General features: G+C 61.6%; 111 protein-coding genes, 3 tRNA genes and 2 pseudogenes (1 of these 116 cut by a window edge). 63 read left to right on the top strand and 53 right to left on the bottom strand.

The window, feature by feature from the left end; translation table 11 throughout:
- Positions 1–147: 147 nt before the first annotated feature.
- The 8 genes from V6M61_RS16620 to V6M61_RS16655 all read right to left on the bottom strand — a co-directional run bounded on the left by V6M61_RS16620 (position 148) and on the right by V6M61_RS16655 (position 8,082).
- On the bottom strand, positions 148–861 hold the full coding sequence (locus tag V6M61_RS16620; protein WP_332777700.1) for an ABC transporter ATP-binding protein: 714 nt from the start codon (positions 859–861) through the stop codon (positions 148–150).
- A gap of 1 nt (position 862) precedes the next feature.
- On the bottom strand, positions 863–1,624 hold the full coding sequence (locus V6M61_RS16625; protein ID WP_332777701.1) for an ABC transporter ATP-binding protein: 762 nt from the start codon (positions 1,622–1,624) through the stop codon (positions 863–865).
- Between the two features lie 78 nt (positions 1,625–1,702).
- The gene (locus V6M61_RS16630; protein WP_332777702.1) at positions 1,703–2,719 is read right to left on the bottom strand and encodes a branched-chain amino acid ABC transporter permease; all 1,017 of its coding nucleotides are present in this window, start codon (positions 2,717–2,719) and stop codon (positions 1,703–1,705) included.
- Entirely contained in the window at positions 2,716–3,579 is an 864-nt protein-coding gene (locus V6M61_RS16635) for a branched-chain amino acid ABC transporter permease (RefSeq protein WP_332777703.1), read from the bottom strand. Before V6M61_RS16635 ends, V6M61_RS16630 begins: the two co-directional genes overlap by 4 nt.
- Positions 3,580–3,750: 171 nt before the next feature.
- Positions 3,751–4,377 carry a LysE family translocator gene (locus V6M61_RS16640; protein ID WP_332777704.1) on the bottom strand — a complete coding sequence of 209 codons (627 nt, stop codon included), beginning with the start codon at positions 4,375–4,377 and terminating at the stop codon, positions 3,751–3,753.
- Positions 4,378–4,544: 167 nt separating this feature from the next.
- The gene (locus tag V6M61_RS16645) at positions 4,545–5,732 is read right to left on the bottom strand and encodes an ABC transporter substrate-binding protein (RefSeq protein WP_332777705.1); all 1,188 of its coding nucleotides are present in this window, start codon (positions 5,730–5,732) and stop codon (positions 4,545–4,547) included.
- Positions 5,733–5,918: 186 nt separating this feature from the next.
- Positions 5,919–7,508, bottom strand: a complete 1,590-nt coding sequence (locus tag V6M61_RS16650; protein ID WP_332777706.1) for a benzoate-CoA ligase family protein — start codon at positions 7,506–7,508, stop codon at positions 5,919–5,921.
- Between the two features lie 82 nt (positions 7,509–7,590).
- A complete protein-coding gene (locus tag V6M61_RS16655) occupies positions 7,591–8,082 on the bottom strand; it encodes a flavodoxin domain-containing protein (RefSeq protein ID WP_332777707.1) in 492 nt (163 codons plus the stop codon).
- A 108-nt stretch (positions 8,083–8,190) separates the two neighbouring features.
- On the opposite strand from V6M61_RS16655, the gene V6M61_RS16660 reads away from it, so the two are divergent.
- From V6M61_RS16660 to boxB, 3 genes are all read left to right on the top strand, one after another.
- Positions 8,191–9,141, top strand: a complete 951-nt coding sequence (locus tag V6M61_RS16660; protein WP_332777708.1) for a helix-turn-helix transcriptional regulator — start codon at positions 8,191–8,193, stop codon at positions 9,139–9,141.
- 67 nt (positions 9,142–9,208) lie between these two features.
- Complete coding sequence (gene boxC / locus V6M61_RS16665) at positions 9,209–10,903, top strand: 2,3-epoxybenzoyl-CoA dihydrolase (RefSeq protein WP_442957802.1); 1,695 nt, start codon at positions 9,209–9,211, stop codon at positions 10,901–10,903.
- A 159-nt stretch (positions 10,904–11,062) separates the two neighbouring features.
- Positions 11,063–12,487: a benzoyl-CoA 2,3-epoxidase subunit BoxB gene (gene boxB / locus V6M61_RS16670; RefSeq protein ID WP_332777710.1), complete on the top strand. Its 1,425-nt coding sequence runs from the start codon at positions 11,063–11,065 to the stop codon at positions 12,485–12,487.
- Here boxB and V6M61_RS16675 read toward each other — a convergent pair whose 3' ends face one another.
- A complete protein-coding gene (locus tag V6M61_RS16675) occupies positions 12,488–12,886 on the bottom strand; it encodes a DUF488 domain-containing protein (protein ID WP_332777711.1) in 399 nt (132 codons plus the stop codon).
- 256 nt (positions 12,887–13,142) lie between these two features.
- Here V6M61_RS16675 and V6M61_RS16680 point away from each other — a divergent pair.
- Positions 13,143–13,219 (top strand) — tRNA-Pro (locus tag V6M61_RS16680).
- A 44-nt stretch (positions 13,220–13,263) separates the two neighbouring features.
- Positions 13,264–13,340, top strand: a tRNA-Arg gene (locus V6M61_RS16685).
- 95 nt (positions 13,341–13,435) lie between these two features.
- Here V6M61_RS16685 and V6M61_RS16690 read toward each other — a convergent pair.
- Positions 13,436–13,894, bottom strand: a complete 459-nt coding sequence (locus V6M61_RS16690; RefSeq protein ID WP_332777712.1) for a helix-turn-helix domain-containing protein — start codon at positions 13,892–13,894, stop codon at positions 13,436–13,438.
- A gap of 43 nt (positions 13,895–13,937) precedes the next feature.
- Here V6M61_RS16690 and V6M61_RS21050 point away from each other — a divergent pair, with 43 nt between their 5' ends.
- The 3 genes from V6M61_RS21050 to V6M61_RS16700 all read left to right on the top strand — a co-directional run bounded on the left by V6M61_RS21050 (position 13,938) and on the right by V6M61_RS16700 (position 15,676).
- Positions 13,938–14,159, top strand: a complete 222-nt coding sequence (locus V6M61_RS21050) for a helix-turn-helix domain-containing protein (RefSeq protein ID WP_442957796.1) — start codon at positions 13,938–13,940, stop codon at positions 14,157–14,159.
- Positions 14,160–14,274: 115 nt separating this feature from the next.
- Positions 14,275–14,469, top strand: a complete 195-nt coding sequence (locus V6M61_RS16695; protein ID WP_332777713.1) for a hypothetical protein — start codon at positions 14,275–14,277, stop codon at positions 14,467–14,469.
- 16 nt (positions 14,470–14,485) lie between these two features.
- Positions 14,486–15,676 carry a sensor histidine kinase gene (locus tag V6M61_RS16700; protein ID WP_332777714.1) on the top strand — a complete coding sequence of 397 codons (1,191 nt, stop codon included), beginning with the start codon at positions 14,486–14,488 and terminating at the stop codon, positions 15,674–15,676.
- A 134-nt stretch (positions 15,677–15,810) separates the two neighbouring features.
- Here V6M61_RS16700 and V6M61_RS21055 read toward each other — a convergent pair whose 3' ends face one another.
- A complete protein-coding gene (locus V6M61_RS21055; protein WP_442957797.1) occupies positions 15,811–15,954 on the bottom strand; it encodes a hypothetical protein in 144 nt (47 codons plus the stop codon).
- Between the two features lie 121 nt (positions 15,955–16,075).
- Between V6M61_RS21055 and V6M61_RS16710 the strand changes: the two genes are divergently transcribed.
- The gene (locus tag V6M61_RS16710; protein ID WP_332777715.1) at positions 16,076–17,122 is read left to right on the top strand and encodes a TRAP transporter substrate-binding protein; all 1,047 of its coding nucleotides are present in this window, start codon (positions 16,076–16,078) and stop codon (positions 17,120–17,122) included.
- Positions 17,123–17,306: 184 nt separating this feature from the next.
- On the opposite strand, the gene V6M61_RS16715 is transcribed toward V6M61_RS16710, so the two are convergent.
- The gene (locus V6M61_RS16715; RefSeq protein ID WP_332777716.1) at positions 17,307–18,011 is read right to left on the bottom strand and encodes a glutathione binding-like protein; all 705 of its coding nucleotides are present in this window, start codon (positions 18,009–18,011) and stop codon (positions 17,307–17,309) included.
- A 67-nt stretch (positions 18,012–18,078) separates the two neighbouring features.
- On the opposite strand from V6M61_RS16715, the gene V6M61_RS16720 reads away from it, so the two are divergent.
- Positions 18,079–18,765, top strand: coding sequence for a hypothetical protein (locus V6M61_RS16720; RefSeq protein WP_332777717.1), 687 nt, complete (start codon positions 18,079–18,081; stop codon positions 18,763–18,765).
- 84 nt (positions 18,766–18,849) lie between these two features.
- Here V6M61_RS16720 and V6M61_RS16725 read toward each other — a convergent pair whose 3' ends face one another.
- The 9 genes from V6M61_RS16725 to lexA all read right to left on the bottom strand — a co-directional run bounded on the left by V6M61_RS16725 (position 18,850) and on the right by lexA (position 27,880).
- A complete protein-coding gene (locus tag V6M61_RS16725) occupies positions 18,850–20,109 on the bottom strand; it encodes an acyl-CoA dehydrogenase family protein (protein WP_332777718.1) in 1,260 nt (419 codons plus the stop codon).
- 40 nt (positions 20,110–20,149) lie between these two features.
- The gene (locus tag V6M61_RS16730; RefSeq protein ID WP_332777719.1) at positions 20,150–21,247 is read right to left on the bottom strand and encodes a phosphotransferase; all 1,098 of its coding nucleotides are present in this window, start codon (positions 21,245–21,247) and stop codon (positions 20,150–20,152) included.
- Positions 21,248–21,261: 14 nt separating this feature from the next.
- Positions 21,262–21,987, bottom strand: coding sequence for a Crp/Fnr family transcriptional regulator (locus tag V6M61_RS16735; protein ID WP_332777720.1), 726 nt, complete (start codon positions 21,985–21,987; stop codon positions 21,262–21,264).
- A gap of 154 nt (positions 21,988–22,141) precedes the next feature.
- Entirely contained in the window at positions 22,142–22,921 is a 780-nt protein-coding gene (locus V6M61_RS16740) for an oxepin-CoA hydrolase, alternative type (RefSeq protein WP_332777721.1), read from the bottom strand.
- A 160-nt stretch (positions 22,922–23,081) separates the two neighbouring features.
- On the bottom strand, positions 23,082–24,602 hold the full coding sequence (locus tag V6M61_RS16745; protein WP_332777722.1) for a 3-hydroxyacyl-CoA dehydrogenase: 1,521 nt from the start codon (positions 24,600–24,602) through the stop codon (positions 23,082–23,084).
- 128 nt (positions 24,603–24,730) lie between these two features.
- Positions 24,731–25,738, bottom strand: coding sequence for a D-2-hydroxyacid dehydrogenase family protein (locus V6M61_RS16750; protein ID WP_332777723.1), 1,008 nt, complete (start codon positions 25,736–25,738; stop codon positions 24,731–24,733).
- 128 nt (positions 25,739–25,866) lie between these two features.
- Positions 25,867–26,424 carry a sugar O-acetyltransferase gene (locus tag V6M61_RS16755; RefSeq protein WP_332777724.1) on the bottom strand — a complete coding sequence of 186 codons (558 nt, stop codon included), beginning with the start codon at positions 26,422–26,424 and terminating at the stop codon, positions 25,867–25,869.
- A gap of 212 nt (positions 26,425–26,636) precedes the next feature.
- The gene (locus V6M61_RS16760; RefSeq protein ID WP_332777725.1) at positions 26,637–27,017 is read right to left on the bottom strand and encodes a hypothetical protein; all 381 of its coding nucleotides are present in this window, start codon (positions 27,015–27,017) and stop codon (positions 26,637–26,639) included.
- A 158-nt stretch (positions 27,018–27,175) separates the two neighbouring features.
- Positions 27,176–27,880 (bottom strand): transcriptional repressor LexA, encoded by a 705-nt coding sequence (lexA, locus tag V6M61_RS16765; protein WP_332777726.1) that lies wholly within the window; start codon positions 27,878–27,880, stop codon positions 27,176–27,178.
- Positions 27,881–27,994: 114 nt separating this feature from the next.
- On the opposite strand from lexA, the gene V6M61_RS16770 reads away from it, so the two are divergent.
- Together V6M61_RS16770 and V6M61_RS16775 are read left to right on the top strand one after the other, a co-directional pair.
- Positions 27,995–28,966, top strand: a complete 972-nt coding sequence (locus tag V6M61_RS16770; RefSeq protein ID WP_332777727.1) for an asparaginase — start codon at positions 27,995–27,997, stop codon at positions 28,964–28,966.
- A 128-nt stretch (positions 28,967–29,094) separates the two neighbouring features.
- On the top strand, positions 29,095–30,771 hold the full coding sequence (locus V6M61_RS16775; protein ID WP_332777728.1) for a M14 family zinc carboxypeptidase: 1,677 nt from the start codon (positions 29,095–29,097) through the stop codon (positions 30,769–30,771).
- A gap of 92 nt (positions 30,772–30,863) precedes the next feature.
- Here V6M61_RS16775 and adk read toward each other — a convergent pair whose 3' ends face one another.
- The 6 genes from adk to V6M61_RS16805 form a co-directional block, all read right to left on the bottom strand.
- Positions 30,864–31,520, bottom strand: coding sequence for an adenylate kinase (gene adk / locus V6M61_RS16780; RefSeq protein WP_332777729.1), 657 nt, complete (start codon positions 31,518–31,520; stop codon positions 30,864–30,866).
- Between the two features lie 158 nt (positions 31,521–31,678).
- Positions 31,679–32,437 (bottom strand): 3-deoxy-manno-octulosonate cytidylyltransferase, encoded by a 759-nt coding sequence (gene kdsB, locus V6M61_RS16785; protein WP_442957798.1) that lies wholly within the window; start codon positions 32,435–32,437, stop codon positions 31,679–31,681.
- Positions 32,438–32,474: 37 nt separating this feature from the next.
- On the bottom strand, positions 32,475–32,657 hold the full coding sequence (locus V6M61_RS16790) for a Trm112 family protein (protein ID WP_332777730.1): 183 nt from the start codon (positions 32,655–32,657) through the stop codon (positions 32,475–32,477).
- Positions 32,638–33,660 carry a tetraacyldisaccharide 4'-kinase gene (lpxK, locus tag V6M61_RS16795; RefSeq protein ID WP_332777842.1) on the bottom strand — a complete coding sequence of 341 codons (1,023 nt, stop codon included), beginning with the start codon at positions 33,658–33,660 and terminating at the stop codon, positions 32,638–32,640. The genes V6M61_RS16790 and lpxK overlap by 20 nt, the downstream gene beginning before the upstream one ends.
- Positions 33,661–34,054: 394 nt before the next feature.
- Complete coding sequence (locus V6M61_RS16800; RefSeq protein ID WP_332777731.1) at positions 34,055–34,483, bottom strand: ExbD/TolR family protein; 429 nt, start codon at positions 34,481–34,483, stop codon at positions 34,055–34,057.
- A gap of 240 nt (positions 34,484–34,723) precedes the next feature.
- Complete coding sequence (locus tag V6M61_RS16805) at positions 34,724–35,362, bottom strand: MotA/TolQ/ExbB proton channel family protein (RefSeq protein ID WP_332777732.1); 639 nt, start codon at positions 35,360–35,362, stop codon at positions 34,724–34,726.
- Between the two features lie 340 nt (positions 35,363–35,702).
- Here V6M61_RS16805 and xseA point away from each other — a divergent pair, with 340 nt between their 5' ends.
- The gene (xseA, locus tag V6M61_RS16810) at positions 35,703–37,019 is read left to right on the top strand and encodes an exodeoxyribonuclease VII large subunit (RefSeq protein ID WP_332777733.1); all 1,317 of its coding nucleotides are present in this window, start codon (positions 35,703–35,705) and stop codon (positions 37,017–37,019) included.
- A 102-nt stretch (positions 37,020–37,121) separates the two neighbouring features.
- Here the strand turns inward: xseA and V6M61_RS16815 are convergent, their stop codons facing one another.
- Positions 37,122–37,709: a urate hydroxylase PuuD gene (locus V6M61_RS16815; protein ID WP_332777734.1), complete on the bottom strand. Its 588-nt coding sequence runs from the start codon at positions 37,707–37,709 to the stop codon at positions 37,122–37,124.
- Between the two features lie 219 nt (positions 37,710–37,928).
- On the opposite strand from V6M61_RS16815, the gene V6M61_RS16820 reads away from it, so the two are divergent.
- A complete protein-coding gene (locus V6M61_RS16820) occupies positions 37,929–38,513 on the top strand; it encodes a superoxide dismutase (protein WP_332777735.1) in 585 nt (194 codons plus the stop codon).
- 84 nt (positions 38,514–38,597) lie between these two features.
- On the opposite strand, the gene V6M61_RS16825 is transcribed toward V6M61_RS16820, so the two are convergent.
- A complete protein-coding gene (locus tag V6M61_RS16825) occupies positions 38,598–39,062 on the bottom strand; it encodes a DUF192 domain-containing protein (RefSeq protein ID WP_332777736.1) in 465 nt (154 codons plus the stop codon).
- A 133-nt stretch (positions 39,063–39,195) separates the two neighbouring features.
- Positions 39,196–39,570, bottom strand: coding sequence for a cell envelope biogenesis protein TolA (locus V6M61_RS16830; RefSeq protein WP_332777737.1), 375 nt, complete (start codon positions 39,568–39,570; stop codon positions 39,196–39,198).
- A gap of 205 nt (positions 39,571–39,775) precedes the next feature.
- Here V6M61_RS16830 and icd point away from each other — a divergent pair, with 205 nt between their 5' ends.
- The 19 genes from icd (at position 39,776) to sbcB (ending at position 59,779) form a co-directional block, all read left to right on the top strand.
- Positions 39,776–41,035: an NADP-dependent isocitrate dehydrogenase gene (gene icd / locus V6M61_RS16835; RefSeq protein ID WP_332777843.1), complete on the top strand. Its 1,260-nt coding sequence runs from the start codon at positions 39,776–39,778 to the stop codon at positions 41,033–41,035.
- A gap of 196 nt (positions 41,036–41,231) precedes the next feature.
- Entirely contained in the window at positions 41,232–41,603 is a 372-nt protein-coding gene (gene clpS / locus V6M61_RS16840) for an ATP-dependent Clp protease adapter ClpS (RefSeq protein WP_332777738.1), read from the top strand.
- A gap of 64 nt (positions 41,604–41,667) precedes the next feature.
- Positions 41,668–44,004 (top strand): ATP-dependent Clp protease ATP-binding subunit ClpA, encoded by a 2,337-nt coding sequence (gene clpA, locus V6M61_RS16845; protein ID WP_332777739.1) that lies wholly within the window; start codon positions 41,668–41,670, stop codon positions 44,002–44,004.
- A gap of 554 nt (positions 44,005–44,558) precedes the next feature.
- On the top strand, positions 44,559–44,747 hold the full coding sequence (locus V6M61_RS16850; RefSeq protein WP_332777740.1) for a Flp family type IVb pilin: 189 nt from the start codon (positions 44,559–44,561) through the stop codon (positions 44,745–44,747).
- Positions 44,748–44,856: 109 nt separating this feature from the next.
- A complete protein-coding gene (locus V6M61_RS16855) occupies positions 44,857–45,072 on the top strand; it encodes a Flp family type IVb pilin (RefSeq protein WP_332777741.1) in 216 nt (71 codons plus the stop codon).
- 202 nt (positions 45,073–45,274) lie between these two features.
- Positions 45,275–45,889: an A24 family peptidase gene (locus V6M61_RS16860; RefSeq protein WP_332777742.1), complete on the top strand. Its 615-nt coding sequence runs from the start codon at positions 45,275–45,277 to the stop codon at positions 45,887–45,889.
- A gap of 10 nt (positions 45,890–45,899) precedes the next feature.
- Positions 45,900–47,225, top strand: coding sequence for an ATP-binding protein (locus V6M61_RS16865; RefSeq protein WP_332777743.1), 1,326 nt, complete (start codon positions 45,900–45,902; stop codon positions 47,223–47,225).
- A gap of 10 nt (positions 47,226–47,235) precedes the next feature.
- On the top strand, positions 47,236–48,093 hold the full coding sequence (cpaB, locus tag V6M61_RS16870) for a Flp pilus assembly protein CpaB (RefSeq protein WP_332777744.1): 858 nt from the start codon (positions 47,236–47,238) through the stop codon (positions 48,091–48,093).
- Between the two features lie 10 nt (positions 48,094–48,103).
- Positions 48,104–49,681 (top strand): type II and III secretion system protein family protein, encoded by a 1,578-nt coding sequence (locus tag V6M61_RS16875; RefSeq protein WP_332777745.1) that lies wholly within the window; start codon positions 48,104–48,106, stop codon positions 49,679–49,681.
- A gap of 11 nt (positions 49,682–49,692) precedes the next feature.
- On the top strand, positions 49,693–49,998 hold the full coding sequence (locus tag V6M61_RS16880; protein WP_332777746.1) for a hypothetical protein: 306 nt from the start codon (positions 49,693–49,695) through the stop codon (positions 49,996–49,998).
- A gap of 30 nt (positions 49,999–50,028) precedes the next feature.
- Positions 50,029–51,333 (top strand): pilus assembly protein TadG-related protein, encoded by a 1,305-nt coding sequence (locus tag V6M61_RS16885; protein ID WP_332777747.1) that lies wholly within the window; start codon positions 50,029–50,031, stop codon positions 51,331–51,333.
- Between the two features lie 7 nt (positions 51,334–51,340).
- Positions 51,341–51,838 (top strand): TadE/TadG family type IV pilus assembly protein, encoded by a 498-nt coding sequence (locus V6M61_RS16890; protein WP_332777748.1) that lies wholly within the window; start codon positions 51,341–51,343, stop codon positions 51,836–51,838.
- An 11-nt stretch (positions 51,839–51,849) separates the two neighbouring features.
- Positions 51,850–52,323 (top strand): TadE/TadG family type IV pilus assembly protein, encoded by a 474-nt coding sequence (locus tag V6M61_RS16895; protein WP_332777749.1) that lies wholly within the window; start codon positions 51,850–51,852, stop codon positions 52,321–52,323.
- Positions 52,324–52,362: 39 nt separating this feature from the next.
- Positions 52,363–53,580, top strand: a complete 1,218-nt coding sequence (locus V6M61_RS16900; RefSeq protein ID WP_332777750.1) for an AAA family ATPase — start codon at positions 52,363–52,365, stop codon at positions 53,578–53,580.
- Positions 53,581–53,585: 5 nt separating this feature from the next.
- Positions 53,586–54,947, top strand: a complete 1,362-nt coding sequence (locus tag V6M61_RS16905) for a CpaF family protein (RefSeq protein ID WP_442957799.1) — start codon at positions 53,586–53,588, stop codon at positions 54,945–54,947.
- Between the two features lie 4 nt (positions 54,948–54,951).
- Positions 54,952–55,926 (top strand): type II secretion system F family protein, encoded by a 975-nt coding sequence (locus V6M61_RS16910; RefSeq protein ID WP_332777751.1) that lies wholly within the window; start codon positions 54,952–54,954, stop codon positions 55,924–55,926.
- A 9-nt stretch (positions 55,927–55,935) separates the two neighbouring features.
- Complete coding sequence (locus tag V6M61_RS16915) at positions 55,936–56,883, top strand: type II secretion system F family protein (RefSeq protein ID WP_332777752.1); 948 nt, start codon at positions 55,936–55,938, stop codon at positions 56,881–56,883.
- A gap of 34 nt (positions 56,884–56,917) precedes the next feature.
- Positions 56,918–58,189, top strand: coding sequence for a LytR C-terminal domain-containing protein (locus V6M61_RS16920; protein ID WP_332777753.1), 1,272 nt, complete (start codon positions 56,918–56,920; stop codon positions 58,187–58,189).
- A gap of 147 nt (positions 58,190–58,336) precedes the next feature.
- Positions 58,337–59,779 carry an exodeoxyribonuclease I gene (sbcB, locus tag V6M61_RS16925; RefSeq protein ID WP_332777754.1) on the top strand — a complete coding sequence of 481 codons (1,443 nt, stop codon included), beginning with the start codon at positions 58,337–58,339 and terminating at the stop codon, positions 59,777–59,779.
- Positions 59,780–60,112: 333 nt separating this feature from the next.
- On the opposite strand, the gene V6M61_RS16930 is transcribed toward sbcB, so the two are convergent.
- A complete protein-coding gene (locus tag V6M61_RS16930) occupies positions 60,113–60,766 on the bottom strand; it encodes a glutathione S-transferase (RefSeq protein WP_332777845.1) in 654 nt (217 codons plus the stop codon).
- Positions 60,767–60,797: 31 nt separating this feature from the next.
- A complete protein-coding gene (gene trhO, locus V6M61_RS16935; RefSeq protein WP_332777755.1) occupies positions 60,798–61,745 on the bottom strand; it encodes an oxygen-dependent tRNA uridine(34) hydroxylase TrhO in 948 nt (315 codons plus the stop codon).
- A gap of 228 nt (positions 61,746–61,973) precedes the next feature.
- Here trhO and V6M61_RS16940 point away from each other — a divergent pair, with 228 nt between their 5' ends.
- Positions 61,974–62,870 carry a ketopantoate reductase family protein gene (locus tag V6M61_RS16940; protein WP_332777846.1) on the top strand — a complete coding sequence of 299 codons (897 nt, stop codon included), beginning with the start codon at positions 61,974–61,976 and terminating at the stop codon, positions 62,868–62,870.
- Positions 62,871–62,919: 49 nt separating this feature from the next.
- On the opposite strand, the gene V6M61_RS16945 is transcribed toward V6M61_RS16940, so the two are convergent.
- From V6M61_RS16945 to V6M61_RS16960, 4 genes and pseudogenes are all read right to left on the bottom strand, one after another.
- The gene (locus V6M61_RS16945) at positions 62,920–63,393 is read right to left on the bottom strand and encodes an EVE domain-containing protein (RefSeq protein WP_332777756.1); all 474 of its coding nucleotides are present in this window, start codon (positions 63,391–63,393) and stop codon (positions 62,920–62,922) included.
- 75 nt (positions 63,394–63,468) lie between these two features.
- Positions 63,469–64,221, bottom strand: a pseudogene (locus tag V6M61_RS16950) (SDR family oxidoreductase).
- 198 nt (positions 64,222–64,419) lie between these two features.
- On the bottom strand, positions 64,420–64,878 hold the full coding sequence (locus V6M61_RS16955) for a carboxymuconolactone decarboxylase family protein (RefSeq protein ID WP_332777757.1): 459 nt from the start codon (positions 64,876–64,878) through the stop codon (positions 64,420–64,422).
- A 36-nt stretch (positions 64,879–64,914) separates the two neighbouring features.
- Positions 64,915–65,829 carry an RNA polymerase sigma-70 factor gene (locus V6M61_RS16960; protein WP_332777758.1) on the bottom strand — a complete coding sequence of 305 codons (915 nt, stop codon included), beginning with the start codon at positions 65,827–65,829 and terminating at the stop codon, positions 64,915–64,917.
- 376 nt (positions 65,830–66,205) lie between these two features.
- On the opposite strand from V6M61_RS16960, the gene V6M61_RS16965 reads away from it, so the two are divergent.
- Both V6M61_RS16965 and V6M61_RS16970 read left to right on the top strand, forming a co-directional pair.
- Positions 66,206–66,664 (top strand): carboxymuconolactone decarboxylase family protein, encoded by a 459-nt coding sequence (locus tag V6M61_RS16965; RefSeq protein ID WP_332777759.1) that lies wholly within the window; start codon positions 66,206–66,208, stop codon positions 66,662–66,664.
- Between the two features lie 110 nt (positions 66,665–66,774).
- Positions 66,775–67,179: a cupin domain-containing protein gene (locus V6M61_RS16970; RefSeq protein WP_332777760.1), complete on the top strand. Its 405-nt coding sequence runs from the start codon at positions 66,775–66,777 to the stop codon at positions 67,177–67,179.
- 294 nt (positions 67,180–67,473) lie between these two features.
- Here the strand turns inward: V6M61_RS16970 and V6M61_RS16975 are convergent, their stop codons facing one another.
- Complete coding sequence (locus tag V6M61_RS16975) at positions 67,474–68,400, bottom strand: hypothetical protein (protein WP_332777761.1); 927 nt, start codon at positions 68,398–68,400, stop codon at positions 67,474–67,476.
- Between the two features lie 279 nt (positions 68,401–68,679).
- Between V6M61_RS16975 and V6M61_RS16980 the strand changes: the two genes are divergently transcribed.
- The 5 genes from V6M61_RS16980 (at position 68,680) to V6M61_RS17000 (ending at position 72,773) form a co-directional block, all read left to right on the top strand.
- Positions 68,680–69,291, top strand: coding sequence for a glycine zipper 2TM domain-containing protein (locus V6M61_RS16980; RefSeq protein ID WP_332777762.1), 612 nt, complete (start codon positions 68,680–68,682; stop codon positions 69,289–69,291).
- Between the two features lie 7 nt (positions 69,292–69,298).
- Complete coding sequence (locus V6M61_RS16985; protein ID WP_332777763.1) at positions 69,299–69,535, top strand: PepSY domain-containing protein; 237 nt, start codon at positions 69,299–69,301, stop codon at positions 69,533–69,535.
- 29 nt (positions 69,536–69,564) lie between these two features.
- Complete coding sequence (locus tag V6M61_RS16990) at positions 69,565–70,236, top strand: response regulator transcription factor (RefSeq protein ID WP_332777765.1); 672 nt, start codon at positions 69,565–69,567, stop codon at positions 70,234–70,236.
- Positions 70,233–71,564: an ATP-binding protein gene (locus V6M61_RS16995; protein ID WP_332777766.1), complete on the top strand. Its 1,332-nt coding sequence runs from the start codon at positions 70,233–70,235 to the stop codon at positions 71,562–71,564. The genes V6M61_RS16990 and V6M61_RS16995 overlap by 4 nt, the downstream gene beginning before the upstream one ends.
- Positions 71,565–71,771: 207 nt before the next feature.
- Positions 71,772–72,773, top strand: coding sequence for a nucleotidyltransferase family protein (locus V6M61_RS17000; protein WP_332777767.1), 1,002 nt, complete (start codon positions 71,772–71,774; stop codon positions 72,771–72,773).
- Here V6M61_RS17000 and V6M61_RS17005 read toward each other — a convergent pair.
- From V6M61_RS17005 to V6M61_RS17015, 3 genes and pseudogenes are all read right to left on the bottom strand, one after another.
- A pseudogene (locus V6M61_RS17005) lies at positions 72,757–72,980 on the bottom strand (cytosine deaminase); the annotation flags it as partial. The gene V6M61_RS17000 and the pseudogene V6M61_RS17005 sit on opposite strands and share 17 nt — an antisense overlap.
- Positions 72,981–73,112: 132 nt before the next feature.
- Entirely contained in the window at positions 73,113–73,742 is a 630-nt protein-coding gene (gene upp, locus V6M61_RS17010; protein WP_332777768.1) for a uracil phosphoribosyltransferase, read from the bottom strand.
- A 43-nt stretch (positions 73,743–73,785) separates the two neighbouring features.
- Positions 73,786–75,300 (bottom strand): helicase HerA-like C-terminal domain-containing protein, encoded by a 1,515-nt coding sequence (locus V6M61_RS17015; RefSeq protein WP_332777769.1) that lies wholly within the window; start codon positions 75,298–75,300, stop codon positions 73,786–73,788.
- Between the two features lie 92 nt (positions 75,301–75,392).
- Here V6M61_RS17015 and V6M61_RS17020 point away from each other — a divergent pair, with 92 nt between their 5' ends.
- From V6M61_RS17020 to V6M61_RS17065, 10 genes are all read left to right on the top strand, one after another.
- Positions 75,393–76,115, top strand: coding sequence for a YebC/PmpR family DNA-binding transcriptional regulator (locus V6M61_RS17020; RefSeq protein WP_332777770.1), 723 nt, complete (start codon positions 75,393–75,395; stop codon positions 76,113–76,115).
- A 61-nt stretch (positions 76,116–76,176) separates the two neighbouring features.
- Positions 76,177–77,508: a phosphoribosylamine--glycine ligase gene (purD, locus tag V6M61_RS17025; protein ID WP_332777771.1), complete on the top strand. Its 1,332-nt coding sequence runs from the start codon at positions 76,177–76,179 to the stop codon at positions 77,506–77,508.
- Positions 77,509–77,590: 82 nt separating this feature from the next.
- Positions 77,591–78,508: an oxygen-dependent coproporphyrinogen oxidase gene (gene hemF / locus V6M61_RS17030; protein ID WP_332777772.1), complete on the top strand. Its 918-nt coding sequence runs from the start codon at positions 77,591–77,593 to the stop codon at positions 78,506–78,508.
- A 35-nt stretch (positions 78,509–78,543) separates the two neighbouring features.
- A complete protein-coding gene (nadD, locus tag V6M61_RS17035; RefSeq protein ID WP_442957803.1) occupies positions 78,544–79,161 on the top strand; it encodes a nicotinate (nicotinamide) nucleotide adenylyltransferase in 618 nt (205 codons plus the stop codon).
- Positions 79,162–79,188: 27 nt separating this feature from the next.
- Positions 79,189–79,893, top strand: coding sequence for a ribosome silencing factor (rsfS, locus tag V6M61_RS17040; protein ID WP_332777774.1), 705 nt, complete (start codon positions 79,189–79,191; stop codon positions 79,891–79,893).
- Entirely contained in the window at positions 79,890–80,357 is a 468-nt protein-coding gene (gene rlmH, locus V6M61_RS17045) for a 23S rRNA (pseudouridine(1915)-N(3))-methyltransferase RlmH (protein WP_332777775.1), read from the top strand. Before rsfS ends, rlmH begins: the two co-directional genes overlap by 4 nt.
- A gap of 133 nt (positions 80,358–80,490) precedes the next feature.
- Positions 80,491–81,093, top strand: a complete 603-nt coding sequence (locus V6M61_RS17050) for a Maf family protein (RefSeq protein WP_332777776.1) — start codon at positions 80,491–80,493, stop codon at positions 81,091–81,093.
- Between the two features lie 29 nt (positions 81,094–81,122).
- Positions 81,123–82,625, top strand: a complete 1,503-nt coding sequence (gene rng, locus V6M61_RS17055; RefSeq protein WP_332777778.1) for a ribonuclease G — start codon at positions 81,123–81,125, stop codon at positions 82,623–82,625.
- Positions 82,626–82,642: 17 nt separating this feature from the next.
- Positions 82,643–83,398: a polysaccharide deacetylase family protein gene (locus tag V6M61_RS17060; RefSeq protein ID WP_332777779.1), complete on the top strand. Its 756-nt coding sequence runs from the start codon at positions 82,643–82,645 to the stop codon at positions 83,396–83,398.
- Between the two features lie 18 nt (positions 83,399–83,416).
- The gene (locus V6M61_RS17065; RefSeq protein ID WP_332777780.1) at positions 83,417–84,625 is read left to right on the top strand and encodes a glycosyltransferase family 4 protein; all 1,209 of its coding nucleotides are present in this window, start codon (positions 83,417–83,419) and stop codon (positions 84,623–84,625) included.
- A gap of 33 nt (positions 84,626–84,658) precedes the next feature.
- Here the strand turns inward: V6M61_RS17065 and V6M61_RS17070 are convergent, their stop codons facing one another.
- The 3 genes from V6M61_RS17070 to V6M61_RS17080 all read right to left on the bottom strand — a co-directional run bounded on the left by V6M61_RS17070 (position 84,659) and on the right by V6M61_RS17080 (position 88,645).
- A complete protein-coding gene (locus tag V6M61_RS17070; RefSeq protein ID WP_332777781.1) occupies positions 84,659–85,528 on the bottom strand; it encodes a glycosyltransferase in 870 nt (289 codons plus the stop codon).
- Positions 85,529–85,607: 79 nt separating this feature from the next.
- Entirely contained in the window at positions 85,608–87,326 is a 1,719-nt protein-coding gene (msbA, locus tag V6M61_RS17075) for a lipid A export permease/ATP-binding protein MsbA (RefSeq protein WP_332777782.1), read from the bottom strand.
- Positions 87,327–87,382: 56 nt separating this feature from the next.
- On the bottom strand, positions 87,383–88,645 hold the full coding sequence (locus tag V6M61_RS17080) for an O-antigen ligase family protein (RefSeq protein ID WP_332777783.1): 1,263 nt from the start codon (positions 88,643–88,645) through the stop codon (positions 87,383–87,385).
- 175 nt (positions 88,646–88,820) lie between these two features.
- On the opposite strand from V6M61_RS17080, the gene V6M61_RS17085 reads away from it, so the two are divergent.
- The 7 genes from V6M61_RS17085 (at position 88,821) to V6M61_RS17115 (ending at position 94,383) form a co-directional block, all read left to right on the top strand.
- Positions 88,821–89,585, top strand: a complete 765-nt coding sequence (locus tag V6M61_RS17085) for a glycosyltransferase family 2 protein (protein WP_332777784.1) — start codon at positions 88,821–88,823, stop codon at positions 89,583–89,585.
- A 49-nt stretch (positions 89,586–89,634) separates the two neighbouring features.
- Positions 89,635–90,894 carry a Tol-Pal system beta propeller repeat protein TolB gene (gene tolB / locus V6M61_RS17090; RefSeq protein ID WP_332777785.1) on the top strand — a complete coding sequence of 420 codons (1,260 nt, stop codon included), beginning with the start codon at positions 89,635–89,637 and terminating at the stop codon, positions 90,892–90,894.
- A gap of 56 nt (positions 90,895–90,950) precedes the next feature.
- Complete coding sequence (pal, locus tag V6M61_RS17095; protein WP_332777786.1) at positions 90,951–91,484, top strand: peptidoglycan-associated lipoprotein Pal; 534 nt, start codon at positions 90,951–90,953, stop codon at positions 91,482–91,484.
- A gap of 15 nt (positions 91,485–91,499) precedes the next feature.
- The gene (gene ybgF / locus V6M61_RS17100; RefSeq protein WP_332777788.1) at positions 91,500–92,249 is read left to right on the top strand and encodes a tol-pal system protein YbgF; all 750 of its coding nucleotides are present in this window, start codon (positions 91,500–91,502) and stop codon (positions 92,247–92,249) included.
- Between the two features lie 40 nt (positions 92,250–92,289).
- The gene (locus tag V6M61_RS17105; protein ID WP_332777789.1) at positions 92,290–93,405 is read left to right on the top strand and encodes a YeeE/YedE family protein; all 1,116 of its coding nucleotides are present in this window, start codon (positions 92,290–92,292) and stop codon (positions 93,403–93,405) included.
- Positions 93,405–94,232, top strand: a complete 828-nt coding sequence (locus V6M61_RS17110; RefSeq protein ID WP_332777790.1) for a tRNA threonylcarbamoyladenosine dehydratase — start codon at positions 93,405–93,407, stop codon at positions 94,230–94,232. The genes V6M61_RS17105 and V6M61_RS17110 overlap by 1 nt, the downstream gene beginning before the upstream one ends.
- Before the next feature lie 75 nt (positions 94,233–94,307).
- A tRNA-Lys gene (locus V6M61_RS17115) sits at positions 94,308–94,383 on the top strand.
- Between the two features lie 303 nt (positions 94,384–94,686).
- Here V6M61_RS17115 and V6M61_RS17120 read toward each other — a convergent pair.
- Both V6M61_RS17120 and V6M61_RS17125 read right to left on the bottom strand, forming a co-directional pair.
- A complete protein-coding gene (locus V6M61_RS17120; RefSeq protein WP_332777791.1) occupies positions 94,687–95,646 on the bottom strand; it encodes a ComEC/Rec2 family competence protein in 960 nt (319 codons plus the stop codon).
- Positions 95,639–96,286, bottom strand: coding sequence for a hypothetical protein (locus V6M61_RS17125; protein WP_332777792.1), 648 nt, complete (start codon positions 96,284–96,286; stop codon positions 95,639–95,641). The genes V6M61_RS17120 and V6M61_RS17125 overlap by 8 nt, the downstream gene beginning before the upstream one ends.
- A 240-nt stretch (positions 96,287–96,526) precedes the next feature.
- Between V6M61_RS17125 and V6M61_RS17130 the strand changes: the two genes are divergently transcribed.
- Both V6M61_RS17130 and thpR read left to right on the top strand, forming a co-directional pair.
- A complete protein-coding gene (locus V6M61_RS17130) occupies positions 96,527–97,384 on the top strand; it encodes a ComEC/Rec2 family competence protein (protein WP_332777793.1) in 858 nt (285 codons plus the stop codon).
- Between the two features lie 83 nt (positions 97,385–97,467).
- Complete coding sequence (thpR, locus tag V6M61_RS17135) at positions 97,468–98,001, top strand: RNA 2',3'-cyclic phosphodiesterase (RefSeq protein ID WP_332777794.1); 534 nt, start codon at positions 97,468–97,470, stop codon at positions 97,999–98,001.
- On the opposite strand, the gene V6M61_RS17140 is transcribed toward thpR, so the two are convergent.
- From V6M61_RS17140 to V6M61_RS17175, 8 genes are all read right to left on the bottom strand, one after another.
- Positions 97,992–98,525 (bottom strand): hypothetical protein, encoded by a 534-nt coding sequence (locus V6M61_RS17140; protein WP_332777795.1) that lies wholly within the window; start codon positions 98,523–98,525, stop codon positions 97,992–97,994. The two genes, thpR and V6M61_RS17140, sit on opposite strands and share 10 nt — an antisense overlap.
- A gap of 45 nt (positions 98,526–98,570) precedes the next feature.
- Complete coding sequence (locus V6M61_RS17145) at positions 98,571–100,592, bottom strand: ABC-F family ATP-binding cassette domain-containing protein (RefSeq protein ID WP_332777796.1); 2,022 nt, start codon at positions 100,590–100,592, stop codon at positions 98,571–98,573.
- A 77-nt stretch (positions 100,593–100,669) separates the two neighbouring features.
- Entirely contained in the window at positions 100,670–101,563 is an 894-nt protein-coding gene (gene prmB / locus V6M61_RS17150; protein WP_332777797.1) for a 50S ribosomal protein L3 N(5)-glutamine methyltransferase, read from the bottom strand.
- Positions 101,560–102,813, bottom strand: a complete 1,254-nt coding sequence (gene dapE / locus V6M61_RS17155) for a succinyl-diaminopimelate desuccinylase (protein ID WP_332777798.1) — start codon at positions 102,811–102,813, stop codon at positions 101,560–101,562. The genes prmB and dapE overlap by 4 nt, the downstream gene beginning before the upstream one ends.
- 178 nt (positions 102,814–102,991) lie before the next feature.
- A complete protein-coding gene (locus V6M61_RS17160) occupies positions 102,992–104,137 on the bottom strand; it encodes a PilT/PilU family type 4a pilus ATPase (RefSeq protein ID WP_332777799.1) in 1,146 nt (381 codons plus the stop codon).
- A gap of 83 nt (positions 104,138–104,220) precedes the next feature.
- The gene (gene dapD, locus V6M61_RS17165; RefSeq protein ID WP_332777801.1) at positions 104,221–105,048 is read right to left on the bottom strand and encodes a 2,3,4,5-tetrahydropyridine-2,6-dicarboxylate N-succinyltransferase; all 828 of its coding nucleotides are present in this window, start codon (positions 105,046–105,048) and stop codon (positions 104,221–104,223) included.
- Positions 105,049–105,061: 13 nt separating this feature from the next.
- Entirely contained in the window at positions 105,062–106,267 is a 1,206-nt protein-coding gene (dapC, locus tag V6M61_RS17170; protein WP_332777802.1) for a succinyldiaminopimelate transaminase, read from the bottom strand.
- A gap of 436 nt (positions 106,268–106,703) precedes the next feature.
- Complete coding sequence (locus tag V6M61_RS17175; protein WP_332777803.1) at positions 106,704–106,844, bottom strand: hypothetical protein; 141 nt, start codon at positions 106,842–106,844, stop codon at positions 106,704–106,706.
- Positions 106,845–107,092: 248 nt separating this feature from the next.
- Here V6M61_RS17175 and smc point away from each other — a divergent pair, with 248 nt between their 5' ends.
- From smc to ligA, 3 genes are all read left to right on the top strand, one after another.
- Positions 107,093–110,629, top strand: coding sequence for a chromosome segregation protein SMC (gene smc, locus V6M61_RS17180; RefSeq protein ID WP_332777804.1), 3,537 nt, complete (start codon positions 107,093–107,095; stop codon positions 110,627–110,629).
- 78 nt (positions 110,630–110,707) lie between these two features.
- On the top strand, positions 110,708–111,787 hold the full coding sequence (locus V6M61_RS17185; RefSeq protein ID WP_332777805.1) for a cell division protein ZipA C-terminal FtsZ-binding domain-containing protein: 1,080 nt from the start codon (positions 110,708–110,710) through the stop codon (positions 111,785–111,787).
- A gap of 36 nt (positions 111,788–111,823) precedes the next feature.
- Positions 111,824–113,146 carry the 5' portion of an NAD-dependent DNA ligase LigA gene (gene ligA / locus V6M61_RS17190; RefSeq protein ID WP_332777806.1) on the top strand. The gene runs 774 nt beyond the window's last position, so only the first 1,323 of its 2,097 coding nucleotides appear in the window; it begins with the start codon at positions 111,824–111,826; the stop codon falls past the right edge of the window.

Here is a 113,146-nt window from a genome sequence, read left to right on the forward strand (position 1 = left end):
ATTCGTGCCCAGGGCAAGGCGCAAGCCGCAGCGAAGGCTGGCCGCCTTCGCAAGGGTTGCAACGCCGCCATGGGTGCGAAGACGCGCTTTCATGTTTCGATATTTTCGGGTTGCAGTACTAGGGTTCAGTGCTTGTTCAGAGCGCCGTCAAACGCCCAGGTACTGTTCAAGCAGTTCGGGCTGGGCATGCAGCGCCTGCGAGGTGCCTGCGAAGACGACCCGGCCTTTGACGAGAATGACGTTGCGGTTGGTGATGCGGGTGACATGCTTCCAGTTTTTGTCCACGATCACGCTGCTGATGCCGCTTTCACGGATCAACTCGCAGATACGCCAGATCTCGCGCGCAATCAGTGGCGCCAGGCCTTCGGTGGCTTCGTCAAGAATCAGCACGTCGGGATTGGTCATCAGTGCGCGGCCAATGGTCAGCATCTGCTGCTCGCCGCCGCTGAGCTGCTGGCCGCCGTGGCCCAGGCGCTCCTTGAGGCGGGGAAAGGTTTCCAGCACGCGATCGTAGGTCCAGTCACGCTGGCCCCGGGTGCCGGCACGGGCCGCCATCTTGAGGTTTTCGACGACGCTGAGGTTGCCAAAAATGCCGCGGCCTTCGGGGACGTAGGCAATGCCCAGCTTGGCAATTTCGTAAGGCGCACGGCCCATCATGGGTTTGCCCATGATGTCGACCGAGCCGGCGCGCGGCTTGACCAGTCCCATGATGCTTTTGAGCAGGGTGCTTTTGCCCATGCCGTTACGGCCCATCAGGCCTATGGTTTCGCCGCGGGCCACTGAAAAATCAATGCCGCGCAGGATGTGGCTGGCGCCGTAGTAGGTATTGAGGTCTTGCACCTTGATGAGTGTTTCCGCCATGTCAGTGCCCCTCATCCGATTCTTCGCCCAGGTAGGCGGCCTGCACCGTGGCGTCGGCGCGCACGGCGGCCGGCGTGCCACTGGCAATCACCTGGCCGTTGACCATCACGGTGAGCTGGTCAGCCAGCGTGAACACCGCGTCCATGTCGTGTTCGACAAGCAGCATGGCATGTTCTTTTTTGAGTTGGAGCAGCAACTCGACCATGCGTTCCGCCTCGGCAACACCCATGCCGGCCAGCGGCTCATCGAGCAGCAGCACCTGCGGCTCGGTGGCCAGTGTCATGGCAATTTCCAGCTGGCGCTGCTCGCCGTGGCTGATCGTGCCGGCCAGCCTGTTCTTGCGGCTCTCAAGGCCCGCCAGCTTGATGGCCCTTTCTGCGCGGGCGTTGATTGCTTCAAAACTGATAGCGCGCTTGAGCCAGCTGGCCGCGTGCGGTTCACGCGACTGCGAGGCGAGCCGCACGTTGTCCCAGACGCTGAAGGGCAGGAAGATGTTGGTCTTCTGGTAGCTGCGCCCCAGGCCCTGGCGTGAAATCTTTTCCGGGCTCCAGCCCGTGACGTCCTGGCCGCCGAGCGAGACGGAGCCTGATGTCGGCGGCAGGTCGCCCGAGAGCAGGTTGGTCAGCGTCGATTTGCCGGCGCCGTTGGGGCCGATCACGGCGTGGATGCGGTCGCGCCAGAGATCAACCGACACCTCGTTGACGGCGGCGAGGCCGCCGAAGCGCTTGGTCAGGCTTCTTGCACTAAGGAGCACTTCATTCATTGCCGTGCCTCCGACGAGCCGCCTCTAGGCAGGCACGCGCCCCCTTGGGGGGCAGAGAGCGAATGCGAACGTGGGGGCTCATGCCTCCTCCTTGCCTTTGCCAAGTTTGCCAAAGCGTTCAGCCATTCCCAGCAGTCCGCGCGGCGCAAACACCACCAGCAGCACAATGAACAGGCCCATCCACAGCTGCCAGTGCTTGCCCAGATTGACGCTGCCGATCTGCGGCAAGTCCTTGAAGACATGCAGCAGATACTCAAAGGCAAAAGCGCCGACTATTGAACCCGCGAAGTTGCCCATGCCGCCCAGAATCACCATCATGATGGCGTGCGCGCTCATGTGAAAGCCCATCAGTTCGGGGTTGATATAGCCGGTTTGCGTGCCCCACAGGTAGCCCGCCAGGCCGGCCAGTGCGCCGGCCAGGGTGAAAGCACCCAGCTTGTAGCCAAAGGTGCCGAAACCCATGGCGCGCATGCGGTGTTCGTTGACACGGATGCCGGCCAGCGCGCGGCCGAACGGGCTCCAGAGCAGGCGGCGCAAAAAGGTGTAGACCAGCAGCATCGCCCCCAGCGTGAAGTAATACAGCGTGAGCTTGTTGTCCAGGTCAAACGGTACCCAGCCCAACAGCGAGGTGGCAGGCTTGAAGTTGATGTACAGCCCGTCCGAGCCGCCCAGCACCTTGTTGTCAAAGAACAGGTAAAACACCATCTGCGCAAACGCCATGGTGACCATGATGAAGTAGATGCCGTGGGTGCGAACCACAAAAAAGCCGATGATCAGCGCCGCCAGGCCCGAGGCGAGCACGGCTGCAGGCAGGCTCCACCAGAGGCTTATCGGCTCGCCTTGCGGCGTGAGGAAGGCCAGGGCGTAACCGGCCAGGCCGAAGTAGGCCGCATGGCCCAGCGAGACCAGGCCGGTGACGCCTTGCAACAGGTCCAGGCTCATCGCAAAAATGGCCATGATCATCATGCGTGTGACCATCTGGGTGTAAAAATCGCTGCCCACAAAGGGGAAGGCTGCCAGGGCAACCAGGCCCAGCGCCAGCGCCACCTGCACGCCGCGCGGCAGGATTTCAAGGTTTGCTTTTGCCGAGCTCATTGTTTGAAGAGCCCTTCGGGTTTCCACAGCAGGACTGCGGCCATCAGCATATAAACCAGCATGCCTGCGACAGAGGGCAGCAGCACCTTGCCAAAAGTGTCGACCAGGCCCACCAGCAGGGCCGAGATCAGCGCGCCGCGCACCGAGCCGATGCCGCCGATGACCACCACCACAAAGCACATGATGAGCACCTGCGAGCCCATGTTGGGGTAGACGCTGGAGATGGGCGCGGCAATCATGCCGGCCACGGCGGCCAGCCCCACGCCCAGGGCGAACACCACGGCGTGAATCAGCTTGATGTTGATGCCCAGGGACTCGGCCATGTCGCGGTTGAAAGCCCCGGCGCGGATTTTCATGCCCAGGCGCGTTTTGGAGATCAGCAAATACAGGCCCAGCGCCAGGGCGATGCACACGCCCGACATGAACAGCCGGTACACCGGGTAGGACAGGTTTTCGGTCAGCGGAAGCGAGGCGCCGAGCGCTTCGGGAATCGGCACGCCGTGCACGTCGTCACCCCAGAAAATGGAGCGCATTTCTTCAAAAATGTAGATCAGGCCAAAGGTCAGCAGCACCTGGTCGAGGTGGTCACGGTGGTAGAAGTGGCGAAACAGCAGCCACTCCAGTGCCAGGCCAAAGAGCACCGACAGCACGGCGCCGACGAGGATGGCCAGAGTGAGGCTGCCCAGTTGCGCGCTCAGTGACCAGGCCAGGTAGGCGCCCAGCATGTAAAAACTGCCATGCGCCAGGTTGACCACGCCCATGATGCCGAAGATCAGCGTCAGGCCGGCGGCCAGCATGAACAGCAGCAGGCCGTACTGCACGCTGTTGAGCAGTTGTATGAGAAAGTTGGCGAGATCCATAGATGCTTTAAGGTGTGGGTGCCCGTGTGTGAGGGAAGCAGGGAGTTACACCAGGCGAGCGACCTTGTGGGCAATATTCAGCAGGGGCCGCGGAACCGGCTTTGCCGGGCCGCAGGCGCAGCGGCCCCCCGGGGGGCAGAGAGCTACACGCAGTGAGCGAACGTGGGGGGCTCATGCTTGCCGGCGTGTGAGCAGCAGCAGCCCGCCCATTAGCGTGAAAAGACCGCCGGAAATCCGGTTGATCCAGCGCACGGGCCGGCTGGAACGCAACAGCGGCGCGACACGCGACACGCCCAGGGCACAAAGCGTCAACACCGTGCATTCAAACGCCACAAAGGTGAGGGCAAGGATGGCGAACTGCGGTGCAAAGGGCTCGGACGGATTCAGGAACTGCGGAAAAAACGCCGCAAAAAAAAGAAGCGCTTTGGGGTTGCTGGCACCGATCAGAAAACCACGCAAAAAGAATGAACGGCGAGATGCGGGCGTGCTGCCTGCTTCAGGGTCCAGCACCGCCGCCTCACTGCGAAACGTCTTGATGCCAAGCCAGATCAGGTAGGCGGCCCCCACAACCTTGGCCACCGTGAATGCGGTCTCAGAGGCTGCCAGCAGCGCGCCCAGCCCCAATGCGGACAGCAGCATCACGCCCAGTACCGCGCTAACGCTTCCCAGCGCCGACGTGACGGCTTTGCGTGCACCGTGGTTCACCGCCGTGGTGATGCACATCAGCATGGTGGGCCCTGGCGAAAGGACCAGTAGTGCAACGGCGGTCAGGTAGAGAAGGTAGGTGGTGAGTGTCATGAGCACAAGTATGAAGCACAAAAATGGGAGGTCCAAAAACCTCCCATCCGGAAGCGGTCAGGGCCGCCGCTAAGCCAGCCGGCAATTTTCCGACGGGCCGCCCCTAGGAAAATTAGCCCCCTCGGGGGGCAGCGCAGTACGCGAAGCGACAAGCGTGGGGGCCACGTTCAGCCCATCTTGCAGCCAGCACCCGAATCGGCCAGCGCCTTGGCGGCAATCCCGATCACCTTGTTTTCCTTGTTTTCGACCACGCGCAGGTACATGTCCTGCACCGGATTGTGCGATTTGCTCATGGTCCATTTGCCGCGCGGGCTGTCGATGGTCGCGCCTTCCATGGCTTTGTAGAGCGCCGGCTTGTTGTTCAGGTCGCCCTTGACGGCGTTGGCGCCCTGGATCAGCAACAGGGCGGTGTCGTAGCCCTGTACGGCGTACACATCGGGTTGCAGCTTGAAGGTTTTGGCGTAGTTGAGGCGGAACTGGCCATTGCGAACCGTGGGCAGCGAGTCACTGTAGTGCATGGTCGTGACGATGCCATTGGCTGCAGGGCCGGCAGCTTCCAGCACGCCTTCGGTCAGGAAGCCGGAGCCATACAGCGGTATTTTGTCTTTCAGGCCTGCGGCTGCATAGTCCTTGATGAACTTGGCGGCGGCACCGCCGGCAAAGAAGCAGGCCACGGCATCGGGCTTGAGCGCCGCGATTTCGGTCAGCAGCGCCTGGAATTCGACTTGCGGGAAGGGCAGGCCGAGCTCCTTGATGACGGTGCCGCCCGCTGCCGTGTAGCTTTCCTTGAAGCCTTCAAAGGCTTCGTCGCCGGCGGCATATTTCCAGGTGATCCAGACAGCCTTCTTGTGACCGCGGTCCACCATGGCCTTGCCCAGCGCGCGGGTAGGCTGCGAGTTGGAAAACGACGTGCGGAACACATTGGGAGCGCACAGGGCGCGGGTTGCGGCGTGCACGCCGGCATTGGGGATCAGGCTCAGCACGCCGCTGTCGCGCGCCACTTTCTGGATGCCCATTTGCACGCCGGAGTGCACGGTGCCTACCAGCACATCGACCTTGTCGCGCTGCACCAGCTTGCTGGCGTTTTCGATGCCTTTGGAAGGCTCGGATTCGTCGTCGACCTTGAAGTATTCAATCTCGCGGCCGCCCAGTTTGCCGCCCTGTTCGTTGATTGCCATGCGAAAGCCGTTTTCAATGGCCACGCCAAGCTGGGCAAATGTGCCGGTATAGGGCAGCATGAAACCCACGCGCACCTTGCCGGACTGGGCCCGCACGATTTCGGGCAGCAGCAGGCCGGTGGATGCAGCGCCGATAACGGCAGCGCTGCGGGTCAATACGAGTCGGCGTGAGGTCATGGAAAACTCCTTGTTAAGGCTGAAGATGCATCAGAAGAATAGTAAGGGAGGGCTGTGCGAAATGCCCTAGTGTAAAACCCGAGATTGAAGATTAAATTGTTTAAGTCTAAAGCAAATCCCGTGCCTGATCCGGTCAGTCGCAGATGGCCGGCAGGCAGACCCGGAGCGGGTCATTTATGGCACCGCTTATTGCGTCTGGCGCAGCTTGAAGCGCTGGATCTTGCCGGTGGCCGTTTTGGGCAGCTCGGAGACGAACTCAAACCAGCGTGGGTACTTATAGGGCGCCAGCTGCTGCTTGACGTGGGCCTTGAGGTCGTCGGCGTTGGTGCTTTGCGCGGGCTTGAGCACCACATAGGCCTTGGGTTTGACCAGCCCGTCCGCATCGGCCAGGCCAACCACGGCGGCTTCCAGCACCGCAGGGTGCGTCATGAGGCAGGCTTCGACTTCAAACGGCGAGACGTAAATGCCGCCGACCTTGAGCATGTCGTCGCTGCGCCCGCCGTAGGTGTAGTAGTCGTCCCCATTGTCGTCACGATGGCGGGTGTATTTGTCACCGCTCTTGGTCCATTCGCCGGCAAATGTGGCTTTGGTCTTGGCGCGGTTGTTCCAGTACATCAGGGCAGAGGTGGGGCCGCTGATCTGCAGCTCGCCGATTTCACCCGATGCGCACTCGCGGCCGTCATCGGCCACGATCCTGAGACGGTAGCCGGGCACCGCCTGGCCGGTGGTGCCGTAACGCACCTGGCCGGGCCGATTGCTCAGAAAGATGTGCAGCATTTCCGTCGAGCCAATGCCGTCGAGTATTTCGCAGCCATACGCCAGCGTCCACTTCTTGCCGATCTCGGCCGGCAGCGCTTCGCCGGCGCTGGTGCACACGCGCAGCTTGAGTTCGGCGCGGGCAGGACGGGCCGGGTCTGCCAGCAGCGCAGCGTACAGCGTGGGCACGCCGTAAAAAATGGTGGGCTGGTATTTTTTGAGGATGCCGAACACGTCGGCCGGCGTGGGCCGGGCGGGCAACAGTACCGTGGTGGCCCCGACGCTCATGGGGAAGGTCAGTGCATTGCCCAGGCCGTAGGCAAAAAACAGCTTGGCGGCTGAATACACCACGTCGGACTCTTCAATGCCCAGCACCGCGCGGCCATAAAGCTCCGCGGTCTGGATCAGGTGGCTGTGCAAGTGCACCGTGCCCTTGGGTGTGCCGGTGGAGCCGCTGGAGTAGAGCCAGAAGCAGGCATCGTCGGCGCAGGTGTTTGCTATGTTTTTGATAGCTGTTCCCGTACTAACCATTTGGGTCAGCGTTGTATGGGGTGCACAGGTTTCAACCCCTGCGACGATCACGGTTTCAAGCGTTGCGATGGCGCTGATCAGTGGCTCAAAAGTCGGCAGCAGGGCATGCGAAACGACCAGGCCCTGGGCCCGCGAGTCGCGCAGCATGAATTCAAAATCGCTGCCCGTCAGCAGCGTGTTGGCTGCCACCGGCACCACGCCGGCCAGGATGCAGCCCAGAAAAGCGACCGGCCACTCGGGCGTATCCAGCATGGCCAGCATGACGCGGCTCTCGGGGGCGAAACCCTGGGCGCGCAAGGCGTTGGCAAAGCGCTGCGACTGCCCGGCCAGTTCACCGTAGGTCAGGGTGGCGCCGCTCACGGCGTCGATGAAGGCCACTTTGGACGCGCGCCCGGCGTTGCGCTGCAGCAGGTCGTAGGCGGCGTTGTAATCGCGCGGAATGTCCACAAGGGGTGTGCTTGCCGAATGGTCTGCACGGCTCAGGTTCATGTTGTCTCCGATTTGCTATTATTTTTATAGCTGCCAGCGCATATTAATCAACGGCTGGAGCGGTATTTCACTAAAAACAAACTCAGGCAGCGGCTTCACTGGCGGCTGCGGTAGCGAGTGCTTCGGCCAGCCACTCGCGGCACCAGGCGGTGCCTTCGGTTTCGGCCAGCGTGCCGCTGCTGGCGTCATGGCACCAGACCTCGCCAAGGCGCTGCGCGCCCAGGCCCTGCAGTCGCTCGTCGAATTTCTTGCCACCAAAGCAGAAGGTCTGCATGTAGGTACGGTCGCCCAGCGCGATCACGCCGTAGCGCACATGCCCCAGAAATTGCGGCTGCGAGTCCAGCGAGTCGTACAGCGCGCGGGCGTTGTCGGGTACATCGCCCGAGCCGTAGGTGGATGAGCAGATGAGATAAATTGCATCTTCTGCGGCGGATGCATTGAAAACACCAATGTCCAGGCCATCCATCAGCTGCACTTCGATGTCGCTGACCAGATCGACGCAGTCCATCTGTATAGCCTGCGCTACGTAGTCGGCGGTGCTGGTCATGGTGCCTACGAGGATTTTGAGCTTCATGCCTGTGGTCTCCAAAAAGATGCAATAAACTGCTTGACATCGAGTGTTGCTGAAGTATACTGCAATTCAAGGGCGGCGCAAGCGCTTTTCACAAAACAAGGGGCCAACTTGGAAATCATGTCGGAACAGGAAGCAAAAGCCACACTCAGCGAGCTGGGTGCGCGGGTTCGCGCCTGGCGCGCCCGCCGCGGCATGACGCGCAAGCAACTGGCCGCCGATTCGGGTTTGAGCGAGCGGTTTTTGGCCGACGTGGAAAGTGGCAAGGGCAATGTGTCCATCAACTCACTTGAGGCCGCGGCCCGCGCCCTGAATATCTCCATTCTTGAACTGCTGCAGGATGCGCCACGCCCGGCGATGGCTCGCGTGCAGAGCCTGCTGGGCCGGCTCGATGACGCGCAGCTGGACCAGGCCTACAGTCTGCTGGGCAGCCGCTTTGGCCTCAGTGATTCGGTGGGCCGGGAGCAGCGCATTGCCCTGATTGGCTTGCGCGGCGCCGGCAAATCCACTCTGGGCCTGCAACTGGCCGCGCAGCGCGGCGTGCCCTTTGTCGAGCTGGACCGCGAGATTGAGCGTGAGGCCGGCACCAGCATGAACGAAATTTTGCTGCTGCACGGGCAGGCCGGTTACCGCCGCTATGAGCGCCGCGCGCTGTTTCGCATCGCCGAAGATCATGCCGACGGCGTGGTCATGACCACCGGCGGCAGCATTGTCAGCGAGCGCGAAACCTTTGACCTGCTGCAAAGCCGCTTTTACTGTGTCTGGCTCAAGGCCAGCCCTGAAGAACATATGTCACGGGTCGTGGCGCAGGGCGACATGCGCCCCTTTGACACGACCCGCGGTGCGACGAACGAGGCGCTGGAAGACCTGCGCCGCATTCTGGCCAGCCGCGAAGCCCTGTATGCGCGCGCCGATGCCGTGGTCGACACCTCGGCACGAAGCCTCAAGCAAAGCCTTAAAGACATGGAACGAGCTGTTCCAGCCCTGACCTACCCCAAGGAGACAGGTCACGGAGCGCATGGCGAGGGGCCCCGGCTTGCCGGGGATCGACACGCGGAGTGACTTGGGGTGGTCGACACCCGGGCAGCACCGAAACCAACTGAAATATAGGAGACCACCCATGAACGCGATGACTGAGCCCCTGCTGTTTAAACAAGTGATTGAAGGGCAGGAGCGTGAACTGGTCAGCTTTGCCACGCACCCCACCAAATACCAGCACTGGACTTTGAGTGTGGAAGGCGAGGTGGCGCGCCTGAAGCTCGACATCAATGAAGACGGCGGCATCAAGCCCGGCTACAAGCTCAAGCTCAACAGCTACGACCTGGGCGTGGACATCGAGCTGCATGACGCGCTCAACCGCATCCGCTTCGAGCACCCGGCCGTCAAAGTGGTGGTGTTCGAGTCGGCCAAGGAAAAAATCTGGTGCTCGGGCGCCAACATCTACATGCTGGGCCTGTCGACCCACGGCTGGAAGGTGAACTTCTGCAAGTTCACCAACGAAACCCGCAACGGCCTGGAAGACTCCTCGCGCCACGATGGCCTCAAAGCCATTGCCGCGGTGACCGGCGCCTGCGCCGGCGGCGGCTACGAGCTGGCCCTGGCCTGCGACCGCATCATCATGGTGGATGACCGCAGCTCCACCGTGAGCCTGCCCGAGGTGCCGCTGCTCGGCGTGCTGCCCGGCACCGGCGGACTGACCCGCGTGACCGACAAGCGCAAGGTGCGCCGTGACCTGGCCGACATCTTCTGCACGACCAGCGAAGGCGTGCGCGCGGACCGTGCCAAGGACTGGAAACTGATCGACGCCCATGCCAAGCCACAGCAGTTCGGCGCCTTGCTTGCTACTGAAATAGAAGCGCTCCGTGCACAATCCACAAGGGCTGCAGCCTCAAAAGGCATTGAACTTTTGCCTTTGACGGTGAAAATTGATGACACCGGCTACCACTACAGCCATGTCGATGCGCAGGTGGACCGCACTGCCCGCATTGCCACCATCACCGTCAAGGCGCCCACCGCAAGCATCGAATCCACGCCAGAGGCCATTGAGGCTGCCGGCGCCCGCTGGTACCCCTTGCAGCTGCAGCGCGAGTTGGACGACGCGATTCTCAACCTGCGCACCAACGAGCTCGAAGTCGGCACCTGGGTGATCAAGACCCGCGGTGATGCCGGTCTGGTGATCAAGATGGATCAGGTGCTGGCCTCGCTCAAGGACCACTGGCTGGTCAAGGAAACCACCGGCGCGCTGCGTCGCACGCTGGCCCGCCTCGACGTGACCAGCCGTTCGCTGATCGCTTTGGCGGATGCGGGCTCGTGTTTTGCCGGCACCTTTTATGAACTGGCGCTGGCCTGCGATCGCATTTACATGCTGGACCTGCCTGATTCACCCGACAGCGCACCGGCACTGCAATTGAGTCCCGCCAATTTTGGCTGGTTCCCCGCCGTGAATGGCCTGACGCGCCTGCAAACCCGCTTCAACGAAGACGCCGGCACGATGGCCCAACTGCAAGGCCTTTCGGACAGCAAGCTGCGCGCCGACCAGGCTCTTGAACTGGGACTGGTCACGCTGACGCCCGACGACATCGACTGGGACGATGAGATCCGCATCATGCTGGAGGAGCGCGCTTCGCTCTCGCCCGATGCCATGACCGGCATGGAAGCCTCGCTGCGCTTTCCGGGCAAGGAAACCATGGAGACCCGTGTGTTCGGCCGGCTGTCGGCCTGGCAGAACTGGATATTTATCCGCCCGAATGCGGTGGGTGAAGACGGTGCTTTAAAACTTTTCGGAACCGGCAAGAAAGCCAAGTTCGACTGGAAGCGCATTTGATTTTCTTCCTCCCTCTCCCCGTGGGAGAGGGCAGGGGTGAGGGCGGCGCGGCATTGGCAGCCGCATCTGGAAACAGGCGCCGTTAGCCCTCACCCTAACCCTCTCCCACGGGGAGAGGGAACCCGGCACCGAGTTGTATAGATTTTCAAGGACATCACCATGAGCACCATCGACCTTCAAGCCCTGATCCCCAACAACGTCAACCTTGGCGACAACCGTCAGCTGCAGCGGGCCCTCGAACACTGGCAACCCGCCTTCCTGAACTGGTGGGACGAAATGGGCCCCAGCGACTTCAAGGCCAAAGAGGTTTATTTGCGCACCGCCGTCGGCGTTGACGCTTCCGGCTGGGCCAGCTACGGCTACACCCCCATGCCCGATTACCGCTGGGGCATCTTTCTGGCCGACAAGGAAGAGGGCCGCAAGATCGGCTTTGGCGACCACATGGGCCAGGACGTCTGGCAAGACGTGCCCGGCGAATACCGCAGCACCTTCCGTCGCCTGATCGTCACGCAGGGCGACACCGAGCCCGCGTCGGTGGAGCAGCAGCGCCTGCTGGGCCATACCGCGCCATCGCTGTACGACCTGCGCAACCTGTTCCAGGTCAACGTGGAAGAGGGCCGGCATCTCTGGGCCATGGTCTACCTGCTGCACGCGCACTTCGGCCGCGACGGCCGCGAGGAGGCCGAAGAGCTGTTGATGCGCCACAGCGGCGACGCCGACAAGCCGCGAATCCTGGGCACTTTCAACGAGCCCATGGACAACTGGCTCTCGTTCTTCATGTTCACCTACTTCACCGACCGCGACGGCAAGTTCCAGCTCAAGAGCTTTGCCGAAAGCGCGTTTGACCCGCTGGCGCGCACCACCCGCTTCATGCTGACCGAGGAAGCGCACCACATGTTCGTCGGCGAGACCGGCGTGGGCCGCGTGATCAAGCGCACGCTGGAAGTCATGAAGGAGCTCGATACCGACGACGTGCAGACGCTGCGCAACGCCGGCGTGATCGACCTGCCCACCATCCAGAAGTTCATGAATTTCTGGTTCACCAGTTCGCTGGACCTGTTCGGCTCCGAAGCCTCCAGCAACGCGGCCAACTACTTCAGCAACGGCATCAAGGGCCGGCCCGACGAAGCCAAGTTCGCCGACCATGTGGAGCTGGAGACCGAGATGAGTATCCAGGTGCCCAGCGGGCAGGGTGGTGTGAAGAACGAGACGATTTCCACCCGCAACGGCATGAACGAGATCACGCGCCTGGAGTACGTGAAGGACTGCAATGTCGGCGTGACGCGCTGGAACATGGCGATCAAACGGGCTGGTGTGGACTTTGAACTCTCGCTGCCGTCGACGCGTTTCCGCCGTGAAGTCGGTGTCTGGGCCGGCGCCCATACCGACCCGCACGGCAACCCTATCACGGCGGCCGAGTTTGAAGCCCAAAAAGACCAGTGGCTGCCCACGCCTCTTGATACGGCCTTTGTCAAAAGCCTGATGAACCGCGTGACCGAGCCCGGCAAGATGGCGGCCTGGATTGCGCCGCCGGATCGCGGCATCAATGCCAACCCGCTCGAATACGAGTACGTCAGGCTCTGATCAGGCTATCTTCGCGCCCCGTTCGCCAAGCAATTCGCGCAGCAGCGAACGGTGGCAACGCGCTTCGCTCTCGCAGTAGCAGCCCACTGCAAAATTCGTGCGGTGTGACAGCGCGGCCAGCAGGTCCAGGCTGCGGCTGGCATCCGGTTCTGCCATCTCTGCGCGGTACCTCTTCCTGAACGCGGCCCAGTCCTTGTCGCTCTCCTGGCTGGCCTGAGCCGCCTGTCCGAGCCGCATGGTCTCGGCGCTCGGGGCGAGGTTGGGGTACCAGACGTCATACCAGTTCTGTGCGGCGAATTCGCTCTTGGGCACGCCGCGCGGCGGGCGCCGCACGGTGCCAATGCGCAGGCCCTCATCGGTGTTTCGGGGCGTGCCCAGTCTCACAATCTTCACAGCCATCTTGGTCTTCCCGGTCGCTTGAGGGCAGGGATCGCCGCGGTGTGGCGATCCGTCCTGCATGCCTCAGACCGCCATTTTGAAACGATTTGGCACGAAACCCCCGCTGGCTTTGAGGGTTTTGTCGTTCATCAGTCCGCCATTGCCGCGCCACACCACGCGCTGGACGGGGGGCAGGCATTTTTTGGCGCCCAGCCATGCAAAAAAAGAACAGGCGTGTGCAGATTGGCCTCTGACCGAGCTACAATACAAGACTAGTCGGAGTGTGGCGCAGTCTGGTAGCGCACCTGGTTTGGGACCAGGGGGTCCAAGGTTCGAATCCTTGTACTCCGACCACCATCAATTCTTAAAAAAGCTCACTTTGTGGGCTTTTTTTATATCTGCCCGTAGCTCAGTTGGATAGAGCATCAGCCTTCTAAGCTGAGGGTCGGGGGTTCGATCCCCTCCGGGCAGGCCAGCGCTCATTGGGCAAGCTCCTCGCTCGCGCTACGGTATTTGCCTTGGGAACGGCCCGGCGGCTCATGCTCGCTGGTCACTGCGCCTTGAAAGGCATCATGCTGATTTTCTCTTCTTCGCAACTGCTTTCGCAAGCGCAGCGCTAACCGCCGTAATGGCGACCCGCCCCTCAATGGTCGCCGCTCGGAAGTTTTCCAACAGCACCAGTTCTTGGGGCGTTAGGTTTACTTGTTTCTCTGTTGAGTCAAAAAAATTCGCGGGCAACTCGCCTGCGGTCGAGGCCTCGGCCGTTGAAAAGCCGTCGCTTAGCCACGAGATCGACCGCCCGGTCTCCGAGCTGGCCTTCACCAGCATTTTTGGTGGAACGGTTTTTCGCGTGCGCCACACCCTGAACGTGGTTTCGTCCATCCCCAAGTGAGCCGCGAGCGTCGTCAAGTCCGGGGCTAGGTAGGCCTCTCTGAACCGCTCCAGCACGGCTTCCACGTTCATTTTCATTGCTAGGAATGCCCCCGATAAACTGTTCTTGACAAATTTCAAATTGAAATCAAAATACATTTCGAGTTGAATTGTTTCGTTTTGAAATCAGCGTATCACACAAATGCACCCAGAACAAATCAAGGCCCTGATCCGCATGAAGGGCACCACGCTTTCTGCTCTGGCTGACTCAATGTGTCGCTCACGAATGCTTGTGAGCAACGTTATTCACGGCCGTGCGGTTTCTCGCCCAGTCGCCGAAAGGATTGCAACGCTGCTTGGCTGTCAAGCGGACCAACTCTGGCCCGGTAAATACGCAGTTGCGCCGAAGCGGAGGCGCGTATAAAGCCGCGTTACAAGGCAACGCCAGAGGGCCACACGCCGCAGACCCATAAGCGCTTGCCGACCAGGCAGCACGTGGCATTGCCGTCGACACGCAGACGCTGGAGGCTCCTTGCTGGGTGCCGCAGCGCAAGGGCGTGCGCCTGGTTCCGCGTCCAGGACATGTTGCAGAACTTGATTTCCCCGTCATCCTGGCCAGCGAAATTGACGGTACGGTTTACCTTGTCGAAAAAACGTCCAGGCGCGGCATGGACGATGTGGTGATCGAACCGTTTGACATGGCACTTCTTTCTTCAATTGATACCCATTTTTGAACCACAGGAGTCAAGCATGTCCACATTCGATCACCCTGTTTCCTTCCTGCCGGGCTTTGGCGAAGGCCTGGAACTGCTGGCCGGGAGTACGACCGAGGTGTTGGCGGCGAACCACTTGCTCGACTCGATGATTGAGCACATCCCTACTGCGGTCTACATGAAGGATGCCGCCCAGTTGCGTTATGTACGCATCAACCGTGCGGCAGAAGCGCTTTTTGGAATGTCCCGTGAGCAAATGATAGGCAAGAGCGCGCACGAAGTCTTTGAAAAAGACGAGGCTGATGTCTTTGTTGCGCAGGACCGCCAGGTTTTGGCAAGAGGTATCGTTGAAGATATCCCGGAGCAGCGATATTCCTCGCGCAGCAAAGGGCTGCGCCTGCTGCACGTCCGCAAAGTTCCCGTGTTTGGCGAAGGCGGTGAACCCACCCACATTTTGGGAATTTCCGAGGATGTCACCCAGCAAAAGGAAATGGAGAAGGAAATTCTCAGCCTCAATTCGGTTCTGAAGGCACACGTTGAAGACCTGGAAGCCAGCAACAAAAGCCTGGAAAGCTTCACGTCTGCGGCGACGCATGACCTTCGCTCACCGTTGAGCGTCATCGGCGGTTATGCGGGCCTGCTGGAGCAGAATTACGCCAGCCGCCTGGACGAAAAAGGTCAGCGTTATGTATCCGTCATTCGCCGCAGCATCAACAGCATGGCCAAACTGATTGACGATCTGCTGGCCTTTTCCAAGCTTGGCCAGCGCGAGGTCAGCAAAGCCAGCGTGGACATGCATGGGCTGGCCCGGCGGGTTATCGAAGAAATGCTGCAGCTCCATCCGGAAGGCAAGAAACCCGACATCCAACTCGGTTCGCTGCCACCGGCGCAGGCAGACGCCGCGCTGCTGCACCAGGTCTGGGTCAACCTGCTGTCCAACGCCGTGAAATACAGCAGCCGTGCAGTCAGTCCTTTGATCGAAGTCAGCGGCCGCATGGAGGGCACGGAAGCCATTTATTCGGTGCGCGACAATGGCGCCGGCTTCAGCATGGACCACTACGACAAGCTCTTCGAGATGTTTCAGCGGCTGCACACCGATGAGGAGTTTGAAGGGACCGGGGTGGGCCTGCCAATCGTCCACCGGGTGGTGACCCGGCATGGCGGTCGCGTGTGGGCCGAAGGCAAGGTAGGCCAGGGCGCGGCGTTTCATTTTGCGCTGCCTGTTTAATTTCAGCTGAAGCCACCTCGATTTCCCTGTTCGAGCAAGGTTAGATATGCTATCAATTCAATAGCTGGTTAGCCAAATTCTGCGTGGGCTGGAGCCAAGTTTGACTCTTAACCGCTTGGCTTTCATCGTTTTTGCTACGGCGTCTTGCCAAACAGGATGTCGCATTCCTTGCCGTCGGTGGTCGGACGGCGTAAATCGGCCAGCACCTGTACGCCACGCTGCGCGGGGATCTGGTTGTTCCCGCCCTTCGCCAGCTGACCCTTGACCGGGTCCCGCATAGACCTCGCGGCAACAGTCCATAAAGCCTGTTCACAACGTCAAGTCTGTTCGATGGTGCATTTTTTCAGCTGACAGTTTTAACTTTTGTAAACATTGTTGTTGCCTTCAATGTTTACTTTAATGTTGGAACTGTTTGAGAAAAGAGATATACCCATGAGAATTTCAATCTCCCGGCTTGGCAGACTCAAGAGCATCAGGCTGACGCCGGCATGGATCGCCTCGCTTTTGCTGGCCTGCACCACGGCCTCTGCGCAGCCGCTTCGCGTTGCGGGAAACTTTCCGGCGAACCACTCGAGCAGCCTGGCGATGGCCCAGCTCAAGCTGGACGTCGAGAAGGCCTCCTCGGGAGAACTCCAGGTCGAGGTCTTCCCGGCCATGCAGTTGGGCAGTGCGCAAGACAATGTGGATCAAGTTCGCAACGGGAAACTGTTCATGACCTGGATTTCGACCGCCTACCTGTCGCGCACGGTCCCTGAACTGTCGGTGCTGAGCATTCCGTTTCTGTTTACGGACCGCCAGGTCGCCTTCAAGGCCGTCGATGGCAAGGTCGGAGCCATGCTCAAGGACAAGTTCGCTGCCAATGGATTGTTGCCCTTGGGCTTCATGGAACTGGGACCACGCCAGCTGACCAACAGCCAGCGGCCGATCCGCTCCATCACTGATTTGAAAGGATTGAAAGTTCGCCTGCAGCCGGACGAAATTCATATCGCGACGTTTCAGGCGCTGGGCGCCAACCCGGTGAAGATGGACATCAAGGAGGTGTACGGTGCGCTGCAAACCGGTGCGCTGGACGCGCAGGAAAATCCCTTTGCCGTGATCCGGGACCGGAACTTTTATCAGGTGCAGAAGTACCTGACCAACACCTCGCATTTTTTTGACTTCATCGTGCTGGTCGCGAACAAGCAAAGGTTCGAAGCGCTCAAGGCGGAGCAGCAGAAAGTCATTCAGAATGCGGTTCTCAAGGCGGTGATCGCGCAGCGGACCGCTGCCGCCGCCGAGGATATCGGGGCGATCGTCGATCTGGCGAACCGGGGCATGAAGTTTGAACCGGTGCGCCCATCGTTCCGCGCGGACATGCGCAAGGCGACGGAAAGCATCATCGACAGCGTCCGCCAAAAAGCCGGCGCGGAACTCGTTCAGGCTACCCTGGACGCCGCCGCGAAATAAGGGGCGCGGCTACTAGACCCCCACGCTTGCCACTGCGTGTGCTGCGCTGGACGTGTCGCTGCGAGACTCAGCGGCCCTTCCGTCCGTCCAAGCCTGCGCAGGCAGGCTTGGAGCCGCGGACGTCAGCCCCTCGGGGGCTAATTTTCCTAGGGGCGGCCCGTCGGAAAACTGTTAAGGCTCGCAGTTAGCGTTTTGCGTACTGTGTCTTGCCAAACAGGATGTCGCGCTCCTTGTCACCGGTGAGGGGTTTTCGCAAATCGGCCAGCACCCTGACGCCGCGCTGCACCGCGGGGCGGGCGCTGACCTGGTCAAACCATTGTTTCAGACGAGGGTAGTCGGCCCAGTCAATGCCCTGGTTTTCCCAGCTGCGCAGCCAGGGGAAGATGGCCACATCGGCAATGGTGTACTGGTTGCAGGCGATGAACTTGCTGCTGGCCAGTTGCTTGTCCATCACGCCGTAGAGCCGCTTGGCTTCGTTGCTGTAGCGCTTGATGGCGTAGTCAATTTTCTCGGGGGCGTACATGCGAAAGTGATGGGTTTGTCCGAGCATGGGGCCCACGCCGCCCATCTGGAACATCAGCCACTGCAGCACCTGGTACTTGAGCCGGTCGCTTTTGGGTAGCAGTTTGCCGGTTTTGGCGGCGAGGTACAGCAAAATGGCGCCCGACTCAAACAGGGCGATGGGTTTGCCGTCTGGCCCCTCGGGGTCAAGCAGTGCGGGAATCTTGTTGTTCGGGCTGATCGCCAGAAACTCGGGCCTGAACTGGTCGCCGGTTCCGATGTTGACGGGCAATGCCTCCCAGTCACGGCCCAGGCGCAAGCCGCACTCCTCCAGCATGATGTGAACTTTGTGGCCATTGGGCGTGGGCCATGAATAAACCTTGATCATCGGATTTCCTTTATCACTACCTTTGCCACTATGATGTTTGCTGCACTTTAAGAGAAAAGTTGAAACCATGTTTGAACGGCTCAAAAAAGTCTTTGGCCAGGGGGCGCCGCAGGCCAGCGGCCAGGCCCCGCCCACTGATGCCGTTTCTGAATGGGCGGGCACGCAAGGCTTTACCTTCACCGGGCATGGCGCCGACAAGGGTTTTTCGCTGACGGGCAAGGTGAGCAACAAGCCCTGGCGGCTGGAGCGCGGTCGCTCCAGCCGCGACTACATTCAGGGCGAAGAGTTGCGCGCCCGGGCCGAACTGGGCATCAATGAAGAGGCTGCCGTGCTCATCATGAACCGGTCACTCAAGGAGTCGCTGGAAAAGCAGGCCTACCAGATCTATACCGACCACCTGCGGACCTCGGCGGACCCGAGCCTGCCGGAAGAAATGCGCTGGCTGTCGATTTACACCGAAGTCGGCTGGGACAGTCTGCCCGGCGAGTTCTGGGCGCGTTATTCGGTGCTGGCTGACGATCGCCAGCATGCCCTGGCATGGATTGACCAGAACCTGGCGGAACTGCTGCTGTCCTGGCCCGAACCGGGGCCTGATGAGCAGGCGCCCTTCATCATGATGCTGCTGCGCGGCAAGGCTTACCTGCGCATGCAGTACACCCCGGCCAACGTGGCCACACTGGAGCATGCGGCGGTGATTTACACCAGCGCCTGTGAGCTGGCGCTGGCGGGCCTGTCTACCGATATCGCGCTCTGATCTCATAGTCAAATAGGCATCCAGCCCTTGCTGATGCTGTGCATGAAGCTATTAATTTGATAGCTAATTTCTGCTGGCAAGCACTCAGCCGCCGCGCGTAACCGGCATGTCCACTTCACCGGGCATCAGCAAATGCTTGGCCAGCTCGAGCTTGGCGAGCGAGGCGCGGTGCACTTCGTCGGGACCATCCGCCAGGCGCAAGGTACGCTGGTGGGCATAGGCGTAGGCCAGCGGGAAATCGTCGGACACGCCGCCGCCGCCGTGCGCCTGAATGGCCCAGTCAATGATCTGGCAGGCCATGTTGGGGGCTACCACCTTGATCATGGCAATCTCGGCTTTGGCGACCTTGTTGCCCACGGTGTCCATCATGTACGCGGCCTTGAGGGTCAGCAGGCGGGCCTGCTCGATCATGCAGCGGGCTTCGGCAATGCGCTCCTGCCAGACTGACTGCCTGGCAATCGGGCGGCCAAAGGCCACGCGGGTGTTCAGGCGCTTGCACATCAGCTCCAGGGCGCGCTCGGCAATGCCGATGCTGCGCATGCAGTGATGAATTCGTCCGGGGCCCAGGCGCCCTTGGGCAATCTCGAAACCGCGGCCTTCGCCCAGCAGCAGGTTGCTGGCGGGCACGCGCACGTTGTCAAGGCGCACCTCCATGTGGCCGTGCGGCGCGTCGTCGTAGCCAAACACCGAGAGCGGGCGGATCACCGTAACGCCGGGCGTGTTGGCGGGCACCAGAATCATGGACTGCTGTTCGTGGCGGCCGGCATCGGGGTTGGTCTTGCCCATCACGATGTAGATGGCGCAGCGCGGATCGCCCGCGCCGGACGACCACCATTTGAGGCCGTTGAGCACATAGTCGTCGCCATCGCGCTCGATGCGGCACTGGATGTTGGTGGCGTCGGAGGAGGCCACTTCGGGCTCGGTCATCAAAAAGGCCGAGCGGATCTCGCCCTTGAGCAGCGGATCCAGCCATTGGTCCTTGTTGGCTTCGGAGCCATAGCGGGCAATGGTTTCCATGTTGCCGGTGTCGGGTGCCGAGCAGTTGAACACCTCGGCGGCAAAGACCACGCGGCCCATGATTTCGCACAGCGGGGCGTACTCGAGGTTGGACAAACCTTCGGGCGCGCGCGGCGAGTGCGGCAAAAACAGGTTCCACAAGCCGGCCGCACGGGCCTTGGGTTTGAGCTCTTCAATCAGCTCGGTGGGCACCCAGGCGTTGCCCTTGGCGCGGTTTTCGGCAATCTCGCGAAAGAAGCGCGCCTCGTTCGGGTAAATGTGCTCGTCCATGAACCTGAGCAGGCGGGCCTGCAGTTCCTGTACCTTGGGGGTGTAGCTAAAGTCCATGGGATCTCCTGAAATGGGGTGGGGCGTCGGGGCGGTGGTATTAAGGGCTGGACTTGCTTTTCTGTGCGAAGCCCCAGGCCATTTGGGCCAGCGGCCTGGCGCCTGCGGCCGAGCTGACGGCCTGGGCGCTGGTGGCCGTCCCCGCTTCGACGCGCTTGGCAATGCCCTGCAAAATGGCTGCGAGGCGAAACAGGTTGTAGGCCATGTAGAAATTCCAGTCGGCCTTGACCTGCTCGGGGCCGGCAAAGCCCGTGCGTTCGCAGTAGCGGCGGATGTACTCGGACTCCGAAGGGATGCCCAGGCTGGCCACATCGAGCCCGCCAATGCCGCGAAATGCGCCGGGCGGAATGTGCCAGGCCATGCAGTGGTAACTGAAATCGGCCAGCGGGTGGCCCAGGGTGGACAGCTCCCAGTCGAGCACGGCCAGCACGCGCGGCTCGGTCGGGTGAAACATCAGGTTGTCGAGCCGGAAGTCGCCATGCACGATGGAGACCATGCGCTCATCGCGTGCGCCCGCGGGAATGTGTTCGGGCAGCCACTGCATCAGCGAATCCATCTCGGGGATGGGCTGGGTGATCGACGCGATGTACTGCTTGCTCCAGCGGCCAATCTGGCGTTCAAAGTAGTTGCCGGGCTTGCCGTAGTCGGCCAGGCCGCGCTCGGCAAACTTCACTTTGTGCAGGGCCGCGATCACGCGGTTCATTTCGTCGTAAATCTCGCCGCGCTGGGCCGGCGTCATGCCGGGCAGGGCCTGGTCCCACAGCACGCGGCCTTCGACAAACTCCATCACGTAAAAAGCGCGCCCGATCACGGACTCGTCTTCGCACAGGCAGTGCATCCTGGCCACCGGCACGTCGGTGCCCTGCAGGCCGTGCATGACCTTGAACTCGCGCTCCACCGCATGCGCCGACGGCAGCAGCTTGGCGACCGGGCCGGGTTTGGCGCGCATCACATAAGACCTGGCCGGGGTGATCAGCTTGTAGGTGGGGTTGGACTGGCCGCCCTTGAAGAGCTCCACCGTCAAAGGGCCCTGAAAGCCCTCCAGGTGCTGGCTCAGGTAGGTGCTCAGGGCGCCGGTATCAAAAACGTGCTGGCCGGACACCGCGCGCGTGCCTACAAAGTGGTCGAAGTTGCTCATGGGCTCGGTGGTCTTTATTTTTCGGCGTCGGCTTCAGAGATACGCCGCAAGGTGGCGCGGTTGCGCACGACCAGACCACCCGGCTCGATGCGGATCGCATTTTCGCGCTCCATGGCCTTGAGCTCCTGGTTGACGCGTTGGCGCGAAGCGCCCAGCAGCTGCGCCAGCTCTTCCTGCGCCAGTTGCAGGCCGATGCGCACCTCGTCCTCGTCGGACAGGCTGGGTATGCCGTAGCTGCGGGCCAGGTGCAGCAGCTGTTTGGCCAGCCGGGCGCGTAGCGGCAAGGTGTTGAGGTCTTCCACCAGGCCATACAGCTGGCGGATGCGGCGCGCATGCAGGCGCAGCATCGCCTCGTAAAGCTCTACATGCGAGGCCAGGATCTTCTTGAAGTCGGCTTTGGCCACGCACAAAATGGTGGTGTCGCCATGCGCGTAGGCATCGTGGGTGCGGCGGTCGCCGTCGAAAATGGCCACATCGCCAAACCAGATGCCCGGCTCCACATAGGTCAGCGTGATCTGCTTGCCCGAAATGGAGGTCGAGCTCACGCGCACAGCGCCCTTGGCGCAGGCAATCCATTCGTCCGGCGGATCGCCGCGGGCGGTGATGAGTTCGCCGTCTTTGTAGCGTTTGACGTAGGCGCATCGCAGTATGTCGTGCCTCAGGGATGGGGACAGGGATGAAAACCAGCGGCCACCGTTGATGGCCTCTCGTTCATCTATCGTAAGAATAGGATCGTCCATGGTCTGTCTTTTGAGTGACTGGCTAGGCTTCCATTGTCGCTCGGGCGACGACTTATCCACCACCCAGCTGTCGCATGGGTGTCGCACGGGGCATGCGAGGGCGTACGGGGATTTCGCGGTGGACGCCGGGCAGGCGCCCGGCGGCAGGCAGCGTTTAGCGGTACCGCGGTGGCCGTTTTTGCAGGAAGGCCTCAATGCCCTCGCCGCCGTTGGCGTGGTGCAGGTTGCGCACAAAGTGGTCGCGCTCGCTGCTCAGCTGCTGGCCCAGGGTGTTGGCCGGCGCTTCATTGATCAGCTCCTTGATGCTGGCCAAGGCATTGGGCGCCCGCGCATTGAGCGCGTCGGCCAGCTTCAGGGCTTCGGCCAGGGCGCCGCCTGCTGCTGCAACGCGGTTGACCAGGCCAAAGCCCTGCAGCTTCTGGGCGCTGATGCGCTCGCCGCACATGAGCAGCTCGGTCACCAGCGCACGGGGCAGGGCGCGGGCCAGGGCCCAGCTGCCGCCGCCATCCGGGGACAGCGCGACCGTGCTGTAGGCCATGACAAACACGGCATTGTCAGCCGCCACCAGCAGATCACAGGCCAGCGCCAGCGAAAAACCGGCGCCTGCGGCAGCGCCTTCCACCGCCGCAATGACCGGCTTGGGAAAGGTGCGGATGGAGTCAATCCAGCTGTGCAGGCCGTCAATGCTCTGCGCCTGGACCTCAGGCGGCAGCTGGCGGTTGGCCTGCAGGCGCTGCAGGTTGCCACCGGCGCAAAACACCGGGCCTTCCCCGGTAATGACCACACTGCGGATTTCCGGGTTGTTTTCAGCCGCATTGAGGGCTTCGACACCGGCCGCGTAGATCTCGGGCCCCAGGGCGTTTTTGAACTCGGGGTTGCTCAGGGTCAGCACCAAGGTGCTGCCGTCGCTGGTACTTTTCAGGGCGCCTGCCATGTCAGTTTTTCCAATGCATCGAAATGAGGGATAGGCAGGGAATAGGGAATGGGTCCCCGTACAAGTGGGGGCCGCGGAGCTGGCTTTGCCAGGCTGCAAGCGCCGCCCCCTGGAGGGGGGAAGGTGCTACACGAAGTGAGCATCCGACGGGGGTGCTTCATCAGCGCTCCTCGTGCATCAGGCTCAGGCCGATGGCGCCACGGCGGCGCAGCCAGGGTGAGGGGCGGTAGCGCGGGTCGCCATACACGGTTTGCAGGTTGAACAGCACTTCCAGGATGTTGGTGGGGCCATAGCGGTCACCCATGGCTAGTGGTCCGAGCGGGTAGCCCAGGCCCAGCGTGACCGCCGTCTCCAGGTCTTTGGGGGTGCAGATGCCTTGCTGGCAAATATCGCTGGCAATGTTGACGATGGTGGCGATGACCCGCTGCGTGACAAAACCGCCGCTGTCACGGATGACGCTGACGGCCTTGCCATCGCGCGCGAACAGCGCATGCGCCGCATCCCGCATGTCGCTGCGCGTGGCCGGGTTCGTGGCCAGTACGCGCCGCTTGGTGGCCGCATCGTCAATCAGCATGTCAATGCCGACGGTGCGTGCGGGGTCAAGCCGTTCGACCACGGCCACGGTCGTGATGTCAAAGCCCAGCGGCGCCACGATGACCAGGGCGTTGGGTGATGCAGATTGCCCGGTTTCTATCTTCGCGCCCAAATCCTTGAGCAATTGCAGCAGTTCGGAACGCCGGGATGCTCTCGGCGACACCCAGACCGGCGGCATTTCATGGACCACCGGAATGGCCGGCTCCGCAGGAATCTGGGCGACGCCGTCCTGGTAGCGGTAAAAACCTTCACCGGTTTTGCGGCCGAGCATGCCGCCCGCCAGGCGCTGGGCCGTGATCACGCTGGGCCGGTAGCGGGCTTCTTCGTAGTACTGCTGGTAGATGGACTCCATCACCGGATGCGAGACATCGAGCGCCGTCAGGTCCATCAGCTCAAACGGGCCCAGCTTGAAACCGGCCTGCTCGCGCAGGATGCGGTCTATGGTGGCAAAGTCGGCCACGCCTTCGCTGACGATGCGCAAGGCCTCGGTGCCATAACCCCGGCCGGCATGGTTGACGATAAACCCGGGCGTATCCTGTGCCTGGACCGGCGTGTGGCCCATCTGGCGCGCGTAGCTGGAGAGTTCGGTGCTGACGGTCGCGCTGGTCTTCAGTCCGGTGATGACCTCCACCACTTTCATCAGCGGCACGGGGTTGAAAAAGTGGTAGCCCGCAAAGCGTTCGGGATGCTTGAGCGCGGCCGCAATGGCGGTGACGGACAGCGAGGAGGTGTTGGTTGCCAGCACCGTCTGCGCCGGCACGATGGCCTCAAGTTCGGCGAACAGGGATTTCTTGACGTCCAGCCGCTCCACAATGGCTTCGATGACCAGGTCGCAGTCCGCCAGATCGGCCAAGCCGCTGGCGACCACAAGCCGGGCCTTGTGGTCTGCGGCCTGCGCAGCCTCCAGGCGGCCCTTGGCCACCAGCTTGTCCCATTGCTCGCCAAGCGCCTCGCGGGCCTTCTCGCTCGCGCCGGCTTGCGTATCCATCAGTTTGACGAGGCTGCCTGCTTGCGTGGCAATCTGGGCGATGCCGCGGCCCATGGCCCCTGTGCCGACAATGCCTACGGTTTTGTAAAGAGGTTTCATGGACAGGGATTATCACGCAGGGCCGGGGTTTTGCCGCACGTTTCAAAACCTCTCAAGGTCTCAAGGCCCGCTGAAAACAGGCTTGTCGCCGCCCCCTCGGCCTGAGTCAGCCCGAAGCCAGCCCGTTCTTAGCGGCGCACCTGCAGGGCGCCCGGGTTGACGATGTTGGTGGGGGTGCCCTTGATGAAGTTGATCACGTTGTCAAACGCAGCACCGAAATACATTTCGTAGCTGTCCTGCTCGACATAGCCGATGTGCGGGGTGCAGATGCAGTTTTCCAGGCGCAGCAGGGCATGGCCCTGCAAAATCGGCTCGGACTCGAACACATCGACGGCCGCCAGGCCGGGCCGGCCGCGGTTGAGGGCGGCAATCAGCGCATCCGGCTCAATCAGCTCGGCGCGCGAGGTGTTGACCAGCAGCGCGGTGGGTTTCATGGACGACAAATCTTCCAGCGTCACGATGCCCCGGGTGTCGTCATGCAGGCGCAGGTGCAGGGACAGCACGTCACTGTGCTCAAAAAACACGGCTTTGCTGGCGGCAACTTCATAGCCGTCTGCCTGAGCCCGTTCACGCGAGGCATCGCCGCCCCAGACGATGACGCGCATGCCGAAGGCCCGGCCGTAGCCGGCGACGATCTGGCCTATCTTGCCGTAGCTCCAGATGCCCAGCGTCTTGCCCTTGAGCACAGAGCCCAATCCAAAATTAGGCGGCATGGAGGCTGATTTGAGACCAGCCTGCTGCCAGGCGCCATGCTTTAAATGCGACACATAGTGCGGGATGCGGCGCATCGCCGCCATGATCAGGGCCCAGGTCAGCTCGGCCGGTGCTGTGGGGGAGCCCACGCCTTCCGCCACGGCAATGCCGCGCTCGGTGCAGGCGGCTACATCCACATGGCTGCCCACGCGCCCGGTTTGGGCAATCAGCTTGAGTTTGGGCAGCTTTTCAATCAGCTGGCGGTTGAGCTGGGTGCGCTCACGGATCAGCACAATCACATCGGCATCTTTGAGCCTGACGGACAGCTGGCCAATGCCTTTGACGGTGTTGGTGTAAACCTTGGCGGGGTAGGCATCGAGCTTGGCAGCGCATTCCAGTTTTCGCACTGCATCCTGGTAATCGTCAAGGATCACAATATTCATGCCGATATTGTGCCTGCAAGTTTTCCATCAAGGCCGGCGCAGCCGCATTAACGCCTAAACTCAGCCGCCGACAAGCCGCGAAGCGGGTTGGCGGTCGGCTGCAGTGCATTGTTGGGAGGCACGTTTCCTCAGTCTCCAATCGAGCGAATGACTCTCGCCGGATTTCCTCCGACAAGAGTATTCGGGGGAACGTCCCTGGTGACTACGGAACCCGCCGCAACAACAGAGTTTTCGCCTACCGTCACCCCCCCGATGATCGTTGCTCCGGCTGCGATCCAAACGTTTCTTTCAATCACAATGGGCTTTGCAACTACGAAGGCGCGGCGCTGAGAAGGTTCAATCGGATGGCCAGACGTGATGATGCTCACGTTCGGCCCGATCATCACATCGTCGGCAATGTCGAGGCCGCCAAGGTCATAAAAAGTGCAGTTCTGATTTACGAAAACATTACGCCCGACACTGATATCGGGCCCGCCAGTTGTGTAGAAGGGTGGGATCAATAAAAAGCTGTCGTCCACCTTCTTGCCGATGAGATCGCTGAACAAGGCGCGGACTTCGTCCACATCGTTGTACGTCAAACGGTTGAGGTTGGCGGTGATCGCCATCGCTCGTTTGATGTTTGCCGACATGGCCGCTGATTCTGGCGTTCTCCTGGGAATTATCTTGGTGCGATCGTCATTCGCCATTCATTATTTCCCTCTGTTTGCAGTCGAGCGCGCGTTCTGTGGACGATGGCCACACCGCGGATCCTGTTGCCGCCCAACGCCGCCAACATGTATCGGACGGCAAGCTCATGGGGCTTGCCGTGTGAAGGGTGCGCGACGCCTCAAGGCCGGGCGCCATGGTCTGCGCCTTGCGCCTCAATTCCAGGCGGTAGTCGGGTGGCGCCGGGCAGCACTCAGTGAGCCGTGGCCTCCCGCTGGGCCATGCGGTCCAGTTCGGCGCACACATCGGCCATGCGGCCGGAAATCACCATGCGGCCTGCACAGGCCGGGCTGATGCCGGGCTCAAACTGCCGCAAGATCCTGAGCCGGCTGGAGGCGGTTGGGTGCGATGCGGCTTTGCAGGGTTTTGAGGCGGCCAGCACAGGGCGGCGCAAGGCGCTTGCCTTGCCGGTGGTGAATGGAGGGACGGGTCTGCATGGCTGGCGTGCATGGCCGGACGGGCTTGGCGGGCTAGCCGATGCGGCCTGTGCCGGCACCAGCAAGGCGGCGAGGGCTTGCAGCGGCGCCAGCAGGATGGACAGCACCGGCGAATGTGAAAAACTGGCGATTCCCATGATGAACTCCTAAATTTAGAGGTTTACACAGGCAGGATTGCGGTCTGGCTGGTGAGCCGTGAAGGCCGCTGCATCAGGGTGTTGGCCACACATGGGACCAAACGCCCGCCACCTGCTGCGCGGCTTTTGCTTTCTTTTTTATCTGCGGGTTTGATCTGTTACATCAGCATGGTGTTGCGGATCAAGCCGACGGCCAGGCCTTCGAGCTCGAAAGGCTCGCCCGGCTCGACCACAATGGTTTTGAAGTCGGGGTTTTCCGGCAGCAGCTCAATCAGGTTTTTGGTCCGGCGAAAGCGCTTGACGGTGACTTCGTCGCCAATCCGGGCCACTACAATCTGGCCGTTCTTGGCTTCCTTGGTCTGCTGGACGGCCAGCAGATCGCCGTCCATGATGCCGGCATCGCGCATACTCATGCCGCGCACTTTAAGCAGGTAATCCGGCTGCCGCTGGAACAGGCTGCTCTCAAAATAATAGGTCTGCTCGATATGCTCCTGCGCGAGAATGGGGCTGCCAGCAGCAACCCGCCCCACCAGAGGCAGGGCGAGTTGGGCCAGGCTTTGCAACGGCAGGGAGAACTGTTTGATCCGGGATGCATTCAGGGAGCGCAAGGTGTCGCTGCGCAGGCGTATGCCGCGCGAGGTGCCGCTGACCAGCTCGATCACGCCTTTGCGGGCCAGGGCCTGCAGGTGCTCTTCGGCCGCATTGGCGGAGCGAAAGCCCAACTCGTTGGCAATTTCGGCACGGGTTGGCGGTGCGCCGGTGCGCGCGATGGCGCTCTGGATCAGCTCCAGAATCTGCTGCTGGCGCGCGGTGAGTTTGGGCCCCTCCGGGGGCATGTCGGCAAAATCGTTCAGGGTGCTCATGGCTGGGACTCCTTGAAGGATGATTGAAAACAGATCAGTCAGCTGTGCTGGCTGCTGTCGACCTGTTTTAATATCCAGTACCTGTATTTTCATCCAGCTTTTGAAAGAACGCAAGTGAGCAGTCAAAAAAACAGTAAAAAAATCGTGATCCTGGGCACCGGCGGCACCATTGCGGGCAAGGCGGGCCGTGCTGGCGACAACATTGGCTACACCGCGGCGCAGGTGGGGGTGGATGAGCTGGTTCAGGCGATTGACGGGGTTGCCGCGCTGGCGGCTGCGGGTCGCCTGGTCACCGAGCAGGTGGCCCAGGTCGACAGCAAGGACATGAGTTTTGCGGTCTGGACCCAGCTGGCCAGGCGTGTGCACCACTATCTGGCGCAGGATGACGTACAGGGCATCGTGATCACCCACGGCACCGACACGCTGGAAGAAACGGCCTACTTCCTGCAGGCTGTGCTGCAGCCTGCCAAGCCGGTGGTGCTGACCTGTGCCATGCGCCCGGCCACCGCCGTCGCACCCGACGGCCCGCAAAATGTGCTCGACGCCGTGGCGGTGGCCTCCTGGCCGGGCGCGCAGGGCGTGGTGGCCGTCTGTGCGGGCGCCATCCACAGCGCGCAGGATGTGCAAAAAGTGCATACCTACCAGCTCGATGCCTTCAGTTCGGGTGATGCAGGCCCGCTGGGGTTTATCGAGGAAGGCAGCCTTCGCTTGATGCGAAATTGGCCTGTAGCCCATGCAAAACATGCGCCAATAGCTATTAAATCAATAGCGGATTCAAGCGCCCAGGCAATCTGGCCATACGTCGAGATCGTGATGAACTACGCCGGCGCCAGCGGGGCGGTGGTGCAGGCGCTGCTCGCGCAGGGCGTTCAGGGGCTGGTGGTTGCCGGGACGGGCAATGGCAGCCTGCACCATGAACTGGAAGCTGCCTTGCTCAAGGCGCAGGCCGCGGGCGTCGAAGTTGTTCGCGCCACGCGCTGCCTCAATGGCCGGGTGTTGCCCAAACCGGGGGACGCCATCCCGGATTCAAAAGGGTTGAGCCCGGTGAAGGCGCGGGTGGCGCTGATGCTTCAATTGATGGGCTGAGTTGCCAAGCGAAGCTTTTCGCATCGTATTCATGCGGCGGGGATAGGCCCCTGCCCATCGTCAGCTGGAGATGGTTATGCTCGGCGTTGGATTTTCCTTCCGAGCCCGATCAAACATAGCCTTACACCATGCAAACCCCCTACGAACAAGGCAACCGGAATCAGACAAGCACCTGGGAAGCGTGCATTGAGTTCTACCAGGCCCTGGCGCTGCGCTTCCCCGCGGTCTTGCAGTTTTCGCAGATCGGCCTGTCCGATGCCGGTGTGCCCATCCACGCGGGCGTGGTGAGCGCCGATGGCAATTTCGACCGCGCTCAAATCCAGCAGGCCGGCAGGCCGGTTTTTTTCAACAACAACGGCATCCATCCCGGCGAGCCCGAAGGGATTGATGCGTGCATGGCCCTGGTGCGCGACCTGTGTGTGGACCCCGCACGGCTGGCTGCACTCGGGCCCACGGTGTTTCTGTTCATCCCCATCTATAACGTCGACGGCTGCCGCAACCGCGGCACGAGCAGCCGCGTCAATCAGGACGGCCCGGAGTCCTTCGGTTTTCGCGGCAACAGCCTTCATCTCGACCTGAATCGCGATTTCATCAAATGCGACAGCCTGAATGCGCGGCTGTTCAACCAGTTCTTCACGGACTGGGACCCGGACGTCATGGTCGATACCCATACCTCCAACGGCGCGGATTATTCCTGCACCATGACGCTGATCCACACCCAGGCCGACAAGCTGGGGAGCGGGCTCGGCCCGTTTCTGCGTGACAGCATGTTGCCCGCCATTTATCGCGGTATGCAAGAGCGCGGTTGGCCGACTTGCCCTTACGTGAATGCCGTCAAGGACAGTCCGGATGGCGGCATCGCCGACTTTCTCGAGGTGCCCCGGTTCTCCACAGGCTACGCTGCCTTGCACCACACCATCGGGTTCATGCCCGAGACCCACATGCTCAAGCCCTTCGCGGATCGCTATGAATCGATGCGTGCGCTGCTGGACGTGACGCTGCAATTCACGGTTGCGCATGCAGAGCAGATCCAGTCCCTCAGAAAAGAAGCGAAGCGGCAGGGGCAGCAGAAAACGCATTGGCCTGTCCGCTGGAAAATGGACGCGTCGAACCCATCCCGCATACGCTTCAAGGGCTATGAAGCCATCTACAAGGCTAGCCTGCTGGGGACGTACCAGCGCCTTGCGTACGACCGGGGGCAGCCGTGGGAGCGCGACATTGATTACTACAACCGTTTTGTCGAAGAGCTTGTTGTGCGCAGGCCCGTGGCTTACGTCGTGCCGCAAGCCTGGCGCGCAGTGACAGAACGCCTGGCGTGGAACGGCGTGCAGATGGAGCGGCTGGGCGCCGCCCGGCCGGCACAAGCGCAGATCTACCGTATCCAGGCCGTGCAAAGCCGTCCCGGCCCCTACGAAGGTCACTTGTTCCACGAGCAAGTGACGCTGGAGTCACGCACCGAAGCGGTGGAGTTGCAGGCCGGGGACTATTGGATACCCATGAGCCAGGATCGTGCGCGCTATGTCGTGGAAACCCTTGAACCCGAGGCGCACGACAGCTTTTTCCGCTGGGGCTTTTTCAACAGCATCCTGGAGAAGCAAGAGAATTTTTCGGACTATGTCTTTGAGGACCTGGCACTGCAATTGCTGAAAGAGGAGCCGGCGCTAAACGCAAAGTTCGAGCATTGGAAAACCGCGAACCCCGGGCTGGTGTCGGATCAACGCCAGGTGCTGGGGTTTATTTTTGAGAATTGCGCACGGTTTGCAGAACCCCAGTGGCGCAGGTACCCGGTGCTGGCTATCTTTTGATGACGTAAAAACTGACAGGGCCGGGCATGAAAAAGGCCGTTTCCTGGAACGGCCTTTTTTCTTCTTGGGCAGACGTAGACGTGCGAGTTTTTTCAGCTCGACAGTGCCTTGAACACCCGCTCCGTAATTTCGTCGACGCCGCCCATGCCGCTGATGGCGCGGTACCTGGGCGCTGCGTCGGGTGCGGCTTTGGCCCAATTCGAGTAGTAATCCACCAGCGGTCGGGTTTGCGCGCTGTAGACCTCCAGCCGCTTGCGTACGGTCGCTTCCTTGTCGTCGTCGCGCTGGATCAGGGGCTCGCCCGTCACATCGTCCTTGCCGTCTATCTTGGGCGGGTTGTATTTGACGTGGTAGGTGCGGCCCGAGGCGGTGTGGGAGCGGCGGCCGCTCATGCGCTCAATGATGGCCTCGAACGGCACGTCAATTTCCAGCACGTAGTCGATTTTGACCCCGGCCGTTTTCATCGCGTCGGCTTGCGGAATAGTGCGGGGAAAGCCGTCAAACAGGAAGCCCTTGACGCAATCGGGCTGGGCAATGCGCTCCTTGACCAGGTTGATGATCAGGTCGTCGCTGACGAGCGCGCCGGCATCCATGACTTTTTTGGCCTCGATACCCAGGGGCGTGCCCGCTTTGACGGCGGCACGCAGCATGTCACCCGTGGAAATCTGGGGAATGCCGTATTTCTGGCACAGGAAGGTGGCTTGCGTCCCTTTACCGGCGCCAGGCGCGCCCAACAAAATCAGTCTCATGGAAGTCCTCGGATTATTATGAATTCAGACAGTCAGCCGGAAAGGTAGCCGTAGGCCACCCCGTGGGCTGCTTGGCAGGTTTTGGGGGCTGCCGGCACGCCATGCAGGCCCCACACTTGCTTTTTTCCAAGGATAGCATGCACGGCCCTGCGGCCAGCTTACACAAGCAATTGGCGAACCCGTGCCAGGTCTTCCGGCGTGTCCACGCCCAGCCCCGGGGCCTGCTCAGTGATGTGGACCGCAATGCGGTGGCCGTGCCACAGTGCCCGCAGTTGCTCCAGCGCCTCCAGTTGCTCCAGCGGCGCTTGCGGCAGCTTGGGGAACTGCCTTAAAAAGCCGACGCGGTAGCCATAAATGCCTACATGCCGAAGCGGTGGAGGCAAGGTGCTGCCGGTTTTCCACCAGGCCTGGCCGGCAAAATCGCGGGCGGCAGGAATGGGCGAGCGGCTGAAGTAGAGCGCCGTGCGGTGCGCATCGAGCACCACCTTGACCACGTTCGGGTTGAGCCAATCCGCCAACTGGTCAATCGCGTGGGCGGCGGTGCTCATGGCGCAATCGGGACGCTGCTCGAGCAGATGGGCCACGGCGTCAATCAGGGCCGGGTCGATCAGGGGTTCGTCGCCCTGCACATTGACCACCAGCTCCGCGTCGTCCAGGCCCAGCAAATCACAGGCCTGCGCCAACCGGTCGCTGCCGCTCGGGTGGTCGGTACGCGTCAGCACGGCAGACACGCCAAAAGCCCGGCATTGTTCAATGATTTCAGTGCTGTCTGCCGCCACAACTGCGCGGACAGCGCCGCTTTTGATAGCGCGTTGGGCTACCCGGACAACCATGGGTACGCCGCCAATATCGGCCAGCGGCTTGTTGGGCAGGCGGGTAGACGCCAGGCGGGCAGGGATGAGGACGGTGAAGCTCACAGGGCTTGCTTCCTGGCAAATATCACAGCCATCACCATCACAGCCCGAGCTCCTCGTCGGTGAGGGGGCGGGCTTCGCTTTCCAGCATCACGGGCAGGCCATCGCGGATAGGGTAGGCAAGCCGGGCGCTGCGCGAGATGAGTTCCTGTTTCTCGCGGTCGTAGTCGAGCGGGCCCTTGGTCACGGGGCAGACCAGCAGTTCAAGCAGTTTGGTGTCCATGGTCTGATGGTAATTGAGAAAGAGGGCTGCTCAGCAGCGGAGACAGCAGGCCATCCAGTGCCGCCAGGAAAGCGGCTTCGGGCGAAAACTCCAGCGGTACCGCCAGCAGCCGGACTTGGGCGGCCGGCGGCATGGCAAACAGTTTCACGGCGTCTTTTTCGGTGCAAAGAACCGTGCTGCCCGCAGCGACAGGCAAGGAGTAGCTCTCAAAACGGTAGTGATCGGGCAGGGCAATGGTCTGGCCCAGCGTCAACCCGCACGCCCTGAGCATGGCAAAAAAGGACTCGGGCTTGGCGATACCGGCCAGGGCGGTCACCGCCTCGCCCCGAAGGCTGCTCAACGCGACCCGGCTGCCGTCGGCTGCGCGGGCGTGCTCCGCCAGCTGCCTGGTGGAGGTGAAGCCTTCAAAAGCTGCAGTTTGGCCCGTATGCAGCACCAGATCAATGCCTCGTTGGCGTGATGGGGCGGCTTGGCGCAGGCGCTGGGGCCAGGGCTCACGCAGCGGGCCCGCCGGCAGCAGCCAGCCATTGCCCACGCCACGCTCGTCAAACACGGCAATTTCAATGTCACGCTGCAAGGCATAGTGCTGAAGCCCGTCGTCGCACACGATCAAGGCGGTCGCCGGGTGCGCCGCCAGCAGGGCGCGGGCCGCGTCGATACGCCGGGGCGCCACAAACACCGGCGCGTCCGTTGCTTGCAGTATCAGCAGGGGCTCGTCGCCAGCCTCCAAAGCCGGCGTGCTGGCCAGGACTTCACGGCAGTCCTTGCCCGTCCGTCCATAGCCGCGCGACACCACGCCGACCTTCAGGCCCCGTGCCTGCAGGTGTTTGACGATGGCGATCACGACGGGGGTCTTGCCCGCGCCGCCTGCCACGACATTGCCAACGATCAAGAGCGGTACGCCGGCACTTGTGGACTTGAAAGCTCCCCAGCGGTACAGCCGGTGGCGCAGCGCGATCAGCAGGGCATAGACCTGCGCCACAGGCCAGAGCAGGCAGGCCATGAAGCCGCGTCGCAACCAGGCCTGCTGCAGAGCTTGCTTCAACCTAGAAACCGCAGTTGGACGCGCCCGAGTGGGCCGTCATGGGGTGGGCTGGCAAGGCAAGGCGGGAGCCCCCACGCTTGTCGCTTCGCGTACTGCGCTGCCCCCCGAGGGGGTTGTGCTTGCTCGGGGGCGGCCCTTCGCTGCGCACGACGCTGCGGGCTAATGCCCGCAAGGAGGAGCAACGCCGCCAGCGCGCGCCAGGGCGGCTCAATCGGGTGCGTAGCGCTGTCACCCCAAAGGTGAACTCGTGCGTGAGCGAATAAGTGTGTGTTCATGCAGCCCTGCCAGCGGAATATGAGCGGTCAACTGCGGTTTCTAGGTTCAAGGCTTGCCCAAATGCGCCAGGCGCGGCTTAGCGGGCTCCGGCTTGCGCCGAGCTTTGCGTGGCAAAGGTGATTTGCGTCAGGCCGCTGCGCCGGGCGGCCTCCATCACGGTGATCACGGCCTGGTGCGTGGCGCTGGCATCGGCGCTGATGATGATGACGCTGTCCTTGCCGGCCTTGGCCGCCTCCAGCAGGGCAGTGCCCAGCACGTCAATGCTGCGGCCATTGACCACGCTCTTGTTGACCATGTAGCGGCCGTCGCTGCTGACCGCGACGATGACCTCTTTGGGGTAGTCGCGCTGCTGCTCGGCGTCTGCCACGGGCAGCTTGACCTGCAGCTCGGTGAACTTGCTGTAGGTGGTGGACAGCATCAGGAAGATCAGCACCACCAGCAGCACGTCAATGAAGGGGATCAGGTTGATTTCGGGCTCATCGCGCGCGTTGGGGCGAAAGTTCATGATGGGTACTCTAGTGAGGCAGCGTGCTACAGGCCGTAGCAAGCATGGGGGTCATTGAACGCAGTGAAGGGCCGCCTCGGGCAAGTTCAGCCCGCTCGGGGGGCATCCTTCGATACCTCAGGACGAACGGGGGTGTGGCAAGTGCGAGGGCCGTCGTGCGCCGCGAAGGGCCGCCCCGAGCAAGCACAGCCCCCTCGGGGGGCAGCGCAGTACACGAAGTGACAAGCGTGGGGGCCATATTCACTTGCGCAGAGTATTAAGGTGCCGCACAAAACGCTCGGAGGCCAGCTCCATGGTCAGCAGGTAGGCGTCCACCTGGGCCCGGAAGTAGCGCCAGAAAATCAGCGAAGGGATCGCCACAATCAGGCCAAACGCGGTGTTGTACAGCGCAATTGAAATACCCTGCGCGAGCTGGGCCGGGTTGCCGCCCGCTGCATGGCTGACACCGCCGCTGCCGGCCTGCGAGCCAAAAATCTCGATCATCCCGATGACCGTGCCCAGCAAACCCAGTAGTGGGGCGGCTGAGGCAATCGTGGCCAGGGCTGCAAGGTAGCGCTCCAGTTTGTGGGCGGCCTGGCGGCCTGCGCCTTCCAGGATGGAGCGCAAATCGTCTTCACTGATGCGCGGGTTGGTATTGAGGGCCCGAAACCCGCTGGCCAGCACCTCGCCGAGCACGGAGTTTTGCTCGAGCTGGCTGACCACATCAGGGCTGGGGACGGCGCCGCGCGACACCGTGATGGCTTCGTCAATCAGTTTGGGAGGGGCAATTTTGGGGGTTTTAAGGCTGGTAAAACGCTCGATAACCAGCGCAAGCGCCAGGACGGAGCAGGCAATCAAAGGCCAAATAGGCCAGCCTGCGGCTTGTATGATCGAAAACAAGGCAAATCTCCACGCTGATAATTTGTCTGGATTATGGCTTACGCGGTTGCACTTCCCGCACCATCGCCACACCGGCGGCGCAATGTTTTCCTGCAGGGCGTCTGTAAGCGTTAATTCACAGAACCTGTGGATAACTTTGTGATCAAGTAGTAGCTGGCAAGCCCCCAGGCCGCACCAAATGGTGGGTATGACAGAACGATGAAATTTTGAGCAGAATTTAGTTATTCAAAATCAATGAGTTACACGAGTCCATCACAGTACCTGCATCAAAGCACGGGTTTAGGCCATACAGGGCGGGCTTCTGTGGAGTATTACCCCCGCAAAATCAGGGGGTTTGGCCATGTTTGAGATGCCTGCCGACCCTGGGAAACCGCCCTTGACAGGGCAAGCGCCCAGAATCCGCGTCTGGCCTGTGGGCTCGCTGCTGCGGGCTATTGCCGACAGCCTGGAGGCCCGTTTCAACCCCGTGGCAGTGCAGGGTGAAATCACCGGCTTTTCCCGGGCGGCCAGCGGCCATTGCTATTTTTCCCTGAAAGACGAGCAGGGCCAGATCCGTTGCGCCATGTTCCGGCGCGCCGCCAGCCTGCTGGACTTTTCGCCGCGTGACGGACAGCTGGTCGAGTTGCGCGGCCGGCTGGGGGTTTACGAGCCACGGGGCGAGTTGCAGCTGGTGGTCGAGTCGATGCAGCAGGCCGGGCAGGGCAACCTGTTTGAGCAATTTTTAAAACTGAAGGCCCAACTCGAAGCCGAAGGCCTGTTTGAAGCGGGTCGCAAGCGGGCCTTGCCGCTGCTGCCGCGCGCGATCGGCGTGGTCACGTCACTGGGGGCTGCCGCCTTGCATGATGTGGTCACGGCCTTGCAGCGCCGCGTGCCGCATATTCCGGTGGTTCTCTATCCGGCCAGCGTGCAGGGCGCACAGGCGCCGGGTGAGCTGCGGGACGCGCTGCGCAAGGCCTATCAGCGCCAAGAGGTGGACGTGCTGCTGCTGGTGCGCGGCGGCGGCGCCATGGAAGATTTATGGGCCTTCAATGACGAGCAACTGGCCCGCACCATCGTGGACTCGCCCATGCCGGTGGTCAGCGGTGTGGGGCACGAAACGGATTTCACCATCGCCGATTTTTGCGCGGACGTGCGCGCACCCACGCCCACGGCGGCGGCCGAATTGTGCGCGCAGCCGCAAAACGTCTGGCTGGACGTGCTGGAGCGGGCTTTGTCGCGCCTGCAAAATGGGGTGGATCGGCAATTGCAGTCCCACAACCAGCGGCTGGACTGGGCGGCTTCCCGGGTCAGCCGGCCCTCGCACCTGGTGACGCGCCAGCAGGCGCTACTGGCCTCTCATGCGCAAAGCCTGCGGCATGCCATGCTATCGCTAGTGAGGCATGAGAAAACACGCCTGCAAGGACTGCAAACCGAGGTTCCGAGAAAAGTCGCAGATTGCATGCAGCGCAGCCAGCACCAGATCGAGCGTGCCCAACTGCGTCTTGAGCTGCTGGACCCCAGGCTGGTGTTAAAGCGCGGCTACGCCTGGGTGACAGATGACGAAGGCCATGCGTTGACGCGTGCACAAGACCTGGCCCTCGGTCAAAAGCTGCGCCTGCATTTGTCGCAAGGGCAGGCCGGCGTGACCGTGAGCGAGCTGGACCCTAACGAAAACTAGCGCCCACGCTTAACGGTTTCCTGATCGGATGTTTTGCCCTGGGACGGCCGAACGGCAAAAAGGTCGCCCTGGGCGACCCTTCTGGAGCGGCGAAGACCGGATTTACAGGCCGCCGTTTTGCTGCGCGACCATGCAAAACAGCATGGGGATCGAGAGCATGGTGTTGGCGCGGGAAGTCAGCATCGCCAGACGTGCTGCCTTGGTTTTTTCTTCGGCTTCCACTGTCACGATGCCAAGCGCTTTTTTCTGATTCGGCCAAATGATGAACCATACATTGAAGGCCATCACCAGTGCCAGCCACATGCCGATACCAATGGCGGTAAACGGCCGCTGCAGACCCAGGGCGGCCACGATGTAGCCGCTCATGATGGCCAGCAACAAGCCGGTCACAACGGTGGCCAGGGCGGCCCAGCGGAACCAGAACAGGGCGGTGGGTGCGATGACTTTGCTGATTGCCGGTTTTTGCTCATCCGGAATTTTCGGCATGGAAGGAATCTGCACAAAATTGAAATACCACAACAGGCCAATCCACAGCACGCCACTCAGAACATGCAGCCAGCGCATGAAAAAAGTCCACCAGGCATAGCTCGCTCCTACGCCTACATTGGCGCCAGTGGCCAGCACCAAAATGACGAGCAGTACGACACCGGCCAGCACGGTGCGGCCGAGAGACTGAAATATTGCACCCATTGTTGATTCCTTCTCCAAATGATGGTGCACCGATTATGAGAATCAATCAGGCTTATTGCAAGGCAATATCGATATATGTGGCGGCGGGGCTTGCATGGGGTTCGCGCTTGAACAGGCACAGCGCCACAAGAATTTAGCGATGCTTCTACAATGCGGCGCTGGCATGGCTCGAAAGATTCTTCGAGATGCCCTCAATCTAAAACCCTAACACGACATACGATGGAACATACCCTTCCCGCACTACCCTACGCGATTGACGCCCTGGCCCCGCACTACTCCAAGGAAACGCTGGAGTTCCACCACGGCAAGCACCACAACGCTTATGTGGTGAACCTCAACAACCTGCAAAAAGGCACCGAATTCGAGAGCAAGACGCTCGAGGAAATCATCAAGACCTCCAGCGGCGGCGTGTACAACAACGCAGCCCAGATCTGGAACCACACCTTTTTCTGGAACGGCATGAAGCCCAATGGTGGTGGACAGCCCTCCGGTGCCCTGGCCGATGCCATCACGCAAAAGTGGGGCAGCTATGCCTCCTTCAAGGAAGCCTTCGTGAAATCGGCCGTGGGCAACTTCGGCTCCGGCTGGACCTGGCTGGTCAAAAAGCCCGATGGCTCGGTGGACATCGTCAACACCGGCGCCGCCGGCACGCCGCTGACGACCGCCGACAAGGCGCTGCTGACCGTGGATGTGTGGGAGCATGCCTACTACATCGACTACCGCAACCTGCGTCCCAAGTTTGTCGAGACCTTCCTGTCCAATCTGGTGAACTGGGACTTTGCAGAAGCCAACTTCGCTTCTTGAGCCCGGATTGGTTCATCAAAAAAGCCGACTTGATGTCGGCTTTTTTTGTGCCTGATTGGTGCGCTGATTCTTCAGCTTTTCAGGTCAGCGGCTGACCTGGAACGGTGCGCCAGCCAGCTTGGTGCCGGCCTTGATGCCTTTTTTGGCAAACCAGCCCTTGTTCATTTCCAGCACGTAGCGCACCGGCTGGGCGGAGCAGTGCGAGTCGGTGGTTTGCGGCTGCATGTCCGCCATGTTGACGATGGTGCCGTCATCGGCCACAAACGCGGCGGTCAGGGGCAGCAGGGTGTTTTTCATCCAGAAGCACTGCTGGCCCGGCTGCTCGAACACAAACAGCATGCCTTCATGCTGCGGCATTTCCTTGCGGTACATCAGGCCCGTTTGCCGCTGCTCGGGCGTCAGGGCGACTTGCGTATCAATCTGGTACATCCCGGCGTACAGCTTGATGCGTTGCAGGTTTAATTGGGGCGCCTCTTGCGCGCCTGCGCCCAGAGGGCTCAGCCAGGCGCAAAAGGCCAGAACGGCTGCCAGGCGCCGGCAAATTGACATGAATGATGGGGACTTTAAAGACATGGCATCAGCACCAATTGGGGTTCAAGGTTGCAACTGAGGCTTCCAGCATAAACGACGCGCATAAAAAATGCCCGCACAGGGCGGGCATTCTGACCGAAGTCACCAGGAATTACTTCTTGGCTTCAGCTTTGGCAGCAGCAACGGCAGGCTTGGCTTCAGCTTTCACTTCAGCTTTAGCGGCAGTCTTTTCTGCTTTCTTGGCGGCAGCAGCTTCTTTCTTGGCAGCGGCGGCTTCAGCTTTTGCTTTTTTGGCAGCAGCGATTTTTTCTTTCTTGGCAGCGGCGGCAGCAGCTTTGTCTTCTTTGGCTTCAGCTTTGGCAGCAGGCTTGGCTTCGGCTTTCACTTCAGCTTTGGCAGCAGGAGCAGCAGGCGTTGCAGCAACGGCAGGCGTTGCAGGCTTGGCTGGGGTAGCAGGAGCAGCAGCTTGTGCGAAAGCACCAGCAGCGAAGAGACCAGCAACCAGAGCGGCGAGGATTTTGTTCATTTGGAATTTCCTTAATAACGTTATTGGAAAAATTACCCCAAAAATTTTGGAGGCCTCACCGTAACGAAGCCGGTTTGGAAACGGTTGACAGACTGGCTGTAAAAATTTTTGGAGTGGTTTTCCGTATAGAATTTAGGGGTTTTTACCTAAACTGCTGAAGTGGCGTTTTAGTTTTATGGATGCCGCCAGCGCTTACCGGAGACTCCTGTACATGTACCAGCACATCAAAGTGCCCGCCCAAGGCCAGAAAATCACTGTCAATGCCGACAATTCACTGAATGTGCCGGACGAGCCGATCATTCCTTTCATCGAAGGCGACGGCACGGGGGCGGACATTACGCCGGTGATGCTCAAGGTGGTGGATGCCGCGGTTGCCAAGGCTTACGGCGGCAAGAAAAAAATTCACTGGATGGAAGTTTTTGCCGGTGAAAAGTCGACCAAGGTCTATGGCCCCGACGTCTGGCTGCCCGAGGAAACCCTGCACGCCGTGCGTGACTATGTGGTGTCCATCAAAGGCCCGTTGACCACCCCGGTGGGTGGCGGCATTCGCAGCCTGAACGTGGCGCTGCGCCAGGAGCTTGACCTCTACGTCTGCCTGCGTCCCATTCAGTACTTTGCCGGTGTTCCTTCGCCTGTGAAAGAGCCGCAAAAAACCAATATGGTGATCTTTCGCGAGAACTCGGAAGACATCTATGCCGGTATCGAATTCGAGTCGGGCAGCGACAAGGCCAAAAAACTCATCAAGTTCCTGCAGGACGAGTTGGGTGTCAAGAAAATCCGTTTCCCGGGCACTTCCGGCATCGGCATCAAGCCGGTGTCCAGCGAAGGCACCGAGCGTCTGGTGCGCAAGGCCATCCAGTATGCGATCGACAACGACAAGCCCAGCGTGACGATTGTTCACAAGGGCAACATCATGAAGTTCACCGAAGGAGGCTTTCGCGATTGGGCTTACGCGCTGGCGCAAAAGGAATTCGGTGCCGAGTTGATCGACGGCGGCCCATGGTGCAAGTTCAAAAACCCGAAAACGGGCAAGGACATCATCGTCAAGGACAGCATTGCCGACGCCTTCCTGCAGCAGATTTTGCTGCGCCCCGCCGAGTACAGCGTGATCGCCACGCTCAACCTCAACGGTGACTACGTGTCCGACGCGCTGGCGGCCCAGGTTGGCGGCATTGGCATTGCCCCCGGCGCCAACTTGTCTGATACCGTGGCCATGTTTGAAGCCACCCACGGCACGGCGCCCAAGTACGCGGGCAAGGATTATGTGAACCCCGGTTCTGAAATCCTGTCGGCTGAAATGATGCTGCGCCACATGGGCTGGGCCAAGGCGGCGGACCTGATCATCAGTTCCATGGAGAAATCCATCGAATCCAAGAAAGTGACCTACGACTTTGCCCGTCTCATGGAGGGCGCAACCCAGGTGAGCTGCTCCGGCTTTGGCCAGGTCATGATCGACCACATGTAATTGCCGCAAGGCATCTTTTCCGTCGCCATTCTTCAGGGGATGGCGGGGTAGATGTTCAAAAAGCCGCCCGGGAGCTATCCCGCGGCGGTTTTTTCATGGGCGGTTAAAAGTCACGAAATCCGCTTGAATGTCGCGTTCCCGCCACCAATTTCCCTACCGGGCGCATTGAGCAACATCGATCGCTAGAATGAATTCCATGGCAAGCAAACCTCCCAAATCACCCGCGCCGCCGAAGACGCCAGTTTTCAAGCCTGACGACGCCAATGGCGGGGATTCAGTGGTGCTGGAGCGCCTGCCCCAAAAGGTCAAGCCGCCGCAGATGTACCAGGTGGTGCTGCTCAATGACGACTACACCCCCATGGAGTTTGTGGTGGTGGTGATTCAGGAGTTTTTCAACAAGGACCGTGAAACCGCCACCCAGATCATGCTGAAGATCCATCTGGATGGTAAAGGCGTTTGCGGCGTGTTTTCCAAGGATGTGGCGGCCACCAAGGTCGATCAGGTCACCGAAGCCGCCCGGAAAAACGGTCATCCGCTGCAATGTGTGAGCGAGCCTGTTGAATTATGAGAAATCCGGCCAATATTCTCTTCAACAGTTTTAATATGTAGGTAGCAAGCCGAAAGGAAAGTCAATGATTGCCCAGGAATTAGAAGTCAGCTTGCACATGGCCTTTGTGGAAGCGCGCCAGCAACGGCACGAGTTCATCACCGTGGAGCACCTGCTGCTGGCCCTGCTGGACAACCCCAGCGCGGCCGAGGTGCTGCGCGCCTGCTCGGCCAACATCGATGATTTGCGCAAGTCGCTGGCCAACTTCATCAAGGACAACACGCCGCAGGTGGCCGGCTCGGATGATGTGGACACACAACCCACGCTGGGCTTCCAGCGCGTGATCCAGCGCGCCATCATGCATGTGCAGTCCACCGGCAACGGCAAGAAGGAAGTCACCGGCGCCAACGTGCTGGTTGCCATTTTTGGCGAAAAGGATTCGCACGCCGTGTACTACCTGCACCAGCAGGGTGTGACGCGTCTGGATGTGGTGAATTTCATTGCCCACGGCATCAAGAAAAGCGATCCTCCCGAGCCTGCCAGGGCTGGCGAGAGCGCCGCCGAGAACGAAGAGGGCGGCGAGAAGAACGAAAAAGCCTCGCCGCTGGAGCAGTTCACCCAGAACCTGAACCAGCTGGCCAGGGACGGCAAGATTGACCCGCTGATTGGCCGCGAATACGAGGTCGAGCGCGTGATCCAGATCCTGTGCCGCCGCCGCAAAAACAACCCGCTGCTGGTGGGTGAGGCTGGCGTGGGAAAAACCGCGATTGCCGAAGGCCTGGCCTGGCGCATCACGCAAAAAGACGTGCCTGAAATCCTGGCCGAAGCACAGGTGTACTCGCTCGACATGGGGGCGCTGCTGGCCGGCACCAAGTACCGCGGCGATTTTGAGCAGCGTCTCAAAGGCGTGCTCAAGGCGCTCAAGGACAAGCCGAACGCCATTTTGTTCATCGACGAAATCCACACGCTGATTGGCGCGGGTGCGGCCTCGGGCGGCACGCTGGACGCATCCAACCTGCTGAAACCAGCCCTGAGTTCCGGCACGCTCAAGTGCATCGGCGCAACGACGTTTACCGAGTACCGCGGCATCTTCGAGAAAGACGCTGCGCTGTCGCGCCGATTCCAGAAGGTTGACGTGGTGGAGCCCACAGTGCAGGAAACCGTGGAGATTCTCAAGGGTCTGAAGTCGCGCTTTGAAGAGCACCACAGCGTCAAGTACGCCGTGGCTGCGCTGCAGGCCGCGGCCGAGCTGAGTGCCAAGTACATCAACGACCGCCATCTGCCCGACAAGGCGATCGACGTGATCGATGAGGCCGGTGCTGCCCAGCGCATCCTGCCGCCGAACAAGCGCAAGAAAACCATCAGCAAGACCGAGGTCGAGGAAATCGTGGCCAAGATCGCCCGCATTCCGTCGGCCAATGTGTCCAATGACGACCGCGGCAAGCTCAAGACGCTGGAGCGCGACCTCAAGAGCGTGGTGTTTGGCCAGGACAAGGCACTCGACGTGCTCGCCTCGGCCGTCAAGATGGCGCGCTCAGGCTTGGGCAAAGGCGACAAGCCGATTGGCTCCTTCCTGTTTTCGGGCCCCACCGGTGTGGGCAAAACCGAGGCAGCCAAGCAGCTGGCCTACATCATGGGCATCGAGCTGATCCGCTTCGACATGTCGGAGTACATGGAGCGCCATGCCGTGAGCCGCCTGATTGGCGCGCCTCCGGGTTATGTGGGCTTTGACCAGGGGGGATTGCTGACCGAGGCCATCACCAAGAAGCCGCATGCCGTGCTGCTGCTCGACGAGATCGAAAAAGCGCACCCGGACATCTTCAACGTGCTGCTACAGGTCATGGACCACGGCACGCTGACCGACAACAACGGGCGCAAGGCGGACTTTCGCAACGTCATCATCGTCATGACGACGAATGCAGGCGCCGAGACCATGAACAAGGCGACCATCGGCTTTACCAACCCGCGCGAGGCGGGCGACGAGATGGCGGACATCAAGCGCCTGTTCACGCCCGAGTTCCGCAACCGTCTGGACGCGGTGGTGAGCTTCAAGGCGCTGGACGAAACCGTCATTTTGCGCGTGGTCGACAAGTTTCTGTTGCAGCTGGAAACGCAGCTGGCCGAGAAGAAGGTGGAGGTCACCTTCACCGACGTCTTGCGCAAGTACCTGGGCAAGAAGGGGTTCGATCCGCTGATGGGTGCACGCCCGATGCAGCGCCTGATCCAGGACACGATCCGTCGTGCGCTGGCCGACGAACTGCTGTTCGGCCGCCTGATCGACGGTGGCCGCCTGACGGTGGACATGAAGGTGAGCACCGACGAGAAAGGGGTGGAAAGCGGCGAGGTGCTGCTCGACATCCAGCCGCTGCTCAGGAAAGAAGGCAAGGCCAAGCCCGAGGCGGAGGCCACCGAAACCAACTGATGGCTAATACTGCGCGAATTCTTTCAGCGTACACTAAAAAAGGCCGGTGGCATCATGCTATCGGCCTTTTTTCATGCGCTATAAATATAGTAGCTGCTTGCGCCCGAGTTCATTGGGCTGGAGGCTAATTCTTCTTTTGATCTCAACCCCCGCCGTGACCCGTCTTCGCCGTTTTCCGGGATTCACACCGACGCCGAATTGAACAAAGTGGGTTGATTTGCACCGCGCAGCCAAAACTGCTTAAATTTGACGCGCCATAAATGTAACAACGATGTTCGTGAAAAATGTTACGGTTATGCCAAAAAAATTGTTACATCCTACATAAAATAATTGTTTCGTAAAAGCATAGAGGTACAATCCCTACCTCAGATTGAGGCAGTTTAGAGTTGTAACTTCAAGCGATTTTTAGTTGTAACTTCAAGCGATTTGTGGTTGTAACTTCAGGTGATTTTAAGTTGTAACTCGCGTCCACGGAAACAGGACTATCCGCCAGTCTGAATCCCATCGGTCGCTCATGGGGGGTGACTGATAGGTCACTTAACTGGAGATGCATCATGGAAAAGCTTTTTTCTGCGACCCGTCGTTTCCTTCGTGACGAAGAGGGCGTGACGGCGATCGAGTATGGGCTGATTGCGGCGTTGATTGCGGTGGTGATCATTACCGCGGTTGCAGCGATCGGCACCCAACTGGATCTCACCTTTGACAACATCGCCGACTGCTTGACAACCCCGGCAACGTGCTAACTTGGGGGCAGGACTGGGCAATGACATGACTGGGCAATGACATGGCCTTCATCGGTGATGTCATTGTTCATTCTCCAAGAGGCCAGCGCTGCAATCCTGGGGGTCTGACATGGTGAAGCCACATTTCAGAACGAATCCTGAGCGTGTCAATCGCCATGGGCAACGTCAGCGTGGCGTCACCGCCATCGAGTATGCGTTGATCGCCACTTTGATCGCCATCGTCGCTTTGGTGAGTATGGCGGCTACCGGCGGTGCCAATGCCTTCAGTTGGTCAACTACGGCCGACAAGATTTCGACGGCAATTCAGACGGCCCTAGGCTTGTAGCGCTGTTCAGTCCCGAGCTTTTTGAAGCATGAGACACGCTCATGCTGGAGTGTGTCCTGAGAACTTGTAACACGCTGATTTGACGAGGCGCGCATCCACCCATCTCCAGATGGATGGACAACCAGTACAGATGCTTGCATGCTGCGACTGGCAGCTACGATCCCACAGGTTTTCGGCGAATCCGCCGACGGGAGGGAAAGTGATGCGACTCGACGTATCTTACGAGGGGTGGCAACTCTGGAGCCTCGTGGCTCTGGCGCTGATCGTTCTTACGGCAGTGCTCACGGATGTGCGCCAGCAGCGCATTCCCAATACCCTGATCCTGCTCGCTCTGTGTGCTGGCGTGCTGGTCAATGTGCTCGGGCCGGAAGCCGGCAAGCGCAGCGCCGGCCTGTTCACATACTACCCCGGCGCCCTTGGTCTCAAGGGGGCGCTGCTGGGGGCCCTGACCGGTCTGGCGGTCTTTCTGCCCTTCTACGTACTGCGCGCCATGGGCGCGGGTGATGTCAAGCTCATGGCCGGCGTCGGCAGCTTTGTCGGTCCGGCCACGCTGCTCAATGTGGCGCTGTGCGTGCTGCTGATGGGAGGCGTGCTGGCCGTGGTGCGCATGGTGTGGAAAGGCAGCTCCCGCAAGGTGCTGAGCAACGTGGGCACGGTGCTGTTGCTGCTGCTGCCGCCTTTCAACACCATGGGGCAACGGTTCGACCCGGCCACCCAGTCGGCCGACCGCATGCCTTACGCCCTGGCCGTTGCCGCCGGCCTGCTGGCCTATGGCGCCTGGATTTACAGCGGCCACCTGCCGTTGATCGGCTTATGAAAGGCCGGCCATGCAAGACACACTCACACACGCATCTTCGATGCTCAAGGTGGCAGCACCTGCCGACGCGGCGGCGGGGTCGGGCAATGACGTCTCAGGACTGCCGCTGGCGTTCTTGACCGACCTGACCTTGCGTCACTTTTCCCGGCTGGGCGAACTCAAACTGTACGAGGTGGCGCACCACCTGGGCATGGCTGCGTCGGCGGTGGACGGGCTGTTGCAGCACATGCGCGGCCTGCAGCTGCTGGAGGTGCCGCGCCGCGGTGCGTTCGAGGGAGACGTGAGCTATGCGCTGACCGACGCCGGCCAGCGCCTGGCCCGGCTGGCGTTCGAGAAGTGCCATTACGTGGGCCCCGCCCCGGTGACGGTGCCCGAGTACATGGCGCAGGTGCGCGGGCAGAGCCAAGGCCTCGTGCATCTGCGGGCTGAGCGTCTGCGGCAGGCCATGGGCGATCTGGTGCTGAGCCCGACCCTGCTGCCCACGCTGGGCGCCGCGCTGAACTCGGGCAGGGCCATTTACCTGTATGGCGACAGCGGCGTGGGCAAGACGGTACTGGCCGAGCACATGGTCAAAACGCTGGAAGGGCAGATCTGGGTGCCGCATGCCGTGTATGTGGACGGTGAGGTGATTCAGGTGTTCGACCCCATCGTGCACCGCCGCGTTCCGGTGGACGCACTGCCCGCGCGCGGCCTGGCGCGCCACCAGGTGGCGGACGGCCGCTGGGTGCGCGCCGAGCGCCCGGTGGTGATCGCCGGCGGCGAACTCACCCTGGAAACGCTGGACCTGACATACGACCCCTACACCCGTGTGCACGTGGCCCCACCGCAGATGAAGGCCAACAACGGCATTTTTGTGGTGGATGACCTGGGCCGCCAGCGCATGAGCCCGCACGAACTGATGAACCGATGGATCGTGCCACTGGACCGCCACGTGGACTACCTGCGCCTGCAAACCGGCGCCAAGTTTGCCGTGCCGTTTGATGTCCGGGTGGTGTTCTCGTCCAACCAGGCGCCAGGCCAACTGGTCGATGACTCCTTTGTCCGGCGCCTGGGCTACAAGATCCATTTGACGCCGATGGATGCCGTCAGCTACCGCATTGTGGTGGCGCAGGCCTGCGCGAAAGCCGGCGTGACGCCGGACGCCGCCGCCATCGACCACCTGGTGAACACGCTGCACCCGCACTACACGCAGCCTTATCTACCCTGCGTGCCATTTGACGTGATCAGCAAGATCGCTGACCGCGCCCGCTACCTGGAAGAGCCTGCCTGCATGACGCCAGAGCTGCTGGATTGGGCCTGGCACATGTATTTCGGTGCGACCGCGCCGATGAACTGAGGAGAAGAAAATGAAGAGCACACGCGCAATCATCATGCTGCTTCTGTCGGTGTTGGCCGGTATCGCGGCGGTCTTGCTGGCCGCCCGCTGGATGGGCCAACAGGCGGCAGGCAGCCAGACCCGGGTGCTGGTGGCCACCCGCGACCTGGAGTTGGGCCAGGCCATCACGCCCGTCATGCTGCAGGACATTGCCTGGCCCACCGGCACGCTGCCCAACGGCTCGTTCAGCGACCCCAAGAAGCTGGAAGGCCGCGTGGTGCGCAGCAGCATCTTCAAGGGTGAGCCGATCCTGCTTCCCAAGCTGGCGCCCGAAGGCACCAAGGCGGGACTCGACTCGGTGATCAAGGACGGGCGGCGCGCCATCACTGTGAAAGTGAACGAGGTGGTGGGCGTGGCGGGCTTTCTCGCACCGGGCAGCTTCGTGGATCTGCTGGTGAACATCAAGGAAGACCGCGAGAACTCGATTTCGAAGGTTGTTCTGGAGCGCATCATGGTGCTGGCCGTGGCGCAGGAGTCCAACCGAGCCGATGAAACCAAGCCGAAGGTGGTGAACGCCGTGACGCTGGAAGTCACCCCCGAACAGGCCGAGAAGATCGACCTGGCCCGCAACATCGGCACGCTGTCGCTCATGCTGCGCAATCAGGTCGACATGAAAGACAGCGCCACCGTCGGCGTGCGCCGCAACGACCTGTTGCTCGCCAAGGACGACAAGGCGTCGGCCTCGACCCAGGTGGCGGCGGCTCCCGCGCCAGTCAAGAAGGCCGCGCCGGTTCGCCGCGCGGCGCCCCGCTCCGTGGCCTCGTCGGACCAGGCCGGCGGCCGCGTGGAGGTGATTCGCGGCGTTCAAAAATCAATTTCTGACTTCTGAGGGAGCCATCATGAAAAACTCCATTCTGAATCCGCTGATGGCGCCCCTCGGGGTTGCCTTGACAAGCCTGCTGTTTGCCGCGCCACTTGGCGCCCAGGCGCCGGCCGCTGCCCCCGCAGTCACCAAGGGCGTGGCTAGCACCCGCGCCGTGGCACAGGCGCCGCAGGCCGCGGCCGACAGCCGCTCGGAGTTCACCACCGTGGGGCCGAGCATGGACCTGGTGATCGGCAAGTCCACCCTGATGCGGGTGCCCACCGCCGTGACGCGCATTTCGCTGGGCAACCCCAACGTGGCCGACGTGACGCTGATCAGCCCGACCGAGCTGTACATGCTGGGCAAGACGTATGGCTCCACCAATCTCATCATCTGGCGCAAGGGCGGCGGGGCCACGGCCATTGACGTGAACGTGAACATCGATTCGGCCCGCATGGAGCAAAAATTGCGCGAACTGATGCCCGATGAGAAAGACATCAGGGTGCGCCCGGCGGCGGATTCCGTCATCCTCACCGGCACGGTGTCCAGCGCGGTGAAAGCCAAGTACGCCGAAGATATTGCCAACGCCTTCGTGCGGGACGTGAACAAGAGCCTGGTGCTGCCCATTGCGGCGGGCGACGCCAAGGTGGAGGCCGGCACCAAAATGCAAGTCTCGCAGGGCGGCCAGGGTCAGGGGCAAGGCGGGTCGGCCAAGGTGGTCAACCTGCTGCAGATCGCCGAGGCCCAGCAGGTGATGCTGGAAGTGACCATTGCCGAGGTGTCCAAGACCCTGCTGGACAAGCTGGGCGCCAGCTTTACAGGCACGAGGCGCGAAGGCCACTGGACTTTCTCCCTCGGCGCCGGCCTGCTCAGCGGCGGCGCCGGCCTGCTCAGCGCGATCAGGAGCGCCAGCACGCGCTTCATCCTGGACGCCGAAAAGGATGACGGCCTGGTGAAGGTTCTGGCCGAGCCGAACATTGTGGCCATCAGCGGGCAGGAGGCCAGCTTCCTGGCGGGCGGCAAGATCTTCATTCCCGTGGCGCGCAGCAACCCCGCCACAGGTGCAGCCACCATCACGCTGGAAGAAAAGGAGTTCGGCGTGGGGCTGAAGTTCACACCCACGGTGCTCGAAGGGGGGCGCATCCATCTGAAGGTGGCGCCCGAAGTGTCGGAACTCTCGCAAACCGGCTCGCCCTTCACCACGGCAGGCGGTGTCACCACCGTGCTGCCCAGCTTCACCACCCGGCGCGTCCAGACCTCGGTGCAGCTGATGGACGGGCAGAGCCTGGCGATTGCCGGCCTGATCAAGAACAACGTCAAGGAAGCCGTGAAGCGCGTGCCCGGCCTGGGCGAGGTGCCGGTGCTGGGCGCGCTGTTTCGCAGCAGCGATTTCCAGAACGACCGGAGCGAGCTGATGTTCGTCATCACGCCGCGCCTGGTGAAACCGCTGGACCAAAACTACATGCTGCCCACCGACAACTACACGCCGCCCAGCCGCGAAGAGTTCTACTTCGGCAACAAGCTCGAAGGCTCGGGGCACCAAGAGGTGCCGGCCGACCAGCGCAAGGCCCCGGCCCCCGCCCCCGCCACCAGCGGCGGCATGGAAGTCAAATAAGGAGATCCATCATGTCACTCGCTCATCTTCTTTCTACCCGCCTGGCACAGACCCTGTCAGCGCTGGGCGGCGCGGCCCTGCTGGTGGGCTGCGTCAGCACCACCCCGGTGCTGGACGCAAAGTTTGGCGACGCGGTCAGGCAGGCGCGCAGGGCCCAGACGCTCAATCCCAACGCCTCGGCCAACCGCGATCCTGTGCTGGGCATCGACGGCAAGGCCGGCGCCGCCGCGCAGGAGCGCTACCAGGAGTCGTTCAAGACACCGCCGAAGACGTTTGAAGTCATCAACATCGGCGGGAGCCTCTCCAAAGACCAGTAAGGCCACCGACCCTGCCAAGGAGTGAGCACCATGAAGGGCTCCACCAACCTGAAACCCGCGCGCGGCCAGCGCCAGCGAGGCGCCATCGCCATCATGTTCGGACTCACCGTGGCCGTACTGATCGGCTTCGCCGGCCTGGCCATCGACCTGGGTCGCTTCTTCGTCATCAAGGCGGAGCTGCAAAATGCGATGGATGCCTGCGCGCTGGCGGCGGCATCGCAATTGCGGCCCGGGCAGAACAACCCCAACGCCTTGATCAAGGCCATCGCCTATGGCCGCGTGTTTTCCACCGGTGGCGTTGACGACCCGGCCACCGCCCCGCTGGAAGGCAATATCGCGGCCATCAAGAACAGGGCCAACTTTCAGAGTGCTGTGGTGGACATTGCGGCCGACCAGATCACGTTCTCCAACACCCTGGCCGGTCCTTACGAAACCAGCGCCAGTGCCAACTTCAACACGGCCGCCTTTGTCAAGTGCACCTACCCGCTGGCAGGCCTGCCCATCTTTTTCATGCGGGTGCTCAACCCCTTGCTGAGCACGCAAACGGTGACCGCCATGGCTGCGGCAACGCTGGCGCCTTCCTCCACGACATGTGCCATACCGGTGGCGGTCTGCCTGCAGCCGGGCAGCAGCGCTGCCACTAATTTTGGCCTGACGCCTGGCCAATGGTTGACGATCCCCGTCGGTCCGGGATCGCCCTATGGCACGGGCAATTTCGGCTGGATTGACTTCACTCCGCCGGGCGGCGGAGCCACCGAGCTCGCCGATTTGCTGACAGGAGCGGGCCAGTGTGCGTTGGAACTTGGGGATGCCGTGGGTCAGCCAGGTTCCATATCGTCCCTGGACGTGGCATGGAATTCGCGTTTTGGTCTGTACAAGCCGGGGGCTGGAAATCCGCAAGTGACCACGGCAGTACCTGACGTGACCGGCTACTCCTACGACACGACAACCTGGCCGGCCGGGGCGAATGCTTACGCCGGTGTTTCCGCCGGAGCCTTCAATTACCAGGACGCGAGTGTGAACAACCGTCCGTACCAATTCGTCCCGCCCAATCCGTACACCGCCTTAACCCAGGCCCAACACCAGAGCTTTGGCGGCACTCGCCGTGTGACGGTGGCGCCGGTGGTGGACTGCTCTGTCTGGAACCTCCCCCCACCCGGCGGCGCCAACCCCATCCTCGAAGGCTGGGCCTGCGTGCTGATGCTCAACCCCTTGTTCGACGGCGTCAATCCGAGCCTGGAGTTTCTCGGCTTGAGCACGAGCCCCAACAGCCTTTGCTCATCCATCGGCGAACCGGGCACCTTCGGTCCCCTGGTGCCGCAACTGGTGCAGTGAGGTCATCATGCAAGTGCTTAAACAAAAAGAGATGCAAAAAGGGGTGGCGGCCATTGAGATGGCGGTGGTGCTGATGCCGATGCTGCTGCTGTGCTTTGGTATCACCGAGCTGGGGCGTGCCCTCTACTATTACGACGGCCTGGCCAAGGCCACCCGCGGCGCGGCACGCTACCTGTCGCAGCAGAGTCTGGCCAGCCCGCCGCTCGGGGAAACCGCGGACTCCATCCGGCTGAAGGCCAGGTCACTGGCGCTGTGCGGCGCCAATGACTGTACGGGCCAGCCCGCGCTTGTCCCGGGCCTGAGCCTGGCGATGATTTCGGTTTGCGACCCGGTGGCCTGCCCGGCGACCCACAACAATGTGCCCACCGGGCAAGGCACGACCAACCTGGTCTCGGTCACAGTTGGCGCCAGTACGCCGTTCAATTTCGCCTCGCTCATTCCCTGGGCGGTCATGAGCATGGACTTCGGACCGATCAGCATCACCATGGCCTCCAGCACGAACTAAAGGAGATGACCATGCCCGCCAATCTTCAACATGTTCAAGCCCGCAGCCCGGGCCGGCGCACCGGGCCACGCACCCAGGCCGGCGCCGCGATTATCGAGTTTGCCCTGGTGGCCCTGCTTTTCTTCACCGTGTTGATAGGCATCATGGAATTCGGCCGCTGGCTCTTCACACTGAACGCCGCCAACGAGGCCACGCGCCTGGGGGCGCGGCTGGCCGTGGTGTGCAGCATCGCGGATGCCGGTTTCATCAAAAACCGCATGCACAACATAGCCGGTGGCGTGCCGGTGGCGAATATGGTGATTGACTACGTGCCGGCGGGCTGTGACGCCAGCACATGCAAGACCGTGACCGTAAGAATTAACGGGGCCACGTTCACCCCGCTGATCCCCTTCATGGGCACGGCGCTGCCGATTCCCGATTTCCCCACCAGCCTGCCGCGTGAGCTGATGAACAGCGCCGGCAACCCTGTGTGTCCCACCTCCTGACCCACCACCCATGACCCTTACCTGACAAGCGAAAACGCCATGACCACCCGAGTTACCTTCATCTGCAGCAGCAAAAAGGTGTGTGACGAATTGCTCGCACAGGCACCGGGCATGCCGGGTGTGGAGTTCACGGCCCACGTCGGCTCGGCGCGCACGCTGCTGGCGGTTCTTCAAAAAGAGTGGGCCGATGTGGTGCTGCTGGATTTTCCGGTGGCTGACGAGCAGGCGCTGGAACAGATCGAGGCTGCCACGCTGCAGGTATCGGGCACGCCGGTGCTGCTGGTCAGCCCTGATCTGTCGTTGCCCTTCCTCAAGAGTGCCATGCGCGCCGGTGTGCGCGACGTCCTGCCGGCGCCGGTCACCGTGGACACGGTGCAGCGGGCCGTGGACTATGTGCAGGAGAGTAAGTCCATCTCCTCGCGTTTTCCGGGCGCCGGCAGCATGGTGCTGGCGTTCGTGCCGGTGAAGGGTGGCGCTGGGGCCACATTCCTTGCCACGAACCTGGCCGAGGCCCTGGCCGAGCTGGACAAGCGGGTGCTGGTGATTGACTTGAACCTCTATTTTGGCGACGCGGCGCTGTATGTCGCGAACCGCAAGCCGACCGCCAGTGTGGTGGACATGGTGCTGCAGGCGCGCCGGCTGGACGCCACGCTGCTGGCGTCGAGCGTGCTGCGCACGCAGGGCGGTGTACATATCCTGCCCGCACCGGATTTGCCCGGCCAGCTTGACGCGGTGACGCCGGACGCGCTGGAAGCCCTCATTTTGCTGGCCCGCATGGAATACGACTTCGTGATGCTGGACATGAGCCGCACACTGAATCCGATGGCCGTGAAGGCGCTGGATTTGGCGGACCGGATCTACATGGCCGTGCAGTTGTCGCTGCCGGCGATTCAGGGGCTCAAGCGCCTGTCAACGGTGTTCCAGGGGCTGGGTTATGCCAGCAAGCTCAGCGTGGTGGTGAACCGTCTCGACAAGGGCGGCGCGATTCGCCTGGAAGAGCTGGTGTACGCGGCAAATATGCCGGTCAAGCGCACGCTGCCCAACAGCGAGGCAGCTGTGGCCGCGTCGGTGAACCAGGGCGTGCCGCTGATCCGGCTGGCCCCGCGCGATCTGGTGGCGAGGGCGCTGCAGGAATGGGCGCGAGAGCTTTCCCCGGTGATGACGAAACCGGGCAAACACTGGTTCAAGGTGTTGTCCCACCAGTCCGGCATGACCTTGTTTGAATCAATAACCCTTTCCAGGAGTAACGCATCATGAGCTTCATGAACTTGAGACCACAATTGCAGGAGGACAGCTCGTTCGGGTCCGACTTGAGGAAAGGACTGAACGGCGCCATGCCTGCTGCCATGTCCGGCGAATACCACGCCTTGAAGGAAACACTGCACAACCAGCTGCTGGGCCGCATCGACCTGGAAGTCATGGGGGCGATGAAGCCCGAGCGTCTGCGCAAGGAGCTGGGCCAGCTGGTGGAGCGGCTGCTGCAGGAGAACGGCACGGCGCTGAACGCCATGGAACGCCGGCATATCGTCCAGGACATTCAGGACGAGGTGATGGGCCTGGGGCCGCTGGAGGCGCTGCTGGCCGACCCGACGGTGTCGGACATTCTGGTCAATGGCCCGACGCAGGTGTATGTGGAGCGGTACGGCAAGCTGGAGAAGACGAGCATCACTTTCTCCGACGATGAGCACCTGATGAAGATCATCGACAAGATCGTCTCCAGGGTGGGGCGGCGGGTCGATGAATCGAGCCCGATGGTGGACGCACGGCTGCCGGACGGTTCGCGCGTGAACGCGATCATTGCGCCGCTGGCGCTGGACGGGCCGCTGCTGTCGATCCGCCGCTTTGCCGTGGTGCCACTGAAGATGGACGACCTGATAGCCAAACGCTCGCTCACGCCGGCACTGGCAAAGCTGCTGTCGGCCATGGTGCGGGCCAAGGTCAACGTGCTGATCTCGGGCGGCACGGGCACCGGCAAGACGACGCTGCTGAACGTGCTGTCCAGTTCGATCCCGCCCGACGAGCGCATCGTGACGATAGAGGACGCGGCCGAACTGCAATTGCAGCAGCCGCATGTGGTGCGGCTGGAAACGCGGCCGCCAAACATCGAAGACAAGGGCGAGGTGAGCCAGCGGGCGTTGATGCGCAACAGCCTGCGGATGCGGCCGGACCGCATCATTCTGGGCGAGGTGCGCGGCGCCGAGGTACTGGACATGCTGCAGGCCATGAACACGGGTCATGAAGGCTCCATGGCGACGGTGCACGCCAACTCGCCGCGCGACGCGCTGACCCGCCTGGAAAACATGGCGGGCTATGGCGGCGCGGTCATTCCGCAGGAGGCGATGCGCCAGCAGGTCAGCTCGGCCATCGATGCGGTGATCCAGATCGCCCGCCTGAACGACGGTAGCCGCAAGCTGATCAGCCTGCAGGAGATCACGGGCATGGAGGGGGACATCATCACCATGCAGGAAATCTATCACTTCAAACAGACCGGCATCGATGCGGACGGCACGGTGAAGGGACACTTCCGGGCGTTGGGGGTGCGCCCGAAATTCATGGACCGTCTGAAGGCCTACGGCCTGAGCGTGGCGGACGACACGTTCGACCCCTCCTTAATTTACGAGTAGCATCATGAACCCCGTTTTTTCACTCTTTGTGATCCTCGCCTTCCTTGCGGTGGTGCTGCTGCTCGAAGGCTCCTTTGTCTACTGGAACGACAGCAAGAGTCCGGAGGTGCGCCGGGTGGAGCAGCGGCTGCGTGCGATTTCGGCGGGTGGTCATGAGGCGGGCGAATCGCAGCTGCTCAAGCAGCGGGTGATGAGCCACTCGCCCGTGCTGCAGAAGCTGCTGCTGAAGATGCCGCGCGCCCACCAGTTGGACCGCCTGCTGGAGCAATCGGGCACTGGCAGCACGGTGATGCACCTGATCACCGTATCCCTGCTGTGCGGCCTGGGGGTGTTGATGGTGGGCTTGCTGCTGCGCTGGCCGTGGCCGCTGACGGTGCTCGCGGCGGCAGCGCTGACGGCGGCTCCGGGCATGCGGCTGCTGTACAAGCGCGAGAAGCGGCTGCAGATGATAGAGGCGCAGCTGCCCGACGCGATGGACCTGATCAGCCGGGCGCTGCGGGCGGGCCATGCCTTCCCGTCGGCATTGGCGATGGTGGGGAACGAGGCGCCGGAGCCGATTGCCGGTGAGTTCAAGATCACGTCCGACGAGATCGGGTTCGGCATTTCCGTTGACAACGCACTGAACAACCTGACGGCCCGGGTGGTGAGCGCCGACATGCGCTACTTCGTGATGGCGGTGATCATCCAACGCGAAACCGGCGGCAACCTGGCCGAGCTGCTTGACAAGCTCGCCGAACTGGTGCGCGAGCGGTTCAAGCTGTTTGCCAAGGTGCGCGTGCTGGCGGCCGAAGGCAAGCTGTCGGCACGGATTCTGACCGTGCTGCCGTTTTGCCTGGCCGCGGCGATCCAGTTCCTCAACCCGAAATACCTGTCCGTGCTGTTCACCGATCCGATGGGCATTCGCCTCGTGATCGCCGTGCTGACGCTGATGGTGATCGGGATTTTTGCGATGTGGCGGATCGTCAAAATTCGCGTTTAAGGAGGTCCCATGGACATGCAATTCATCATTCTTGCGCTGGTGTTTCTGTCCGTGACCGGGGTGGCTCTGGGGGTGGCGAGATGGCTGAGCCGGCGCGAGGTCGTCGAGCAGCGGCTGAGCCAGCTGGACGAGGGCGAGACCGAAAAGAGCATCACGGGCACCAGCGAGTGGCTGGCCAAGGTGGTCAAGGTGGTGGGCCCGATGGCCAAACTGTCTGCGCCCAAGGAGGGTTGGGAGGCCTCCAGCCTGCGGGTGCGATTCATGCAGGCCGGACTGCGCGAAGCCAGCTGGCCGGTCATTTTCTTTGCTGCCAAGACGGTGCTGGCGCTGCTGCTGCCCGGCTTGTTCGTGGTGTTCCAGGGCATCACTTTGGGGGGGGCGTTGACGCTGAACACCAATGTGCTGATCCTGCTGCTGCTGGCGTCCATCGGCTACTACCTGCCGAACATGGTGCTGACCAATCTCATGCGCCGCCGTCAGCGCGAACTGACGGAAGCCCTGCCGGACGCGCTGGACCTGATGCTGGTGTGCGTGGAGGCGGGCCTGGGACTGGACGCGGCGATGAACCGCGCGGCCAGCGAGATCGGCCTGCGCAGCCAGGCATTGGCCGACGAGCTGAACCTGGTGGCGCTGGAGCTGCGGATGGGCGTGAAGCGCGAGCGTGCGCTGCGCAATTTTGCGTTGCGCAGCGGGGTGGACGATATTTCGTCCTTCGTGGCGATGCTGGTGCAGTCCGACCGGTTTGGCACCAACGTGGCCGACGCACTGCGCATTCAGGCCGAGACCATGCGCACCCACAGGCGGCTGCGCGCCGAGGAGATGGCGGCAAAAATTCCGCTGAAACTGCTGTTTCCGTTGATTTTCTTTATCTTTCCTTCGTTGATGCTGGTGCTGATGGGCCCCGCCATGATCAGCATTTACCGCACGCTGCTGCCCATGTTGGGTGGTTCTCGCTAACCCAGTGGTGAACCTTGTATCGGGAGAAAACGCCATGAACCTTATATTCAACACAGTCGCAACCGTGTCGGTGTTGGGCACTCTGATGGCCTGCGCCCAGATGGCCAGGTCGCCGACTGCCAGCTCCGTGACGGGCGCGAAGTGGCAGACCTCGAAGAATGGCGTGCCGGTGCGTATAGCCGGGGCGCCGGTCTTGCCCTCCGATGCGTTTCCGGTGGAGGCGATTTACGCGCAGGGCCGGGCGGTGCATGGCCTTGGCCAATTGGAGCAGGCGAGCGTGCACTACGAGCAGGTGCTGCGGATGGAGCCCCGGCATGTGGGCGCGCTCAATGCGCTGGGCGTGATTCATGCGCAGGAGGGGCGCACGGGCACGGCATTGGACCTGTTTGCCCGCGCCATCGCGCTGGCGCCCGAGGCCGCGTACTTGTACAACAACGCCGGCTACGCCTTGCTGCGTGCCGACCTGCTGGACGAGGCCGGGCTTGCGCTTGCGCGCGCTCAGCAACTGAGCCCCGAGAACACGCAGACGCAGCAAAACCTGGCCTTGCTGGCGCAGGCGAGGCAGCAGGCTGCCGCAACGCAAGCTGTGGCCGAAACTCCGGCCGTGCCAGCGGACATCGGGCAGGTGCTCCCTCCCGGCGCCCGCCTGGTGACCGTGGCGCCCCAGATCTATGAGTTGCAGGCGAGCACGTCGCGGCAGGGGCAGGCGGTGCAGCAGGCGAAAGCAGTCCAGGCAATCCAACCGGGCCAAACGCTTCAGGCTGCGGCCCAGACAGCGCCGCCCGCTCAACGTCAGCCGGCTGGCGAGAAACCCAGCGCGAAAGGGGTGACCGTGGCGAGTGCGGCCCCCCTGCAGCCGGTGGCAGCCGTGCAGCAAACGCCGTTACCAACCGGGGCGGGGGCCGGGGCTTTGCGCGATACGCTGCGTGGCGTTCGGCTCGAGGTGTCCAACGGCGTGGGCATCACCAACCTGGCCCGTCGCACGGCGGGCCGGCTGGCGAGCACCGGGGTCATCACCGCGCGGCTGACCAATGCCCGGCCATACCGCCAGATAAAAACCGATATCCAGTTCGGGACCGGACAGGATGCGCTTGCGAAAGCGCTCCAGACACGATTGCCGTTTGCCGCCACCACGACAGCCACCGCCCAGCTGTCCGGTGGCGTGCAGTTGCGGCTGGTGCTCGGCCATGACCTGAAGGGTCGGGCCGTCGCCGCGTGGCTGGAGGGTAGTGACGCGCAGGCAGCCATCCTGTCCGCCGACGCGATTTCCGCCGCGACCGGGGAGGGCGGTTGGAGGTGGGGCTGAACGCGGATTTTTCAGCGCAGCCCCAAAAGGCCGGTAGCATCACGCTATCGGCCTTTTTTTATGCGCTATAAATACAGTAGCTGCTTGCGCCCGGATTCATTGGGCAGGAGGCTATTCTTCTCTTAAAAAAACGTTCAAATCCAAGCCATGGCACCCCACACCTTTCTCTGGCACGACTACGAAACCTTTGGCCTCAACCCGCGCCGCGACCGGCCTGCGCAGTTTGCCGGGATTCGCACCGACGCCGAGCTGAACGAAGTGGGCGAGCCCTTGATGCTGTACTGCAAGCCCGCCAACGACTATTTGCCCGACCCGGCGTCGTGCCTGGTCACCGGCATCACGCCGCAGCTGTGCCTGGAGCGCGGCATGGCCGAGCACGCGTTTGCCGCACAGATTGAGCAGGCGCTGGCCGAGCCCGGCACCATAGGCGTGGGCTACAACACCATACGCTTTGACGACGAGGTGACGCGCTTCATGTTCTGGCGCAACCTGATCGACCCGTACGCACGCGAGTGGCAGAACGACTGCGGCCGCTGGGATTTGCTGGACGTGGTGCGCATGGCCTATGCGCTGCGGCCGGGCGGCATCAATTGGCCGGCCAAGGAAGACGGCAAGCCCAGCTTCAAGCTCGAAGACCTGGCGCGTGCCAACGGCCTGCTGCACGAAGCCGCGCACGATGCGCTGTCTGACGTGCGCGCCACCATTGCCCTGGCGCGGCTGATTCGCACAGCCCAGCCCAGGCTCTTCGACTTTGCCTTAAGCCTGCACAAAAAAGACCGCGTGGCGGCCGAGCTGGGTTTGCCCGCCAGCCCCCAGACGGCGCGGCCGTTTCTGCATGTATCCGGCATGTTCGCGCCCGAGCACGGCTGCCTGGCCGTGATGTTTCCGCTGGCCACGCACCCCACCAACAAGAACGAACTACTGGCCTGGGACCTGGCCCACGACCCGAGCGAGCTGCCGCTGCTGGACGTGGCCACGCTGCGCCAGCGCCTGTTCACCAAGTCAGCCGATCTGCCCGAAGGCGTGAGCCGCCTGCCGCTCAAGTCCGTGCACCTCAACAAGTCGCCCATGGTGGCGCGCAAGCTGCAAACGCTCACGCCCGAGATGGCGGCGAAGTGGGGTGTGGATATGCAAGCCGCGCTGCGCCACGCCGAAATCGCCGCTGGCCTGCCCGACATGAGCGCGATCTGGCCCGAGGTTTTTCAGCGCCCGAAAGAAGCGGCGCCGGATGTGGACGAGGACCTGTACGGCGGCTTTATCGGCAATGGGGATCGCCGGCGCCTGAACCAGTTGCGCGAACTGTCCGCCGCCGAACTGGCGCACACCCGCACAGGCTTTGACGACGACCGGCTGGAAGAGCTGCTGTTTCGCTACCGCGCCCGTAATTTTGTTGAAACCCTGAACCCGGAAGAGCTCGAACGCTGGGAGGCGCATCGAGTTGCGCGCTTGCTCGAAGGCGAGGGCGGGGCGCGCAACGTAGATGCGCTGTTTGCCGAGATCGACACGCTTTCAGAAACGGCCGACGAGCGTGGCCAGGCGATTCTGAGTGCACTGTACGACTACGCCGAGGCGATTGCGCCGGAACTGTAGCCTGCGCTGGTTTGTCGCAATTGATGGCCGGACTCGGGTTCAGCCCTCACCCCAGCCCTCTCCCAGGGGGAGAGGGTGTAATTCGCACAACACCATACAACCAAGCCCTATAACCAACTTTTTTGCAAGAGTTGCAAGAGTTGCAAGAGTTGCAAGAGTTGCAAGAGTTGAAGAGTGCCCCTTCTTGCTCCTTCTCCCTCTGGGAGAAGGCTGGGATGAGGGCCGTTCCCGCTTCGGTATTTGTCTTCCCCCAATCAGCACCCTGTTTCTTTGGGGTCAAATAGACCTTTGGCCCAATGAATATATAGGTAAGTTGCTATTAAAGTAATAGCGTCATTCAGGCGCAACCCGCCAGGGCGCATGTTTCTCCATCACGCTTTGATAAAGGGTGCTCGCCTCAAACCCCGCCAGCCAGGCCTGCAGCCGCGGCCAGGGCTGCGCTGCGAACCACGCCTTGTCTGTGTGGGCAAACTGCCGCACAAAGGGCAGCAGGGCCATGTCCGCCAGGCTGGCGTTAGGGCCAAACAGCCATCCATCGCTCAACATGCGCTCCATCCCGCTCAGCCAGCGTGCGCCGTCAGCGCGGTGCGCTTGTGCAAAGCTTTGCGCGTCGCCGGCCGACTCTTGCGGGTAACGGTTGGGGTATTTGTAGCGGTCCAGGTGCTGCTTGAATTCATCATCGTTCTGGCTGATCAGCGCCTGCATGTCCGCCATGGAACCGTGTTGAGGTACGAGCCAATGCTCTGGGTCGTTTTGCCCCAGTGCCCACAGCATGATGTCCAGGCTTTCATCAATCACTTGCCCGTCCGGCAAGACCAGCACCGGCACCGTCCCCTTGGGCGAAGCGGCCAGCATTTCGGGCGGTTTGTCGCGCAACGTGACTTCGCGCAATTCGCAGCGCTGGCCGCTGACGGCCAGCGCCAGCCGTGCGCGCATGGCGTAGGGGCAGCGGCGAAAGGAATACAGGACAGGCAGGCTTGGTGTCATCCGGGCCACCACTTCATGTGACACGGGGCCTTCAGGTAGAGCCCGGCTGGCGCACGCCAATATGAGCTTGCTGGCGCGCTTGGGCCAGTTCAACCTGGCGCTGGCGCTCGCGGTAGCCGCGTTTTTGTTCTTTGGTGGTGCGGTCGTGGCAGCGCGCGCAACTCACGCCCAGCTCGTACAGCGGCGACTGGCGGTCTTGGTCGCTCAGTGGGTCGCGGCAAGAGCGGCACAGCGTGAAGTCGCCGGGCTTGAGGCCATGGCCGACCGAGACGCGTTCGTCAAAGACAAAGCATTCGCCTTCCCAACTGCTTTGCGCCTGCGGTACGGTTTCCAGGTATTTGAGGATGCCGCCTTCGAGGTGGTAAACCTCGTCAAAGCCTTTGCTGCGCATCAGCGCCGTCGACTTTTCGCAGCGTATGCCGCCGGTGCAGAACATGGCGACGCGGGGCTTTTTGCCGTCGGTGGTGGCGAGCTTGCCGCCTTCGGCCATTTGCTGCTCTACCCAGCCCGGCAGCTCTGAAAAGCTGTGGGTGGCGGGGTTGATGGCGCCCTTGAAGGTGCCGATGGAGACTTCGTAATCGTTGCGTGTGTCGATCAGCACGACGTTGGGGTCTGCGATCAGCTGGTTCCAGTCTTGCGGCTTGACGTACTGGCCGGCCATGAGGGCCGGATGCACCTCGGGCACACCCATGGTCACGATCTCGCGTTTGAGGCGGACCTTCATCCGGTAAAACGGCAGGTGGTCTGCCCAGGCCTCCTTGTGCTCCAGCGCCGCCAGGCGCGCATCGCTGCGCAAATACGCCAGCACCGCACGCACGCCATCTTCCGGGCCGGCAATCGTGCCGTTGATGCCTTCAGGTGCCAGCAGCAGCGTGCCCTTGACGCCATGGGCCTCGCAAAAGGCCAGCAGCGGCGGCTGGAGCTCGGCGAAGTCGGGGAGTTCGACGAATTTGTAGAGGGCGGCAGTCAGGAAGGTCATGGCTTGGTGGTTCGCCTGTGAGGCGGATAAGCGGCGTGGCTGATTTGCTATTAAATTGATAGCTGTCTGCGCTCATCCTGCATGGGCGGAAGGCCTATTTTATCCAAATATCAGCACCGTATCGCCGGCTGCTATGTCAAACCGTCTTGCCGCGAAGGGCTATCATGTTTCTCCCTCTTTGCACCCTGAAAGCCCCCCATGACCAGCCTCCCGCCCAATGACAAACGCATCAAGGTCGCCGTGATGGGCGCGGGCGCCGTGGGCTGCTATTTCGGCGGCATGCTGGCGCGCGCCGGGCACGAGGTGGTGCTGATCGCCCGGCCCCAGCATGTAGAGGCCATAGCACGCGACGGCCTGCGCATGGAAACCACGACCTTTGACGAACACGTGCGCCTGGCCGCCAGCACCGAGCCCAGCGCCGTGCAGGGCGCCAAGCTCGTCCTCTTCTGCGTCAAATCCACCGACACCGAATCGGCCGGCGCCCAGATACGGCCGCACCTGCCGGCCGACGCCCTGGTGCTGTGCCTGCAAAACGGCGTGGACAACGCCGACCGGCTGCGCGCGGTGCTCCCCGAAATCGCGGTGGCCGCCGCCGTGGTGTACGTCGCCACCGAGATGGCCGGCCCCGGTCACCTCAAACACCATGGACGCGGCGACCTGGTGATCGAGCCTTCCAGCGCCAGCGAGGCCGTGGCGCAAGCCCTGATCGCCGTCGGCGTGCCCACCGAGGTCTCCAACAATGTGCGCGGCGCGCTGTGGGCCAAGCTCATCCTCAACTGCGCCTACAACGCCGTCTCGGCCATCGCCCAGCTGCCGTATGGCAAGACGGTGCAGGGCGAGGGCGTGAAAGACGTGATGCGCGACGTGGTGGCCGAATGCCTGGCCGTGGCCCAGGCCGAAGGCGTGCAGGTGGCGGGCGACGTGCATGCGGCCGTGGACAAGCTCGCCGGCAGCATGCCCAATCAGTACGCATCCACCGCCCAAGACCTGGCGCGCGGCAAGCGAACTGAGATCGATTACCTCAATGGCTTGATCGTGCGGCGCGGGGAGGCGCTTGGGGTTGCCACGCCGGCGAACCGGGTGTTGTGGGCGTTGGTGAAGTTGATGGAAGCCAAGCACGCTTAGGGCTGAGTCCTCGCGCACCCCCGAAAAAGAGGGCCAAGCGCTGTTCGCTTCAACGCTCCGGGTTGCCCAGCAGTTGTGAGATCGCCCGCCAGTGCTGCGGCTCGACCGGTGTGATCGACAGCCGGTTGCCCTTGCGCAGCACCACCAGGTCTTGAAGCGCCTCATCGGCGCGCAATTCGGGCAGGGTGAGGTTGCGCGTCTTGCGCAGCACCTGCACATCCACCAGCAGCCAGCGCGGTTCCTCGGGTTTTGACTTGGCGTCGTAGTAAGGCGACTTCGGGTCAAACTGCGTCGGGTCAGGGTAGGGCGTAGACGCCACCTGTGCAATGCCGACGATGCCCGGCTCGGCACAACTGGAGTGGTAAAACAGCACGCCGTCGCCAACCCGCATCCCATCGCGCATGAAGTTGCGCGCCTGGTAGTTGCGCACGCCGACCCAAGGCACCGTGGCGTTGGGGGCCGCCAGCGCGTCGTCCACCGAGCATTCTTCGGGTTCGGATTTCATGAGCCAGTAGCTTGTCATGGGGTTTGCCTTGTTGGGTAATTTTGGGAAGGAGTTGAGCTTAGCGGCTGGCTTTCTCGCCGGGAAGATGCCGATCTATTTGGCGGTCGCGTTTGCCAGCCAGTTTTCCAGCGAAGTCGTGCCGATCCGCACATGGGCGCCGGGCGTCAAGGACTTGTCACCGAGGCGCGTTCCAAAATACAGCGCGTCGTCATCCTTTACGACTTCCCGCGGGTCCTTGCTGGCTTGCAAGGTGCGTCGCAGCAGCTCGTCGAGACGGAATGACTGGGCCCTGCGACTTCACAGGTGTCGTTGAGCGGTGCCTCGGTGGCAACCTTCGCAAGCGCGGCGGCGACGTCATCAGCCGCAATCGGCTGCAACCGAGCAGACGACGCACGCACCGTCTGGCCCTGGGTGCTCACATAGGCAATGGATGCCAGGAACTCGAAAAATTGGGTGGCCCGGACAATCGTGTACGGCACCGTGGAGCCCTTGATGATGGACACCTGGGCCACCTTGGCACGGAAGTAGCCGCTTTCGGGCACGCGCTCAGACCCCACAACCGACAGCGCCACATGATGGCGCACGCCCGCGGCGAGTTCGGCGGCGAGCAGATTCTGGGTCGACGATTTGAAAAAATTCATCACCGCTTCGTCTTCGAACGACGGTGAGTTCGTCACGTCAAACCACGACCTCAGCGCCGGCGAGCGCCTGAGAGAGTCCTTCTCCGGTCACCGCGTTGACGCCCGACGAGGGCGATGCCGCCACTACCTCATGCCCGGTCTGCCGAAGCAGGGCCGCAAGTTTCTTGCCGATGAGGCCGCTGCCTCCGATGATTACGATTTTCATATGAAGTCCTTCATTACATAGGGAGAATTAAAGACGGCGACAACCTGCAACCATCCATGCAAAACAAGACGTTTGACGATGGCCGGTTGTGACAACGCGGGGAAAATCTGCTGTCCCTATCGTTGAAGAAAACCATCATGCCTTGTATATATCACTTGGATCTCGTTCAGCGAGCGAGAAAGCGTCTTTGGTGGGCGCTCATTGGATGGGCTTTTCAAGCACCGGCATCTGCATGCTGATGGCCATGCGATTCCAGGCGTTGATCTGCGCAATCGTCCAGCAGAGCTCGACGATTTCCTGGTCACTGAACTGGCTCTTCAGTGCGTCGAAGTCGGCATCCCGGCTGCCGTGGTGCTCGACCAGCCTGGTCGTGGTTTCGGCCCAGTTCAGCGCGGCGCGCTCGCGCTTGCTGTACAGGCCGGTTTCGCGCCAGGTCGACAGGCTGTTGATGCGCTGCCAAGTCTCGCCATGCTTGCGCAGATCGCGTGCATGCATGTCCAGGCAGAAGGCGCAGCCATTGAGCTGGGACACGCGCGTCTGCACGAGTTCCATCAGGACAGGGCCGAGCGAAGACTTGGCGGTGGCGACGTTGACGCCGGCCATGGCTTGATAGGCCTTGGGAGAGATTTCGGTCCAGTGGAGGCGGGGTTCGTTCATGGTTTTACCTTTGAGTCATGGTTGGGATACACAGACTCAAGACGTTTGAGGGGGCTGACTTGTGACATTCAGATCGCGACCCAATGCTTTGGCGATGCGGGCGAGCTTGTCCGGGTTGCGCTGCGCGTGAATGCGCACGATGCGCTCCCCATCTGTTTCGAGCGATTGCGCCGACTCCAGGGCGCCATCGATGAAGCGCAGCAAGCCCCATTGACCGTTGAGCACAACCACTTCGAATCGCACCAGGTTGGGGTAGCGAAGGCTGGTGGCGAGATACAGCTGTGCGATGCGCTGCCCGCCCACCAGCGGTACTCCAAAGCTGGGCACCTTGCCGCCGCCATCGCCGATCAGCTGCGCGTCGTCAGCGAGCATGGTTTTGAGCGCGGCAAACTCGCCGCGCACGGCGGCATCAGCGAACCCCCGCAGCAACCGCAGTTGGGTTTCCCGAGCGACGGTGTACCGCGGCCGCTGGTCCTGTAACTGCACCTTGGCGCGGTGAACAAGTTGCCTGCAGGCGGGCTCGGTCTTGCCCAGGACCTCGGCCACTTCGCCATAGTCGGCATCAAACACCTCGCGCAGCAAATAGGCCGCACGGGCCTCGGGAGCAAGGCGCTCCAGCAGTGCGAGGAAGGCAACCGAGACGTCGTCGGCTCGCTCCAGTACCTGCTCCGGCGAGACTGGAGAATCGGAGAGCAGGGGCTCCGGCAGCCATGTGCCGACATAGTGCTCGCGCTGGATCTTGGCCGTGCGCAGTCTGTCAATGGCCAGGCGCGTGGTGACGGAAACGAGCCAGGCCTCCGTATTCTCCAGGTGATCCTGGTCAGCCTCGTGCCATCGCAGCCACGCATCCTGGACGACTTCTTCGGCTTCGGCCGAGGAGCCCAGCATGCGGTAGGCAATACCCTGCAAGCGAGGGCGGAGGCGGTTGAATGTGTCGGTGGCGTCGTTCATAGCTACCTAGACGTTTGACACCACCGTCTTGTGACAGTGACGCCATCTCAAGTGCGAGTCGAATAACCCCCCTCTTTTTACGCTCTCCTGCCGGTATGTGCAATGGCCGCATGGGTCCGCAATCTCGCGGCGCTGGCAGCGAACACAAGGTGCAGTCTTTTAAGACCAACGGCGAACGCATGGTGCGCATCCCTGCCAGTGCACCCCGACAAGCTCGCGCAGCCGGTTGCATCCTGAACTGCTGAAAAAACGTTTTTCTGAAAAAGTCGCTGAAATTTCAGCAGGCAGGGCAGTTTGTGTCACAAAACGGCACCGCCAGCCGTCTTGTAGGTATGTGAATCTCAATTCCGAGTCACTTAAACCCGAAGGAAACCTCATGAACGAAGCTCGACTCCCCTGGACCCAGATTGCCCCCAAGGCCTACCAGGCCATGGCTGCCGTCGGCGCCATCACCAGCCAATCCACGCTTGGCATGCCCCTCATCGAACTGGTGCAAAGCCGTGTGTCGCAAATCAACGGCTGCGCCTTTTGCGTCGATATGCATGTGCGCGATCTGCGCAAGCACGGGGAAACCTGGCAACGCATCAACAGCCTGTCGACCTGGCGCGAAGTCGGCTTTTACAGCGAGCGCGAGCGCGCCGCACTGGCCTGGGCCGAAACGCTGACCCAGCTCGCCGGCGAGCACGGCGACCACGATGCCGCCTTCGCGGCGCTGCAGGGCCAGTTCAACGAGCAGGAGATTGTCGACCTTACCTGGGCGGTCGCGCAGATCAACGCCTGGAACCGCATGGCGGTGGGCATGCGGCAACCGCCGTCTGGCAAGCCGCTGGAGTGACCGAAATCCTTTTAATCGCAACCGGTATCTGAAATTCACCCCCCGTCGGGAGCGGGCTCGCGTGCATGCGCGTGGGCCCGGTCTCGCCAACAAACTTAAAGAGTCAATCCATGAAAAAAATCTGCATCCCCCTGTTTCTGGCAGCAAGCGCGCTGTTCGCCCAGCCAGCCTTGGCCAGCGGCATCGACGGCGTCAGCGTCACGCCGCTCATGTCCAAAGACCTTTCCGACCTGCCCGGCAAGGAAGGCCTGGTCATCACCGTGGACTACGCCCCCGGCGCTGCCGACCCTGTACACCGCCACCGCGCACACGGTTTCATCTACGTGCTTGAAGGCTCCATCGTGATGCAGGTCAAGGGCGGAAAAGAAGTCACGCTGACACCGGGACAGACCTTTTATGAAGGCCCCAACGACATTCACACCGTGGGCCGCAATGCCAGCACCACCCAGCCCGCCAAGTTCCTGGTGGTGCTGATCAAAAAGAAGAAGGGTGAGGTCCTGGAACTCGTGAAGTGAGTTGAGCAGGGCCGGCAAGCCGGGCTGAAAAAAGCGGTACGGCTCCCTCACCTTGGTGTGCAAGAGACCCGGCGGCAGGTCAGGGTAGGGTGTGGACGCCACACCGACCCAGGGCACTGTGGCCTTGGGAACTGCCCGCGTATCGTCTACCGGGCATTCCTCGGGTCCGGATTTTTGGTCACCAAACCATGAGCCGCCTGGCGATCAAGGTAAATCCAGGACAACTACCTTGACGCGCGCCGACACCAAGCGGCGAGATCGACGCTTCTAAGCGCTTGCACAGACTAAAGAATATTAATTGGTCGCCGCAATCCATGAAGATATCTGATTCGTTCGCACCGAGAGAACTCCATACCACGCTTCGGCGACCTTCTTTGCCAGGCCGATGTCGATCAGTCCGGGATTCCAAACTATGCAGCTTTGCAACTCATAGGATAGCGCCGCCCTTTCCGACGGCGTCCTGAAAAGAAACACAACGCCATGAATGTAGCTACGCGGATGGGGATCGGGCTCCGGTTGCGGGTGGTACCGATCGACCCAACTCTTTTGGTCGGGACCGTGCTCGCGTAGTGGCTCCAAAGCTCCAACGACAGCCGGCCGGATGAAGGCGTGATCAAAGTGGCAACGTGCCATGTTGGCACCACCGACTGCATGCACGCAGTCGCACTCATCTATTGCGCCAAGCTGCAATTCAGATACGTCAACGCCCACTAGATTGATACAACCATCGACCACTATGGGATTGAATTTCGAGGGAGAGCTCTTGCCGAAGATGTCGCGCTGAATCCTGCCGACATCTTGTGTATCGTCAGCCTGACTAATTTGGAAGATTCCGCCACTGGCAAGCTGACTATGCACTGCCGTCTGGATCGCTTGTTGCTCTCCAAGAAGTTTGAGCTCCACATGAACTTTTCCCAACTCCGTATTCCAGCAGAAATCTATGTCTCCCTTACCGCCTTGTTTGGCACCGTACTCCAAGCTGATCTGTTTTTGCAAGAATGCGCGGGCGAAGTTGACTTCCAGCACACGACCTCTCAGGTCACCGGGGTTCTTTGCGCGAAGCAGTTGCTCTAAAAGCGGTTGGTATTGGCGATGCGCTTGCAGCTGGTTTAGTTTTTCCAGAAGCGGCTCAATGTATACCTCTGTGTTCACGCCTCCGCCGGACGCCTTGATGACTGCTTCGAGGGTGGCACGATCGATTGGCATGATGTAGTTGTTCATGATGCGTGATCTTGGAATCTGCTTCCGATTTTGACTGTAATTCTCAGCGATTCCTCGATCCCCGTCTTAGAGGTAGCAGCCGGCAGCGCATTGAGATGCTGGCGAGTCAATGGTTAGGCTTTGCCATGACTCCATCTTGCAAGAACGACTCAGCTCAGGCACGCGGGTCATACCGCGGCGCTTGGGTAGGCGTCGTGAGGAACCTTTTATCGATTTCGTTCAGCTTGCGTTCACCTACCTCTTTGTAAGCTTGTTCCATATCAACCAAGGAGCCTCTTCATGAAACGTTCTGCCATTCTTTGCCTGACCACGCTGCTGGCAGCGGGCGTCCAGGCCCAGACCTTCAACGACACTGCCCGCGTGCGCAATGTCGAACCGCGGTACGAGAACGTCTCCGTGCCGCACAACGAGTGCACCAGCCAGTGGGTGACCGAGCAGCAACCCGTGGCGGCGTCGCGCAATTACGGCGGGCTGGCGCTTGGCGGTGTGGCCGGCGCCTTGCTGGGCAACCAGGTCGGCAGGGGCCACGGCCGCGAAGCCGCCACCGCGGTCGGTGCCGTGGTCGGCGCGCTGGCCGGCGAGCACTTTGCCAACCAGAACGGCTGGGGTGGTGGCTACCAGCAGGCATCCCAGCCGCAGCAGCGCCAGGTGCAGAATTGCCACACCGTCAACGATGTGCAGACCCGCCTCACGGGCTACAAGGTCGAGTACGAGTACCGCGGTCAGGTCTACAGCACGGTGACCCGCGAGAACCCGGGCCGCACCTTGCCCGTGCGCGTCTCGGTGGCGCCGGTGGAGCCGGTGGGGCGCGAGTTCCACGGCGCACGCGAATACCAAGGCAGGCGCGATGACCGTGGCGATCGCGAGTACTATGGTGCTTACAACCGATGAACGCCCGATGAACGCATTTGCCAAACTGCTCTGCGCCACCTTGTTGGTGGCGTCCAACCTGGCCTGGGCCGACCTGAGCCGCGACGACGCGGCCGCGGTGGCCCAGCGGGCCAGTGGCGGCCGCGTGCTGTCCGTCGAAAAGTCCGAGTCTTCGGGCCAGCCGGTATGGCGCGTCAAGGTGGTCACGCCGGCTGGTGAGGTCCGCGTGATCCAGGTGGACGTCGCCACCGGCCAGGTCCGATAGTGTGGGCCGGCCTGCGGCAGCTTTAACCCATGCGCTTGTTACTGATCGAGGACGATGCCGCGCTGCGGCTCACACTGGCCCGCCAGCTGGAGGCCGATGGCTACCGGGTCGATCAGGCCAAGGACGGCGAAGAGGGCCTGTTCCTGGCGCGCGAGTACCCGGTCGACCTGGTCATCGTCGACCTGGGGCTGCCCAAGCTGAACGGGCTGACCATCGTGCAGCGCCTGCGCCAGGAGGGGCGTGCCCTACCCATCCTGATCCTTACCGCACGCGGCAGCTGGCAAGACAAGGTTGTGGGGCTGGAAGCCGGGGCCGACGACTACCTGGTCAAGCCTTTCGAATACCCGGAGCTGGCGGCGCGGCTCAAGGCCTTGCTGCGGCGCTCGCTCAAGACTGCCTCTGACGTGCTGACGCTCGGCCCCCTCAGCATCGACCTGTCGGCGCAGGCGGTGCGGCTCAATGGCGAGGTGCTGGAGCTCACGGCGTTCGAGTACCGCCTGCTCGAGTATCTGGTGCGCCAGCGCCCGGCCATCGTCACCAAGCAGGCGCTGTCGGACTACCTGTACCCGCACGGGGAAGACCGCGACAGCAACGTGCTGGAGGTGTTGGTGGGCCGGCTGCGGCGCAAGCTCGATCCGGACGGCAGCGTTGGCCCCATCGACACCGTGCGGGGGCGGGGCTACCGGTTCACCCTCGAATGAAGGCCGGCTACTCCATTCGTGCCCGCCTGCTTCTGGGGGCTGCGCTGGTGCTGTTGGCCTTCATGGCCGGCGCGGGGCTGGCGGTGCAGCGTGCCCATGAGGACAGTGTGCGCACCGTCCACTTCGGCCGGCTGCAGAGCACCATCTACCTGCTGCTGGCAGCTGCCGAACTTGATGCCGGCGGTGCGCTGGTGATGCCGCCCGAGTTTGCGGAGCCGCGCCTCTCGCTGCCGGGCTCCGGCCTGTACGCGGGTATCTACAACGTGTTGCGGGGGGATCAGTGGCAGTCGGCCTCGACCCTGGGTCTTCAGCCACCGTTTCGGCGCAGCCTGCAAGCCGGTCAATGGCGTAACGAGACGGTGGATGGGGCCGGCGGGTCCTTCCTGTCGGTCAGCTATGCCGTCACCTGGAAGGCCTCCGCGCGTGAGGCACCGCTGGTGCTCACGGTGCTGGAAGACCGCGCGGCCTTCGACGGCGAGGTCGGCGCCTTTACCCGCACCCTGTGGCTCTGGCTGGGCGGCGCCGCCGTGCTGTTGTTGCTGGCCCAGCTGTGGCTGTTGCGGTGGGGCCTGGCGCCGCTGCGGCACGTGGCCAGCGAGATCCGGCGTATCGAAGAGGGCGAGCAATCGCGCATCGAAGGCCGCTACCCCACCGAAATCTCGGGCCTCACGGACAACCTGAACACCCTGATCCAGCAGGAGCGCGAGCGCCAGGCCCGGCATCGCGACGCACTGAGCTTTCTGGCCCACAGCCTGAAGACTCCGCTGGCCGTGCTGCGCAGCAGCCTGGCCGAGCCGGCCCAACTGCCAGCAATGGTGGACCAGCAGGTGAGCCGCATGGACGACATCGTGCAGCACCAGCTGGGGCGCGCCATCGCCGGGGGCGCCGCGCGCTTTGCGCCGCCGCTTCTGGTGGCGCCTATCCTGGAGCGCATTCGCGACGCGCTGGCCAAGGTGTATGCCGGAAAGGCGTTGGACTTCAGCGTCGAGTGCCCGCCCGACCTGGCCTGGCGCATCGACGAGGGCGACTTGTTCGAGATGCTGGGCAACCTGCTGGACAACGCGGCCAAGTGGGCGCGCAGCCGCATCATGGTGCGGGTGTGGCGCGAAGCCGGGCGCTTGTGCATCCGCATCGAGGACGATGGCCCCGGGTTCGGTGACACCGAGTCCGCCTTGCGGCTCCACGTGCGGGGGGACGAGCGCGTGCCCGGGCACGGCGTTGGTCTGGCAGTGGTGAGCGACCTGGTGGCCAGCCACCAGGGGGAACTGAAGCTCACACGCGGCGCTATGGGCGGCGGGCGGGTCGACATCGTGTTGCCGGTGCCTTGAGAGGCATGCGCTTCAAGGTGAAAGCCCTCCAGCATGTAGTCGCAGCACACGCCGTACCAGGGGTCCATCACGCAGTCGTGGCCGAAGGCGACGTTGACGCCTGCGGCCAGACTTCTTCAAGGTAAAAATAGAATTCCATAGATTTACCTTGAAGTTCAATGTCTTCAAGGTAAAATTTACAAATCAATATTTACATTGAAGACGCGCGTGAATTCCTTTTATGAGCTGAACGAGCAGCAAAAACGGCAACTCATCGATGCCGAGATGCTTTTCTCCGCGCTGGAGCAGGCGGAGGCGGAGGCTATTCGCCACAGAGGCTCGATGTTCTGGCGGGAACAGGATGGCGGCCGCTACCTCATCTCGCTCTCGGCTCACTCACGGCAGCGGTCTCACGGGCCCGCTTCACCCGAGAACGAGTTGAAGTACGAGCGGTTCACTACAAGAAAGACCGAGGTCGAGGCCCGGCTAAAGACTCTGCGAGGGAAGGCGGAGGAATACAGGCGCATGAACAAGGCGCTGCGTGTGGGTAGAACGCCGGACATTCTGATCGAGGTGCTTAACGCGATGATGCGCTATGGGGTGTCCGAACACTTTCTTGTGGTGGGAACCCACGCACTGTTTGCCTACGAGACCGCCGCGGGCGTGCGCCTTCCGAGCGACGTGATGGCTACTCAGGACGCTGACCTGCTTTTCGACACCGCCAGGAAGGCGGCCTTTATGGAAGTGATGAAGGACCGCAAGATGTCATTCCTGGGCATCCTGAAGAAGGTCGACAAGACCTTCGAGCGTGATGAGCTTGACAACTCCACCGCGCGCAACGCCTCAGGCTACGAGATTGACCTCATCCGCCGCTTTCCGCCGGACCCGGAGGATACATCGGAGCACCCGCTTCAGCTGACGCCTGAAGAAGGCGACCTGTGGCCTGTTCGCGCCTCCATGGGGCAAAAGCTGTTGTCTGTGCCCCGCTTCGATCAGGTCGTGGTCGGCGTGAATGGGGCCATGGCGCGCATGCGCACTGTGCATCCACTGGACTTTGCCCGGATCAAGCGCCAGCTTTCCAAAGATATCAATCGCGAGCCCCTCAAGAAAGCCAAGGACCTGGCGCAGGCGGACATGGTGGAGACGCTGGTTCGGGAGTACCTGCCGCACCTGGCCAAAGATATGGCCAACGACTCTGCGGGCAGTGAAGCCACTATCGGGAAGGCATAAAGCTGGTTGCCGGTGATCGCTGCGGCAGCCGCAACTGCGCCGTGGCCGCTGGCGTTTCGGCCAGCAGCGTCCCCTTCTTCCACACCTTCAACCGATTCGCGCGCAGCCGAATCGCCTCGACCGCATCCCGTGCCTGCAGCAGCACAAAGCTCGTATAGCAGCCGGGCTCCAGCCCGTAACCCTGTGCTGGTGCATCACCTTCGCCGCGTTGACGCCTATCTCCGTCTGCTCATCGGTCATGTGGGTCATGCCTCTCCCTGGTTGTGCATGAACGGAGAAAGCATTTCTGTAGCTATCAATAGAGGAGCTATTGGCGGACGTGGATATTGGGCTGGAGGCCTATTTCGTCCCAAAAATCCGGTCACCCGCATCGCCCAGGCCGGGCAGGATGTAGCCGTGGTCGTTGAGCTGCCGGTCAATGGCGGCGGTGTAAATCGGCACGTCGGGGTGGGCTTTTTGCAGGGCGGCAATGCCTTCGGGGCAGGTCAGCAGGCAGACAAACTTGATGGACTTGGGCTTGAGTTTTTTGAGCCGGTCTACCGCTGCGATGGCGGAGTTGCCGGTGGCCAGCATGGGGTCGACCACAACGATGTCGCGCTCTTGCATTTCCTGCGGCATCTTGAAGAAGTACTCGACCGGCTGCAGGGTTTGCGGGTCGCGGTACAGGCCGATGTGGCCCACGCGGGCGCCGGGCACGACGTTGAGGAAGCCGTCCAGAAAGCCGTTGCCGGCGCGCAGTATGGACACCAGTACGACCTTTTTGCCGTCAATGATCTTGCCGGTCATGGTTTCCAGCGGGGTTTCGACTTCGATGTCCTGCAGTGGCATGTCGCGCGTGACCTCATAGGCCATCAGGCTGCTCAGCTCATTGAGCAGGGTGCGAAAGGTGTTGGTGGACGCATCTTTGCGGCGCATCAGGGTCAGCTTGTGCTGCACCAGTGGGTGGTCGATCAGGTGAACGTTGCTCATAAATGACTGACTTTCTTGTGTTTTAGGTTTTATTTGATGAAGGTTAGCGCCGTTTGCCGCCAAAAATGCTGCCCAGCACGCCGCGGATGATCTCACGCCCCACGGCCGAGCCCATGGTGCGCACGGCTGATTTGGCCATGCTTTGCGCCAGGCCTTCGTGCTTGCCGCCGCGCGGGCCGGTGCTGCCGAACAGCACATCGTTGAGGCCGCCCAGCAAGCCCCCAGAGCCCGATTCACCCGCCGCACCACCGTTCGGGGCTTTCGCGGCTTCAGACGCTGCTGCATCGGCCCGGCCCTTGATTTGCTCGTAAGCCGACTCGCGGTCCACGGTTTTTTCATACACCCCGGCGAGCGAGTCTTGCAGCAGCGCCTGCCGCTGCTGGGCGGTGATGGGGCCAATCTGGCTGCCGGGCGGCAATACATACACACGCTCGGTGATGCCGGGCCGGCCCTTGGCATCGAGAAAGCTCACCAGCGCCTCGCCCACGGCCAGTTCGGTAATCGCCGTCTCGATGTCCAGCCCCGGCTTTTGCCGCATGGTCTGGGCGGTGGCCTTGACGGCTTTCTGGTCGCGTGGCGTGTAGGCGCGCAACGCGTGCTGCACCCGGTTGCCGAGCTGGGCCAGCACCGAGTCCGGGATGTCCAGCGGGTTTTGCGTGACGAAATAAACGCCCACGCCCTTGGAGCGCACCAGGCGAACCACCAGCTCGATGCGTTCGAGCAGCACCTTGGGCGCCTCGTTGAACAGCAGGTGGGCTTCGTCAAAAAAGAACACCAGCTTGGGTTTGTCGGGGTCGCCGATCTCGGGCAGTTGCTCGAACAGCTCGGACAGCATCCAGAGCAGGAAGGTGGCGTACAGGCGCGGCGAGTTGAGCAGCTTGTCGGCTGCCAGGATGTTGATCACGCCCTGGCCGGCGCTGTCGGTCTGCATGAAGTCGCTGATATTGAGCATGGGCTCGCCGAAGAACTCTTCGCCGCCCTGGCTCTCGATCTGCAGCAGGCCGCGCTGGATGGCGCCCACGCTGGCGGCGCTGACATTGCCGTATTGGGTGGTGAACTCGCTGGCGTTGTCGCCCACATACTGCAGCATGGCGCGCAGGTCTTTGAGGTCCAGCAGCAGCATGCCGTTATCGTCGGCGATCTTGAACACCAGGTTGATGACGCCGGCCTGGGTTTCATTGAGGTTGAGCATGCGGCCCAGCAGCAGTGGCCCCATGTCGGACACCGTGGCGCGCACCGGATGGCCCTGTTCGCCGAACACATCCCACAGCGTGGCCGGGCAGGCCCGCGATTCGGGGTGCGCAATGCCGCGCTCTTTGAGGATGGCGGCCATTTTTTCGCCGATGCTGCCCGCCTGGCTGATGCCGGTCAGGTCGCCCTTGACGTCGGCCATGAAGACGGGCACCCCGATTTTCGAGAAGTTTTCGGCCAGGGTTTGCAGCGTGACGGTCTTGCCGGTGCCGGTGGCGCCGGTGATCAGGCCATGGCGGTTGGCCAGGCCGGGAAGGAGCTCGCATTGGGTCGATGCGTTCTTGGCAATCAGCAGCGGTTCGGCCATGGATGGTGTTCCTGAGGTGAAAAAGTAAAATGCTGGATGTAGATTAAATCAATTAATCCATCCAAACACTGAAGTAACTGAGGATTTAAGTCGTGGCCGGTCATAGTAAATGGGCGAATATTCAACACCGCAAGGGTCGCCAGGACGAAAAGCGCGGCAAGATCTGGACGCGGGTGATCCGCGAGATCATGGTGGCCGCACGCCTGGGTGGCGGTGACCTGGACACCAACCCGCGCCTGCGCCTGGCCGTGGACAAGGCCAAGGCGGCCAACATGCCCGCCGACACCGTCAAGCGCAATATCGACAAGGCCACGGGCAACCTGGAAGGCATGCACTTCGAGGAAATCCGTTACGAAGGCTATGGCATTGGCGGGGCGGCCATCATCGTCGACTGCATGACCGACAACCGGGTGCGCACCGTGGCCGAAGTTCGCCACGCGTTTTCCAAGCATGGCGGCAACATGGGCACCGAGGGCTCGGTGGCGTTCCAGTTCAAGCACTGCGGCCAGTTTGTGTTTGCACCGGGCACCAGCGAAGACAAGGTCATGGAAGTGGCCCTGGACGCCGGTGCCGATGATGTGATCACGCACGACGACGGCGCCATCGAAGTGCTGGCGCCGTATGCCGATTTTGAGCGGGTCAAGCATGCGCTGGAAGCGGCCGGGCTCAAGGCTGAGCTGGCCGAAGTCACCATGCGCCCGGAAAACACCATCGCGCTGACTGGTGAAGACGCGCAAAAAATGCAGAAACTGCTGGACGTGCTGGAAGACCTGGATGACACCCAGGACGTCTTTCACAACGCCGAGCTTCACTAAGGCCTCGGTTCACACTATTGGTCTACCTCAGTTATCCCCTCTTTTTAAAGATCAAACTCCAGTGAAAATTCTTGTCATCGGCGGCGGCGGCCGCGAACACGCGCTGGCCTGGAAGCTGGCGCAATCGCCCAAAGTCCAGGCTGTCTATGTGGCGCCTGGCAACGGGGGGACCGCGCTCGACGCCCGGCTTGAAAACATCAACATCACCGATATCAAGGCGCTGCGCGAATGGGCTGCTACTGAAAAGATAGCGTTGACGGTGGTCGGCCCGGAGCAGCCGCTGGCCGCCGGCGTGGTCGACGAGTTTCGCGCGCACGGCCTGCGGGTGTTTGGCCCGACCAGGGCCGCCGCACAGCTGGAGAGCTCAAAGGCCTTTTCCAAGGCTTTCATGAAGCGCCACGGCATTCCGACCGCCGAGTACGAAACCTTTACCGATGCGGCAGCCGCGCATGCCTATGTCGATGAAAAAGGCGCGCCCATCGTCATCAAGGCCGACGGCCTGGCTGCCGGCAAAGGCGTGGTGGTGGCCATGACGCTGCACGAAGCGCATGAGGCGATTGAGTTCATGCTGGCCACCAGCCCCGACCACAACGTGCTGGGTGTGAGCCACAACGAAGGCGCGGATGGAAAGGCTTTGCCGCGGGTTGTCATTGAGGAGTTTTTGCAGGGCGAGGAGGCCAGCTTCATCGTGCTGTGCGATGGCAAAAACGTCACGGCGCTGGCGACCAGCCAGGACCACAAGCGCCTGCTCGACGGCGACCAGGGGCCCAACACCGGTGGGATGGGGGCTTATTCGCCCGCGCCGGTGGTCACGCCCGAGGTTCACAACCGGGCCATGCGCGAAATCATCCTGCCAACCATCCGGGGCATGGAAAAAGACGGTATTCCGTTCACCGGCTTCCTGTATGCCGGCCTCATGATCGACGCCCAAGGCAAACCCAAAACGCTGGAATTCAACTGCCGCATGGGTGACCCCGAAACCCAGCCCATCATGATGCGGCTCAAATCCGACCTGTATGACGTGATGATGGCGGCCACCTCCGGCACGCTGGACCAGATCGAGCTGGAATGGGACCGGCGCCCCGCGCTGGGCGTGGTGATGGCAGCCCATGGCTATCCATTGAGCCCGCGCAAGGGCGATGCCATCACCGGTTTGCCCTTTTCGAGCGGGCAGGGCACGGACGACGCCATGGTGTTTCATGCGGGTACGGCACAGCAGGAGCGTGACGGCAAGAAAGCCGTTGTGACCTCGGGCGGGCGTGTGTTGTGTGTGACCGCATTGGCCGACACGGTCAAGGCCGCACAGCATCGCGCTTACGAGCTGGCGCAGGGCATTCATTTTGACGGTGCACAGTATCGCAAGGACATCGGACACCGGGCCGTTAAGTCCTGATGAGTATGGATTTGGCGCCGCTCCATGCGGTCCCCGCGCAACTGCCGGATGCCTTCGTGGCCAGAGCCGATACCATTGCCCCATGAGCATGCCTGATCTTTTAGCCGTCCGCAGCTTTCTGCTTGATTTGCAGCAGCGCATCACCAGCGCCATCGCCGGAGTCGATGGCCAGCCTTTCGTGGCCGACCATTGGCAAAAAGCACCGGGCGAGCCCCTGCAGGGCAGCGGCATCACCCAGATCCTGGAGCAGGGCCAGGTGTTTGAGCGGGCGGGCTGCGGCTTTTCGCAGGTGCGCGGCTCCAAGCTGCCGCCCTCGGCGACCCAGCACCGGCCCGAGCTGGCCGGCGCGCCGTTTGAGGCCATGGGCGTTTCACTGGTGTTTCACCCCCGCAACCCCTATGTGCCGACCGTGCACATGAACGTGCGCATGCTGGCTGCCACGCCCGCATCCGGCGAGCCGGTCTGCTGGTTTGGCGGGGGCATGGATTTGACGCCTTATTACGGCTTTGACGACGATGCCGTGCATTTCCACCAGACCTGCAAAGATGCCCTGGCCCCGTTTGGCGATGACAAGTACCCGCGCTTCAAGCAATGGTGCGACGAGTATTTCTACCTCAAGCACCGCGACGAGCAGCGGGGCATAGGCGGCATCTTTTTTGACGATTTCCAGGAACTGGGCTTTGAGCGCAGTTTTGCCATGATGAGCGCGGTGGCCAATGCATTTTTACCCGCCTACCTGCCCATCGTGGAGCGGCGCAAAGCCACGCCCTACGGTGAGCGCGAGCGCGATTTCCAGCTCTACCGCCGGGGCCGCTATGTGGAGTTCAACCTGGTCTGGGACCGCGGCACGCACTTCGGCCTGCAGTCGGGTGGGCGCACCGAGTCCATCCTGATGTCCATGCCGCCGCTGGCCAGCTGGTCCTACCAGCGGCCCATCCCGGCCGGATCGCCCGAAGAGCAGCTGTACAAAACATTTCTGGCCAGGCGGGACTGGGTGTGAATGCTTCGCCCCCCGTTCCAACGAAGCGCCTGGGCGTGTTTGGGGGGGCTTTTGACCCTCCGCACAACGCCCATCTGGCGCTGGCGCAGGCGGCTGTCCAGCAGCTCGGGCTCGATGCCCTGCATATTATTCCGACCGGGCAGGCCTGGCACAAGGCGAGGGCGCTGAGCGCTACCGAGCACCGGCTCGCCATGGCCCGGCTGGCTTTTGAAGGTTTGCCCAAGGTCGTGATCGATGAGCGGGAGCTTGAGCGGGCAGGCCCGAGCTTTACGATTGACACGCTGGAGGCGCTGCAGGCCGAAAATCCGGGAGTGCAGCTCTACCTGATCATAGGCGCGGACCAGTTTGTGGCGTTCAGGCAGTGGCACCGATGGCAGGACATCCTCAAGCTTGCTATAATTTGTATAGCTGGTCGCGCAAATTTCACGCCGGCTGAAGGTGATTTTTACCTTCAAGGTCAAGCTCATGGCAAAGGTGAAGGCAAGGCAAAGCAAGCCGTTTTGACCCTTGATTTACCGCTGATGCCCGTCAGCGCGACCCAAATACGCCAACTGATGGCCTCAGGCGCCATGACGGCCGTGGAAATAGCCCATTTGGTCCCGGAGCCGGTTGCGCGTTATATTTCACGTCACCGGCTTTACAGCCCCCGTTAACACCCCCTTATTGAAGCACACCACTGCATGACCAACACCACCGCCAGCATCGCTGCCAAAAAAGACGTCCAGAAACTACAGCGAGCCATCATCGATGGTCTGGAAGATGTGAAGGCGCAGGACATCCAGGTGTTCGACACCGAGCACATCACCTCGCTGTTTGAGCGCGTGATTCTGGCTTCGGGTACGTCCAACCGCCAGACCAAGGCGCTGGCGGCCAGTGTGCGCGATGCGGTGCGCGATGCGGGCTTTGCCAAGCCGCGCATCGAGGGCGAAGCCAATGGGGAGTGGATCATCGTGGACTGCGGCGCTGCCGTGGCGCACATCATGCAGCCCACCATTCGCCAGTACTACAACCTGGAAGAACTGTGGGGCGACAAGCCAATCAAGCTCAAGCTGGGAGCGCCCGCACCGCTGGTGAAGGCCGCTGCCGCCAAACCGGCAGGCAAGACGCCGGCCAAACCGGCGGCCAAAGCGGTCAAAGCGGCTGCCAAGCCTGGCGTCAAAGAGGCGAAAGCGCCGGCCAGGAAAGCCGCCGCAAAAACCGCGAAGGCCGCTGCGCCAGGCAGAGCGGCCCCCAAAACGACCCCCAAAGCTCCTGCCAAGGTCGCCGCAAAGAAGACTGCCAAAGCCGCAGCACCTGCAAGCGCAACTGCCAAAAAACCTGCTGCCAAAAAAGCCGCCCCTAAAAAGACGGTGGCTGCCAGGAAAACCGCTACCCGGAGAGCATGAGGCTGCAAATCGTAGCGGTGGGTCTGCGGGTTCCCGACTGGGCTCAAACGGCTTACGACGACTACGCCAAGCGCTTTCCGCCCGAACTGCGGGTTGAGCTGAAAGCGGTCAAAACCGAGCCTCGCGCCTCCAGGACGCTTGAAAACCTGCTGGCCGCCGAGCGCGTGCGCATTGAGGCCGTGATCCCCAAGGGCAGCCGCATCGTGGCGCTGGATGAGCGGGGCACGGCAGTCACCACTGTGGCCCTGGCCGACAAGCTTCAAGCCTGGCAGCTAGAGGGCGACGATGTGTCCATCGTCATCGGCGGTCCGGATGGACTCGATCCAGGCTTCAAGCAGGCGGCCCATGAGCGCCTGCGGCTGTCAGATCTCACCTTGCCGCACGCCATGGTGCGCGTCCTGCTGATAGAGCAGCTCTACCGTGCCTGGTCGGTCAATGCGGGCCATCCTTATCACCGGGAATGATGCCCCCACGGTTGCTCACTGCGTGTAGCGCCCTGCCCCCCGAGGGGGCCGCTGCGCCTGCGGTCCGGCAAAGCCGGTCCCGCGGCCCTGGCTGGGCTGAACTGGGGATGCGGCCCGCCTCGTGACCTGAAACATGACCGACTTCATCTACCTCGCCTCCCAAAGCCCGCGCCGCCGCCAGTTGCTGGAGCAGCTCGGGGTGCGCTATGAATTGCTGCTGCCCGAGGGTCATGAGGATTCGGAAGCGCTGGAGGCGGTGCACCACAACGAGAGCCCCTCGGCGTATGTCAAACGGGTGACCCTGCTCAAGCTCGATGCAGCCGTGGCACGCATGCAGCGCTTGAAGCTCAAACCCGCACCCGTGCTGTGTTCCGACACCACGGTTGCCAGGGGCCGCCAGATTTATGGCAAACCCGACGATGCGAAGGATGCCGCGCGCATGCTGCGCGAACTGGCGGGCAACACCCATCGCGTGCTGACGGCGGTGGCTGTGCAGCATGGGCCCCAACGGCTGGAGTTGCTGAACGTCTCGCGCGTGACGTTTGCCGCCATGACAGCTGCGCAGATCAGGGCGTATGTCGCTTCGGGCGAGCCCATGGGCAAGGCGGGCGCCTATGCCATTCAGGGCCGGGTGGCCATGCACATCAGCCATCTCAGCGGCAGTTATTCTGGCATCATGGGTCTGCCACTGCGGGAGACGGCGTTGCTGCTCCAGGCGGCCGGCCTGAAAATATAGCGCCCACCCCAAGAACGTGCCAACGAGACATGCAACAAGACATCCTGATTAACTGGTCGCCCCAGGAAACCCGTGTGGCGGTGGTGGAAAACGGCGCCGTGCAGGAACTGCACGTCGAACGCACACTGGAGCGCGGCCTGGTCGGCAATGTCTATCTGGGCAAGGTGGCCAGGGTGTTGCCGGGCATGCAATCGGCTTTCATCGACATCGGCCTGGACCGGGCGGCGTTTTTGCATGTAGCGGACTTGATGAGCAGCATCAACAGCCGCCATGCCGAGTCGGATGCGGCGCAGGCCGCCAATGGCACGGGAGCGCCGGCCGCAGCGGCGCCCCAGCCGATCGAGAAACAGCTGTTTGAAGGCCAGGCCGTGATGGTGCAGGTTCTGAAAGACCCGATTGGCACCAAAGGCGCCAGGCTCACGGCGCAAATCAGCATCGCGGGCCGCTTGCTGGTGTTTTTGCCGCAAGACAACCACATCGGCGTGTCGCAAAAAATCCCGCCCAGGCAGCGTGAAGACTTGCGCCAGCGCCTGCAAACCCTGACCTCCGATCAGGGCGGCGGTTTCATCCTGAGAACCAACGGCGAAGACGCGACCGATGCGGAGTTGGGTGAGGACATTGCTTACCTGCGCAAAACCTGGGCGCGCATCAAGGCGGCGGCGCAGCGCCTGCCGCCCACTTCCGTGCTGCACCAGGACCTGAGTTTGCTGCAGCGTGTGTTGCGTGACCTGGTCGGCGAGACGACGCAAGCCATCCGCATTGATTCGCGTGAACAGTTCGAGAGCCTCACGGCTTTCGCGGCGGAGTTCATGCCTGCCACGCTGCAAAAACTCCAGCTGCACAGCGGTGAAAGACCGATTTTCGACCTGTTCAACATCGACGAAGAGGTGGCCAAGGCGCTGGGCCGGCGTGTGGACTTGAAGTCGGGCGGCTACCTGATCATTGACCAGACCGAGGCCCTGACGACGGTGGACGTCAATACCGGCGGTTTTGTCGGCGCGCGCAATTTCGACGACACCATCTTCAAAACCAACCTGGAAGCCGCGCAGGCGATTGCCCGGCAGCTTCGCTTGCGCAATCTGGGCGGCATTGTGATTGTCGATTTCATCGACATGCTGCGCGAGAACCACCGCGACATGGTGCTGGCCGAGTTCCAGAAGCAGCTGGCGCGTGACCGCATCAAAACCACGGTCAACGGTTTTTCAGCACTGGGCTTGCTGGAAATGACACGCAAGCGCACCCGCGAATCGCTGGCGCACCAGCTGTGCGAGCCTTGCGATGCATGCAGCGGCAAGGGCGTGGTCAAAACGGCGCGCAGCGTCAGCTATGACATCCTGCGTGAAATCCTGCGTGAAGCCCGCCAGTTCAACCCCCGCGAATTCCGGGTGGTGGCATCGCCCAAGGTGATTGAGCTTTTCCTGGACGAAGAAAGCCAGCACCTGGCCGGTTTGAGCGACTTTATCGGCAAGCCCATTTCCCTGCAGTCCGAGGCGGCCATGTCCCAGGAGCAGTACGACATTGTCCTGCTGTGAGCCCTGCTGACTCTTCCATGCCCATGACACTGCGCACGGCCAACCGCCAGCCCATTCCGATATTGGTCTACCACCAGATCGACCAGGCGCCGCCCAAGGGCAGCCCTTTTCGCAGCCTTTATGTGTCGCCGGCATCGTTCGGGCGACAAATGGCGTTTCTCAAATTGCTGGGCTACCGGGGCCTGTCCATGAGCGGACTGGAGCCGTACTTGAACGGTGAGCGCAGCGGGAAAGTGGTGGGCATCACGTTTGATGATGGCTATCTGAACAATTTGACGCATGCCTTGCCGGTGCTCAGGCGGCACGGGTTTTCGGCCACCTGTTATGCGGTCAGCGGCTTGCTGGGCAAAACGAATGTGTGGGATGCAGACATTGGCATTGCGCAGACAGCGCTGATGGATGAAGCCCAGATTCGCGAGTGGGTCGCAGGCGGACAGGAGATTGGCTCGCACACCCGCAACCATGTGAACTTGCAGAAAATTCCGGACGAATTGTGCCGCTCGGAAATCAGCGCCGGCAAGACCGAGCTTGAACCCATCGTCAATGGCCCGGTCAAGCATTTTTGCTACCCTTACGGCCACTATGATCCACGGCACGTGGCCATGGCGGGAGAACAGGGCTTTGCAACGGCAACGACCACCCAGCGAAGCCGTTGCCATGCGCAAATGGACAAGCTGCAGCTGCCCCGCGTGCCGGTTCTGCGCTCCACCACCTTGCCGATGTTCTGGCTCAAAATTGCGACTGCTTACGAAGATCGCCGTTACGTCGCATGAACGCCACATGAACGCCGCATGACTTCCTCCGCTTCGCAAGGTACCGGGCAACAAGATGACCACGCGCGCCGGCTGCGGATCGCGGTATTCAACCGCATCTTTTCACCGACCGGTGGCGGCGCCGAGCGCTATTCGATTGCGTTGGTGGAGCAACTGGCACAGGCGCATGAGATTCATGTGTTCGCCCAGCAGATCGACCATGCCTGGCCCGGCGTCAACTATCACCTGATTTCGGCGCCGTTGCGCAAGCCGCGCTGGATCAATCAGCTGTGGTTTGCGACGGCCACCTGGTGGGCCACACGCCGCGGTTTTGACGTGGTGCATTCGCATGAGAACACCTGGCATGGTGAGGTGCAGACGGTTCACGTGTTGCCAGTCAAACACAATCTCTTTCATGGCCGTACGGGCTGGCGCCGGGCTCTGCGCTGGGTCAAGGTACTGACCAGCCCGCGTCTGCTGGTTTACTGCGTGCTTGAGCGCCTGCGCTATGCCGCCCAGACCGGGCGCCATGTGGTGGTCACTTCTGACAGTCTGAAAAAAATCATGGCGGTCACTTATCCGGTTTGTGCGGAGACGATGTCGGTCATCACACCCGGTATCGCCATACCTGTCACACCAACATCCGATGCCCGCAAACAGCAGGCCAGAGTCCAACTCGGTTTGCCGAAAGCAGCGCGCTGCCTGCTGTTTATTGGCAACGATTACCGTAAAAAAGGCCTGCCAGCCCTGCTCGAAGCGCTGCCGCAACTACCCGAGGATGTGGTGCTGGCGGTTGTGGGCAATCCCGCGCAAGTCAGTGCCTTCAAGAAGACGCTTGAGGGGACTGCCTGGGGTCAGCGCGTCTTTTTCCTCGGGGCCCTGCAGGATGTGAGTCCTGCTTACGAGGCGGCTGACTGCCTGGTGCATCCGACCCTGGAAGATACCTTCGCCATGGTGGTGTTGGAGGCCATGGCGCATGGGCTGCCAGTGATCGTCAGCAGCGAGCGGTATTGCGGCATCTCCGGCCTGCTGCGGCATGGCGTCAATGCGCTGATTCTTGACGACCCCAAGAACGCCAAGGCATTGGCCGCATCTCTGAGCCGGCTGCTGGGTGATGGCGCGCTGCAGCGGCAACTCGGCGAGCAAGCCGAAGATTTTGCCCGCCAGCACCAATGGGAAACCATCGCGCGTGAGCAGGAGAAAGTTTATTTCTCAGCCGTGCAAGCCAAGAACAGGCTGCATGCCTGAAATCGCCTGAACCTGCCTGGAGGCCTCTGAAACTCAGGCAACCAGCTTGAAGTGCTTGCGGCTGAAGTCCAGCCCGGTCAAGGTTTCAAGCCGGCGCATGAAATGGTACTTGTTTTCTTTCGGCGTCGGCCGGTAGGACGGGTCAATGTGCAGTTCCTGTTCCGCGCCGGTTGCCAGCCAGTGCTGCACGGCCTGCGGGTGTGTGCCCGTAAACGGTGCCAGGGCTCGCGCATCAAACTTGCTGTAGTGGATTTGCGCGGCTGATGTCGCCCAGTATTTGCTCACCTGGTCGAGCTTTTTCTGCATGTCTTCATTGCGGCGTATCCAACCGTAATGAAAAATATGCGCATTGGCCAAGGCTGCACGCGGGTTTCGCCCTTTTTTGTGCTCGCTGGTGACGAGCCAGTACTGGCCGTCGGGGGCATAGCTGCGAATCGTGTTGCGGATCAGCCGGCATTCGCGGCGGTACCAGCCGGGGCTGATGGACACCCATTGCGGCGCCCCGTAAAAATGGTGGTAGTCAAAAACCAGCGCTTCCACCAGCGGATTGCCGTGATGGCGATCCACGCTCGCACGTATGGCTGCCAGCTCATCCTCATGCACGACCTCATCGCCTTCCAGGTAGAACGCCCAGTCGCCGGTACATGAGTATTGGGCGATCATTTTCTGCTGCGCGTAGACAAAGCCACGATCGGCCATGCGTTCGTTCCAGCGGGTTTCGATGATCCGTATTTTGGGGTCATCAATGGCCCGTACACGCGCCAGCGTGTCATCCGAGCCTTGCCCTACGGCAACTACAAACTCGTCGACCAGCGGCAACAGGGAGCGAATGGAAGCTTCAAACGGAAACCCGAGTTCAACGCCATTGCGTATGAACGTAAAACCACTGATGGAGGCCTTCATCTGACTGAACTTTCGCGCATAAATTTTCCTGGGTGCGGGGCGAGTATCAACGGTTTGCGCACGCCACGTTGAATTGAAGCTATGTATTTTGGAATCCAAGCCGGTAAAGATGAGCGTAGGCGCCATTTTTAGCCAGCAGCGTCTTGTGCGTGCCCGATTCAATTATCCGTCCGGAATCCATCATGATGATGCGGTCTGCATGCTGCACCGTGGACAGACGATGCGCAATCACCAGGGTGGTGCGGTTGCGCATGAGGCGTTGCAAAGCCTCCTGCACCGCGCGCTCGGACTCCGTGTCCAAGGCCGAGGTGGCCTCGTCCAGTATCAGTACAGGGGCATCTTTATAAAGGGCTCTGGCGATGGCGAGCCGCTGGCGTTGCCCACCCGATAGCTGGGTGGCGTTGTGCCCGGTCTGGCTGTCGATGCCTTGCGGCAGCTCCGCGACAAAGCGGTCCAGGTTGGCCGCTTTCAGGCATGACAACACCTTCTCCCGGTCGACGTCAAAGCCAAGGGCCACATTGACGGCCAGGGTGTCATTGAGCATGACGACGTGCTGGCTGACCAGCGCAAACTGGCGGCGCAATGCGTCCAGTTGCCAGTCGCGCACATCGTGTCCGTCCAGCTCGATGCGTCCTGAACTCTGCTCAACGAACCGGGGGAGCAGGTTCACCAGCGTGGTTTTTCCGGCGCCGGACGTGCCTACAAAAGCGACTGTTTCTCCGTGTTTGATCGACAGGCTGACGCCATCGAGGGCTGGGGCCGTTCCAGCGTTGTAGGCAACGCGAACATCCACGAAATTGATCTGCCCGTCCGCCCTGGTCTTGGAGAAATCTCCCCCGACTTCGTCCTCGATCGACTCCATCAAATCGAGGCCGCGTTCCAGCGCCGCCAAGCCGCGGGTAATGGGACCGGCCACTTCCGACAAGTGCTTGATGGGGGCCACCAGCATGAGCATGGCCGTGACAAAGGCGACAAATGAGCCAACCGAGGTGCCATCGGTCGCGCTTTGGAGCAGTGCGACCGAAATAACCGCGGACAGCGCCAATGCGGCCAGCATTTGCGTGGCGGGTGTCATGGCCGCTGAAGCCGCGGTGGATTTCATGGAGAGCCGCCGCAAGGCATCGCTGAGATGGGAAAACCGGCGTGCCTGCTCGGGTTGCGCGGCATGCAGGCGGATGTCGCGGTGGGCCAGAACATTTTCTTCCACCACATAAGCGAGCGAATCGGTGGCCGTCTGGCTTGCCTTGGTCAGCTTGTAGAGGCGGCGGGACAGGGCACGCATGACCAATGCAACCGCCGGAATCAGGAGGGCGACGATGAGCGTCAGTTTCCAGTTCAGGTACAGCAGGTAGCTTGACAGTGCCAGCAGGGTTAATGAATCCCGGGTCAGGCTCATCAACGAATTGACCAGCATGCTTGAGCCATTCTGGACTTCGTAGACCACCATATTGGCCAGCGAACTGGAGGACTGGCTGGCGAAAAGGTTCAGGCGCGCCGTCAGGGTCTTCTGGAACATGGCTTTGCGCAAATCAAGCAGGCCAAGGTTGGTGACTTTTGCCAGCGCTATTTGAGCTACAAAACCTGCAAATCCGCGCACGCCGAACAAAAGCAGCAAGGCCACAGGCACAACCCACAGATCAATGCCGCCTTTCTGAAACCCCTGGTCGAGCAACGGCTTTAACAAGGCGGGAACCAGTGGCTCGGTGGCCGAGGCAATGACGGTTGAGGCGACCGCAATCGCCCACCCGCTTTTTGACTGGCTGAAATAAGGCCAGATCCGGCGCAAGCGCTGGAGCATGGGCGGTTGCCCTGTTTTTGGCAAGCCGGAAGAAGGTGCCGTGTTTTTGATTGCAGTCAACTTCTGACCTCATTGGAAAACGGGAGTTGATCTGATTTTTTCACGGAATGAAACCCCAGCGCCATCAGCAAGCCCAGCGATACACAGAAGAAGTCGCCGATGGTCGCGTCATAAATGCTGGAATTGAACAGGCAGGAAATGGCAAGCGCCGCCAGCACAGACTGCGTTGCCCGTGCGTTGGCCGTGCTCATTTTCAGTGAATCCCTGTAGAGCGCCAAAAGTACATGGCAGAGCAATGCAATGCCGATGAGGCCAGCTTCAACCCCCCAGAGCAGGTATTCCTGGTGTGGATTTCGAACGCCCAGCGTACTGGCGGGGGCTCTGCCCCGATCAAGCCGTTTGTACTCTCCATGCCAGCTTCCAACGCCGGAGCCCGTCAAAGGGTGTTCAGCGATGGATTGAACTGAACGGTACCAATAGTTAAGGCGCTCGCCTGATGAGCTCACCATCTGGTTTGTTTTGGCATAGGCGCCAACCTCTTGAATGACGGCGTCCATCCGGTCGCGTACTTTCGAAGAGCTCACGACGAAAACCAGCAATAGCAGAAAAGGCGCCGCACCAGCGAGTAGCCGGTAAGGTTTTGGCAATTCCCACATGATGGCCAGCGATATCAAGGCAATGACCACCACGTGGCCCGTACGCCCCTGCATCACGAACAGAACATTTGCGAGGGCGGCAATCATCACAGCGATGGCCAGATAGCGGCCCGGCCGGCCTGGCGCCAAGTGCCGCAGATGCCAGCAGATGGCTGCCAGGATGCTGCTCATGATGGGTTGATCGAGGCGGCTGGAGAAAACCGCGTACTCGGCAAGCGCCATATTGGAGGTAGCCCAGGGCACTGGCAGTTTGAGCCACAACATCCACGAGCTTGCGAGCAGGAAAACTTGCAGGCCCACAAAAGTAGCCAGTGCAAAAAGGGCATCCTGTCGTGAGCGGATGAGGAAAAGCAGCAGCGGAATCAACAGCAGTTTGGCATGCTTGGCCCATGCCCCAAGCGCTTCATCCATAGTGGCCGCAGTCCATAGCATGGTCAATGCCAAACCGGCCAAGGCCATCAGCACGGCGCCAGGTGCGTGCATGGCGCTTAAATTGGCATGCGCAAAAGGCCGGCGGATTAGCCACAGCAGGCTGGCGAGTCCGGTCAAAAGCACAATGGCCTTTGAAATACTGATGATGGCGACCGGCAGGCCCACTGCAGCAGCGACAAAGCAGATAAAAACCAGCCGTGTACTGAGGGTGCTTGCCGGCAATGGCGCCATGGAAGAGAAGGAAGAGGGGACGTCTTCGAGTTGTTAGCCCTGCATTATCGTAGAACAACTGGTGACTATTTTTCGGGGCTTGTGGCTGCTATTGTGTGGAGAATCAAGGCAAGCGGTGACAATGGACTAAATTGTTGGTAAGCGGCCTCAAGAAAATCAGCCAAAAATTCAATACATGAGCTTATCCGTCGTCATCATCACAAAAAACGAAGCCTCAAACATAAAAGCATGCCTGGAGTCCGTCAGCTTTGCCGACGAATGGATCGTGCTGGACAGCGGCAGCAGCGATGACACCGTGCAGATAGCCCGTGCATTCGGCGCCAAGGTGACGACAACGCCGACATGGCCCGGGTTTGGGCCACAGAAAAACCTCGCGCTAGTGCAGGCTTCTGGTGACTGGGTGCTGTCGCTGGATGCCGATGAGCGGGTAACGCCTGAACTCGCAGCGCAGATCGCTGCAGCTTTGAAAAATCCAGGCAGCGTCGCGTTTGAATTGCCCCGGTTAACCCAGTTTTGCGGCCGCTGGATTCATCATTGCGGATGGACGCCTGACCATGTCTTGCGTCTTTTCAGGCGGGGGCAAGCGGCCTTCAGCGACGATCTGGTGCATGAGCGGGTTGTGCTGAAGGCGGGCGCCGTCTCGCGCCTGAGCGCGCCTCTTTTGCATTACAGCTACCCAACGCCTGCGCATTACTGGCGCAAGCTCGAGCAGTACAGCGTGGCCTGGGCCGAGCAATCCTATGCGCGGGGCCAGCGAAGCTCCATGCCAAGGGCGGTAACATCCGGTTTTGTGGCCTTTGTCCGAAGCTATTTCTTTCGCCTCGGAATCCTTGATGGCAGCATGGGGTTTGCGGTTTGCGCCATGCAGGCGCAAGCCGCTTTTGGCAAACATTTCACTTTGTACTGTTTACACCAGCAAGATGCATCCAAACAATCCTGACTCAGTTTTGCAGCGCCCGGTTTCCGGGCTTCCCAGCCGGCGCGCATTCATGGCCGGTGCTTCGGCAGCCGTTGCGGGCATGCACATGCCTTCGGCGCTGGCGCAGTTTCGTGTGGAGGTCTCGGGGGTTGGCCTGACGCAGGTCCCCATTGCGATTGCAACTTTCAGGGGCGATGAGCAAGCACCCCAAAAAATTGCGGCCATCGTGCGTGCCGATCTGGAACGCAGCGGCCAATTCCGCAGTGTTGATGCCAGCGGCAGCAGCCTTGATGAAACCTCCAGCCCTGATCTGTCCTTGTGGCGTCAGCGTGCCGCGGACTCGCTGGTCACCGGCAGCGTCACGCGGCTTGCCGATGGCCGCTACGACGTCCGTTGCGGCTTGTGGGACGTCGTGCGCGGGCAAGGCCTGGGTGGCCGGAGTTACCAGGTGAGTTCGGCCGATTTGCGGCAGGCGGCGCACCGGATCGCCGACTTTGTGTATGAAAAACTGACCGGTGAGAAGGGGGTCTTTGCAACACACCTTGCCTATGTCACCAAGGCTGGCCAGCGCTACAACCTCTGGGTGGCGGATTCCGACGGCGAGAATGCGCAATCGGCTTTGAGCAGCCCGGAGCCCATCATTTCACCGTCATGGTCGCCCAATGGAGCGCAACTGGCTTATGTGTCCTTTGAGTCGCGCAAGCCGGTCATTTATGCGCACGATGTGGCCAGCGGAAAAAGACGCCTGCTGGCGAACTTTCGTGGCTCCAACAGTGCACCGGCGTGGTCGCCGGACGGCAAGCAAGTGGTTGCCACCCTCAGCCGTGATGGCGGTTCCCAAATTTACGCCATCGATGCGGGCGGCGGCGAGCCCCGCAGGCTGACGCAGTCAAGCAGCATCGATACCGAGCCCGTCTTCTCTCCGGACGGGAAAAGCATCTACTTTGTCAGTGACCGGGGCGGCTCGCCCCAGATCTACCGCATGAGCCCCACGGGCGGAAATCCGGCCAGAGTGACCTTTACGGGCAGTTACAACATATCACCGGCCATCAGCCCGGATGGCCGCTGGCTGGCTTATGTTTCAAGGGTTGGGGGCGCCTTCAAGCTGCATGTGATGGAACTTGCCAGCGGGACGGCGACTCCCATCACGGAAACCAGTGCCGATGAAAGCCCCAGCTTTGCGCCCAACAGCCGTCTTATCGTTTACGCCACCCAGCAGCAGGGCAAGGAATCGCTCATGACCACAACGCTGGACGGCAAGATCAAGACCCGCCTGTCGGGCGCCAGCGGGGATATCCGGGAGCCTGATTGGAGGCCTTTCCAGCGCTAGCCGATGTTTCCTTGGCTGCAATCTTTTTTTGTTTTTTTAGCTTAGTAGAGGTAACCATGAAGCGTGTCCTTTTTTCACTCGTGTCCACCATCACCCTGTCTGCTGCACTGGTAGCTTGCGGCTCCAGCGTCAAGCTGGATGATGTTCCCGTTGAGGACCGGACTGCGACCAGCACTTCCGCCCAGAAGGATGGCGCCACAGGGCGCGGCGTTACGCCCGTCCAGGCTGGCGCGACCGATAGCGCAGCGGCCGGGCCCAGCGGAGCGGCGAAAGTCATTTACTTTGATTTCGACAGCTTCACCATCAAGCCGGAATTCCAGGGCGCCATCGAAGCGCATGCCAAGTACCTGACGGTCAACAAGGGCCGCAAGATAGCCATTGAAGGCCATGCCGATGAGCGTGGTGGCCGTGAATACAACCTGGCGCTGGGGCAAAAACGGTCCGAAGCTGTGCGCCGCTCACTCGGCCTGCTGGGGGTCGCCGATGGCCAGGTCGAAGCAGTCAGCTTTGGCGAGGAAAAGCCGGCTGCCCTCGGCTCTGACGAAGAGGCAATGGCCAAGAATCGTCGTGCTGAAATCAACTACCGTTAAGCTGGAGCTCTGACCGTGAGAATCTTTCGCACCGGACTGGTCGCCCTGACTTGCCTGTTCGCCCTGAACGCCAACGCGGCCTTGTTTGGGGATGACGAAGCCCGAAGAGCCATCCTCGATTTGCGGCAAAAAGTCGACGCTTCCCAGCAGGAGCTGAAAAAAGTTACCGATGAAAATGCGCAACTACGCCGCAGCCTGCTGGACCTGTCGAACCAGATTGAAGTATTGCGCGCTGAACTGGCAAAAATGCGTGGCCAGGAAGAGCAACTGGCCCGCGATGTGGCGGATGTGCAGCGGCGACAGAAAGACCTGAGCCAGGGCCTGGATGACAGGCTGCGAAAGTTCGAGCCTGAGAAAGTCTCCCTGGACGGCAAGGAATTTGTAGCCAGCCCCGAGGAGAAGCGTGATTTTGAGGCCGCCCTGGCTACTCTGCGCAAGGGCGAGTTTGCGGCAGCGCAGGGCGCTTTTACCGGCTTTATCAAACGTTTTCCGGACAGTGGCTACAAGCCGGCTTCCCTGTTTTGGCTGGGCAACGCCCAGTACGCCTTGCGCAGCTACAAGGAGGCCATGCTTAATTTTCGGGCCTTGATCGTTCTGGCACCCGATCACCTGCGCGCGCCCGAGGCCATGCTGTCCATCGCCAATTGCCAGCTCGAGCTCAAAGATGCCAAATCCGCGCGCAAAACCCTGGAAGATCTGGTGAAAACCTACCCCCAGTCTGAAGCCGCTTCAGTCGGCAAAGAGCGCCTGGCCAAGCTCAAGTAGGGCCTCTCTGCAGTTTTTCATTCCCCACTAAAATTGGGGGATGGAAACCCCCGCTCTCAACGCGCTCACCACCCAGGTTCTGTGGGCTGCCTTCATTCTTTCTATGCTGTTTGGCGCTATCGCGCAGCGTACGCATTTCTGCACCATGGGCGCCGTGAGCGACATTGTCACCATGGGCGACTGGACCCGCATGCGCATGTGGGGCATGGCCATTGGCGTGGCTATGCTTGGGTTTTTTGGCATGGCTGCAGCCGGGTTGATTGATCCGGCCAAAACGCTGTATGCCTCCAATCGTTTCATCTGGCTGTCGGCGCTCGTGGGAGGCGTTTTATTCGGCTTTGGCATGGTGCTGTCCTCAGGCTGCGGCAGCAAAACGCTGGTGCGCATTGGCGGCGGCAACCTGAAATCCCTGGTGGTGTTTGTCGTGATGGGCGTTGCCGCCTTTGCGACCCTCAAGGGCATCACCGCCGTGCTGCGTGTGGCCACGGTGGATCGGGTTGGCGTTGATTTTTCCGGGCCAGCTGCCTTGCCTAACTGGCTTGCCGGCATGTCAGGCCTGCAGCCTGCGATGGCCGGGCTGGCCCTGTCGCTGCTGATTGGCCTGGGTCTGATCGTCTGGGCTTTGAGTGGCCCGGATTTTCGCCGCTTTGACAATTTGCTGGCCGGCCTGGGTATTGGGGCTGTCATCGCGGCCATGTGGTGGGTGAGCGCAAAACTGGGCTATGTGCCCGAGCACCCGGAAACTTTGCAGGAAGCTTTTCTGGCCACCAACTCGGGCAGGTCCGAGGCCATGAGTTTTGTCTCCCCGGTCGCCTACACCCTGGACTGGCTCATGTTTTTCAGCGACAAGAGCAAGGCGCTTACCGTGGGCATCGTGTCGGTGTTCGGGGTGGTTGCCGGCTCGGCGGTGTATTCCCTGCTGTCGCGCAGCTTCCGCTGGGAAGGTTTTCGGGATGCAGAAGACACGGCCAACCATCTGGCCGGGGCCATGCTGATGGGCGTGGGCGGTGTCTGCGCCATGGGCTGCACGATAGGGCAAGGCCTGTCCGGCATCTCTACCCTGAGTGCCACCAGCATTGTGGCGCTCATGTCCATTTTGGCAGGCGCTGTCGCAGGCCTGAAGTACCAGTTGTGGCGACTGGAGCGCAGTCTCTAGTGCAAGCTTCATCACCCGTCTTGCCGTCGTTCGTGGCGGACACCGCAGCAGCCGACCTTGATCGCCGGTTTGGCGGGCTTGCGCGCCTTTATGGTGTGCCGGGTGCACAGCGGATCCGGGCCGCCCATGTGGTGGTGGTGGGCATAGGCGGCGTTGGCTCATGGGCAGCAGAAGCCCTGGCGCGCAGCGGCGTGGCGCAGCTGACGCTGGTCGATCTTGACCATGTCGCGGAATCCAACATCAACCGCCAGGTGCATGCGCTCGATGCGACCCTGGGGCAGGCCAAAGTGCAGGCCATGCGCGAGCGCATTGCGCAGATTCATCCCGATTGCCAGGTGCACTGTGTAGAAGAGTTTGTTGATGCTTCCAATTGGCCGGGCCTTCTCGGGCTCGATCCGGCCGCTGACATGAGCCAGCTGGCGGTGATTGACGCCTGTGACCAGGTCAGGGCCAAAACAGCCATGGCCGCGTGGGCCATCAAGCACAAGGTCAAATTTGTCAGCGTAGGCGCGGCAGGCGGCAAGCGCCACGCCCATCAGGTTGAAATTGAAGACCTGGCCATGACCACCCACGACCCCTTGCTGGCCCAGCTGCGCTACCGCCTGCGCAAAGAGCAGGGGGCGGCCCGCCAGGGAAAAATCGGTGTGGCCTGCGTGTTCAGCCGCGAGCCCGTGATGCCGCCGGATGCATCCTGTGCAATCGGGGAAGATGCGGTGGCGCAAAGCGACAATACGCTGAACTGCCACGGCTATGGTTCGGTCGTGAGCGTGACTTCAACCTTTGGTTTGTGCGCTGCTGGTTGGGTGTTGAATAAATTTGCGAAGTGACTTTGCCAAGACCCAAAAAATGACGCTATAATTTGAGGCTTCGCTGCACACCAAACAGCAAATAATTAAAACAGTGGGACGTTAGCTCAGTTGGTAGAGCAGCGGACTTTTAATCCGTTGGTCGCGTGTTCGAGCCACGCACGTCCTACCACTCATTCGAAGGACCTGGTCGCAAGACTAGGTCCTTTTTCTTTGGAAAATCAGGGCCTTGGCGCATAGCGCTCGGGCCTTTTTCTTTCCTCGGACTTAAAAATCGGACTTTGGTGCAAAAAGTGGTGCACTGACAAAGTTCAGACCATCCGTTTAGGCGCAAACGAATGGCAAGTATTTCGAAACGAGGCGACTGCTGGCGCACGCAGATCGCCCTCGCCACCGATATCTCAGCCCACCTAGTTTTCTACAATGCGCAGCTCCCCCCGGCGAACAACGAGAAATAAAACGAGCCCGCCGCTGATTATTTCAGGCCCTTAAAACCGGGATGCAGGAGGTTGCGCAGGCTATCCGCGTTCATCGAAAGCCAACGGTACTTTCTCGCCTTGTAATCGTGCTGGGAGGATACCTTTGTAGTGTCACTGCAATAGTTCGTCACCCTGAAATCACGCGTGTGTCCTCCGATTGAGCGAACCATTACATCGCCCGTCTTGGTGGTAAAGATCTTGATCTCCTGGTCATGCAAGAGAGCTCTTATCTCCGGCCGCGGATGATCGAAGTGATTGTCGTAATTGCTGCTACAAACAGCAATTTGAGGCTTTAATTCCTCAAGCAACTTCTTGCTCGTGAATCCGTTGTCCGCTCCATGATGGGCCAAGATCATGACATCGACTTCACGGCACAGCGTTTTGCATCGCCGAAGCATCGCGGCAATGTTCCTATCTTCCACGTCTCCAAGGCTAAGTACATTGAACGACCCGCCTCGGAAAAACTTGATGGTCGAATTGTCGTTCGAGTTGTCCCTCAGTTCTCGAGGATGGTAGAAAATGTCGCGGTAGCCAGGTCCCGCTGTGGGCTCCAGAGACCTGATATACGGCGGGTCGATTGCCTGAACATTGACGGCAATTTGCTTGGCAGCCCACTTCTGGCGGTACTGCGTGATGGCCCTCATGCAGTTCTCGGCAGAGGTAGTGTGCGGTACGTAGCCAGGATGCTCGATTTTTAACGGCGCGAGGTTCTTGAGGATCCACTCCAGCCCGGACTCGCTGCAATGGTCTTGGTCCCAACTGGTGATGTGCAAGACGTCGATTTTTTCCTTGCTACAAGCCGCCAGTTCCTCGAGTAAGCGCGGCTGATTCACATCGGTGATAACAGCTTCGATCAACGTGAAATGATTGCCGGCCAAGTAGGAAAACGATGAACCCGCCTGGCCCAATTGGTAGGCTCTAAATCGGGTCTGAACGGCCTTGAGCGTGCTAGACATGGCGCCTCACCGAATGAAGAGCGAGAACAGAGGTGACAAAACCGACCCCTTGGAGGCGTGCGCCAATGGCGGACAGAAGGTATTGCACGAGAAACAACAGGGCAGCACTACTGGCATGGGTGCTGTCGATCGCTCCGACAGCAAATGCTAGTCCGATAGCGGCCAGCAGAAGCAGTGACAGTGCTGCCAAATCGCGAAGTAATAGGAACTGGCGGTGGACCTGTTGAATTGACGGGTCGCTTTCAACCTTCTTGAATAAGCCGTACCACTTCGAATTTTGTTCCTTCGGGTCGGTAGGGAAGGCGCCCACGTTCTTCTTGAGCTTTGCCAAGTCGATGCGAGAATCCACCAGTGCATATTTGCTAAACGCACGATGCCCAGGCAGCACATCGTGCAGCCTCCAGAAGATCAGCACCGCCTTGAAAGACGAGGGCAGGAGCGGGTTGAGTAACAGGACCACCACGGGCGCGCACACCATGACGAGGGCACGCATCGCTAGCAGGCCAGTCATGTTTGCCGGCGTTGTCACCAGTGGCCACAAAGTAACTGCCAGCAATACGACCGCGTCAACGGCCACCACACCCCATAGGACGTGGTGGTTTTGCGCTTTCAACGCCTTTTGAGGCTGTGGCTGGATCACTTTGTTATCGGTTGGTTGGAATTGCCAGCAATTTGGGATGTTAAACAGGGTTTCAAGCCCGCCGTCAAAGCGATTGATAACCTATAGGCGCAATGGGACGTAAATTTTGATTCGCACGGTAAATTGTCTACTGCCGACGGCAGTGGCTTGCGGCTGCATAAAATTGTAGTTATAACGCGCAAACGGCCGTAACTGCAACATCAAGCTGAATGCGGCGGGCGAAAAGAACGTGAGGGGCAAGTGACTCAACTGGTATTGCGCTTGTTTGACGTCGAGCACGGCGCTTGTGCCATCATGGCTGCCCCGACGGGAGAACGCATCGCGATGGTAGATTCCGGCCACAACAGTAGTACCGGCTGGCGTCCCAGCACTTATATTCAAAATACGCTAGGGCGGAAACTCCTTGATTTCTTATTCGTTACCAATGCGGATCAAGATCATCTCAGCGATCTTGATGGTCTATGGGACGCAGGAGTAGAGCTAGGGGTACTCATCCGGAACCCTGGCCCATCGCCAGAAATATTGAGAAAAATCAAGGTCCAGCAGGGTGGTTTGACCAACGACATTGAACGATTCTTGGCGATACACAAGAGCTTCAATGTGCCGCCAGATCTGCCATTTAACAGTGCAATGGGCGGGGTCACATGCTCCACATTCCACAACTCCTATCCCGATTTCAAAGAGACAAATAACCTGAGCATGGCCGTTTTCATCAAGTACGGTCCTTTCAAGATATTGTTTCCTGGCGACCTTGAAGCGGCCGGATGGCGTAGGCTGCTAAACGTCCCAAGCTTCGTTCAGGAGCTTGCCGGAACCACAGTCCTTGTTGCCTCACACCATGGCCGATTGAATGGGTTTGCATCCGAGGTGTTTGATTACTTTGCACCACAGTGCGTCGTCATTTCTGACAAGCCGATCATTCACGCAACTCAGGAGATGGTGCCTGACTATCGCTCGGTTACCCAAGGCGGCGGGATTGCCGTGCTGAACCAAACCAGCAGGCGACAGGTCCTAACAACCCGGACGGATGGTGACATCATCTTCAAGGTGAATGCTGATGGGGTTTACACGATTGAAACGACGCGTAATGGACGATGAAGACGACAAAATTCGGTGCAATCTGGTAACGCTCAGCCAAAGCGTATCCTTGGGCCTGCATTGTGCGCAGCAGCCACTCCGAGATGAACACGCCATCGGCAACAGATACTTCCGACACGGGACGCCTGTTCCTGGCCCTGTGGCCGGACCAGCGCGTTCGCGGCGCCCTGGTCCACTACCGCGACGCATGGGCTTGGAGCCGGGGCGCGGCATTGGTGCGGCCGGACGCGCTTCATCTCACGGTCCAGTTCATCGGCGCGGTCCCCCGGGATCACTTGCCGCAGCTGCGGGCAGGGTTGGCCGTGCCTTTCGTGCCGTTTGACCTAAGCCTGGATGACCCTGAGCTGTGGCCCCGTGGCCTCGCGGTGCTGCGGCCCCATGCAACGCCCGCCGGCCTGCTCGCCTTGCACGAGGCGCTGGGCCAGGCGCTTGCGCAATGGGGTGTTGAGGCGGAGAAGCGGGCGTTTCGTCCTCACGTGACGTTCGCGCGTCGTGCCGCCGGGACGGTGCCTCCAGCGTCGATGCCGGCCATAGCCTGGCATGTCAGGGGCTATGCCCTGGTCGAGTCGATGCGCACGGCCTCGGGGGACTACCGGGTCATCCAGAGTTACGCCTGAACCCGAGCCCTGCGCTCGCGCGCTGTGTCGGGCGGGTGCGGTGGCGGCAACAGTCCGGCGGTCTGGGCTACCCGCACGCAGTCGCGGATATGCTCCTCGCCAAAATAGCGGATGGCTGCATAGCCCACGGCCGCTGAGATGGCCTGGCCCGCCAGGGGCACGAACTTGGCGGCCTGTTTGCTCGTCAGTCGCACACCTATAGTGCTCGCGGCCTTGATCACCAGGTCGCGGCTGATGAATTTTCCGATCAGCACCGAGCCCACCATGGCAACCGCTTTCTGGATTTGCTCGCGCTTATTGGGGGTCAGCCGGTCGAGCTGTTCGGGCGTCAAGCCAAACTCCGCGTTGATCTCGGGGATCAGGCGTGAAAGCAGGGCGGCATCTACCGCCCAGTCGAGTCCGGGCACGGGAACTGCACTGGCTACCGCGGCGACCATGGCACGCCGGTTGAGCAGTTTGCGGCTGCGCTTGACTGCGGCGACCAGTGCCGCATCGTCGGAGGCCATTTGCAGCGCTGTAGGCATGATGAGAGAGGTTTGGGAGCCGGGGGCCGGCCCTGATGCTTTCCTTTATACCGTAGCCGTGTCAAGTTGTTCGGTCAGCTCCAGCCAGCGCTCTTCCAGCGCGCCCAGTTCGTTGTCAATAGCTTTGAGGCGCTTGCCGGTCTGGGCTATTTCTGCCGGCGCGGTGGTGCTGGCCAGCCCGGTTTGCAGGCTGCCCTTCTCGGTGCTCAGGGCCTGCATCTGGTGGTCGATCTTTTCCAGTTCCTTGCGCAGCGGTTTGGTCATGTTGGACTGCTGCTGGCGGCGCTGCGCTTCATCTTTTTTGTTGGCTGGTTTTTTTGAGTCAAAAGTGGCTGTTGCCCCAGCAGAGCATGCGTCAGTAGCTATTGTTTTGGTAGCGTCCAACGCAGGGGCAGCGCTGCTGCCCGATTTTTTGGCTTCTTCGCGCTGGCGCTTGGCGTGGTCCAGCAAATACTTCTGGTAGTCGTCCAGATCGCCGTCAAACGGCGCAACGCCGCCTTGCGAGACCATCCAGAATTCGTCGCAGACGGCGCGCAGCAGTGCGCGGTCATGGCTGACCAGCATGACAGTGCCTTCAAACTCGTTGAGCGCCATCGACAGCGCTTCGCGCGTGGCCAGGTCCAGGTGGTTGGTCGGCTCATCGAGCAGCAGCAGGTTGGGGCGCTGCCAGACGATCATGCACAGCACCAGCCGGGCTTTTTCGCCGCCACTCATGCTGCCGACGGCCTGCTTGACCATGTCGCCGCCAAAGTTGAACATGCCCAGGAAGGCGCGCAGGTCCTGCTCGCGCGTGGCTTGGCCGCTGATCTTGCCTGCGGCGGTGACTTCTTTCACCAGGCGGATCATGTGCTCCAGCGGGTTGTCGGCCGGGCGCAGCACGTCCAGCTCCTGCTGGGCGAAGTAGCCGATGTTCAGGCCTTTGCCTTCGGTCATGTCGCCGCTAATGGGGGCGAGAGCCCGCGCCACGGTTTTGACCAGGGTCGACTTGCCTTGACCGTTGGCGCCCAGAATGCCGATGCGCTGGCCGGCCAGCACCGATTTGCTGACGTTTTGCACGATGACGGTGGGCGGCGTGCCTGCCGGCGAGCCTTCAGGGGGCGGGTAGCCGAAATAAGCGTTCTGCATGGCCAGCATGGGGTTGGGCAGGTTGGCCGGCTCCTTGAACTCGAAGGTGAAGTCGGCTTCGGCCAGCAGCGGCGCGATTTTTTCCATGCGGTCCAGCGCCTTGACGCGGCTTTGCGCCTGCTTGGCCTTGCTGGCCTTGGCCTTGAAGCGCGCAATGAACTTCTGCAGGTGGGCGATCTTGTCCTGCTGTTTGGCGTACGCCGTTTGCTGCAGCGCCATCTGCTCGGATCGCAAGTCTTCAAACTTGCTGTAGTTGCCGCCGTAGCGCGTGAGCTTGGCGCTTTCGATGTGCACGGTGACGTCGGTCACGGCATCGAGAAACTCACGGTCATGGCTGATGACCAGCATGGTGCCCTGGTAGCGCTTGAGCCAGGCTTCCAGCCAGACCAGGGCGTCCAGGTCCAGGTGATTGGTCGGTTCGTCGAGCAGCAACAAATCCGACGGGCACATCAGCGCGCGGGCCAGCTGCAGGCGCATGCGCCAGCCGCCGGAGAAACTGTTGACGGGGTTGTCCAGTTCGTTGACCTTGAAGCCCAGGCCCAGAATCAAAGCCTGCGCCCGCGCCTGCGCATCGTGTGCGCCACAGTCGTACAGCTCCATGTAGGCGTGGGCCATGCGGTCGCCGTCACCGCTGGCCTCCGCTGCTTCGACTTCAGCCTGCGCGGCCAGCAGCACCACATCGCCATCAATCACGTAGCTGGTGGCGCTCTGCTCGGTCTCCGGCATGTCCTGGGCGACCTGCGCCATGCGCCACTGCTGGGGAATAGCGTATTCGCCGCCATCTTCGTGCAGCGAGCCGTTGAGCATGGCAAACAGCGAGGACTTGCCTGCGCCATTGCGACCCACCAGGCCGATTTTTTCGCCCGGGTTGAGGGTGACAGACGCACTGTCGAGAATCACTTTGGCACCGCGACGCAGCACCACGTTTTTAAGGGTAATCATTTAACAGGCAGACTCAAGAAAATTATTCGGGCGGCGTGTTACGCCAGGATTCACGCCCATCGCCCAAGACGCAAGTCTCAAGCCAGTTGTTCGCGCGTGAGCAGCAGCACCTGCTCGTTGCCGGCGCTGGTTTCCAGCCAGAGGGGTTCCAGGTGGGGAAAGGCGCGCTCGAAATGGGCGCGCTCGTGACCAATTTCCAGCACCAACACAGCATTTTCGGTCATTTGCGCGGCTATGTTTAGAAAAAGGCTTCTTATGAAGTCCATGCCGTCCGTGCCGCCGGCTAGCGCCAGGGCCGGTTCTGCGCGAAATTCAGCGGGCAGGGCGGCCATGCTGCTGGCGTTAACATAGGGGGGGTTGCACAAAATCAGGTCATAGGGGCCCGGGCAGGCGGCCAGGCCGTCGGACTCGATCAGGGTGATGCGGTCTTGCAGATGGTGGCGGTCCACGTTGATGCGGGCCACCGCGAGCGCATCAGGGCTGATGTCCGCCGCGTCGACCGTGACATCGGGGTAGGTCATGGCTGCCAGCACCGCCAGGCTGCCGTTGCCGGTGCACAAATCCAGCACTCGGTGGGTGTCTTCGCTCAGCCAGTGGTCTATGCTGCCCACAAATTCCGGATGCACCAGCAGCTCGGCAATGAGCGAGCGCGGAATGATCACGCGTTCGTCCACATAAAACGGCACGCCCTGCAGCCAGGCCTCGTTCGTCAGGTAGGCGGCCGGCTTGCGGGTGCTGATGCGTGCTTCCAAAAGCATAGCTACCTGCGCTTGATCGGCGGGGGCTACAGGCCTGTTTGCCACTGAATCGAGGTCGTCCAGCGGCAAGCCCAGCTTCCACAGCACCAGCCAGGCCGCTTCGTCAAAGGCATTTTGCGTGCCCTGGCCAAAGCCGTCCGCGGCGGTGAGGCCGGCGGCTTCCAGCCGGGCGGCCATCTGCTCAATCAACTCAAGTACGGTCACGTCGGTCATGGGGCCGGGCGCAGGGTTGACGCAATGGGTTCAACGCCTGCCAGGCGCTCCAGCACGCCTTTGTAGATGTTTTTGAGGGGGTCGAGCGAGCTCACCGCGACACACTCGTTGATTTTGTGGATCGAGGCATTGATGGGGCCGAACTCAATCACCTGCGGGCAGACTTTGGCGATAAAGCGTCCGTCGCTGGTGCCGCCCGTGGTCGAGAGTTCGGTTTGCAGACCCGTTTGGGCCGCAATGGCGCCGCGCACCGCATCGACCAGCTGGCCCGGGGTGGTCAGAAAGGGCAGGCCGCCCAGCGTCCACTTCAGCTCGTAGTCCAGCTGGTGCTTGTCGAGCACCGCCTGCAGGCGCTGCTGCAGGCTTTCGGGGGTGGACTCGGTGCAAAACCGGAAGTTGAAATCCACCACCAGGTCGCCGGGAATGATGTTGGACGCGCCCGTGCCGCCGTGCACATTGGACACTTGCCAGCTGGTGGCCGGAAAAAACTCGTTGCCCTGGTCCCACTCCATGGCCACCAGCTCCGCCAGCGCGGGGGCGAACTGGTGGATCGGGTTTCTGGCCAGGTGCGGGTAGGCGATATGGCCCTGGATGCCTTTGACGGTGAGCTTGCCGCTCATGGTGCCTCGGCGTCCGTTTTTGATCATGTCGCCCAGCTGATTGACCGAGGTCGGTTCACCCACGATGCAATAGTCCAGCACCTCGCCGCGCGCCTTCAACTGGTTGCAGACGACCACGGTGCCGTCGGTGGCCGGGCCTTCCTCGTCGCTGGTGATCAAAAAGGCAATGGACAGGTTCGGCTTGGGGTGGGCCGCCAGAAACTCTTCGACAGCCACCACCATGGCGGCAATCGAGGTTTTCATGTCGGCCGCGCCGCGGCCGTAGAGCATGCCGTCGCGGTGGCTAGGCGTAAACGGCGGGCTGCTCCATTGGTCCAGCGGGCCGGTGGGCACCACGTCGGTATGGCCGGCAAACACAAAAGTCTTGGGGCCTGGTGCTGCCGGCAAAGCATTTTCTGCTATTGATTTAATAGCTGCTGGCGCAATAATTTCATGGGCTTGAGGGCTAAAACCTTTGAACTTGGCCCACAGGTTGGTGACGCGAAAGTGCTCAGGCCCGCTGACGATGGTTTCGCATTCGAAACCCAGGGGTGCGAGGCGGGCGGCCAAAATGGCCTGGCAGTTCGCATCATCGGGCGTGACGGAAGGGCGCGAAATCAGTTGCTCGGTCAGGTGCAGTGTTTTTGACATAGTTATTCAGGCCAGACAATTTTCCGCCGGGCCGCCCCAAGGAAAATTAGCCCCTGAGGGGCTGACGTCCGCGGCTCCAAGCCTGCCTGCGCAGGCTTGGACGGACGGAAGAGCAGCTGCGTCTCGCAGCGGCACGTCCAGCGAAGTACGCGAAGCGACAAGCGTGGGGGTCATGTTTTCAGTGCTTCACATCCAGCGTGATTTCGGTGAACGAGGGCTCGTCGTCATGGTCTTCCTGCGGTTCCTTGGCCTTGGCGGCCGCGGAAAAGTCGTTCTCAAGGCGCCACATCAGGTTGGTCGGCGAGTCGGCATACAAGATGCCTTCCTTGCGCGTGACGGTGCCGTCGACAATCAGCTTGGCGATGTCCTGCTCAAAGGTCTGCGAGCCTTCGGCCATGGATTTTTCCATGGCCTCCTTCACGCCCGAGAAGTCGCCTTTTTCGATCAGCTCGGACACCAGCTTGGTGTTGAGCATGACCTCGACCGCCGGCGTGCGGGAACCCGCCTGCGTGCGCAGCAGCCGCTGCGACACGATGGCCTTGAGGGCTGCCGCCAGGTCGCCCAGCATGGTCGGGCGCACTTCCACCGGGTAAAAGCTCAGGATGCGGTTGAGCGCCTGGTAGCTGTTGTTGGCGTGCATGGTGGCCAGGCACAGGTGGCCGGACTGGGCATAGGCAATGGCCGCCGACATGGTTTCGCGGTCGCGGATCTCGCCAATCAGGATCACGTCGGGCGCCTGGCGCAATGCGTTTTTCAGGGCCACCTGCAGTGATTGCGTGTCACTGCCCACCTCGCGCTGGTTGACCACGGACTTCTTGTTGGTGAACAAAAACTCGACCGGGTCTTCAATCGTCAGGATATGGCCCAGCGTGGTTTCGTTGCGGTGGTCCATCATGGCGGCCAGCGTGGTGCTCTTGCCGGCGCCGGTGGCGCCCACCATCAGCAGCAGGCCGCGCTTTTCCATGATCAGGTCGGCCAGGATGGGGGGCACGTTCAGGCTGTCCAGGGGCGGAATTTCGCTGGGGATGTAGCGAATCACCGCCGCGTAGGTGCTGCGCTGCCTGAAGCCGCTGATACGAAAGTTGCCCAGGTCTGCAATCGGCAGGGCCATGTTCAGCTCGCCCATTTCCTCGAGCTCTTCAATCCGCTCGGGCGGCAGCACCTCGGCCAGCAGGTTGCGCGGCGCGTCGGGCGGCAGTATCTGGTTGTTGATCGGGATCGCCTGGCCATTGATCTTGATCAGGGCCGGGGAGTGGGCTGACAGGTACACGTCAGAGGCTTTTTTATCAGCCATCAAACGCAGGATTCGTTCCATCGTGCTCATAGGTTTGGCCTCGGTCAAATCAATGTACTCCGTCAGTTTGGCTAGTCGTCGTTCGTCGTCTTGAATGGTCGGTAATTAACCAATCAGTCGCGCAGCAAGTCGTTCAGGCTGGTGGTGGCGCGTGTTTTGGCGTCCACCCGCTTGACGATCACCGCGCAGTACAGGCTGTACTTGCCGCCGGCCTTGGGCAAATTGCCTGACACCACGACGGAGCCGGCCGGAATGCGGCCGTACGTCACGGTGTCCGCCTCGCGGTCGTAAATCGGCGTGCTTTGGCCGATGTACACGCCCATGGAGAGGACCGAGTTTTCTTCGACGATCACGCCTTCAACCACTTCGGAGCGCGCGCCGATAAAGCAGTTGTCTTCAATGATGGTGGGGTTGGCCTGCATCGGCTCCAGCACGCCACCAATGCCCACGCCGCCGGACAGGTGCACGTTCTTGCCGATCTGGGCGCACGAGCCTACGGCGGCCCAGGTGTCCACCATCGTGCCTTCGTCCACATAAGCGCCAATGTTGACGTAGCTGGGCATCAAAATCGCACCCTTGGCGATGTAGCTGCCGCGGCGCGCCACGGCGGGCGGCACCACGCGCACGCCGGTGGCGCGCATTTCGTCTTCGCTCAGGTGCGAAAACTTGGTTTGCACCTTGTCAAAAAAGCCCAGCTCGCCGGCGCGCATCATTTCATTGTCTTTGAGGCGAAAACTCAGCAGCACGGCTTTTTTGATCCACTGGTGCGTCGTCCACTGGCCCACGCCTTGACGGGTGGCCACGCGCAGGTGGCCGTTGTTGAGCTGGGCAATGGTGTGCTCAACCGCATCCAGAACCTCTTGGGGCGCTGAGTTGGGCGACAGGTTGGCGCGGTCTTCCCAGGCAGTGTCGATGATGCTTTGCAGGTTGTCTTGAGTCATTTGAAGTGTTTTTTCAGTGAACTTTGGATTGAATGAATTGAACAATGCGCTCCGCGGCCTCGACGCATTCGGCGGTTTCCGCCACCAGCGCCATGCGGATTCGACCGGCGCCCGGATTGTGGCCCTGGGCTTCGCGGGCCAGGTAACTGCCCGGCAACACCACGACATTGTATTGAGCCAGCAGCTGGCGTGAAAACTCCGGGTCTGACCCCTTGAACACGGCCGGGATCTTTGCCCACAGGTAAAAGCCGGCATCCGGCAGGGCCACGTCCATCACCGCAGCCAGCAGGGGTGTGACTTTGGCAAATTTTTCGCGGTACAGGGCGCGGTTGGCAATGACATGCTGCTCGTCGTTCCAGGCGGCCATGCTGGCGGCCTGCACCACCGGGCTCATGGCGCTGCCGTGGTAGGTGCGGTAGAGCAAAAAGGGCTTGATCAGCGCCGCATCGCCGGCGACAAAGCCGCTGCGCAAACCGGGCACGTTGCTGCGCTTGGACAGGCTGGTCAGCGCGATCAGGTTTTTGAAATCATGCCGGCCCAGCTGGGCGGCGGCTTGCAAGCCACCCAGGGGCGCTTCATCGCGGAAGTAAATCTCGCTGTAGCACTCGTCGGAGGCGATCACAAAGCCGTATCGATCGCTCAAGCGGAAAAGCAGCTCCCATTCAGCCAGGGACATCACGGCGCCGGTGGGGTTGCCCGGCGAACAGACAAACAGCAGCTGCGTGTTGGCCCAGACGGCTTCGGGCACGCCGGCCCAGTCCGCCGCGAAATTGCGCGCCGGATCGCTGGGCACAAACCAGGTTTGCGCACCTGCCAGCAGCGCCGCGCCCTCATAGATTTGGTAGAAAGGGTTGGGGCAAATCACGGTAGCGCCGGGGCGGGTCGGGTCGATCACGGTTTGCGCCAGCGAAAACAGCGCCTCGCGCGAGCCGTTGACGGGCAATATCTGCGTTGCCGGGTCCAGGCTCAAACCGTAGCGGCGCTGCAGCCAGTTGGCCATGGTTTTGCGCAAGTGCGGCTCGCCCACCGTGCCCGGGTAGCTGGCCAGGCCCGACAAATTGGCGATCAAGGCGTCTTTGACCAGGGCCGGCGTGGCGTGCCGGGGTTCGCCCATGCCCAGACTGATGGGGCTAAACGCAGGATTGGGGGTGACGTCAGCGTGAAGTTGGCGCAGCCGCTCGAAGGGGTAGGGCTGCAGGCGGGTCAGCAATGGGTTCATCTGCGCATTATCGAGGATTGACCTGGCAGCGCCTCGTCACTTGGGTTTCAAGTCGCTGATGCGAATGCCTAGGGCCTGTTAACGCTATTTTTACAAGATGCGTTGCGAGCCAAAAAGGCCATGAGCAAGGCGCAAAACGCTGTCGGGGTAGGCCCCCGACAAGGCTTTGCAACGCCGCGCATGGCCTTTTTGATCGCAACCCGAAGGGAACGGGGTGAAAACAGCGCCACTCGGCGTTGCACTCCTAGCCCAGACGCCCGGTCTGGGTGTCGTCGCGCGCCTTGATTGGCGCTGTTTTCACCCCGTTCGCATTTGTAAAAATAGCGTTAACAGGCCCTAGTTGCCGGTTTTCAGGCGGACCGTCCTTGCAGGGCTGGAGATTGGCTATAAAAATAATAGCTAATTGCGCACATTACACGCGGGCTGATACCGGTTTTTACTCTTTATTCTTGGCTTTGGGCACCGTGGGGGCGGCAGAGGTCTTCGGCTGATCGCCCAGTATGGTTTTGACCGGGCAAACCTTGAAGGCCGGGCATTTTTTGCAGCCTACTGCAATGGCGATAGGGCAAATGATCATGGGGTGTCTCCTGGCGCTGTTTTAGGGCCAGTATGCGCCCGGAACCGGCCTGTCATGCACTTGTTAACAAAAGAAGACGGTTGTGGGGCTTGGGTAACATCACGCGCTGAGACGGCTCGGGTAACATCACGCGTTGACTATTGTGCTGCGCAGCGCTTGATGTGGCGCTGCCTTCTTGTTCAAGTGGAATGTAAAATTCCATACAAATCAACAAGTTAGAAGAAAAATTTACCCAGTTCAGGTTTGCCGTGCGTCTTAATTCCATCAAGCTATCAGGGTTCAAATCGTTCGCCGAACCGACCAACTTTGTGCTCCCGGGCCAACTCGTCGGCGTGGTGGGCCCCAACGGCTGTGGCAAGTCCAACATCATGGACGCCGTGCGCTGGGTTTTGGGCGAAAGCAAGGCCTCCGAGCTGCGCGGCGAGTCCATGCAGGACGTGATCTTCAACGGCACCAACATCCGCAAGCCGGCCAGCCGCTCCAGCGTGGAGCTGGTGTTTGACAACGCCGACCACCGCGCCGGCGGCCAGTGGGGCCAGTTTGCCGAGATTGCCGTCAAGCGTGTGCTGACGCGCGACGGAACGTCCAGCTACTACATCAACAACCAGCCGGTGCGCCGACGCGACGTGCAGGACGTGTTTCTGGGTACCGGCCTGGGCCCGCGCGCCTACGCCATCATCGGCCAGGGCACCATCAGCCGCATCATCGAATCCAAGCCCGAAGAGCTGCGCCTGTTCCTGGAAGAGGCCGCCGGTGTCTCCAAGTACAAGGAGCGCCGCCGCGAAACCGCCAACCGCCTGTCGGACACGCGCGAAAACCTGACCCGTGTCGATGACATCCTGCGCGAACTCAACGCCAACCTCGACAAGCTGGAAAAGCAGGCCGAAGTGGCTTTGCGCTACAACACGCTGCAGGCCGACAGCACGCTCAAGCAGCACCAGCTGTGGTTCCTCAAGCGCGCCGAGAGCGAGGCCGACCAGGCCAAGGTCAAGGCGGACGCTGAAAAAGCGGTGAACGACCTCGAAAGCCGTGTCGCCGACCTGCGCCACATCGAAGCCGACCTGGAAACCATTCGCCAGGCGCATTACGCGGCCGGCGACCAGGTCAACCAGGCTCAGGGCAAGCTGTATGAAGCCAGCGCCGAAGTCGGCCGGCTCGAAGCGGAAATCCGCTTCGTGGTCGATGGCCGCCAGCGCGTCGAGCAACGCCTGGCACAGCTCAAGGAGCAGACCGCGCAGTGGGCCACGCGCAAGGAAGACGCCGCGGCCGAGACCGAAAGCCTGGCCGCCCAGGCCGTGGAGGCTGAAGAAAAGGCCGAGCTGCTGGCCGCGCAAAGCGAAGACCACATCACCCAGCTGCCCGCCCTTGAGGACACCCTGCGCCAAGCCCAGTCCAAAGCCAACGAGCAGCGCACCGGCGTCGCGCAGGTGCAGCAGCAGATCCAGGTGCTGGCGGCCGACCAGCGCAACATCGAAGAGCAGACCCGCACGCTGGGCCTGCGCCTGGAACGCCTGACGGCAGACCGCAATGCGCTCAACGCACCCGATGAGGCGCGCCTGGCCAACCTGTCGGCCCAGTTCACCAGCGCGCAGGACGCGCAAACCGAAGCCGAAGCCCGCCTGCACGAGCTCACCGAGAGCGTGCCCCAGCTTGACGAAGACCGTCGCGCCAGGCAGCAGGCGGTCAACACCGAATCGGCCAAACAGGCGGATCTTTCGGCGCGCATGGAAGCGCTCAAGGCCCTGCAGGAGAAAGTCAAAACCGACGGCAAGCTCAAACCCTGGCTGGCCAAGCACGGGCTGGACAGCCTTCAAGGCCTGTGGAGCCGCATTCACATTGAGCAGGGCTGGGAAAATGCCCTCGAAGCGGCATTGCGCGAGCGCCTCGGCGCACTGGAAGTCAGCCGCCTGGACATGGTGCGTGGCTTTGCCGGCACCGATGGCCGCGATGCGCCGCCGGCCAAGCTGTCGTTCTACACGCCGCCCCATGCCGCAGCGCCTGCCAAAGCGGCATCTACTACAAACCTGAAGCCGCTGGCTGACCTGCTGCGCCTGGGCGATGCGGGCCAGGCTGCCTTGCTGGGCGACTGGCTGCACGGCTGCCACACCGCGCACAGCCTGGACGATGCCATGCTGGAGCGCGACAAGCTGCAAACCGGCGAGGCGATCTACGTCAAGAGCGGTCACACGGTCACGCAGCACAGCGTGAGTTTTTACGCGCAGGACTCCGAGCAGGCCGGCCTGCTGGCACGCGCACAGGAAATCGAGAACCTCGAAAAGCAGCTCAAGGCGCAGGCCCTGATCAGCGACGAAGCCAGGGGCGCCCTGATTCGCGCCGAAGCCGCCTATGCCGACGCCGCCCAGCGCCTGGCCACGGCCCGCCGCGAAACTGCCGAAGGCCAGAGCCGGGCGCATGAGCTGCAGGTGGAAGTGCTGCGCTTGACGCAGCTGGCCGAGCAGACCCGCGCACGCAGCGAGCAGATCCAGGCCGACATGGGCGAGATTGAGGCACAGCTTGACGAGCTGCAGGAGCGCAAGGTGACTGCCGAGGCCCGCTTTGAAGAGCTTGACATGCAGCTGGCCGACAGCCAGGAGCGCCATGCCCAGTTCGACGACCGGGTGATCGAAGCCGAGCGCAAGCTGGGTGAATCGCGCGAGCAGCAACGCGCGCTGGAGCGTCAGGCACAGGAGGCGCAGTTTGCGCTGCGCAGCCTGGCCTCGCGCCGTGACGAGCTGGCCCGCTCCATCGGCATTGCCGTCAGCCAAGCCGAATCGATTGCCAGCGAAGAGCAGCGCGCCCAGGAAGAGCTGTCGCGCCTGACCGATGCGGCAGCGCAGGCCGGCCTGCAAAACGCGCTGAGCCTCAAGCTCGAGCGTGAGACCGATCTGGGCGCCAAGCGCAGCCAGTATGACGACCTGACGGCCAAGCTGCGCGCCAGTGACGAACGCCGCCTGCAGCTCGAGCGTGAGCTTGACCCGCTGCGCCAGCGTATCACCGAGTTCCAGCTCAAGGAGCAGGCCGCGCGACTGGGTTTTGAGCAGTATGCGCAATTGCTGACCGATGCCCAGGCCGACCTGGAGGCGGTGCAGCAGTCGATTCAAACCGGCAACGTGCGCCTGACCGGCCTGCAAAGCGAGATTGATCGTCTGCACCGCGAAATCCAGTCACTGGGCGCGGTGAACCTGGCCGCGCTGGACGAACTGAGCGCCGCCCGCGAGCGCAAGCAGTTCCTCGATGCGCAATCGGCCGACCTGAACGAAGCCATGGCGACGCTGGAAGACGCGATCAAGAAGATCGACATGGAAACGCGAGACCTGCTGTCCAGCACCTTCGAAACCGTGAACGGACACTTCGGCAAGATGTTCCCCGAACTGTTTGGCGGCGGCAATGCCCGGCTGATGATGACTGGCGAAGAGATTCTCGACGCGGGTGTGCAGGTGATGGCCCAGCCGCCCGGCAAGAAAAACCAGACGATTCACCTGCTGTCCGGCGGTGAAAAAGCCCTGACGGCGATCGCCCTGGTGTTTGCGATTTTCCAGCTCAACCCGGCGCCGTTCTGCCTGCTTGACGAGGTGGATGCGCCGCTGGATGATGCCAACACCGAACGTTATGCCAAACTGGTGTCCAGCATGAGCAAAGAAACGCAGTTCCTCTTCATCAGTCACAACAAGATCGCCATGGAAATGGCCGAGCAGTTGATTGGCGTGACCATGCAGGAGCAGGGCGTCTCGCGCATCGTGGCGGTGGACATGGAGGCGGCGATCGGTTTTGCCGAAGCGGCCTGAACACAGACCAGCAGGCATGAGCGCCGCGCAGAACCGCTTCAAGCAAGCTACCGCAGCGCGCAGCGCGGAGGTTACCCAATGAGCACACTCCAGATCAGTTTGGCCGTTGCAGGGGGGTTGGTACTGGCCGGTGTGGTGGCGCACAGCGCCTGGACATCGCGCAAAAGCCTGCCCAAGCGCGCCACGCCCGAAGCCGCGCCGCTGATGCCTCAAGAGCCTGCTGCCCAAGAGGCCGCTTACGATCCGCTGCTGGACCGGCAGGAGCCGGGATTTGATACCGGCCCCGACTCCGATTCCGGCCTGGCGTCGCTCAGCAGCCTGACCACGCTCGAGAAAAAGCCCGGCCTGGATGCCCTGATTGACGTGATTGCACCCGTGGTGGTGGAGTCGGTCGTGTCGGGCGAAGCCGCATTGGCCGCCATGCCCAGCACGCGCCGTGCGGGCAGCAAGCCCTTTGCGGTCGAAGGCCTGAGTGTGGTGACGGGCGAATGGGAAACCCCCGCCCCGGGCCAGCGCTACAGCGCCTTTCAGGCCGGCGTGCAACTGGCCAACCGCACCGGTGCGCTCAACCAGATTGAATACTCCGAATTCGTCATGAAGGCGCAGGCCTTTGCCGATGCCCTGAGCGGTGAGCCGGAGTTTCCGGAGATGCTGGACGAGGTGGCCCGTGCCCGCGAGCTGGACCAGTTCGCCAGCGCGCATGACGCCCAGCTCAGCTTTACGCTGCGCGCCGTCAGCACCGCCTGGAGCCCCGGCTATGTGCAGCAAAGTGCGGCCCGGCTGGGTTTTGTTGCGGGGTCCATCCCCGGACGCATGGTGCTGCCCGCCGGCCAGTCGGGCCATGCGCCGATACTGGGGCTGGCCTTTGATACGCAGGCGGCCATGGCCGATGACCCTGAACAGACTGCGCTGCGCGAGTTGACCCTGTCGCTGGACGTCCCGCAGGTGCTGCGCGCCGAGCAGCCGTTTGCGCGCATGTGCGAAGCCGCGATGGCGCTGGCCGCCAGCATGGATGGTGTGATCATCGACGACAACGGCCAGCTGATCCGCCCGGAAGCCATGGAGGCGATTCATGCCGACCTGGAGCAGCTGTACGACACCCTGGACGGACGTGATCTGTCGGCCGGCTCGGCGCTGGGTCGCCGCCTGTTTTCCTGATTCTCCTGAGCGTTCCGCTCACTTCTGATTTTTTCCATGGTAACCAAAGACATGTTTGCGGAGCCTTCGCAGCAACCCGCATCCCCCGCCGGGCGCATGGCCGCCTTGCGTGCGGAACTTCACGCGCACGCTCACCGCTACTACGTGCTGGATGAACCGACCATTCCGGACAGCGAGTACGACAGGCTGTTCAGGGAACTGCAAGAGCTTGAACTGGCTCATCCCGAACTGCGGACGCCAGATTCGCCGACGCAGCGTGTGGGCGGCAAGCCGCTGGACCAGTTTGCCAGCGTGCGCCACAAGGTGCCCATGCTGAGCATTCGCACCGAGACGGACACCGAGGCCACCGGCGCTCAGAATTTCGACACGCGGGTGCGCAAGGAACTGGGTCTGGCGGAAGTCGACCCGCCGGTCGAATATGTTGCCGAACTCAAGTTTGACGGGCTGGCCATGAGCTTGCGCTATGAGCAAGGCGTGCTGGTGCAGGCCGCCACGCGCGGCGACGGCGAGGTTGGCGAAGACGTGACGCAGAACATCCGCACCATCAACCAGATCCCGCTGCGGTTGCCCGCTGATGCACCACCTGTCATTGAGATCCGGGGTGAGGTCTATATGCGCCGCGACGACTTTGAAGCACTGAACGAAAAGCAGCGCGAAAAGATCGCCCAGGGTGCCAAAGGCGAAAAAACCTTTGTCAACCCGCGCAATGCGGCTGCCGGTGCGGTGCGTCAATTGGACCCGGCAATTGCCGCCCAGCGGCCCTTGAGCTTCTTCGCTTACGGTCTGGGCGACATCACGCCAGCCGAGCAGGGCGGCCCCTCGTTCCTGACCCATTACGAGCTGCTCCAAACCCTGAAGTCATGGGGTTTTCCGGTTGCATCCCAGGTACAACGGGCGCTTGGCGCTCCTGAATTAATAGCGTACCACCAGGCCATCGGCCAACAGCGCGACCAGCTGCCCTTTGACATCGATGGGGTGGTTTACAAGGTCAACAACCTGGCTCTGCAAAAACAGCTGGGCTTTGTCACGCGCGAACCGCGCTGGGCTGTCGCGCACAAATACCCGGCGCAAGAGCAGCTGACGACCGTGCTGGCGATCGAAGTGCAGGTGGGCCGCACCGGCAAGCTCACGCCGGTGGCCAAGCTGGCGCCCGTGTTTGTGGGCGGCGTGACGGTGACCAATGCCACGCTGCACAACGAAGACGAAGCGCGCCGCAAGGATGTGCGCGTGGGTGACACCGTCATCGTGCGCCGCGCCGGCGATGTGATTCCCGAAGTGGTCAGCGTGCTGCCCGAAAAACGCCTGCCAGACGCACAGCAGTTCACCATGCCCCGCGAGTGTCCGGTGTGCGGCTCGGCG

Source organism: Polaromonas sp. (assembly GCF_036676035.1).
Taxonomy (GTDB): Bacteria; Pseudomonadota; Gammaproteobacteria; order Burkholderiales; family Burkholderiaceae_C; genus Polaromonas.

Coding starts and splice junctions, on each gene's coding strand:
- V6M61_RS16620 (WP_332777700.1), bottom strand. CDS start 861: ATGGCGGAAACACTCATCAAGGTGCAAGACCTCAATACCTACTACGGC.
- V6M61_RS16625 (WP_332777701.1), bottom strand. CDS start 1,624: ATGAATGAAGTGCTCCTTAGTGCAAGAAGCCTGACCAAGCGCTTCGGC.
- V6M61_RS16630 (WP_332777702.1), bottom strand. CDS start 2,719: ATGAGCTCGGCAAAAGCAAACCTTGAAATCCTGCCGCGCGGCGTGCAG.
- V6M61_RS16635 (WP_332777703.1), bottom strand. CDS start 3,579: ATGGATCTCGCCAACTTTCTCATACAACTGCTCAACAGCGTGCAGTAC.
- V6M61_RS16640 (WP_332777704.1), bottom strand. CDS start 4,377: ATGACACTCACCACCTACCTTCTCTACCTGACCGCCGTTGCACTACTG.
- V6M61_RS16645 (WP_332777705.1), bottom strand. CDS start 5,732: ATGACCTCACGCCGACTCGTATTGACCCGCAGCGCTGCCGTTATCGGC.
- V6M61_RS16650 (WP_332777706.1), bottom strand. CDS start 7,508: ATGAACCTGAGCCGTGCAGACCATTCGGCAAGCACACCCCTTGTGGAC.
- V6M61_RS16655 (WP_332777707.1), bottom strand. CDS start 8,082: ATGAAGCTCAAAATCCTCGTAGGCACCATGACCAGCACCGCCGACTAC.
- boxC (WP_442957802.1), top strand. CDS start 9,209: ATGACTGAGCCCCTGCTGTTTAAACAAGTGATTGAAGGGCAGGAGCGT.
- boxB (WP_332777710.1), top strand. CDS start 11,063: ATGAGCACCATCGACCTTCAAGCCCTGATCCCCAACAACGTCAACCTT.
- V6M61_RS16675 (WP_332777711.1), bottom strand. CDS start 12,886: ATGGCTGTGAAGATTGTGAGACTGGGCACGCCCCGAAACACCGATGAG.
- V6M61_RS16690 (WP_332777712.1), bottom strand. CDS start 13,894: ATGTATTTTGATTTCAATTTGAAATTTGTCAAGAACAGTTTATCGGGG.
- V6M61_RS21050 (WP_442957796.1), top strand. CDS start 13,938: ATGCACCCAGAACAAATCAAGGCCCTGATCCGCATGAAGGGCACCACG.
- V6M61_RS16700 (WP_332777714.1), top strand. CDS start 14,486: ATGTCCACATTCGATCACCCTGTTTCCTTCCTGCCGGGCTTTGGCGAA.
- V6M61_RS21055 (WP_442957797.1), bottom strand. CDS start 15,954: ATGCGGGACCCGGTCAAGGGTCAGCTGGCGAAGGGCGGGAACAACCAG.
- V6M61_RS16710 (WP_332777715.1), top strand. CDS start 16,076: ATGTTGGAACTGTTTGAGAAAAGAGATATACCCATGAGAATTTCAATC.
- V6M61_RS16715 (WP_332777716.1), bottom strand. CDS start 18,011: ATGATCAAGGTTTATTCATGGCCCACGCCCAATGGCCACAAAGTTCAC.
- V6M61_RS16720 (WP_332777717.1), top strand. CDS start 18,079: ATGTTTGAACGGCTCAAAAAAGTCTTTGGCCAGGGGGCGCCGCAGGCC.
- V6M61_RS16725 (WP_332777718.1), bottom strand. CDS start 20,109: ATGGACTTTAGCTACACCCCCAAGGTACAGGAACTGCAGGCCCGCCTG.
- V6M61_RS16730 (WP_332777719.1), bottom strand. CDS start 21,247: ATGAGCAACTTCGACCACTTTGTAGGCACGCGCGCGGTGTCCGGCCAG.
- V6M61_RS16735 (WP_332777720.1), bottom strand. CDS start 21,987: ATGGACGATCCTATTCTTACGATAGATGAACGAGAGGCCATCAACGGT.
- V6M61_RS16740 (WP_332777721.1), bottom strand. CDS start 22,921: ATGGCAGGCGCCCTGAAAAGTACCAGCGACGGCAGCACCTTGGTGCTG.
- V6M61_RS16745 (WP_332777722.1), bottom strand. CDS start 24,602: ATGAAACCTCTTTACAAAACCGTAGGCATTGTCGGCACAGGGGCCATG.
- V6M61_RS16750 (WP_332777723.1), bottom strand. CDS start 25,738: ATGAATATTGTGATCCTTGACGATTACCAGGATGCAGTGCGAAAACTG.
- V6M61_RS16755 (WP_332777724.1), bottom strand. CDS start 26,424: ATGGCGAATGACGATCGCACCAAGATAATTCCCAGGAGAACGCCAGAA.
- V6M61_RS16760 (WP_332777725.1), bottom strand. CDS start 27,017: ATGGGAATCGCCAGTTTTTCACATTCGCCGGTGCTGTCCATCCTGCTG.
- lexA (WP_332777726.1), bottom strand. CDS start 27,880: ATGAGCACCCTGAACGATTTTGCCGACATGCCCCCGGAGGGGCCCAAA.
- V6M61_RS16775 (WP_332777728.1), top strand. CDS start 29,095: ATGCAAACCCCCTACGAACAAGGCAACCGGAATCAGACAAGCACCTGG.
- adk (WP_332777729.1), bottom strand. CDS start 31,520: ATGAGACTGATTTTGTTGGGCGCGCCTGGCGCCGGTAAAGGGACGCAA.
- V6M61_RS16790 (WP_332777730.1), bottom strand. CDS start 32,657: ATGGACACCAAACTGCTTGAACTGCTGGTCTGCCCCGTGACCAAGGGC.
- lpxK (WP_332777842.1), bottom strand. CDS start 33,660: ATGGCCTGCCTGCTCTGGCCTGTGGCGCAGGTCTATGCCCTGCTGATC.
- V6M61_RS16800 (WP_332777731.1), bottom strand. CDS start 34,483: ATGAACTTTCGCCCCAACGCGCGCGATGAGCCCGAAATCAACCTGATC.
- xseA (WP_332777733.1), top strand. CDS start 35,703: ATGTTTGAGATGCCTGCCGACCCTGGGAAACCGCCCTTGACAGGGCAA.
- V6M61_RS16815 (WP_332777734.1), bottom strand. CDS start 37,709: ATGGGTGCAATATTTCAGTCTCTCGGCCGCACCGTGCTGGCCGGTGTC.
- V6M61_RS16820 (WP_332777735.1), top strand. CDS start 37,929: ATGGAACATACCCTTCCCGCACTACCCTACGCGATTGACGCCCTGGCC.
- V6M61_RS16825 (WP_332777736.1), bottom strand. CDS start 39,062: ATGTCAATTTGCCGGCGCCTGGCAGCCGTTCTGGCCTTTTGCGCCTGG.
- V6M61_RS16830 (WP_332777737.1), bottom strand. CDS start 39,570: ATGAACAAAATCCTCGCCGCTCTGGTTGCTGGTCTCTTCGCTGCTGGT.
- clpS (WP_332777738.1), top strand. CDS start 41,232: ATGGCAAGCAAACCTCCCAAATCACCCGCGCCGCCGAAGACGCCAGTT.
- clpA (WP_332777739.1), top strand. CDS start 41,668: ATGATTGCCCAGGAATTAGAAGTCAGCTTGCACATGGCCTTTGTGGAA.
- V6M61_RS16850 (WP_332777740.1), top strand. CDS start 44,559: ATGGAAAAGCTTTTTTCTGCGACCCGTCGTTTCCTTCGTGACGAAGAG.
- V6M61_RS16855 (WP_332777741.1), top strand. CDS start 44,857: ATGGTGAAGCCACATTTCAGAACGAATCCTGAGCGTGTCAATCGCCAT.
- V6M61_RS16860 (WP_332777742.1), top strand. CDS start 45,275: ATGCGACTCGACGTATCTTACGAGGGGTGGCAACTCTGGAGCCTCGTG.
- V6M61_RS16865 (WP_332777743.1), top strand. CDS start 45,900: ATGCAAGACACACTCACACACGCATCTTCGATGCTCAAGGTGGCAGCA.
- cpaB (WP_332777744.1), top strand. CDS start 47,236: ATGAAGAGCACACGCGCAATCATCATGCTGCTTCTGTCGGTGTTGGCC.
- V6M61_RS16875 (WP_332777745.1), top strand. CDS start 48,104: ATGAAAAACTCCATTCTGAATCCGCTGATGGCGCCCCTCGGGGTTGCC.
- V6M61_RS16880 (WP_332777746.1), top strand. CDS start 49,693: ATGTCACTCGCTCATCTTCTTTCTACCCGCCTGGCACAGACCCTGTCA.
- V6M61_RS16885 (WP_332777747.1), top strand. CDS start 50,029: ATGAAGGGCTCCACCAACCTGAAACCCGCGCGCGGCCAGCGCCAGCGA.
- V6M61_RS16890 (WP_332777748.1), top strand. CDS start 51,341: ATGCAAGTGCTTAAACAAAAAGAGATGCAAAAAGGGGTGGCGGCCATT.
- V6M61_RS16895 (WP_332777749.1), top strand. CDS start 51,850: ATGCCCGCCAATCTTCAACATGTTCAAGCCCGCAGCCCGGGCCGGCGC.
- V6M61_RS16900 (WP_332777750.1), top strand. CDS start 52,363: ATGACCACCCGAGTTACCTTCATCTGCAGCAGCAAAAAGGTGTGTGAC.
- V6M61_RS16905 (WP_442957799.1), top strand. CDS start 53,586: ATGAACTTGAGACCACAATTGCAGGAGGACAGCTCGTTCGGGTCCGAC.
- V6M61_RS16910 (WP_332777751.1), top strand. CDS start 54,952: ATGAACCCCGTTTTTTCACTCTTTGTGATCCTCGCCTTCCTTGCGGTG.
- V6M61_RS16915 (WP_332777752.1), top strand. CDS start 55,936: ATGGACATGCAATTCATCATTCTTGCGCTGGTGTTTCTGTCCGTGACC.
- V6M61_RS16920 (WP_332777753.1), top strand. CDS start 56,918: ATGAACCTTATATTCAACACAGTCGCAACCGTGTCGGTGTTGGGCACT.
- sbcB (WP_332777754.1), top strand. CDS start 58,337: ATGGCACCCCACACCTTTCTCTGGCACGACTACGAAACCTTTGGCCTC.
- V6M61_RS16930 (WP_332777845.1), bottom strand. CDS start 60,766: ATGACACCAAGCCTGCCTGTCCTGTATTCCTTTCGCCGCTGCCCCTAC.
- trhO (WP_332777755.1), bottom strand. CDS start 61,745: ATGACCTTCCTGACTGCCGCCCTCTACAAATTCGTCGAACTCCCCGAC.
- V6M61_RS16945 (WP_332777756.1), bottom strand. CDS start 63,393: ATGACAAGCTACTGGCTCATGAAATCCGAACCCGAAGAATGCTCGGTG.
- V6M61_RS16955 (WP_332777757.1), bottom strand. CDS start 64,878: ATGAACGAACCCCGCCTCCACTGGACCGAAATCTCTCCCAAGGCCTAT.
- V6M61_RS16960 (WP_332777758.1), bottom strand. CDS start 65,829: ATGAACGACGCCACCGACACATTCAACCGCCTCCGCCCTCGCTTGCAG.
- V6M61_RS16965 (WP_332777759.1), top strand. CDS start 66,206: ATGAACGAAGCTCGACTCCCCTGGACCCAGATTGCCCCCAAGGCCTAC.
- V6M61_RS16970 (WP_332777760.1), top strand. CDS start 66,775: ATGAAAAAAATCTGCATCCCCCTGTTTCTGGCAGCAAGCGCGCTGTTC.
- V6M61_RS16975 (WP_332777761.1), bottom strand. CDS start 68,400: ATGAACAACTACATCATGCCAATCGATCGTGCCACCCTCGAAGCAGTC.
- V6M61_RS16980 (WP_332777762.1), top strand. CDS start 68,680: ATGAAACGTTCTGCCATTCTTTGCCTGACCACGCTGCTGGCAGCGGGC.
- V6M61_RS16985 (WP_332777763.1), top strand. CDS start 69,299: ATGAACGCATTTGCCAAACTGCTCTGCGCCACCTTGTTGGTGGCGTCC.
- V6M61_RS16990 (WP_332777765.1), top strand. CDS start 69,565: ATGCGCTTGTTACTGATCGAGGACGATGCCGCGCTGCGGCTCACACTG.
- V6M61_RS16995 (WP_332777766.1), top strand. CDS start 70,233: ATGAAGGCCGGCTACTCCATTCGTGCCCGCCTGCTTCTGGGGGCTGCG.
- upp (WP_332777768.1), bottom strand. CDS start 73,742: ATGAGCAACGTTCACCTGATCGACCACCCACTGGTGCAGCACAAGCTG.
- V6M61_RS17015 (WP_332777769.1), bottom strand. CDS start 75,300: ATGGCCGAACCGCTGCTGATTGCCAAGAACGCATCGACCCAATGCGAG.
- hemF (WP_332777772.1), top strand. CDS start 77,591: ATGAGCATGCCTGATCTTTTAGCCGTCCGCAGCTTTCTGCTTGATTTG.
- rsfS (WP_332777774.1), top strand. CDS start 79,189: ATGACCAACACCACCGCCAGCATCGCTGCCAAAAAAGACGTCCAGAAA.
- rlmH (WP_332777775.1), top strand. CDS start 79,890: ATGAGGCTGCAAATCGTAGCGGTGGGTCTGCGGGTTCCCGACTGGGCT.
- V6M61_RS17050 (WP_332777776.1), top strand. CDS start 80,491: ATGACCGACTTCATCTACCTCGCCTCCCAAAGCCCGCGCCGCCGCCAG.
- rng (WP_332777778.1), top strand. CDS start 81,123: ATGCAACAAGACATCCTGATTAACTGGTCGCCCCAGGAAACCCGTGTG.
- V6M61_RS17060 (WP_332777779.1), top strand. CDS start 82,643: ATGCCCATGACACTGCGCACGGCCAACCGCCAGCCCATTCCGATATTG.
- V6M61_RS17065 (WP_332777780.1), top strand. CDS start 83,417: ATGACTTCCTCCGCTTCGCAAGGTACCGGGCAACAAGATGACCACGCG.
- V6M61_RS17070 (WP_332777781.1), bottom strand. CDS start 85,528: ATGAAGGCCTCCATCAGTGGTTTTACGTTCATACGCAATGGCGTTGAA.
- msbA (WP_332777782.1), bottom strand. CDS start 87,326: ATGCTCCAGCGCTTGCGCCGGATCTGGCCTTATTTCAGCCAGTCAAAA.
- V6M61_RS17080 (WP_332777783.1), bottom strand. CDS start 88,645: ATGGCGCCATTGCCGGCAAGCACCCTCAGTACACGGCTGGTTTTTATC.
- V6M61_RS17085 (WP_332777784.1), top strand. CDS start 88,821: ATGAGCTTATCCGTCGTCATCATCACAAAAAACGAAGCCTCAAACATA.
- tolB (WP_332777785.1), top strand. CDS start 89,635: ATGGCCGGTGCTTCGGCAGCCGTTGCGGGCATGCACATGCCTTCGGCG.
- pal (WP_332777786.1), top strand. CDS start 90,951: ATGAAGCGTGTCCTTTTTTCACTCGTGTCCACCATCACCCTGTCTGCT.
- V6M61_RS17105 (WP_332777789.1), top strand. CDS start 92,290: ATGGAAACCCCCGCTCTCAACGCGCTCACCACCCAGGTTCTGTGGGCT.
- V6M61_RS17120 (WP_332777791.1), bottom strand. CDS start 95,646: ATGTCTAGCACGCTCAAGGCCGTTCAGACCCGATTTAGAGCCTACCAA.
- thpR (WP_332777794.1), top strand. CDS start 97,468: ATGAACACGCCATCGGCAACAGATACTTCCGACACGGGACGCCTGTTC.
- V6M61_RS17140 (WP_332777795.1), bottom strand. CDS start 98,525: ATGCCTACAGCGCTGCAAATGGCCTCCGACGATGCGGCACTGGTCGCC.
- V6M61_RS17145 (WP_332777796.1), bottom strand. CDS start 100,592: ATGATTACCCTTAAAAACGTGGTGCTGCGTCGCGGTGCCAAAGTGATT.
- prmB (WP_332777797.1), bottom strand. CDS start 101,563: ATGACCGACGTGACCGTACTTGAGTTGATTGAGCAGATGGCCGCCCGG.
- dapE (WP_332777798.1), bottom strand. CDS start 102,813: ATGTCAAAAACACTGCACCTGACCGAGCAACTGATTTCGCGCCCTTCC.
- V6M61_RS17160 (WP_332777799.1), bottom strand. CDS start 104,137: ATGAGCACGATGGAACGAATCCTGCGTTTGATGGCTGATAAAAAAGCC.
- dapD (WP_332777801.1), bottom strand. CDS start 105,048: ATGACTCAAGACAACCTGCAAAGCATCATCGACACTGCCTGGGAAGAC.
- dapC (WP_332777802.1), bottom strand. CDS start 106,267: ATGAACCCATTGCTGACCCGCCTGCAGCCCTACCCCTTCGAGCGGCTG.
- V6M61_RS17175 (WP_332777803.1), bottom strand. CDS start 106,844: ATGATCATTTGCCCTATCGCCATTGCAGTAGGCTGCAAAAAATGCCCG.
- V6M61_RS17185 (WP_332777805.1), top strand. CDS start 110,708: ATGAGCACACTCCAGATCAGTTTGGCCGTTGCAGGGGGGTTGGTACTG.